The sequence below is a fragment of the Filimonas lacunae genome, from assembly GCF_002355595.1.
GTDB lineage: Bacteria > Bacteroidota > Bacteroidia > Chitinophagales > Chitinophagaceae > Filimonas > Filimonas lacunae.
The window spans coordinates 7,497,293-7,612,635 of sequence record NZ_AP017422.1 but is presented as its reverse complement, the minus strand read 5'-3'; the positions used below and the strand labels follow the sequence as shown (position 1 = coordinate 7,612,635).

The window sequence follows — 115,343 nt, the reverse complement described above, 5'->3', positions numbered from 1 at the left end:
GGCTATTATACCACATTTCCAAAGCACCCTTATAAGGAGCAATTACTTTTTCATAAAACTCATGGGGCGGCAATGAGGAAGCTGAAATGAGGGCTTCCTCATCTCTGAAAACTACAGATCCTATTCCTGTAATACCAGGTCTGGAATTGTAAACCTGGTATCTGATATTCTCCGGATAAGCATCAAAAGTTCGGGTAACCAGCGGGCGAGGCCCTACCAAACTCATATCTCCCTTAATTACATTGATGATTTGAGGCAGCTCATTAATTTTTGTCATCCTCAAAAACTTTCCCATAGGCAACAAACGGGGATCGTTACGCAAAGTGATGCTTCCCGTTCCTATGTTAGGACTATTTTTGAGCATTGTTGCAAATTTCAAAATATCGAAATTCTCATTCCTGAACCCAATCCTCCTTTGCCTGTAAAAGATATAGCCCTCCCCTGTACACCGTAACAAAATGATAATGGGTATTAACAAAGGAGATAGAATAATAATCAGCAGGATTGCCACAAACAAATCAATAACCCTTTTAATAAAAAGATACATACTTTTCCTTTACATTTTTTGGTCTAAATTCAAACCAGTTTCAATATGTTTAAACCCCGGCAATAAACTTGTCAGTAATGTCACAACATTTTGTTTATTAGCATCCCTCGCAAACAATTGCTCTATTTCTGAAACCACTGCATCAATTTCTGCCCTGCTTTGTCTTTCCCTGTTTTTAATTACACCCAGAGAAGCATACTTATCCCATAATGGCTTTTCTTTTTCTGTATAAAACTCTTCGAATAATTTTTCGCCGGAGGTTTCGCTATTAAAAAGATACACGGGATATTTATTCTCCGCAATAAGCGGCGTTGCCAGCCGGGCCTCTTCTTCGGTTTTGCATAAGATTATCTGACACCCAAACTGTTGTAAAAAAGGGTCAATGATAGAAGCAAAGCTGGTCAAGTCCTCTTCAGGCGATAATCTGGGAAAGAAAATATCGCCTGTTTCTCCCAGTATACATGACAACAGACATATTTCGCCAGATTCTTTAGGAGACACAAAGAAACGCTTTACATCTGCCGGACATGATAAAGGCTGCCGTTTAGCAACCCGCTCAATAAAACCAGCCAATAAACTGCCATTAGAAAATGCGACATTGGCAAATCGGGCGGTAGTGATTTTCAAATCTCTTGAATAGGCCATAATCATCTCCTCCATCAACTTCTTACTAGCCCCCATTATATTTACAGGGTTGGCAGCCTTATCCGTTGATACACAGAAGAAATGCCTGGGCGGATGTTGAACCAACAGATCAAGAAGGCTTTTGGCATTGATGACATTATTTTCAATCATTGCTTCAATAGAAAAAATATCTTTTTCACTTCTTACATGCTTATGTGCAGCAAAGTTAGCAACGATGTCAAAGGGTCCTTCATTAGCAAATATTTTATTAAAAACTTTGTCGGAGAAATTGATAGGATAGGATTTGAAATCAGAAGGTAGCAGAAAGCCGGACTCGCTACGACAATCTCTTACAAATTCAGTTAGTCCATTTTCATTGATGTCCACAACCACCAGCTTGGCGGGCTTAAAAGGTAAAGCTGCTTTTACAAAGTTAGAACCGATAGTGCCAGCAGCGCCAATTACCAACATGGATGCTCCTTCAATAGCTGCCTGAAGAGCCTCTCTGTTTGCCTGCATATCATTTGCAAATAGACTAACCGGTCTTTTTATTACAAACTTTGCGACAAATTCATCTAAATGAAAATTATTAAACATCTATATAATTTTATAATTATTCAACACACTTGTTGGCTTCCAGTTGATAGCCTGCTTTATTTTCTGGTTAGAAAAGGTAAGCGTTTTAATGATTTTATTCAGCTTTTCAGAATTGATGGGAGCAACCGGCCCCAGTAAATCACCAACCATGGAAGCTATCCGAATGGGCAATAAGGGCATTGTTCTAATACGCTTGTTCAATTGTCGGGCAATCACCTCTTCCAGTTCTTTAAAGGAAGGATGATCATCATCTGTAATATTGTAAATGCCACCGACTTTTACTAAATCCGGAATTACAGCTGCTATATCCTCTGCCATAACAATGCTTTTACGGGCTTCGCCTTTCCCGATACGGAAATATCGGTTACCATCTATAGCTTGTACCATTGCACCCAGATTGCCAGGCGCATTTGCACCCGCAATCAACGGAGGACGTAAAATAACCAGTGTAATATCGTTATCCTTGCACCAGGAAATTAAGTATTCCTCTGCAGCGATTTTACTTAAGGCATAGGGTGTGCTCCCATTCAGGGCTACATCTTCCGAAATAAAATTTCCTTCTGAAATACCATAAACAGCTACAGTACTTATAAAAACAAAAGCATAGGGCAATTTTCCACCTTTTTCCAATGCTCTACAAAGATGAATAGTGCCCTGTAAATTAACATCAAAAAACTGTTCTTCTTCCCACTGTTCTTTCGGAATCGAATGCGCTTTGCCTGCTGCATGCACAACTACATCAAAGCTATCTCCTTGCAGCCCGGTAAATTCGTTTACAATATCTAATCTGATACTGTTGCTATCAGCTCTTCCTAAAGAATCAACATGCATTCCCTCCCCACACCATCTGTTCAGCATGTGCTTCCCTAAAAAGCCTGAAGCGCCTGTAAGAAGTATGTTATTCATATACACTACTCCTTTTTTAAAAGCTGATTATATAAAAATACTACGTCATCTATCATTTTAGATAGCGTAAAATACGCTTCATAGCGTTTTCTTGCCTGAGCACTCAACACCTTGTAATGATCATCATTTGCCAGAATTTGTATCACGGCTTCTGCAAGTGCCCGCTCATCCCTGATAGACACAGTAATACCCGTTTCTCCATTCTGATTTACCCAATCCACACCTGAACCAGGTATCCTGGTTGATACAATAGGCTTACCATAAGCCATTGCCTCTACCTGAACAATGGCATAGGCTTCTGTTTTAAATATAGAACTTAAAGCAAATACATCACATTGCCTGAATAGATTGGTCTTTACTTTATCGGAAACTTTCCCCAAAAGCTGCACTTTGTCATCCAGTTTGTTTTCCGCAATTAGTAGTTCTATTTTTTTTCTTTCATTTCCTTCACCCGCAATGATAATTACAATATTGTCCGGCAAATACTTAGCCGCCTTCACCAGATACTCATATCCCTTATAATAAGCCAGCCTGCCTAAAGAAAAAACAATTTTCTTTCCCGTATATCTATCTCTGATATTGCAGCCTTCCTCTTCGTGCAAATGATCATCTACATCTATTCCAATAGGTAGTATTTTAATTTTATGCGCATGTCGCTGAAGAGCCACCGAACCTGCTGCATAGTTAGGAGAAGTAACAATGATTATATCAACTCTATTCAAAAGCCATCTTTGTATAGGACTGAAAAAAAACAACATTAACTTCTGCCTTAAAATATCGCTATGCCAATGTAGCACTATATGTGCTTTCGGATTCACCAGCAGCAAGGCAAGCGCAGACATGGGATCAGGAGCATGAATATGAATAATGTCATATTCCTTCCTGATTTTTTTAAGCAAATAAATGATGTTAAGAGAAAGTAAGGTAGAAAAGGCTTTTACAATCAGCTTTGCACGGTATACGATCCCGCCATTAACGCCATTTTCTTTTTTAAACTCCCGTTTGTCATTAACACCCAATGCATCACAATAAACCCCCTTTTTATTCAATCCTTCACACAGTAATTGAATAACAACTTCTACACCTCCTAAATTGGCAGGGGGATAAGCTTTACCTAACTGCAATATTTTCATCTCTTATTTCCATTAAACCGATAATGCAAAATTCTTTTCATCAAGGCAGCAGCTAATATAAAACGGTACTTCAACCTATAGACTATGGAGTTAGAACTGACTCCACCCGATGGTGAAATATTATCACTATGCCTTCTGTAAAACACCAACTGCTTCTTCAAAAAAAGTACAGAATAATAATATTCAGCCAGCATCCCTATCCAAATATCGTGTGGTACCGCCTTTGCCGGCAATGGGAAAGCCTGCTTCAGCAATTCACTTCTAAAAGCCATACAACATCCCAGGTAGGAATTCCTTTTCATGTTTTTTATAATTCCCGGGCCGGAATGATTCATTGAAAAGTAAGAATGCTGTATAACCTCACCCTGCTCGTTAACAATGCTGCAATCATTGATCACCAGGACATGTGTACTTAAATGTGGCAATGTTTTCTCTATTCTGTCCGGCGCCCAAATATCATCCTGATCAGATAAGTAAATGACATCTCCGGTTGATTCATTTATAGCATTGTAAAAATTGAGAGAAACTTTATGAAAAGGATATTTCTTATCTGCAGTCTTCTCCTTCCTATGTAGAACAACCCTTATACGATCATCATTGAATTTTGTTACCATTTCAATTGTCCTATCACTAGAACCATCATCAGAAATAATTACTTCATCCTCTGCCCGCAATTGTTGCAGAATAGATTGCAATTGTTCTTCAATATATTTATCTCCATTGTATGTAGCTATGCAAACTGAAATCTTCATTCCTCTTTTAATTAGGTTCTGCTTCTACTTTACCGTAAATGATAAACTTGTTAAAAACAAAGCCCATCCAAATGAGCATTGTATTAAAGTAGTTCACAAACATGCCCATTATTAAGCAAAACATAATAATGCCAAACTTAACAACCCCTTCGCTATACTTGCCTTTATACTGCTTGTAATATCTGACAGACAAAAAAGCATACAATGCATTTAAAATAACAGTTCCCAGCAATCCATAGTCGAGATAGGGATCTATCACATACGTTCCAACGTTCTTCTCAGAATCCAATTCCTCTTTCTTTTCAATAACCCCGGTTTTTTCTAATAGAAAAAGAGAAAGCAACGGTCTGAACGTATAAATACCGTAACCTGTATAGTTGTTGTTGTCTTTATAAATAACCATATTATCCAGAGCAGTAAAACGCTTCGATGAATATTCTGTAAATGTAGATTCTACCAATGATACATTCTCATTGTCTATACCAGCCACCAGCCTCATAAAATGGGAAAACGAATCTGTAGTATCAGAATTAAACTTGAGGTAGCCCATAAACAAAAACATAAAAACAATGGCAATTCCGGTTCTGAGCAGCTTTCGGAAATTAACTCTGTTGTAAAACATATAGGCCAACAAAAAACAAATACCTCCTAACAGATACAACTGGCGGCTGAGATAATTCAACAAAATAAAGAAGGTTACCGCATTTAAAAGATACATTCGCTTCTTAGACATATCGCCCTGTTTATATAGCAAATATCCCCATGTAGGTACAAAAGCACATAACACAATAAAATAATGCAGAAAAGGGATCAGTTTAGCATTCGTTTCTATATATACATCCTGTGAAGTGATATTTAATATAGGAATATACCCAAACAATGCACATTCAGCTAGGAAGGTACAAAAGGCAGCCACCACAACTCCTGTTAAAATATTCCTGCGAACTCTGGAAGTAAAACGCATAACTGCCACCGGCACTACTTTATAATCTACTAATGCAAAACATACATAGGTTAAAATGGATAGATTTAAGATAAGCCTGGTTTTAAAATAATATTCACTTTGTGTATTGGCAAAGCGTACAAAACTGTAGGATAGCAAAAAAATAAATATGCTGTATACAGATAGTGGGTTAATGAAGTCGCCAAACCGAAGAATAGAAATAGCAAAAACCATTACCGCAAAACAATAGTAGCCCGAAAAATAATAAATCTGGTCTACCGGCACTTCTAACTGAATTAACCTTGCAGCAATGATGGCGCCTGCCAGTAATATGATAAAAAAGCTTTTAAAGCTTCTGACCATTAACTCATTTACCATTTTTAATTCGATATCTAAAAAAATGAGTGTAATATAAATTCAGAAAGTACATCTCCCGGAACTGCAGTGTAAGCTTAAGCGCTCTTAAAGCTGTCCAGAAAGCAACCAATGTTGTTTTTCCTGTATAATAGCCATACCATCTGCCGCCTTCACAGTATTGCACAAAGCGACGGGTAATGATGGCTTTGTCAGCCGTATGACTGGAAAGTGTATGCGATACTACTGCATCTATCAATACATATGACTGATAGATCTCTTTTAACCTGGAAATAAAATAATGATCCGAAAAATCAAGTCTGATGGCTTCGTTATATCCTCCTACACGTTTCCATGCCTCCAGGCTAACGCACATCCCACTATTGAATATGGAAATGTTTTTAAAAGAGTTAACACCAGGAGTTATTTCTTTTAAAGTAGAGCCTTTTTCTAAAACATATCTGCAAGGTGATATAATGTTACCATTTTGCTTTAACACCGGTACAAAAAGAACCTGACCGGTAAACTGCTGGATGCTTTCTCTTAATTTTGAAAAAAAACAATCGGGAAGTGCAGAATCCTGATCCAACAAAAGCACCCACTTCTTTTTCAATTTTTCAGCTAATGTGGCACCTGCATTATAAGCTTTACTAATTCCAACATTAGAAACATCTGACACATAATGACAGTTCATTCCTTTCATGCTCTCTAATGCTCCATCAGTCTCAGGACTATTATCATATACAAATACATCCAACTCAACATTGCTGTCGGTTTGAAATTTTAATAACGCCTGAAAGGTTGCCGACTCTTTAAGCCGGACTTTATATAATACCAGTATAATTAATATATCCTGCACTAATCCTAAAGTTTAAACAAGTCAAGAAGCCGCCTTACGGGTGTTAATAATAATTTGCCTAGCCTATATTCCTTGGAATATGCGAGGTTTACATATTCAAACGAATACATAGGATTAAAAAAATGCTCCGCAAACAGTTCTCTATGGTTATTATAAATTTGATAGCGTAGTCGCTGTTGCTGGTCTATTGACATAGCATTGTTTCTCGACTGCCTTCTTAACCTGTAATAAAATAACACTTCATTTATCCGATGTACACGCCCTCCCTCCTTTAGCATCTTAAGCCAGAAGTCCCAGTCTTCAAGTCCTTCCCGCATATTGCTGTCAAATCCGCCTGTTCGCTCAAAATCGAGTTTCCGAAACATGGAAGTACAAACAAGCAGGTTCTGCCCCATCAAATGTTCCAGCGAATATTCCGGCAAGTGATACGGTCGATTCCTTCTTCCAAAAAAATGAACAAGGGTGGTAACTACCATCACCGTATCATCTTCTTCTAACACCCTCACAGCCTTTTCCAGATACGAAGGGGCTATTTTATCATCACCATCTAAAGGCAAAATATATTTACCTGTAGCCATTCTGATAGCAGTGTTTCTGGCATTTGCCACACCGCCGTTAGGAATATGTACTATTGTAGTTTTAGGCCAGCTTTTCCCCTTTAATATCTGTTGAGTGTACAAATCTGTAGATCCATCATCCACCACAATGATCTGGAAATTTGTAAATGTTTGTTCTAACACACTTTTAACTGTTTCATCAATATATCTCCCTTGATTATAGCAGGGAATTATAACAGAAACCAATGGCTCCCCCATTCAATACCTGTTTAGTTTGATTGTAAATATTTGCGCACCTTCACAAATAGCTTCCACTTGATATACTTCAGCTTTGAAATAACACCATAACGCCGTTTAATAGCTAACTCTTCCAGGAACCCAACTTCAGAATCAGAAATTCCTCCGCGCCGAAAATTGGCTAACAATTGCGTAACAAAAACAAACCGGGCGCCTGCTTTTCTCGCTCTTTGCATAAATTCATAATCAGCAGCCGAACGGTACATCGTGTCGAAGTGGCCTATTGAATCGTATAAACTTTTTTTTACAAAACAGGTGGGATGTTCAATCATTCCATTAGACAAAAAAGTATGATAATGTCCCACCACAGAGTCAGGCTTATCTCCTTCACCTATAAACCGTAATAAGCCATGAAAAACATCTCCTCCCTTACAAAGCAGATATTCCTTTACAACACATTCAACCGCATTTTTCTCGTACCAGTCATCACTATTAATAATGCCAATCAGTTCGCCTTTAGCCATTGCCAGCGCCTTATTAAAGGCATAATATATACCGCCATCTTTCTCACTTATCCAGTAAGCAATGTCAGAAGAATACTTTTTTATAATATCTACAGTACCATCACTAGACCCCCCGTCAATAACTATATATTCAATGTTCTTATAAGTTTGTTCACAAACCGACTGCAAAGTTTGTTCTAAGGTTTTTTCACTATTATAAACAACAGTAATAATAGAAACTAATGGTTCTGTTAACATACAACGTTTCTGTTTTCTGTAGTAATAATCTTATATATATCTGTTAGTCTGCAATCCCATGTATGCGACTCAGTTACAGCCTGGTAGTTTTTTTCAATCAAAGGAATATATTGGTCATAATTGTTTAACACCTCCACAATCTGCTCAGCATATCTTCCCTCTTCTATTTCTATTATCGGGCAATAATTAAACAACTCTTTCATTTCTTCCGGCAACACTCCCACAATCAGACATTTGGAAACCATAGACTGCAAATAACGCAATGTCATAGAAGAAATATCTTCCGCCCTTTCCGGATTAGTAATATTAGAAGGTACACAAACGGAAATTTTTGCCCTGCTTAGTGCATCAATAAAATCTGCTCTTGTTTGAAATACTACCTGCCCTTTCACTTTCTCATAAAGGTGTACCCTGCTTTCCAGTTCCAGTGCCGGAGCTATTGCATTATGATACATATCATATTTTCTACCAAACTCCAGTACATCAATATTTTTATCGTTGTAATTACGCCACTTGTATTCCTGTACATGAATCCCTTCCGGAATCCAGTAAGCGTTTATACCACTTGCCTGCTTATTAAAATACTCTGCGCTTTTATGAGATGAAAAAAAGATGGTTTTAATATTGAGCGCCTTACACGATTTTATAATGTATGGAAGAAAGCGGGGCCAGGCATCATACATATAAACATAATTGTCTCCTTTCCACCAATAAGCAGGAAATAACTTATCAAAAGAAGCACCCATCAACATAGCAAAACGAATGCGCTTACCACCAGATCGCCATCTGAAAGAGACTCCCAACTTCACCGCAATTTTCAGTAAATACAGCTTTATCCCGGTAGCTTTAGTGGTTCGAAAATTCACATGAAATCGTTGATCTGCTACAATCGTTTTTTCAAACTCATCAAAACAGTCATAGTAGCTCTCCGTAGCATCTGACTTAATGATATTAATTCTTTGCATCTGATGTGGTTTTGGCTCTCGCAATCCTGTACAAAGAAATATTGGAACGCGTGCTGTAGTAGGTCCAGAAAAAAGACAAAAAAACACCTCTCCAGCCATCTTTGTATCCTTTCTGAATAAAATAACATAATACAAACTGATAAAAGACATTATATAATACACCTGCCATTGATATACGCTGGCCCATTGTATATCTGTCCCGCCCATCATCCTTCAGATATTTAGCATGCTTTTTCAAAAATGATGGAATGTCATCCATCCAATAGTGATGCAATACATTCTTTCCTGTAGCATTTAGATGGAGTGAGGTATATCCTGGCAACAATCTACGTCCCAGATGGGTAATGGGTAATATTTCGTATCTGTTACGATTTATCAGTATCCCTTTTTCTTTGTTATGCCCCCAAACAGTACCCTTCAGCTTTTTATTGCTAAAATAAAATTGCCAGGGGACATATACATCTCCGATAGTATCGTGATTATTTATTTCCGGCAAACATTGTGTTAATTGCTGTATCAGTTCATGGCTCAATTCCTCATCCGGATCCAGCATAATCACCCAATCATTCTTAACCTGCTTTATCAGGTCTGTTTGAGTGTACTCACAGGAAGGGCCAAATGTTTTATACTCAAAAATCCGACAATTATAAGACCTGGCAATAGCTATTGAGTTGTCGGTAGAATCAAGATCAGCATATAATATCTCATCACAAAAAACCAACGACAGAAAGCACTTGTCAAGTTTTTTGCTTTCATTTCTACCTACAACCATCGCCGAAATCTTAATCTCTGACATAAGCTACTGAACGGACCTTTTAAATTTCTTAATAAACGGGTTGAGCGCAAAATGCTCCATTTTTATAATGATAACATCTTTAAAAACAAAACGTTGAATTACATAGTAAGCAATTCCACAAGCCGCAGCAGCTATTATAAATTGTAAACCGTAAGCAATGTGAAGATGCCCAACAGTATATACTATAGGTATAAACAACAGCGACGCCAGTAATGGCTTGAAAAAATTACTCATTTGAATAGTAATACCGTAAAACTTATGCGCAAAAAACATACTCATTAAAAGAACGGAAAACTCTGTTGCAGTAGTTGTAATAGCTGCACCCAGGTGATGGAAAGGCGGAATTAAAAGCAAGTTCATGGTAATGCTAATAAAAGCACTTATCACCAAAATAACCAACATGCTTTTCTCCTTATTGTCGGGAGTGAAAATCTGGAAGAAGAAGACACAATTGAGTGCTATAAAAATAACAATAGGAGCCATGGTATACACAAGGGCTATTGACGGCAGGAAAGAATTTCCGGATATAAGCCTTACTGTCCATGGTGCAGTTAAGGCAATCCCCATACATAAAGGCACACCTAATGCAAGCACGTAATGAAAGGAATTAGCAACGAAATACTTTACCTTCTCATAATCTTTCTGATGAAATGCTTCTGACATCTGTGGCACCAGTACTAAGCCTAATGCATTAATCATAGATATAGGCACTTTGGTGATTTTTATTGCAGAGGAATAAAAACCTACCGACTCTTTATTGCTGATCATTCCTAAAATAACATTATCCAGTAACACATATACACTCCCTATAACAGAACACGCCGTCAGAAATAATAAAGGACGAATATGTTGTTTCAGGTTAAGTCCCGAAACCATTAACCTGACATGAAACTTGAAAGACAAAGTAAAGTTGACAATCGCATTTAATAACTGCAAGCCAAAGAAAAGCGAGTAATAAATTACAACATCATTGCTGGATTTCACCAGTGCAAACAAGAGACAAACAAAAACCAGCCTCAGTAATAGCGTCCGCTTTGTAATAAAATCAAATTTTTCCTGGGCCTGATAAAACCACTCAATAATAAAAACGTTTCCCAGTAAAGTAAGTATGCCAATATAAAACAGTTTTACATTGACTTCTTTGTCTTTAAGTACGAAGAATAAAATAATATAAGCAACTACAAATACTGCAGTGGTAATCAAATGGAGAAAGATAAGCTCAGAGAAAAGCTTGCTCATTTTAACAACATCAGACTTCACTTTTGCAATCTCCCTGACACCATACAAAGGAATACCTACAGAAGCAAACAATATAAAATATTGGGTAAGGCTATCAATAAAGCTAACCTGGCCAATTCCACCAGGACCTAAAATTCTGGAAGCGTACGGAAAGGTAATTAAAGGGAATAAAACCTGAGATAAGGATAAAAGAGTATTGTAAACAATATTTTTTTTAATTGCAGACATATTATAACATTCAACAGGTTAAGCAATAACAGACTGCAATATTTTTCTCACTACCAGCACAACAGAAGCTAATATAGAAAATACAATTCCCAGGGACAATGCCATTTTCATTTTACTCATTCTTACTCTAGTCAAGGGTAGCCCAGGTTCGTCAATAATCTGATATAACGGCATTTCTCTTTGCAAGCTAATTTTAGCCACTTCAAGATTTTTAACGACTTCTACATAAGCTGCACTCAGCACCTGAGCCTGTATCTGGTTTTGTTGAATAGGAACACGTTGTACCTGTAATGCACTATTTAAATTAAAAGTCTGATCTGCTATGGATGCGGTGGAATAAATAGTCCCGGACAACCTGCCACGAAGACTGTCGGCCTCATGCTGTAGCATTTCCAGATTGTCTTTTGCTGTTTTTGTTTTGGTATCTATATACATTTTTGCAGCTTCCTGCACTACACTTTTTGTCAGATACACAGATATTATTTCATAAGGTGATGTAGTAGAAACTGAATAAAAACTTAGTTTCTTATCTACCTTGGAAATAAGAAGAAAATCTCTATTTAGGAAATCACACATCTCTCCAATAAGGCTATCCTGAATAGGCGTAATGTCAGTTGCTTTTTGTGAAAATGGCACAAGCGTTTTAATTCGCGGCACATTCTTCCATCTATTAAAAAATCCACCATCCTCTCCTATTACATTCAGCAACACATTCTTTCGTTCCGGCACTGTATAAAACAAGGCACCTTTAATGATTCGCTTTGATTTTAATAGTTCAAGTATATTTTCACCTTCAAATGCCCCGTTGCTTCCCCCTCCCCCTACATCAAATCCAAACTGGCCTGCAAGACTAGCTAGACCTCCTGACTGTTTTGAGCCTCCGGATAATACAAAAGTAAGAGTTCCCTTATAGGAAGGTTTTTTATTGAGTGCATATACAAATCCTATTACCGCCCCCATAAAACCAATAACACCAATTATCAGCCATTTGGAAAACAAATACTTTCTTATACTATTTATTTTCCCAAACAATTCTTTTAAAGACATCTCGCCGGGCTTCTCAGACATACCTATTGTATTAAACTTAATTCTTTACTTAGACAAATTGACAACGGCAATAACAACGCCCGCCAATGAAGCAAGTGCGCTGGCTATACCAATGGTTTCACCAGTAGAAAGTCCTTTCTTTTCACGCTTTTTAGGAACCACTACTTCTGCACCCGGCATTACTTTGGGAAAGTTCCTGAATCCTAAGAAATGTTTGGTAGTTGCTGCTTTACCATTGGGGTACAATACATAAATTTTTCCTCTTCTCGCATAATCGGATGTACCTCCGGCAGCTGACAGATAGTCTCTTACATTGTAACTTCTGTCAAAAGGAATTTGTGTTGGTACTAATACACTTCCGCTAATACGAACCTGAGCATCAAATTTGGGCACCACTAACTCATCTCCAGGCTTTAGCACTAAGTCTTCTGTAGATCCCGGGTGAGCCATAATGTACTCCATATTTAAAGGAATCTGGTCAAAGCTTCTATCTATATCTGTAAGAACAGCCTTGGTAGTGTCCTTCATATTAGTCTGAATCTTATTTACTTTTTCACGCTTAATATCTTTATCCATCTCAGAGTTAAATCTCTTTATGTACGATGCAGCAAGGTAAGCTTCTGGAGTAAAACCTCCCGCACGTTGCACGAGATCACTCACTTTTTCAGACCTGGCAGACATTACATAAGGTCCGGGATATTGCACTTGCCCACCTACATTTACGGATTGCAGCAACATGTAGCCCGGTTTTCTTCTGATTGTTACTACATCAAATGGCTTTAACTGCATATTATGAGAAGCAGCAGACAAGTCGTCTCCAGTAATGATCTCGAATATTTCGCTGGCCCGCTCATCCTGGGCTGTTAAAGTGTCTCTTTTTAACAAACGGGCAACCTCAACTCTCTTAGGTTGTGCTGCATCTGTAAGGCCACCAGCAAGAATCACTAGGTCTTTCAGTGATAAACTGTCAATAAACATGTACTCACCAGGTGCCCGTATTTCTCCCTGAATAGTAATTTTATATTCATCCCTTAAATCGAAAACAGAAGTGACAATCACTTCATCTTCACGCTTTAACTTCAGATTATGTGCCGGATCATTATTAAGTGCTAGCTTTACATCAAAAGGCAATAACTCTTTGGTCAGGTCTTCCTTAAGCCGTACCAGCTGTGCGCGGGCTACATATGCGTCTTCCTTTAAGCCATCAGCTTTCCGTATCAGATCAGCCACACTCATTCCAGCTGTTAATTCAAAATAGCCTTGACGAAAAACGGCCCCCGTAATGTTTACCCTGTTAGCAAACCGGCTTAAAAGCTTTGCTACCACAAATAGGTCCCCGGTTTGAGGAATATAGGATGCATATTCAGCGGCCTCAATATCTTTTACACTTTTTTCTCTGCTGGTTAACTGCGTTACTTTTACTGAGGCTCTGTATGCAGTGTCTGTAAAACCTGAGGCATATTGTAATAATGTGTCAAAAGTTTCCCCTGGTAGCAATTCAAATATACCTTGCCGTTTTACCTGTCCTTTCAGTTCAACTCTTTTTTTATACACCGGAATTCTGATAACGTCATTGTCTTTCAAACGCACATTGTCACTTTGATCACCATTGATCAGGAAGTGATACAAATCAACTTTGCGATCTACTTTATTATTCCTGATTAATTCAATTTCGCGATAGCTCCCAAAGTCCGCAGGTCCACCACATGCATATAAGGCATTAAAAACGGTAGACAAAGAAGATAGCGTATAATTACCCGGCCGGCTGCTACCAATAATAGTCACTCTGATACTTCTGATCCTTGATAAACTAACAGACAATTTAGAAGTGCCAGAACGTAAAGTTGGATAAACAGTACTACTCATGGCCTGTTTTATCCGTTGGGTAGCAGCTTCAATTGTCAATCCTAATAATTTTACCTGCCCAACGTTAGGGATATTGGCTACTCCTTCAGGAGAAATGGTAATATCCATGCTGGTTTCCTGCACTCCATACACTACTATCTGAATCTGATCATCCACTCCTAATTCATAATTCATAGGAGTGGCAATTTTCAAATTTGGTTCAAAACTCAGGGTTGCATTACTGAAAAGCTCAGAACCGAAAATGCGGGTATCAACAGGTTTGCCATCCTCTTTTTTAGCAGTAAACTCACTACTATTAGCCGAACGATCTGCACTTCCATTATTACTGGTGCTTTTGACAGAACCACTTGTAGTTCCTGGCGTTTGCAAACGTTGTTTTAGTTTATTAATCTCAGTAGCCGGCATCCCTTTTGCCAAAGCAATTTGCTCAGCCTGCTCAATGGTTAAACCTGACGATTGCAGTTGCTGAGAAAATTTAGCAATCTCAGCATCGGACAGCTGATCTGCCTTTACCTGGCTTAAATCATTCTTTTTTAACAGATCCTGAGCATTTACATAGCCTACGCCTGACAAAAAAGCACATAGCAATGCGATGCGTATACATTGTTTAATATTCATCATATTCCAACTAAAAGAGCAAAAATATAGGATAATGGTGTTGTCTAAGAACTATCTGAAATAGCTTCGCTACCTCAGTCACAGCAATATTATTGCCTGATAAGGTTTTTGACTCCAAATAGCTACATTCAAGAAGTGATACTATTCATTCAAAAGGGGGGACAAATGCAGCAGATATGAAATCGTCGCAAATATAGAGGGATTTTGGTATCTTGTTATCTTTTTTAGAAGGCTTTCTAAGCAGATGAAACAGAATGTTTTTGCCCATGAACAATCGTTATTATTCTCTTGATGTATTCCGCGGAGCCACTGTTGCTCTTATGATTCTTGTTAATAACCCTGGTTCATGGTCATATATTTATGCTCCTCTTGATCATGCTGCCTGGCATGGTTGTACCCCCACAGATCTGGTTTTTCCTTTTTTCCTTTTTGCAGTAGGAAATGCCATGTCATTTGTAATGCCCCGCTTTGAGCAGGTTGGCACTTCTATTTTTTTGAAAAAAGTAATCAAACGTACCTTATTGATCTTTGCTATAGGTCTTTTCTTAAACTGGAGCCCTTTTGTAAAATGGAATGAAGGACTACTCGTGGTTAAACCCTGGAATGAAATCCGGATTATGGGTGTACTGCAACGCATTGCCCTGTGTTACTTTTTAGCCAGTTTGATTGTGTATTTTGGAAAAACAAGAGGGGCATTTGTTACAGGAGCAATTTTTCTCATGACATATTGGTTTCTCTGTTTCTGGCTGAGCGCTTCAGGGAGTCCCTACAGTCTGGAAGGCTATTTTGGCACCCGCATTGATTTACAGCTTTTAGGCAGCAACCATATGTATAAAGGCGAAGGGGTTCCATTCGACCCTGAAGGATTAACCAGTACACTGCCCGCCATTGTTCAAGTTATTTTTGGCTACCTCGTTGGACAATATATTCAACAAAAAGGTAAAAGCTATGAGTTGCTTAGCAGGCTTTTTATCACAGCTGTATTACTTACATTAGCTGGTTTATGCTGGAGTACAGCCTTCCCGCTAAACAAAAAGATATGGACAAGCAGTTATGTATTATATACAACCGGGCTCGCTATATTTACGTTAACCACCCTTATTTTTCTAATAGAATTCAATAATTATAAAGGCGCTGCCACTCGTTTTTTTGATGTCTTTGGCAAAAATCCATTGTTCATTTTTGTATTAAGCGGCTTTTTACCACGCATCCTTAATCTCATCCGCATTGCCGACAGGATAAACGAAAATGGACATCCGGTATATTTATCCCCTTTCGGATGGTTTTACGAACATGTATGTAAGCCGGTTTCTCCCAACTTAAAAAATGGCTCACTGCTTTACGCTATTGTCATGATCGCCTTTTATTGGCTGATTGTATACCTGTTGGATAAAAAGAAGATTTACATTAAGGTTTAATACCTTCGCAACCGCTGAAGAATTAATCCTTATGCAAGGCACAAAGAAAATACTGTTATTATCTGTTGCCATAACAATGGCCAGTACCCTTTTTTCGCAATCTGATTATATAAGTCTGGGAACAAAACAATACCAGTTACTAGATCGATTGGATATTAAGCTGCGGAATGACTCTATATTGGGGTATACCACTACCAAACCCTATAACAGACAAAAAGTAACTGCCCGGATTGCTGAACTCGACTCTATCATACAAACAGGCACATCACTTCCGATTGATTTATCCAAAGTTGATCTGTATAACATAAAAAGGCTTTTACTCGACAACTCAGAATGGGCACCTGCCTATCTGGATTCTTTTCCCATCAAAAAACCTGTGTTTAAGACCTTTTATAAAGATCCTGGTCACATGTATGCCGTTAACAGCAAAGACTTCACTTTACGTGTTGACCCTTTATTAAATCTCCAGTATGGAAGTGCGAATGACGGCACCGGCAGTATATATGTGAACGCAAGAGGTATTAGTTTCAGAGGCACTATTGCTAATAAATTAGGCTTTTATGCTTCTGTACAGGAAACTCAGGAACTTGATCCTGGTTATGTGCGTGATTTTGAAGCAAAGTACCAGGCTGTACCTGGCCAAGGTTATTATAAACATACTGGCAGTAAGGCTTTCGATTACACTGACGCCCGGGGAGGTATTACTTTTAACAGCGGTAAACATTTTGATTTTGTGTTTGGCTTTGACAAGCTTTTTATTGGAAACGGTTTCCGCAGCCTGTTTTTAAGCGATTTCAGCAACAGCTACCTGTTTTTTAAGATTAATACACGTGTCTGGAAGTTTAATTACCAGAATATTTTTGCTGAACAAACGGCACCCTTCACCTATGCTTACGGAGACAATTTACGACCTAAAAAATATATGGCCGCCCATCATCTGAGTTTCCAGGCTGCTAAATGGATAAACATCGGCTTATTTGAAAGCATCTCATTTGGTCGCAGTAATGGATTTGCCTTAAGTTATCTTAACCCTGTTATCTTCTATCGGGAAATTGAACGTAATGAAGGTAGCCCCGACAAAGCCAGTGTAGGGTTAGATTTTAAGATTAATGCTTCTAAACGCACGCAATTTTATGGCCAACTTCTTATTAATGAATTGGTTATGAATGAGATACTTCACTATGGGCGCGGTGACTGGAGGAACAAACAAGCACTTCAGTTAGGAGTCAAATATATTGATGCGCTGGGAGTTAAAAACCTGGACCTGCAGGCTGAAGCAAACATTGTTCGTCCTTTTGTATATACCCATTATGATAGTGCTGGCTCTTTCACCCATTACAACCAACCATTAGCACATCCACTTGGAGCAAATTTCAAAGAATTTATATTACTGGCTAAATATCAGCCCCTTCCAAAGTTGTACTTACAAGGGAAAATCATTGCATACAAGCAAGGTCTGGATTCTGCTGGTTATAATTTCGGGTCCAATTTGTTCTTAAACTATGAAAGCAGGGTAAGAGACCAACAACTATTTATAGGCTCAGGCACTCCGGTTAATAGTGTAACATTAGGTTTTAACGCATCTTATGAAATTTTCGAAAACATGTTTGTGGATTTCAATAGCACATATCGTACTTATAATATTCAAAAACAAGAAAAAACCAATGTATTCTACTACACAATTGGTTTCCGCGTAAACCTCCAAAGGAGAGAATTTGATTTTTAGGTATATATGTTTGGTTGATAATACAAATGGTATTAATTTGCACACCGAATTATTCCCCCCCATTGGAATTTTAGTTCATATTTAAATGCCAACTGCATGGAGCAGCTAATCATTGGAGGGGTCATCGCTTTTATTGTTACATTTTATGCCATTCCTGTAACCATCCAGGTTGCAGAAGCAAAGAAACTGTTTGACGTTCCCGACGAAAGAAAAATACACAAAACACCTATTCCATCTTTGGGCGGTTTAGCTATGTTTGCCGGATTGATGATTGGTATGTTATTAACAGTAACAATCACTGAAAATCGTGCTTTTCAGTATTATCTGGTAGCATTTTTAATCATCTTCTTTCTGGGTCTGAAAGACGATATTGTTATTCTTTCTCCCATAAAAAAATTTATAGGTCAGGTATTTGTTGCGGCGATATTATGCTTTAAAGGCAATTTGCTGATAACAAGCATGCACGGCTTTCTGGGTTTAGGGCAATTGGATATTACAGCAAGCTATCTACTCACGTTTTTCACTATTATAGTTGTAATTAATGCCTTTAATCTCATAGACGGTATTGATGGATTGGCAGGCAGCCTGGGATTAGTAACCTGCACAGTATTTGGCGTCTACTTTTACCTGGCCCAGGACATGGCTCATGCCATCCTGGGATTTACAATGGCGGGAAGCATCATTGCCTTTTTGATCTACAACTACAATCCAGCTAAAATTTTCATGGGTGATACCGGCAGCATGTTACTGGGCGTTGTTAACGTAATACTTGTTATTCACTTTATTGAAGCAGCACCAAGCGCAAAGGCATTCCCAACAACTGCGTCACCGGCAATAGGTTTTGGTATACTGCTCCTACCTTTAATGGATACATTAAGGGTGTTTGCAATCCGCATAATAAACCGCCGCTCTCCATTTAGCCCGGACAGAAATCACCTGCATCATATATTATTAGAGCGTGGAATGGGGCATAAAGCCATTACATTTTCTATTGCCATAGCCAGTATTCTTCCTATCATCTTTTGTTTTACCCTACAACGCTATGGTTCAACATTGATCATAGCAAGTCTTATAGCATTTTTCTTTACTGGTATTGTGTTATTGAAGGTGGTGAAACCAAGACGCACCCGTATGAGAGTGGTTAAAACTTACAATTCGGGCCTGATAGAAAAAGAACAACAGTCCACTCATGCAATTAAACTGGTTCCTTTATACTTAAAAGATGAAGAACCTGCCATGGTAGAAGAAGAATAGTGGCAGATAGCGTATATCCTTAGCAAGGAAAGATAGCTTCTGCCTTTATAATACTTTCAGGTTTACCAACATCAATAAATTTACTTCCAGAGTGGTTAAAGGAGTAAATAGCATTTTTTTCAGCAAGAGACAAATACACCTCAACCATAGAAAACTTTCCCGTTTGTTGAATCATTGACAATAAACGGGGATGCATAATGTGTATTCCGCTAAATGCGAGTTGACATAAAGTAGTGTCATTCCTTGTTATCTTTCGCTCTCCCGTCTGCACATTTTCCCAACCACATAACTGTTGCTGCTCATTAAAAAGAAAGTAACGACTGGTGCTACGGCTGCTGGTAGCTAAAGTGGCAAGTCCATTTGTTTTATTATGCTGTTTTAACATGGCATCAATATCCATGTCTGTAAGAATATCCGCATTTAATACAACAAAGCTGGCCTCTTCATTACTAAAATACCAGGCAGCTTTTTTTAAACCGCCCCCGGTTTCAAGAACCGCATCTGTTTCATCAGAGATCGTAATGCTACTTCCCCAGCCATTATTAGCCTCAACTGCACTTATAATCTGATCAGCAAAATGATGAACATTTACAATTACATCCTTTATTCCATACTGTTGCAAATATTCAATATTCCTCTGTAACAAGGACTTTCCATTCACCAATGCCAGAGCTTTGGGATGTTTATCTGTCCAGGGCTTAAGGCGGGTGCCTAAGCCAGCTGCAAAAATCATTGCTTTCATAACGTTTTCACCCAGTTTTCGCAGTTGGTATGTTGCAATACCGTTTTCACTTTATACTTGTTACGTAAATGACGGGCAACCTGCTCAGCTGCATATACACTTCTATGTTGTCCGCCGGTACATCCAAAATTAATCATCAGACTCTCAAAGCCCCTGCTGATGTAGTCTTCAACACTAATATCAATGATGTCCTTTACACTATTTAAAAACTCATTCATCCGGGTACGTTGCTCCAGGAAATCCTGTACAGCTTTGTCCATACCGGATAGGGGTTTGTATTCTGTATAACGGCCAGGATTTAAGATCCCTCTGCAGTCAAACACAAATCCCCCCCCATTATCACTGACATCGACCGGAATTCCTTTTCGGTAAGAAAAGCTGTTCACTTTCACTACTAAAGGTGTACTTTCAGTAGCTGTCGCCGGCTCAAAACGGTTAATCATTTCATCCTGTACAATAATCCGCAGCACTTTGTCAAATTCCGGTAAGGAAATACCAATACGCTTATTTTCAACAAACCACTTTAAGTTGCGCAAAGCCAATGGTATACTAGCCAAAAAGTGTGCTTTGCGTTCAAAAAGGCCTCTGAATCCATATGCCCCCAATACCTGCAATAAACGAATAAGCACATAACCATTATACTGGCTTACAAACAAATCCCTGTCAATTGGCTTTTCCAGCAGGTTGTCTATTTCATCCATATAAAAGTCCAGCAAATAACTCTTCCATTCATCAGACAGCTCTGCTTTAGCCTGCCACAATAAAGAAGCAACATCATATTGTAGCGCCCCTTGCATACCTCCCTGATAGTCTATAAAGAAGACTTCGTCCTTGTTCACAATAATGTTCCTGCTTTGAAAATCACGGAACATAAAATACTTATACTCCGTTTTTGTCAGATAGGTGCTTAAGGCATCAAAATCATCCAACATTCCCTGCTTATCGTAGGGAAGCTTTAAAGTATCCAGGAAATAGTATTTACAATATAAGAGATCGCTCAATATTGCCTGTTTACCAAATTCCTTGGCAGTCAGGCAAAGAGAATAATCCAGTCCCTTGTGTCCTAAAATCTGAAATCTGGCTAATTGACTCAGACTTTTCTGAAATAGCTTGTATGCATAATCGCCATGCCCGTGCTGCTCCAACTTGTCTAATAGCGAGTTTACACCCAGATCCTGTTGTATATATATGGTTTTCTCTTCATTCCAGGCATAAATTGCCGGAACCGGCAAGCCAGCCTGTACAAAATGCTGACTAAACTGTATAAAAGTTTCGTTTTCCCTGATATTCAGGTTATAAGTAGCAATGAAAGACTCACTCTCTGTATAAATTCGAAAGTAGATACGGTCGCTACCTGACTGCGGCAATTTTTCAATGCGCCGTATCGACTGCCTATTAAATGAAGTGAACACCTCCTGAATGGTGTTTACTACTTGTTCCATACTTTAGATTTCGCGTAAAAATAATGGTTTCGAAAACAATCAGAAGATAATCTAACAGTTTAAATACCAAACAGGTTTAATGAGATTTTAAACTGATGAATTAACTCCATTTTATATATTTGGGAACAAACAAAATCACCCTGTATGTTTACACTAACATTTACCAAACAGGATTTTGTTTTTGTTGTAATGACGATTGTACTTTTCTATGCAGTTTTTAAAAGCTGAACATAGTAAATACAGGCCTGAGCAAAAAACAAATCCCCCCGCAACCATTAACTGTAAACCACCGCATTCAAAGAGGCTTATTACTATTATATATAGGAGTAAGCCTCTTTTTTTATGTCCCGCTTTTCCTGCTAACTTTACGTCATGTCCAATCCCAATTTACAGAACGAGAAAGGGGCTCAAAGTGCTGCAGAAAAGGAGTTTGAGAATAATATACGCCCCCAGGAAATTGAAGATTTTTCGGGGCAACCTCAGATTATCGAAAACCTGGTTATTTTCATAAAAGCGGCAAAACTTCGCGGAGAAGCCTTAGATCATGTATTATTTCATGGCCCTCCCGGCTTGGGTAAAACAACCCTTAGCCGCATTGTTGCCAATGAAATGGGAGTGAATATCAAAGAAACCTCCGGACCTGTTATTGAAAAACCAGCAGACCTGGCCGGACTTTTAACCAGTCTTGAGCCTAATGATGTGTTATTTATAGACGAAATTCACCGTTTGAGCACTGTGGTGGAAGAATACCTCTACGCCGCTATGGAAGATTTCAGGATTGACATTATGATTGATAGTGGCCCTAATGCCAGGAGTATTCAAATTAACCTGAATCCATTTACGTTGGTGGGCGCCACTACACGTAGCGGTTTATTAACAGCCCCCCTGCTTTCCCGCTTTGGCATAAAAAGCAGGTTGGAATATTATAATGCAGATACCCTGAAAAAAATTATAGAAAGAAGTGCCGCTATCCTGGACACGTTTATTTCCAAAGAAGCCGCTTCTGAAATTGCCCGTAGAAGCAGGGGCACCCCACGTATTGCCAACGGATTACTACGCAGGGTTCGCGACTTTGCACAGGTACTGAACGATGGAAAAATTGATTTAGAGATCACCCAACGTGCTTTGAAAGCCTTAAATGTAGATGAGCACGGCCTGGACGAGATGGACAACCGCATTTTGAATGTAATTATTGAAAAGTTCAAGGGAGGGCCAGTAGGTATTACCACTATAGCCACAGCTGTAGGAGAAGAGGCCGGAACGCTGGAGGAAGTATATGAACCGTTTTTAATCCAGGAAGGGTTTATACAACGTACGCCTCGGGGGAGGGAAGTGACTTTAAAAGCTTATAACCACCTGGACAAAAAGCCTTTTCGCAATAGTGGCCCTCAACAAGGCCTGTTTTAAAGACATTTGATCTCAAAAAAAGAGTGTACCTGTGTGAAACCAGATACACATAAGTAATGCAATACAAAGAATAAACAAATCGGCAGGCCGTATTAAAGTATAATACTTATTAACCAAAAGTATTTAAGCTTAAACGGTATTTCTTCTCGGCCTGAGCCTGCGAAATCAGCACAATAAAATCAGGGAGGGCTAACCTCGAAGGCACACCATCGCTGTTCAACATACCCGGTTCGGCTTTCCAATCAATAATAAATAAGGTTACCACATGCCTGGCATGATTGGTATCTATTATACAAACATGCCCTGCATCTATTCTGTCTCTGACATACTCAATCCCACTTAAACAGAGTCTTCCATCTGAAACAATTCCATAATGAGCTGATGACACTACCACATACCTTCTCTCCCGGTCAGTCAATTTTGCTTCCCGGCCTACACGTACCCAAAATTCCAGCGACCCACTATTTTCTATGTTAACAGGAACCAGCAGCTGCTGTTTTATCCATTGTGTTAAAGCCAATTGTGCAGGAGCATTTTTCTTATCAATTTGCACGTCTTTACGTATAGCTGGATTCCATAAGGCCCACATACCGGCATGTGTATCTAACACTTGTTTATACTCTTTCATAGCCAGCTTATTTTCAATACCCACTGTTAAGAATAACAGTCTTACTTGTAATTTGTTGTAATTACAGCTATCATGTAACCACCACCCCAACACTATATAAAAGGACAATCAAACACATCCATACCAGTTAAACCGTGATATTTTTTCTCAAAATCATTGATTAACAATTCTATATCCGTGTAATAGAAAATAGCATTCGCAAAAGAAACACCGGCGTCCATGACTTTTTGCAAAGCAGCCCTATATCCATCCGGCCTTTTTATAGGGACCTGTTATGCAAACAGTTTTCTCTTCGGTTTCGTTTTGGCTTTCACCACACCTTCCTGCTGCAGCAATTTCGCCCAGTCTTCACCCAGCCAACTTTCCAGCTGCTCTTTTACGGGTTGTAATTCTTGTTCCGTTTTTATTTTTTTTCCCACGAAAAGGGCCAGGTAAGCAGCTTGTAAAAAAGTAGACTGGCGGCGAACTTCCAACTCCAGGTAGCTGCCCGCCGTTATAGAAAGTAACAATACTTCAAATGATTTTTGATACATACGCATTTCATACCACAAGTGCCCACACAAGCGATAGCCTTCCATTATAAAAAAGGCATCTCCCTGCCCGGTGGCCACCAGAGCCAGCTCTTCATATATTTCCAGTGAAGCTTTCCTGTTACGCTTTCCCATCAGCAAGGCACCTTTCAGCATCATACAAGCTTTCCAGGTAGGATAGCCGCTGACATCTCCTTGCTCCATTAATACAGCCGACTGCTTAATAGCATCTTCCGCATACATGTTACAAAGCGCATTGCTGCCTATAGTAAAATACGCCTGCGCAGCTACCAACAAAGTGGCTGTGGCAGTAGAGGAGGTTTTCATTTGCCGACTTAATGTCAGTAATCTATCCACTTCTTTATTCAGTAACGCTTCTTCCTTTTTCAGGGTGGCATTCATTACCACTCTTATCTGGTTGCGATATTGTGCATCTATACTTACAGTATCATAGCTGCCACCACCTTTACTCATTTCGTTATCAATAGCGGCCGGCATATCTAATACAGGATTTAGCATCATTACCAATGGCAGTACCTCACTGCTGGTAATAACCACCTTGCGCTTTTGTGCAAAGTCGATAGTGGCTAAACGAATTTCGTTAGGCACACCTTGTTTCAACACTTGGGTAAACCAACCCGAAAGTGCAGCTGTATCAGGCCTGCCAGGAGGAAAGTATAAGCAGAAATGAGTATTCTTATCCATCCCATCCAAACAGCTTCTAAAACGCACCAACTCTTTCATCAGGTTCTGGAAAGTAGGAGTAAGCGTTGTATCGGGTGTATAATCACGTAACAATACGCCATCATTTTTCAATGCCTGGTACATGTCGTATCGTTCATCGGCAGGCTTTATAAACCATTCTTTATACTCTTCCCATAAAGCCTGTTCGAATGCCGGTTTATCTCCCTTGTATTCAGTATCAAAACGAAAGAAAATATCATCAAAAATGCCAATGGGCAGCCTTTCGGTTTCCATAAACTTATCCATGATATCCACATCCGAAAATTCAGCCAACCATATAGCCAGTTTCCAGCTATGTATTTTATCCGCTTTAGCCCATTCGTTTCTTACTTTATAAAACTCCTGGGCTATTGAAGTAGAAGCAGCCATGTGTAAAATTTAGGAACATCATGAATTAATTTTTACCAACCCACCGGTGATACCTACATCAGCGCTACCATTCACAGAAACCTTACTGCTGGATAGCGTTGCAGAAGTATTGCCATTTACCACAACAGACTTGTTACCATTTACGGTGCTGTCTGTTCCTGATAAATTAGCCTTGGCTCCGCTGGAAGTAAGTGTTACAGAAGCACCGCCACTTACAATTTTCCCTTCGTCCGAAGCTGTAGATGTGATGGTTTTTCCGGTGATAGTAATGGTGCCATCCTTTTTCATTACTATTTTCGATTCTCCACAGGTCATGGAAATCTCTTCTTTTGACAGCACGTCTATTTTACCTGCGCCATCTATCAACATACTATTACCATCTTTATCTTCCACAAATACACTACCTGCTGCATCATTCATCACTATCTTATTACCACTACGGGTTTGCAATGCTTTTACGTCATTGCCACCATTACTAAATGTATTGTTAGCCTGGCCATGGTAAACCGTTCCTATGATATAAGGCTTTACCGCACTATCTCCTTCAAATCCTACAATCACTTCTTCACCCACTTCCGGAATAAAGAACATGCCCTTACCACCTCCCCCATGCGGACTGGTTACTCTTATCCATGGCGTTTTTTCGCTACCATTCATCCAATGAAATTTCACACGTACCCTGCCTAACCCTTTAGGATCGTAGTTGTCTGTAATAATAGCGCTTTGCGTTTCACTTACCGGCTCTCCGTAAATACCTGCGGGGGGCAGCTTTACGCTGGCAGGTATTGCTACGAAATCGTTGGTATAGTTGCCTTGCCCATCAAAAAAATGATTTACACCAATCACCGTGTAATCGCCATAACTTTCAGAAGACAAGTCAAATACGTTTTGACCACGTACAGTTATTTTACCACCAACCGACACCCCCGGGTGATCGCTGCTGCCGTTAAACCGCACATGGTTGCTGCTTTGCATGGCGCTGCGTATAGCTACCACATCATCCAGCTGCTTTTTATTCGTAAGAAAATGATTATTCCATATTTTGGGTTGCGAAGCATATACTGCATTACTTACCTGTAAAGCATGCTTACCTAAATCGTTCAAACCTGCTTTGCTTTCTATCCCTTCCGGGGTGCTGGTGTATACTTTATGATTCATATAATCATACGCCATCATCTGCATATTAGATGGTCTTACCTGCAATGCCATGTTAAAGCGACTTAAATCACTTCCATATACCAGCTCACTGGACTTATCACCTGCAGGTGCACCTATTATCAGCTTTTGGCCATCGTAATACAGCCACTCACCATAAGTAGCACATAAACGACTCAAAAACTGCCAGGCAGTTTCTTTGTATTGAACCGTATAGGATAATGTTTCGGGATATAAAGGGGCTATCTTAGGCTGTAGCAGGTTTTGAGGAAAGAATTTCAGCACATCCTGTGCAATATTTTTAACTGCTTTTTTCTCCCAGCTTTTGCAGTGCGGGCCGCTATCCATAATAATAGTAGGACTATATCCTGTTATTACTACATCGCCCAGATAACCGCTAAACCGGGCGGTTTCTACCTGTGTTATCAGTCCTACAAATTGCAGCTGTCCGCCACCTGGCGCACCACTCATTACCTGAACGGCAATAGTGGCTCCCATTAAATTTTTAGAACTTTGAAATACGCCACCTGACGTACCATCTATAGATTCGGCAGGACATACCAGGCGAAAGGTATGGTGTCCAAATATTCCCTGGTTTAATTGAAAAGACGAAATCTGCGCTACGGCATTTCCATCAATACTAATCCGGGTTGTAACTAACTGAGCCATAAAAAATATTTATCACTTATGGTTAACAGCAGCATAATGGGTTAGCACTATTGCGGCCAATTATTTGTAAAGGTAGAGTCGTTCAGTTTCAGCTCTTTTGCACTTAATATCATTTTCACCTGCATGGGAAAATCTCCATCGTGCTGGTATACTTCCTGATAATCTATACAATGCGCATCTGTAAACTCAAGCGTTTTTAATTTACTCATGGTATCACGCCGGTAAAAAGTGATCACCCCACTACGTGTTTGATCGGGACTGATCATCCAATCAAATAAATCGGATGTACCAGCACTTTCTACCGTTAATGTAACAGCGCCCCCTTTGGGTACCGAAGAGGGCCTTCCCGTTGCATCTGTTACCTGTGTAAAGCGAAAACTGCAATAAAGTATATTGGAGCTTTCGCCATCCAGATCCATTTTAGCAATGAAAGACATATACTGTTTTTTAGAAGTTTTGCGAGATGAATTCCGGCATATAATGATAAAATAGCAGGCGGCTTGTCACCGCCCACTATTACGATACATATCCTGATATGATGTATTTAGTTTTTCACCCACTCATTTACATGAGAACCTGTACCCAGCGCTATTTCACGTGAGCTCAGTGTGAATGTTTCTGTTACCGGATTCTGATCGCTGGAATCATAATTTTCTTTGTATTCCACCAGGTAAGCCTCTTTAAATGTCAGCTCTTTCAAAGTGGCTTTATCATCACGCTTCACAAACACGATAGAGCCATCCTTTCTTTCAAAGTTGTTACACATCCACTCAAAGAATGTAGTGTCTCCTGTTGACTCAACAGTAAGCGTGATTTTGCCTCCACGGGTAATAGAGGATGGACGACCCGTTGCATCCGTTTCCTGCTTCAGCTGGTAGTGGCAGTTCAGTACATTCACTGTTTTACCACCCACTTTCAGTTGCAATGAAAATGACATAGTTGTACATTTTTGGTTTAAAAAAAATGGTATCAGACCAATTATAAATAAAAACGATGCCCTGTACATTCACCTCATGGCGAATGCATACTGTAGAAAATATGAATGCAGGAAGGGTGCTACAGGCTTTAAAAAGGTTAGTGGGAATGTGGTGTTATGGTGCGTGGCTATTTGCCATCTTGTTCATAGGACGACATCCATTCTGTTTTATCCGTTTCTTCTCCTTTTTGCCCTTCCAGTTTTATCATGAAAGTTTTAGCAGGAAAATATGGTTTCAGATGTATGTCCAGGTATATCCTGTCTTTTTGGTTAGGATCCTGCTCAAATCTTTTTATACTAAAGTTTTCAATCAGTTTACTAGGGCCGGTAATGCCATCCAGGAACTTCACAATCTGCCCGTTTAATTCTTTACGTGTATTGGCTGTAAAGTTTTCAAAGGCACGTCTGTTTAAGAAGTCCATCATCACCTTCGTTACGTAATCAAATACCCTTACCACGGAGTAGGTTTGCAATCCCAGGTTATCGCCATTAAACAGTGTTTTAGCAGAAAAAGCCATTACTTTTCCATACTCTTTCACCATGGGTATCAAGCCTAATTTTTCCAGGCTGGCAATCTCGCTTTTCTTCAAATCAAACTTCACCCCGTCCACTTCATTAATACCACCAAACTTTTTACCAGCAGTTACCTGCGACATTAATGTATAATAGATTTTACCCCCCAATGCTGCTGCAGGTGGAACATATAAATGATCTTCTTCACCTACTGCATCAAACTTACCACGACCAACCAGCCAGTTACAAGTCATCACTACATTGGAGCGGTAGGGGTCCCCTCCGGTAAGGTTAGCTGCTTCAAACAACTCCATTACATCATCAGGCGAATCCAGGTTTTCAAAATCCGTCACCAGCATTACCTTGTTTTCGTGTGCAATCTTTGCCCACTTTTCCAATACCTTATTGCCCCCGAGGTAACCAGGTAATATTAAAATGCTATAGTTGTTCCGTAAATCCAAACGGTCGTAATTGTTGGTGAGCTCATTATTCACCGCATCTATAAAACGGGTGTTATCCAGATCTTTCAACTGCTCCGGCTCCACGTTTACAATAGATACATTTTTCACTTTCAGGCTTTCGGTGTTCTTGAAAAACAAAGCCACTGAACGATAGCTGCGTTCCAGATCTTCTGTTCGCTTCAGTGCGTTTTTCAAATTCACTTTCAGTACTTTCTCTGCCTGCTCGGAACGGGCATTACAGGTATTGATAATTTCAGAAACATCATCTGCACCGCTCAACACATCTGCCCACCATTGTAATGTTTTTTTCAGCGCTTCCCGTTCTTCTTTTTTGGAATTCTCTTCCAGGAATATTTTTTTGCGTGCTTTTCTGTCCGGATTAATATTCTGGATACCATCAATGGCAGATTCCAGTAAATCAAAACCACCCAGCCTTGCCAGGCCTTGTAAATGCGCGTCGAGCGACTCGCCACTTTCTACAATGGTTTTATAGGTTGAAGCTTCCTGCTGAACTGCTTCGGCTGCTTTCACTTGTTCTGTAGCCATAAGAGTAAAGTTTTTTAATAGTAGGTGTTTTTAGTTTGTTGTTATCTGGCTGTATCCAGCTCTTGTATTAACAGGTGCAAAGAAGCAAGAAGGTTCTTTTTCGTTTCTTTATCGGCAAGAGCCTGCTTTAACAGCTTATTGGTTTTCAGCTGCTTTACAATTTTCTGATACTGCTGATTTTTCATATCCAGCTCTTTCAGGTAAGGGCTTTGCGCGGTGATACCTTTCATTCCAAAGTCTTCCAACCCGTGAAAACGCAAGGTTTCTTTTTTCAAGGCACCTTCTTCGGTTTCAAACTCCATCTGAACGTTAGGCGCATAACGGCGAAACACACCTTCCACATCTGTTATACCTTCTACTATTTCGGGTTTCACAGGCGGGTCGTCGGTGAGTTTTTCGGCTAGCAACACCCTATTTTGCGGTATATCCGCAAACGCTTCAAAGGCATCTGTTTTAACTTCAGTGCCACCTATTCCATACGGTTCTATAGGCATACATAATAATTTTACAATCTTATTAATGAAGGTTTAGCGGTTGGGTGAGCATAGTAAAGTTAGCAATGCAGGTTCCCTATTAAGAACAGAAACTATGCCACAGCAATCGAAATAACATTAAAATTTATATCCATTTACAATTCATTCTTTATCTCCCAGCGAAACCCTTCTCTTTCGCTATAATCCAGTATAGCAAGGCGTCCGGCCAATAACTCATTGCTAATGATCTTCTTAGACAATGGGCGGCGAATCTGCGATCTGATCACTCCTCCCAATGGCCGTGCGCCGTATTCAGGAGTATACCCCATGACTGCCAGCTGGTTATGTGCCGCAGGCCTTAACACTAACTTAATATGCTGTTTTTCCAAAGCCAAATGAACATCTTTTAACTGAATATCTAATATTCGATTTACCACAGCCTGCTTCATGGGTGCAAAAGGCACAATCTCCGTAAGCCTTCCTAAAAACTCAGGCCTGAAATGTTTGCTCATAATATTCATAAGGCTTGCATTGTCCGGCACCCTCCCTTCATTAAAACTATCTACTACGTATTGGCTGCCAATATTGGAAGTGAATAGCACCAATGCATTAGAAAAATCGCCTTCTTTACCCAACTTATCATGCAGTTTGCCCTCATCCATTAATTGCAGGAAAAGATCAAATACAGATGGATGGGCCTTTTCAATCTCATCAAACAACACCACCGCATAAGGTTGTTGCCTGATTTTATTCACCAGCAAGCCTCCTTCTTCATATCCTACATAACCCGGAGGAGCTCCATACAATAAGGCTGCGGCATGCTCTTCTTTAAACTCCGACATATCAAACCTGATAATGCTGGAAGCATCCTGAAATAAGAATTCTGCTAAAGCTTTAGCCAGCTCTGTTTTACCCGTTCCCGTAGGGCCGAGAAAAAAGAAAGATCCTATAGGCTGTCCTGCCTTCCCTAAACCCGACCTGGACTCCAGCACCGCTTCACTAATCACCTGCACAGCATGGTCCTGACCAACCACCCGCTCTTTTATAATGGCCTGCATGTTCAGCAACCGCTCTTTCTCCTGGGCCTGCACTTTTCCCAGGGGAATACCCGTTTTATCCGCCACAATGGAAGCCACATCATGTTTATCCAGCGATGTTCTGTTGGTAGCTACAATTGCAGCCAGCTTATCATATATGCCCGACAGCAACCTTTTCCACTCATCTAACTCTTTTACTTCTTCTGGCTGAAAATCTTCTTCCAGCAAACTCCATACTATAGCGCTGGTACTGCTTTTCAACTGTCGGTAATGCCACAGGTAAGCATCCATTTCCGCTTCTTCCTGTGATACAGTTTCGTAGGCATTTTTAAAATGTTGTAAAAATGTACTACCTGTATCAGATAACAGCTTCAGCGCAGCCATAGAACGATCTATTAAATCAATAGCAGCATCCGGTAGTTTACGATCTTTTATATATCTTTTAGCTAGTCTTACAGATTCTTTTACCGTTTCATCCGGCACCGTGATACCATGATGTTCTTCATATAAAGGCAGTACGGTTTTCACCATTCTGTATGCAGTTGCTGCGTCAGGCTCTTCCACTTCCAGCAATTCAAAACGACGGGCAAAGGCTTCATCTTTTTCTATATATTTCCGATACTCGTCCAGGGTAGTAGCGCCAATAATAGTTACAGCACCACGGGCCAGTTCAGGCTTTAGCAAATTAGCCGCTCCCGCAAAAGCACCTTGCCTGTCCATTAACACATGCATTTCGTCAATAAATAAAATTGCTTTTTCAAACTGCTTTATCTCTTTCACAATTTGCTTTAAACGCTCTTCTATCTCTCCTTTATAACTAGCTCCGGCCGCCAATGCTCCATTATCCAGCTCAAACACTTTGGCCTGTTGCAAAAACTGCGGCACTTCTCCTGATTTTATAGCCAATGTAAAACCATCTACCAAAGCAGACTTGCCCACACCAGGTTCGCCAATCAATAACACATTAGGCTTTGACCTCCGGCTTAAAATTTCAGCCATCATCCTCACCTCCTGTTCACGCCCAACGATAGGGTCCAGCTTGCCTTCTGCTGCCAATAACGTTTTGTCTATACAATACCTGGTAATAGCCTGCACCTCAGTTCCATTTTTAGCCACTGTAGCCTGGGCAGGCTGTAGCAACTGTTGCTTACTATTCAGTGCACCCGCCCGTTCCATTAAAACCGCACGTTGCAACGGAAAAGTTTTTAGCTGCTCATAAGAAAAACTTACCCCCGGAGTGCTCAATGCTATTAACACATGCAAAGGCTCCAGATGGTCTTTATTCAGCATTAAACGAATATTATCCGCCTCATCCAGCAACACTGCTATATCTTCCGCAGCAATGATGGTTCCGTTAAAATGGCCGCTTTTAGGATACTCTTCTATACGTACTTCTGCCCAATCTGCCAGATAGTATACATCTGCATCAACAGACAATAAAAACGGCTCCAGCAAAACCTCTTTATGTAAAAGCCCCTTTAACAGATGCGCGGCAGAAAAACTACCGTGCCTGTTTTCTTTAGCAATGGCTTGTGCAATATCAATGGCCTTTTCCACATTTGCATCCAGCGCTATATCATTCACCGTATTTGCTATCATGTTAGAATATTTTTTCAAAAAGATTACCACGTAATTTCATGTCCACCACTAAGGCTACTATACAGTTTGTTTTTTCATTCTTTACCATCTGCACATTCAATCGCTTAATCTTCTTTTCACTTTTTAAAGAAGCTAACTTGTTGCACAGTTCAGAAAAAGTAACCTCTGTTCCATTCAGACTTACCTGGATATTCAGATTATTGCACAGGTAGCCATTAAAGCTTTCCGCATTTTTATAATTATTAGCAACAGCGCGTAACATAGCTTCAAAACCTGCCCGGTCAATATCAGGCGCTTTCTTCACTTCCTCTTCTTTTGGCGCAGCTGGCAACTGCTCACTTATAGGTGCATAAGTGGGTTTATCCTGAATCACAATTACAGGAGCAGCGCCCCCTCCGGCAGGTTTCTTTACCGGTGGTGGTGGCGCAGGGTTAACATACACTTTACCCACGGCCAGCTGCAAAGGGTTGTTATTAATTACCAGTGAAATAGTTTTTAACCCGGGAGTCCGGTACACATAATCCGGATTACGTGCAGTGGCATCAATACCAGCCGTTTCACCAAAACGCCATTCCCAGGTGCTTGCCCCATGTGTAGTATCTTCAAAATTTACAGGCTTACCCACCTCGGCCGATTGGGGAAATACAAATTTGGGTAACAGTACCGAGTCTACCACTCGTGGAGCCCTTGTTATATAAATAGTTTTATATTCTGTACACTCCCCGTTTACAGTTAACGACACTGTATATTCTCCTGGCTGATCATAAGCATGCACAGCCGACCCTACAGCCGTTTCATTGCTTTGATTATCTCCAAAGCTCCACTGCAACTGCCTGAATTTCTTTGCATTGGTTTCAAAGCGAACCACCTCACCCGTATAATAATTTCCAGCACGGGAAGTGAGATTAAAAGGCATACAGGGAGCATAGTTCTTATATCTTATCATCATTACGATTGCTGCCAGTACAGCAGCCACCAGCATCACCAGAATTACATTCTCGTCCAGTCGAATAGCCAGTGTTTGTTTTTTTTCCATAACGAAATCCTTAAGGTTTAACATTGGTATATAATTCGCTGTTTACCGTTGTATGAAACAGACTATTCCCTTACTCCTACTTGTAATGTTGATGGCAGCATGCGGCGGATCCAGGAAAACCACCAGAAGCTATGAAACCATTATCCTGAAAGGCGACACTGTTGCTATACCCCGCAACGCCACTGACTCTGCCATGATGCGTAACGAACTGCTGAGACAGAAGTTTGCTAATTATCTGAACACTTCTACCGACAGCATACTCAACCTTCCGCTTTACCGATTTATTGATAAATGGCTCAATACACCATACCTCTGGGGAGGCACAGACGAACGTGGCATTGACTGTTCGGCCTTCATACAAAGATTGTTGAGCGACGTGTACCGTATTGACATTCCCCGCACGTCTATTCAACAGTTTTTTACCCGCAGTGTAGAGCCGTTTGCAGGCCGCCATTATCTTAGCGAAGGCGACCTGGTGTTTTTCCGTACAACAGAAGGAAAAGTAGTTTCGCACGTGGGCCTTTATCTGAGTAATCATATGTTTATCAATGCTTCTGTTTCCCGGGGCGTAAGCATTGCCAGCCTTAACGATCCCTACTGGAAAAAACGATACGTTGCAGCAGGCCGGGTAAAAGTGAATAAAAACAGTACTGCGCATAAATAATCTGTTTTGAAATTAATACCCGTTCGTGCTTCTCCTGATCACATCCAGATCGCGCCTGGCATTGTCCAGATCTCGCTGTGCCTGCTCATATTTCATTTTATACTCTTCCAGCTGCCGTGGCACATCACCCATGCTCACTACTTTATTCGTGCTTTCCTGGTAACGTAAATACACATCCAGCACCGTTTTATTCAGCCGGCTGTATATACTGCTGTCTTTATATTGCAACTCAGAAAGTTCTCTTATTTTGGCTGCCACCTGCTGATTCAGGTATACCATATTGGCACCCGGCTTATTCAATGAGTCAATTAAACCACGGGCCTCATCCATACTTTTTACAAACTTCTCCTGCGCAGTAGCCTGAATTTTATAATGTGCTACCTGTTCGCGCAACATTTCATTGTCTTTGGAAGGGATACGCATATCAAAATAAACAACGCCCACTATCAGTGCGGTGGACAGCACAAAAAAGAAAAGAAACTTCCAAAAGGCCTGGCGTCTTTCCTGTGCATTCATGACTTGTGACATAGGTATTTTCAGTTTAGTAGTGAGTGAATATTAGTCGGCAAGAAAACTTCTGCGTTTTTTCATCTGTACCTCTTCTTCCGGCACAATCACTTGTTCTTTCACAAAAATGCCCGCTTCTTTCTTTTTACCTATATAATCCAGTGCTGCTAACGTGTTAAATAATTTCAGCGCAACAGCAGAGAAGGTTAATACTTTATCTACACCCGCATAAATATCCAGATGATCGTATTGATAGTTACATAAAGCAGTAACACTGTCTTCCAGGTCGGTTTGCTTAATACCACACCATTCAGCAAAATAATTCAGTAGTTCTTCACGAATAGTGCCCGTATATAAGTCTAAAGTATTCTTTACAATCCTGGCAAACCCGGCCGCCCCACTCACCAGAGTTACCGGTGGTGCATACAAGCCTTCCAGTTTTAGCTGTGTATACACATTTGCTATATACACCAACATGTTCTCACACATACGTTGTACAGGTTCTGACAAATCGTTCTGCTGCTTCTTTTGTAAAATCTTTTGTATTATCTGTACCGCATTTAATTCCATCCTGCCATAAAACTGCTCCAGGCTGGCATGCGCTTCCAGTAGCACCACGTGGCTGTTAACGGCTACACAAGGCGGTATGTAAGATTCATCCAGCATTACCCGTTGCTCCATCGTATGCACTTTACCTACCGGCAATTGAAAGCTACCCAGGCTATGCATGTTGGTTTCTGCTACCGGCAATAGCATCACGGAATAAGCCGGTGTGGTATAAGGCAAACGTGCCGGCACCTCTTCGGGATTAGCCGCACCTGACGGCACCCGCTCGTATGGATTTATGCTTAGTACAATGTAATAAGCATTTTGCTTGCCCGCCAGATCAGAAAATGGCACACTCAACCCCGGGATACGCGCACTCAAACTACTATTATCCAAGGCTGTATCGTTGTGAAACGCAATAGGATAGCCACCTCTTGTTACCGCCCGGCATTCCATTACACGCACCTGCACATGTTGCTGATTATCGGCATTGAGCCAAACACCTGCCCGGGCCTGGTTTATATTGGTAGCAGGCAGTAACCCGTAATTATGATTGTTTAATAAACAGCTGCTACTAATAGCCTGCTGATAGGTGCTGGCATGTTGTTGACTAATAAAATGATTTTTATTAATCTTCATACCGTCTACCCAGTTTACAGGGAGAAATTCTTTGTGTGTACTCATAGTTTTTTGGTTTAGCGTCAGGAAATACGGCTGCAAATAATCACATCATTCTCCCTGATATTATTTAAAAAAATGCTCTTATCGGTATCAATGTACTGTGTAACAATAGTGTACCATTTAGGCTTTTTAAAAAAGATCCAACCGGTAGGTTCACCGGTGGTATTGGTATAATGAATAGTGCCGCCCGGGTGGCGCTCGTTGTAATCGTTGATGAAATAATAAAACAACTGTCCAAACTCCATGTCAGAAGGAGCTTTGGCTCTGAAATTAGTAGAGTAGCGATCGTTCTCTTTTTTCAAAAACTCAAAACTGATAATCAGCAGGTTTTTCAGCTTGCTTTCATCCGGATCCTGTATGTGCTTATGAACCGGATAAAACCATTGTATAAATATTTTCGGAGGAATTTGCACCGCCTTTCGATAGGTATAAAAAACAAAAAAGGGCAATATAAAAGCACAGGAAACGGTACCCATTATTAACTCAATGCCCTCGCGGTTTACAATGCGGTATACCATTACAAAACACAAATAGCCCAACATCGTTAATACTATCGTAAACAACAACTCAGCCCAGAATGCCCCTTCGCCAGACCATTTCAAAAACCGGTACTGCGTAAACAAGTGCATTACTCCTAAGCCAGCAAACAACACTTGTATAAACACATAATGTTGCAAATACGTTTTCAATGGCAAAGCAATACAAAACCCCAGTAAAGCAAAGGCTGCACCATATGCCAGCAAATAGATCAAAGAAGCTTTTCCAAACGGTTTAAAGCTTCCGCGTATTTTAGATACCACAAGCCCAAACACAGTACTGATGCTTAACACACCAATACCTACTAATAAAAACGAAGGGCTCATATCAGGCGAAAACCATTTTTCCATTTTCATTATTTATTCTTTATCATATATTATTACAATACAGAAGAATAACCAAGAACCGGCTGCTCTTCTTCTGTAAACCGCATCACTGCTGCTTCTCTTTCCACTTCTACGTCAATGATGATATCCGCTTCCACCGGTGCAAAAAAACGATTGAATGTTTCCAGAAGCAGGTATTGCAATCCGCCTTTCACATAGCCCGTTACCGGTGAATGTTGCAGCGGACCAATAGTATATTGTAACACCGGGTAATCTTCGTAAAATGAGTTCCCACATATCATGCTATCTCCCAGATTTTGCTGCCCCAGCCCCGCCTGCAGGTTAGCAGCGGCCTGGGTTTCGCGGGCATTTTTCACCACTACGGCTACCCGTTCGTTTAATAATAATTCCAGACACTGTTGCATGAAAGCAATATTGCCGTTAATATGATGTGCATAAGGCATTAACAGAATAAATGATGCCGCCAGTGCTATAGGTAACTGAACAGGCAGGTTCCAGAAATGTACCAGAAACCTGTTTAAGGCCTTATTGTTTAAAGCATCCAGCAGCGCCACTTCTTCTTTTTCCAACATCAGTTGCTGATGAAATACTTCGTTTTCAAATGGCTGAAAAAACAGGCGCAGTTCCCTTTCTTTCTGTTTATGTTGCTGGTATTGTGCCGCCATTTCAGCCGCTCCCATCCGGCGATGAAAGTCGTTGGTGCCTGGCTGAAAAAACAGGCTTTCCGGCAACATATCATAAAACCCCGGCCTGGTTAGCTGCACCTCCATATAACAACGATACCAGTCATCCTCCACTATATTGCAGCTCGCTATATCCCGTGCATATTCCCGTTCAAAAAAACGACTATTTTTCACCACCAGTTCGCCACGTTGTACACCTGCTGTTATTGCCTGCCAAAGCACTATTTCCGCTTTTATATCGACATTGCTTTGCTGCAGTTGTGCGAGTAGTTGTTGTAAACGGTCTTTTGTTTCCATAAGGTGTTTATTAAGCAGCATCCTCTATAAATATTCTAAAAGGCATAAAGGCCATAGACCTATCCGCCAACTGAAGCGCGAGGTGTTCTTTCCAGTAATTCACTTCATTTTTTTCCATGGCATCGAGGTAAGCTTTTTTCTCCAGCACCACTTTTACATCAATCGTTTTTACAAATCCTTTACTGGTATCTACTGCTACCATTACTCCCTTCTCTACTTCTATGCGTTTTACGCGATTACCAAAATATCCCAGCACAAACAGCCGGATATCTTCCTGGCTCATCACCCTGTCTTTAGATAAAACAGCCTGTTTATAAGCAACCACACTATCAGCCTGTGTTAACCTGTCACGGCCACCATGCGTATTAGTAAGCAGGCAGGTAACGGCATGGTTTACTGCTCCTGTTTTATAGGGCAGTAATGGAGTGCCGGCCTTGATATCATTACCCATTGCCCCATTGGTGCTCCAGTATTTTACAAACAAATGGCGTACATCGGCGTGCTTGCCTTTACGTATAATCAGATAAGGTACTCTCTCTGCCTGCGGTTGCTTTTGCGCCAGCAATTGCTCCAGTTTGGTAATCACCTGTTGCAATTGCCTGGTTTCCTCTGCAATTAAATCCCTCCCTAATCGCGAAAAAGCGGCGCTTTCATCCCGCAACAACTGGATAAGGTTTTGAATAACAGCAGTGGCATCCCGTTCATCAAACCGGCCAGCCCCGCCACTTCTAAACAATATATCTATATCTTCTCCCGCTTCTTTCGAGGGATTCCGCAAATGCAGTTGACTTCCATTGTCATCCGTAACACTGGCCACATCAAAAAACTGATCATCCGTGGTGAGTGGTAATACATTGGCCATTTCCTGTAATCGGTAGGTAACATCATGCAAGCGGCGGTTTACTATAGGAATGCAGTTGGTAAAACAGTTTACATCTTCCAGCATTTCGCTGGTGATATTTTCCGGAAACACAACCTGCACCCATCTTACAGAACGGGCCAATAGAGCCTGCAACTGATGCGGCGCAAAAACCTTACTAATAGCTTCGGGCATAATAGCCGCGCTATGCGCAGAGATGTTATCTGCATCGGTAAGGGTAATAAAACAATGCGCAAACAATTTTCTTACCTGTTGCAGTACTTTAGCAGCAATACCACCTTGTTGTAACAATTGTTCTACCTGGTTATACAGCGCATCCTCTTCCCGGGAATTGTACCCTTTTTTCACCTGCACAGACTGGCCATTGATGTACCATTTTCCTTGCGGTAGCTGATTGTAAAAAACAGGCTTATTTACTTCATTCCTTATTTGAAAATAAAACTGGGTATTGTGCAGGCTGATGTCGCATTGATCTATGGCCAGCCATAAAACGTTAGGCGCCAAAGCCGCTTGCCCTTGTGTATAAGCCACCAGCTCTTTGGTTAAAGTGTCTGTATACCGGAATAGCTTATTGCCCGTTGCCATATAGTGCACGGCACATTTATTCAGGAAAAAATTACCTGCCGGTGTAAAATACAGGTCTTTATTTCTGACAGGTTCACTTTCCGAAGCAGCAGCTACACGCCTGCTATAAAAAAACTGTTCATGCGCCCCCAACATGGTTTGGTTATCGGTACTTAATGCATACAAAACAGCAGATGCTGGCAAAGGACCGGTTAACACATCCGGGGCCATCAGCTGCACCATCCTCTCCATTATCCGTATGCGACTATGTTGAATTTCGTTGGATAAACGCTCCAGTTCAGCGGCATTGACCGATAACAATAATGACACCAGCGGATCAAAATCGGACGCAGCATCCGTTTCCGGATACCCCCATATTTTGGCAGCCGCCTGTAACATACGGTTTCTGATATGTTCACTATTTTCGTGCATAGGTATTTATCTATCACCAGTTCCGGGTTGGTACGGTTAAATGGCAGGTTAGTGATTAATTATAGGCAAGTGGACTTATAAAAAAACTATCACGGTAAGTAATGGGTTCGTTGGTAGCTTTTAGTATAGCGGCAATAACAATATCCAGCTTTCGTTTTACACGGGATTCAGCAGACAAATCTGACACTTCTTCCTGGCTCACAGTCAATTGCACACGCACTTTTTCCAAACGCTTTTCGTATCGCTGAATAGCCCGCATTAATGATTGAATAATTAACTCTTTTTGCCTTCCCCGGTAAGTGACATTGTCAAAATCTTCTTCCCACAATCCATTGCCAAAATCCGGATCGCTCAATAATTCTCCAAACGAAGTGGTTAATATCAAATGTAAATGGTGTGCTATAGATTGCTGCAGCGAGCATCTTGGCAACTCCTGTTTCTTTATCACTTTTCCCAGCTCCATAGGTAGGGTGTAATATTCAAACTGCATACCTGGTGTTTAATAATCAATAAAACTCAATTACTTAAGGTAAACAGCGAGCCAGGTTCAAAAGGGATTGTCTTGATTCGGCAACGCGAAGGTTAAAATAAAAACAAAAATGGTGCCTTTTTTTGCTATTGTAAATTTTAATGTATTGAAATACTCATTGGTGTAAATTTTGCATATAAATCATACCCCACGCTGCTACTTTCATTGAAAACATACCACTATGGGCACACCTGCAAACGTAAAGTATATTGTAGTAGGAATAGATGGCACAGGCTCTTCCAGCTGGCGGCATGCCGATGGTAGCAATAGCCATATTTACCAGTTTGTGCGCGATTTTCATTATGGCGCCCGCGGCATTGATAAACAGTTTTTTGATGGCCCTTCCGATTCGGTATGGGGGCGGGAATCGGAAGCTATTTTACAAAAGGCGCTTGATTTTATTATGCATCGCCTGACTACACTTTTTCCTCAGATCAAAAACGGCAATATTCATCCGCTGGATATGTTTGATGTAAACAGCTGTATGCAATCTTCCCAGCAAACCTCTTTTCAAACTATGGATGGATATAGCTATCTATCCACTTCCAATATGCGCCTGCCAGTGCAGGTGAATGCACAAATGCTGGCTCATCAGCCGTTTACCCCCAACCAGGTACAAATTGTACTGGCCGGACATTCCCGTGGTGGCCTGGTGGCCACCAACCTGGCGCGTATGTTAAGCCCTGTTATTAAAGTGTATTTTCTGGCGTTATACGATGCAGTAGACAGGCAGCCCTGCCTGGATGGAGCAGTAGTAGAGAATGTAAAATATGTATTTCATGCGCGCCGTCATCCTGATGTAGGTTCCAGGGGCATGTTCAGCAATACCTCTACACAATACAAATCTGATTATCACGAAGAACGTTTCTTTTACACCTCTCATGGTGGTATAGGTGGTTCTTATGTTACCAGTCGTGCAGAGTTAAGCACGTTTGGAGATGATTCATGTATAATACAACCAGATACACGTACCATATCAGATGGAATGGGAAATGTAGTTACAGTAGACAATATAAACCCGCTCACCAAACGCTTTCATAAACCTATTGATCAGATTTGTTCAGAGGGCAGTGATGAAGCGGATAAGTTCATACGTGAGGGAGCCAGACGCTTTGGTTTACCTATTTCATAAAATGTTTGTGCAGCAAGAAGGGCATTGATTATACAACCAATGCCCTTCTTAACTTAAGTAATTGCAACAACTACTAAGGCGCTACCAGCCTGAAGCCGTTGCCGTGAATGTTTACAATTTCAATATTATTATCTTCTTTCAGGTATTTGCGCAGTTTGGCAATGTACACATCCATACTACGACCGTTGAAGTAAGTATCACTACCCCATATTTTTTTCAATGCTCTTTCGCGTGGCAGCAAATCATTCTTATGCTCAGCCAGCATTTTCAGTAGCTCATTCTCTTTGGGAGATAATGTTTGGGTTTTACCATCGAAAATAAGCTCACGCAGTTTGGGATTAAAATGATAACGTCCCAGATCAAACTCTATATTCTCATTTTCTTTAACACTTTCTTCATTACGCTTTAAAATAGCTTTTATTTTCAGCAATAATACTTCACTATCAAAAGGCTTGGTAATATAATCATCAGCACCCAGCTTATAGCCCTGAATAATGTCCTCTTTCATAGTTTTAGCACTTAAAAAGAACAAAGGTACTTCCGGATCAATATCCCTGATTTCTTCTGCCAAGGTAAAACCATCCATATTAGGCATCATTACGTCCAGCAAACAAATATCAAATTTTTCACGTTGAAAAGCTGCCAAACCCAGTCTGCCATCTCTTTCAAGCGTTACATCATAATCATTTAATTCCAGATAATTCTTCAATACCATCCCCAGGTTCTGATCATCTTCGCACAATAATATTTTGTAATTCTTACCGTCCATATTTTATGATTTTGATTTTATGGCTAAAAATAGAAGATAAGTTACAAAACTTATCTTAAATCCCTCAATAACACCTTTTTAAAGTACACCCGGTTGCCCATATACTCCCATTTGATACCTCCGTCTGCAATCAGGCCTTCTTCTTTTTTTACCGGACCGTCTTTACCCGAAACACCCGCCACCGTGCACCTGTATACGTCTTCGTTAATATATACGGTTTGCCCTGCCGCATAACCTATTCCCCCCTTCCATCGGCTGCCAGCTGCAAATCCCGAATTGGCCGCTACCCAACCGTAAACATCATTTTGGGGTGAAATGTTGCGAATTACCGATCCTGCAGAGTAATTTCCGTACACCGGCGGCTGCTGGCCATAACTTTCTGTTATTACTTTAGGCTTATTACGTTGATTCAACCCGGGAATAATGATATCGGGCTGGTCGTCTGTGCTGCCTGAAAAATTATTTTTAAAACTTACTAAAGGAAAATAATTCTCATTGGTAACACTGTATTCGGAGATATTATCCGAAAAACCGATCTCATCCACCAGGTGTCCATTCACCTGATTGTCAGTTACCAGCAGGTTATTAAACTTGCCAAACCCTTTGGCACTGAAGTAAATACCATGCGTGGTAAATACAGTATCATTACGCGAACTGTACGATCCCCTGCTATCATTTCGCAATTGGTTACGTGAAATGTTAAAGTTGGTGATCCAGGCATTCTGGGCTTCCACATAAATATCAGCGGCAACCGCCCTGTTATAAAAATTGGTGCCATCTACAATCGTATTGCCTTCTACCTGGCTAAACAGGTTGGTTCCAATGGCGCACATCAACAACCCATGTAAACCAAACTTATCTATGTAATTATTCTTAATTTTTAACTCACGTGATTGGCCATTTACATAAATGCCATTGCATTTCATATTACTCAGCGTATTGCCCTCAATCACAATATCTGTACCCGCGCCCTTTTGTGTATTCACCACCATAATACCGTTACCATCTTCTAACACCACCGGCGCATCTTTATCGGCCGGCAACGCGCCTATATACCGGATGATATTGTTGGTAACCTTTACATGGTTAGCGTCGATAATATAAAAGCCACAGTTCTGAAAGCTGCCCGAAGTTGTTTTACTTCTGGGCGTATAGGTTCCTGTAACAAAATTATTGCTGATAATTGTGCTGCTGGATGCAGCCAACCCATAGTCATCTCCCACAAAAATGGCTGCTGCAGAACCTGCATTACCAGCATTTTTATCACCAGCATTGTTAAACGAGTTGTTATTGATAACAATTCTTTCACATCGCTGGAAATCCATACCATTGTCGCCGGTATGATTCAGGTTATTCCCGCTCACGTCTACATCGCTGCATTGCTGATTAGCCATACCTATTCCGGAAATATGATCAAGGTAATTATCTCTTATTTTTAATCCTTCTACTTTATAGGAAGAGATACAGTGTGTACCAACATATTCAAAATGATTCCGCTCAATTAATACATCAGAACACTCTAGCCGTCCAAAATTGGTGATAGCACCATCTACGGCCGCAAAGTCGATATTATAACGCCCGATGCGTTTAAAATCACAATCCCGTATCACCACCTGCGAAGCCTTATATAAAATGCCCCTGCCAAAGGCGTCGGCAAAAGAGCAACGTTCAATGAGTATATCTTTTGCAGGTTTAGCGTCAAAGGTGATATTCATCAGTGCATATCTGCCAGCCACTGCCATAGACATGTCTTTATCACCCCGTGGGCGGCCACCGTTAAAGCCCATATCCTGTATAGTAACATTATCCCCTGTTACATTTACCAGTGCCGGAAAATCGTGGCTAAATCCACGGGAAGTTTGAATAACCGTAGCCTTCTTACCTGCTCCTTTCAAATGTGCAGAAGAAGGCAGCGATATTACTGTGTTCTCAGTTAAATAGTAAATACCTGCGGGAAAAACCAATGGCACTCTTGCCGTAGCTGCCGCCTGAATACCTGCTTGTAATGCAGTGGCATCATTGGTTACCCCATCTCCTTTTGCCCCAAACCATTTTACATTCAAGCCATCCTGGTTGGGATAAATACGCTGCCATACACCTGCACCTATTCCGGCAGCGTTAAATTCAGTACCGTTGTTATACTTATCTGTAGTACTATATCTGAAAAAGCCGCCCCGGTCTTTATCGGTAATAAATATCCCTACCGTAGAATCTGCAACAGCCTGCATTTCCTCTATGCTAGCCACTGTTAGCATATGCGGCTTTACCTGCGCTTTTGCTATAGAAACGGCAAAAACACTTGATGCAAATAAATAATAAGTCGAAATACGTCCAATTACTCCCATCTATTCCTCCTTTTTTAATCAATTACTCCGGTGCCATAATTATACCAACTTTCTCGGCATAGTTGTTGCCTTTTTCGAATAAGTAAATATGGTATTATGAGTTCGAGATTTGATTATATAGTACGGGTATCATTGTTACTGTTCGATTTTCTTTTATTAAACGGTACATTGCTGATAGCTTTTGAAATATTTGATTCCTACCGTTTAATGCTACCAGGCACCAGAATCAACCTTATCTATATTGTCAACCTGATCTGGCTGGCATTAACCGCCCTGCTTAAGATGTATAATCACCGGGCATCGGGCCGGTATTCTCACCTCAAAAATACTACTATTAACAGTTTGTTGGTATTTGCTCTTTTTTTCGGATTTTACCTGGTTATTGTAAAACAAGATGACATCAGCCTTGGCTTTGCACTGTACTTCATGATACAATTTGTAACAGTTATCTGCTGCACCCGGCTACTGTTACGTACCATTATAAGGGCCTTTGTAAGAAATACCCGTACCCGTAAAAAAATTGCAATCATTGGCTTTAACGATACCGGCCGCAAGCTCGCAGAATACTTTTCCGGTCAAAAAACCACTTTCGAATTCAGTGGTTTTTTTGATGATGAAATGGTTAGGCAACAGTCGCTGCAAGCTGCACCAGGCGACATGCCTTCAAACCTACAGCCCGCCAACATCAAAGGCAGCGTAAAAGATATATTTGATTACGCTATCAACAACAACATAAAAGAAATTTATTCTACTGTTTTACCTGATGACAACAAAAACGTACAGGAATTAATGACCATTGCTGATAAGCATTTTCTACGCATCAAATTCGTTCCCGACTTTACCAATATGCTGCGTAGCAGTTACCATATTAATTACATGAACCACTTCCCGGTTATTTCGCTACGCGATGAACCATTGGAAGACACACGCAATCAATTATTCAAGCGTGCATTTGATATTGTTTTCAGCCTGCTGGCATTAGTGCTGGTTGTAAGCTGGCTGTATCCTATACTTGCCGTACTGATTAAGCTGTCTTCTCCCGGGCCTGTTGTTTTCAAACAATTACGCAGCGGGCAGGATAACAAACCCTTCTGGTGTTATAAATTTCGCACCATGCAGGTAAATAAGCAAAGCGACAGCCAACAGGCCACTAAAAACGATGCACGTGTAACCTGGATTGGCAATATCATGCGTAAAACCAGCCTGGATGAGCTGCCCCAGTTTTTCAATGTGTTAATGGGAGAAATGAGTGTAGTTGGTCCCCGCCCGCATATGTTAATGCACACCGAACAATATAGCGCCATCATTGGTAAGTTTATGGTACGCCACTTTGTAAAACCCGGCATTACAGGCTGGGCTCAAATCAAAGGCTTGCGTGGTGGCACTGAAACCAACGACTTGATGGAAAGAAGAGTAGAACACGATATCTGGTACATGGAAAACTGGTCGATATGGCTGGATGTTAAAATCATTTTCCACACCGTGTTTAATGCATTTAAGGGAGAAACTATGGCCTATTAGAGATACTCCCTTCTTACTGCATCAGGATAAGCCAGCAATATCCAGATAGATAAATAAGCAAACTCAGGCACCGATACCATCATTATCAAATAAGTAGCAATGAGTGCGGTGCGATAGTAATAACGTTCATCTTTATTGCCCTTTAAACGAACAAAGGAATGCTTGAAGAAAAACCAGGTAAACAATACTACTCCAATAATACCATTGTTTACCAGCAGAGTAGAAAAGAAATCAGTGGAACGTACATATCCAAAACCTATACCTGTAAGCTTTCCAATAAAACCCAGATCATTCCACCAAAAAGCCACTTGATTTTTAAAAAATAAAGAACGCTCCTGTCCCGAAGTATTACCCCCTGTTAATTTATGGATAAGCGTGTCATTTAAAAACTGATGAAAACCAGTGCTGGTGTAATAAGCAACCACTATAACCATTAACCCCATAGGCACCATCCATAGCAGATAACGTTGCATCCGCTTTTCATGAGCTACAAATGCAATAGCCAACACCCCCATTCCTAACCAAACAGAAGTAGAAAAACTCAACACCAACGCAATACCAAATAAAACAAAATCAATCCTGCGTTTTAAACCCACTGCTAATATCCAAAAAGGCACTACCGTTAAGGCAAACATAGAAGGCTCACCTGTTAAACTTTTTAAACGCTGTGTAACCCAGCCCCCTACCTGCATTACCTGGAACAAACTACCTGAAGTATGTGCAAACTGTCTGTTACTTAAAAAATCGCCATTAGTGCCTGTAATTTGAAATATCAATATTTCTAAAAAACCATAAGCCACCAATATGCGTAAGCTCCAGTAAAACGTATGAATATGCTTCCTCGTACCCATATGTTTTACATACAGGTATATTAAAAAACCGGCAAAGAGGTATAGCGACTGAGTAAACATACTCCTTCGCAGCAAACTCTTCTGCCCTTCACTGTCATCTGTAAAATTTAAGGAAACAGGCAATTGCAGGTGCGAATAATATACATACAACTGCGCCAACACATTTATCAACAAAAAAATAGCCGCAATAGCTATTAACTCTTTGTGTAGAAAATTGCCTTTCCGGATACTGTACAGGAAAAAAAAAGGAAGGCCCAGGAATATGAGCAGATAAGAAGGTACCGAAAAGGATACCGAAGGCATTAATACCACAGAAGTAAAACCCGCAATAAGTAACAAAACATGCAAGTAACCGTCAAGACCGCGCTTCAATGACATCATAAGGCGTATGGGTATGGGTTGTTGTTGAGAATGATTCTTTTAATGGATAAAAACCCGGCAAAACCTCTTCCACAAACTTTTCCAATTTACGAATAAACCTGTTTTCAGAAAAATGTTGTACATACTGCCTGATAAACTGCGGATCAAAGTTTAGCTGATCAAAGGCTTTGATGGCAGTGTCCAATGCCTGTGCACTTTGTTCTTTAAAAAAGAGTGCCGTACTTTTTGCACTGTTATAGGTATACGGTATCATAGTATCCAGGATACCACCTTTTCCATAAGCAATCACCGGCCTTCCTGATGCAGCCGCTTCCAAAGGGGTAATACCATAATCTTCCTGTTGCGGAAAAATTAAAGCCTGCGCTTCTGCATAAGTCCTGGCCAGGCTTTCCGCATCTAACCCATTTAAAAATACTACATTCTCTTTCGCTCTCTTTTTCAGTTCCAGCTCCATAGAGCCTTTCCCAACCACTACCAGTTTTTTATCCGGCAACGTGTTAAATACATCTATTACCAGGTCTACTTTTTTGTAAGGCTCCAGACGCGAAACCACCAGGTAATAATCTTTTACTTTATCAGAAACATAAAAATTATGGAGTTTCACCGAAGGATTAATGATAGTCACCTCATTTCTGGGCTTGTACGCATCTTCAATCGCTTCTTTCATGCCATTAGAGTTGGCCAGATAAAAATCAGTTCTGCGGGAGGCCAGTTTATCTACGTGACGTAATACAGTGGCGGCCATTAAAAACAATTTTCTGATCAGCCAGTTCTTTTTCATGATATTCTCGTAGCTCCAGGGACGCCAGGCCACCCGTAAAGGAGTATGACAATAACTGATCACCGTAGTGCCTTTATCCACCCTTATATATTTAGCACAGTGTGTAGTTGAAATCAATACCACATCATAACCGGATAAACGAATAGAACGCATGGCTAACATAGCAAACGGAAAGAACAATAATTTAACCAGCTTTTCGTTTTTACCTATTTTCTGAAATCAGGAAGTGACAATGTTGGCTTTTTTGAATTCAGGGTAAGTTCGTTCACTGTTGTAGCACAGTGTATAGATGGGAGCATTCGGAAATGCCTTATGCATACTTAACACCACTTGTTCCGCCCCTCCTTTTCTCACCAGCTCGTCGTGTACAATAGCTACCTTCATACGAATGCTTTTGACAACTTTAAGCAAAACATATGCCTAAATAGTTATCTATATTGTGCTATGGCCTGTTCCAGCGATCGGGCCGATTGTGCCCAGCTATATTTTGTTAAAATATATTCCAGTCCCTCTTCGTTGAAACGCTTATCCCGCTTGTCTAACAGCAACAACAAGCCTGTTAAGGTTTCCTTATTGTTAAAATAAAAAGCGTGCTCTCGGGCCACCTCCCTAAAAATAGGGATATCATTAGCAATGACTTCACAACCCGCGGAAAGCCCTTCTGCTACCGGTAAACCAAAGCCTTCATATACCGATGGGATAATCACCGCTTTAGCATGCTGGTATAGTCCGGCCAGCTGTTCATTACTTACGGCACCTGTAAAATGTATTGTCGGATGCGCCTTATATTTTTCCAGCTGCTGTAAAAGCGCCGTGTTAAACGATTTATAGCCCGCCCCTGCCACTACCAGGTGGGTTTGAGTAAGTTGCGCTGCATCGTACGCCTGCAATAACAGTAAGAGATTTTTACGGGGATCGGCTGAACCTACAAACAGGAAGTAAGGATGCCGTACCATAGGTGTTGCATCTGTAGCAGGCAGCAAGGGAAAGCCTGCATTGGGCACAACACTCACCTGGTTATCGGATAAGCGGTAATACTGCATCAGCTCCTGTTTGGAAAAATCACTTACCGTAATAATATGCCTGCTGCTTCGAATAATCAGTGGCATCAGCATTTTATAGTAGTAGTGAAAAGTCTTTGAAAAAAATTGCGGATAACGCACAAAAGCGATATCATGAATACAGGTTATTTTATTGTGGTAAGCCACCGGTGCTACATTACACAAATTAAGCAGTAATGGCTCACCTTGCTGTTTAGCAAAACGCGGCAGCTGCCACTGTTCCCATTTCAGGCCTGCTTTATTACCTACCTCCAGCCTTTCGCAGGGTAACTGGTATACATCATTATGCAAGCCATTATGTGGTGTTACCAGTTTAACTTCTTTGTTTAACGTATAATAATTGCGTAACAATTCGGAAGCATACCGCTGCACGCCACTTATTTTTTGCGTTAAAAACTTGCCATTCACATAAACGTTATCCATTTCCTTTCCTTTTATTCAGCTGCAGCGCTTGTGTAATAAACTCATCGGCAATATAATCGGCGTTGTATTGATATAAAAAACGATGGCAGGCAAGGGCTTTCAACTCAATTATTTCAGGATGCGCCAGTATTTCAGCTATAATGGCTGTAAGACTTCCGCTACGCATTTGAAATTGCCACATGCAATCAGGCTCGTACAAATCAACCAGCCCTCCCCTGGCAGCTACACATACAGGTTTATTATAGCCCATTGCTTCAATCACTACCCGCCCAAAGGGCTCTTCCCAGGCAGCCGGCACTACTACTATATCAACTGATTTATAGAAGGATGCCGCCTCTACAGCCCCCACAAATTGCAACTTCCCTTTTACAGGAAACCGCAACCGTAACATGTCTTTATACGGTTTATCATAAGCCCCGGCCAATATTAATGTATAATTCGCCTGCTTTAACTGACTCATTTCTTCCAGTAAAAACGGTACTCCTTTTTCTGGAGTAATACGGCCAATAAATCCAATACGGATATTCTCCCTGTTCACAGGCTCCACCTGCCGTCCATGCAAGGGCGCAGGGGCAATATTAGGCAACACCCACACCGGTTTATTCACCGCTACTCCATATTGCTGATGCCTGTTAATAATATGGCGACTAATACCAACGAACGCGTCTGGCTGCTGGCAAAGCATCTTTTTTACGGCAAATGCACTGCGGCAGCTCAAACATAGCTGCCCACACTGGCAGCCATTTTTATATAAGGTAGTACGATGACACAGAATGTAATAGTCCCGTAATGTATGAATTAAAGGCACGCCTGGCTTACGCAATGCCTTCCAGCTAAATAATGAGAAGCCCTGTAAATTGTTGGTATTAATGATATCTGGTCTTATGCGCTTCACCAGGCGCTTCAGGCGAAAATAATAGGCTACATTAAAGGTATCGATACAGTGCCATAAGACTTGCTGCCATGGCTTATGTTTTCGTTCTGTAACTGTATACAGGTTTTTAGTACCTAAATAAATGGTAATCACTCCATGTAAACGGCTTACCCTTTTTTGAGCATCAAGGGATAATACATATACACTATGGCCATGCCGGTATAAAGCTTCGCACAATAGCTGCACCGATACTTCTGCCCCGCCTAAGTGATTGGGATGGTATAGGGTATTAATAAATAAAACCGTCATAGTTTCTGGTTGGGATATACGATGGTTGGGTTAAAGAACAAGCCTGCCCAAAAACCTTTCATATAAACCCCTAATTTGTACCAGCCATTCCTGGTAAAAGCGCTGGCTATAGCTATTTTTCCATAGTGCAGCGTATCCATCATTAACTCCACCCTGCGTTTGTGTTTGCGGCCTATGTATATGTTATTCCGAATGTTATAAAAATGCATGGCAATGCGCTGTTTATCTACTTCTGTAACCAGGCTGGGGAAAGAAGGGTTGGACCTCAGATGCACTACTTTGCTTTTACCCACCATATATCCCGGTGCCTGCCTGGATAAACGGTTGGTAAAATCAATGTCATCACCCCATATAAAAAAATCACGTATAGGCAGGCCCGCCTTTTGCACATGCCGGGCATTGATTAATACCGATACAAAAGTGCTGCTGCTCACCCTTATTAAACCATGCTCGGCATACTCGCCCCATAAAGGATAATTGTATTTAGACCGGGTATTATCTATGTTAGGCACATTCATAATAATGCCATCTGTACTATTTACCTTACTGCATAAAAATGAAAAATCGGGCACCAGTTCAGCCGCAAGCATCATTTGCTCCAATGCATCTTCCGAAGCCATCACATCATCATCCATTACCCAGATGTAATCGTAGTTTTTTTCAACAGCATATTTGATACCTGAATAAAACCCACCTGCGCCGCCTGTATTCATTTGATGAATCACCTCCATGTCATCCTGACTATCCAGCCAGGCTTTGGTGCCATCTGTGCTTCCGTTGTTGATTACAAATAACTTATCCCATGCATAATGCTGCCTGCGCAAAGCCTCTATGCAACGCCGCAGCAACATTTCCCTGTTATAAGTTACCACCACTATGGCTATTTTACTAATTGCCATTGTTAGCCTGTTTAATGAATCAATAAAAACTGTTATCGCTTTAGCTTTCCTACAGCAGCCAGCAACCAGTTTACATTCCAGTATTGCTTATCCAGTAACCGAAGTCCCTGGCGATAAATGATCATTGCCATACCTGTTGTAATAAGCACTTCCGTCAACACCCATGCAAGTGCTGTACCATAATACGACCATACAGGTGTAAACAACATATTTAATCCAACACAGATCACCGAACCCGCTATAGACATAAGCAAAAAGGCTTTGTCCATTTTTAAATTCAGTAACACCTGGGTGCCTAATAAATTACTAATGCTTACTATAAAAGGTGCTATTGCCATTATTCTCAACACGGGTATAGACTGTTCAAATTCCTCTCCAAAAAACAAGGGCAATACCGGAGCGCCCATAAACAAGGCTATTGAAATACCTAATGCCAGTGTTGTTACCAGCGGAAATATCTTTTTCACTTCTGTAACGCCATTTTCTCTGGCTATCGCAAATGAGCGACCAATGTGCGGAAACAACGTTTGGCTTAAAGGCATTAACATCACCATTTGAGTAATAGACACTATTTTGGCTGATGCCGCAAAAACACCTACTTCACTTTTCGACTTCATTAACCCCAGTATTACAATATTGCTGTTGGTATACAGGTTAATCATCAAAGTAGAAATAAACACTGCCCTGTCGTTGTGCAACAACTGAAGCACTTTTTTCAGGGGCACCCATAACAACCGGATATGAAAGCGCCTGAAAGCATATATAAACAACGCTACACCAGCCAGCAACTGGCTTAAGCTGGAAAACAAGGCGTATACCCAGTAATCCCGTTTTTCTCTTATAAAAATGACCATGGCAGTAAAACAAACCAGCTTAATCACCACATTCCATATCGCTGCTTTTTGCAACTGTTCCATACCCTGGAACAACCAGTTGGGCATAAATACGTTAGCAATGCAGGTAACAAAGCATAAAATGCTTACAAAAGCCTCGTCACGCATTTGCGGCATGGTAAAAAGCAGCACTATAAATAATACCGTGGAAACCAGTAACAACCATAAGCGGGCAAAAAACACACCCGAAAACACTTCATTTACCACCGTTTCGTTGTCTTTATTGCGTGCAATGGTTCGGGTGGCCGTGTAATCAAAACCATAGTTGATAAGGATTACAAAATAGGTGATCACTGCGGTGAGAAAGTTAAATAACCCAAAATTGTCTTTTCCGATAACTCGTGTAATTACTGGTAATACCAGGAAAGGGATCAGGAAATTAGCCACCTGTATAATGGATAGGGCGCCGAAATTCTTAGTTAACTTACCAGCTGTTGACATATACTATTTTCAAATATGCAAATATAGCGCCACAGTACCCGATAATCGGTGAACGCACCCTCCGCATCGTTAAACAGTCACCCCTCCCTCTTCGTAGGGGCGTGTTTGCAATAAGATGGCCCGGTTTTAGCACTGCATTTGTTTTACTTTTGAGCCGGAAGCCCGTTGTTTCGGCTGTTTTAAATTCTAATATGCCTGATTTCGATTACCTGGTGGTAGGTGCCGGCCTGTACGGATCTGTATTTGCACATGAAGCCACCAAACATAACAAAAAGTGCCTGGTAATAGACCGTCGCCCTCATACCGGCGGAAACACCTGGTGCGATGAGCAAGCCGGTATTAATGTGCACGCATACGGCGCACATATTTTTCACACCAACGATAAAGAACTGTGGGATTATGTAAACTCATTTGTGGAGTTTAACCGTTATACCAACTCCCCGCTGGCTAATTACAAGGGCGAGCTATATAACCTTCCCTTTAACATGAATACTTTTTACCAGTTGTGGAAAGTAAAAACGCCTGCCGAAGCACAGCAGAAAATCCAGGAACAGATAGCCCACCTGAATATTGAGCATCCAGCCAACCTGGAAGAGCAGGCTTTATCACTGGTAGGCAGGGACGTGTACGAAAAACTGATTAAAGGTTACACCGAAAAGCAATGGGGACGTGATGCCAGGGAGCTTCCGGCTTTTATTATTAAACGCCTGCCTGTTCGTTTCACTTATGACAACAACTACTTTAACGATAAATACCAGGGTATACCCATTGGAGGATATAACAAACTGACCGAAGCTCTATTACAAGGCATTGAGGTAAGGCTGGCAACCGATTATTTTGCCAACAGGCAGCAACTGGATCTACTGGCCAGCCATATTGTGTTTACTGGTCAGCTGGATGAATTTTACGATTTCCGTTTTGGCCACCTGGAATACCGCAGCCTTCGCTTTGAACACGAGCTTCACAACACGCCCAATTACCAGGGTAATGCAGTGGTGAATTATACCGAACGCGAAGTACCTTATACCCGTATTATAGAGCACAAGCATTTTGAATTTGGTCAGCAGCCGAAAACGGTTATTACACGGGAATATTCAAAAGAATGGAAACCAGGCGATGAACCCTATTACCCGGTAAACGACGATAAGAATATGCAATTGCTGAAGCAATACCAGCAACTGGCCCATGCCGAAGAAAAAGTGATTTTTGGCGGCAGGCTGGCTGAATACCGGTATTATGATATGCACCAGGTAATAGCTTCTGCACTGACAAAAACTAAAAAATTATTCAGTAATTCCTGATTGGTCTTCTTTTTGATTTTCACATAACGATAAATTCTCTTCCTGGTGAAACCGCTTATAGTCACAGATAAAACCATAGTGTACGTTCCTTGTCCTGCTTCACACGCCACAGGCGGCACAGAAGTACTGCACCAGTTTGCCCATAAACTTAATCAACAGGGAGTTACAGCCCGGTTGTTTTATTACCGCATAAAAAAAGGTGTTGACCCTATACATCCCCGCTTTAAAAAATATGTGCAGGAATATGCTACACATATTGAAGATCACGAGCAGCATATACTGGTGGTACCGGAAACCAGAACAGAATACCTTTTCCGTTTTCCGCGCATACGTAAGGCTATCTGGTGGTTAAGCGTTGATTTTTTTTACGACACAGCAGATGTGGACAGGTGGTCTACCCTGATGAAAATGACTGGCATCACCAAAAGGTATAACCTTAAAAAGCCAGATAGACTAAAGATAGACCTGCACCTGGTACAAAGCCATTATGCCGCATTACACCTGGAAAAACACGGCATTACCAATCACGCCCCACTTTCAGATTACCTGAATGCTTCTTTTTTCACTAACACCACTGCACCAGTGACCGTTAAAGAAAACAGGGTATTATATAATCCTAAAAAAGGGCTGCAGTTTACGCAACAGCTTATTCAACAGGCACCCGACCTTAACTGGCTGCCTTTGATTGATATGACACCCGACGAAGTAGCTAATGCCTGCCGCACCTCTAAAGTATATATCGATTTTGGACAACATCCGGGCAAGGACCGTTTTCCACGCGAAGCAGCTATTTCCGGCTGTTGCGTTATTACCGGTAAAAAGGGGGCAGCTGCTAACGAAACAGATATTCCCATATCGGGTAATTATAAGTTTGCAGATGAAGCCAGCAGTATTCCGCACATCATTCAGCAAATTCAACACTGCTATACTTCTTATAACACCGCCGTTCACGACTTTGATGCCTACCGCAGTATTATTAAGGAACAGGAAGCGGAGTTCAATTCTCAATTACAAAAAATATTTACCAGATAATGCATCCCGCAGATAGTTATATTATACTGTTAAACTATAACGCCTGGCAAGACACTATTGAGTGTATGGAATCGTTATTAAAACAGGAATATAAAGGCGTATATCATATTGTGGTAGTGGACAACCATTCCACCAACGATTCCCGGGAACAGCTATTGCACTGGGGCAATTCAGCCGCCCCTTTACATGGTATAGATTACAGCCATCTCTCTTATGAAGAAGGACAGTTTATTCATGTAAATGTGAAACCACATGCTACCGTAAGTTTTATCTGGAGCGATCATAATGGAGGGTTTGCCTATGGCAACAACATAGGCATACGGTATAGCTATCTTAACTCTGCCAAACATTTTATATGGTTGCTGAATAACGACACCATTGCCATGCCCAATACGTTACAGGAGCTGGTGAACTTTTACATTGCCAAAAACAAAACACAAAAAACAGGTTTAGTAGGTTGCCTGCAACGGTATTATCATAACCCTGAGCTGGTACAAACCATGTATGGAAAATTCAATCCCTGGCTGGGCCTGCCACGTGAACATGGGGCCGGGCAACCTGTTAGCACGGTAGAAGAAATGACCGACATGGAAATTGATTACCTGTCTGGTGCCTGCCTGCTCACCCATACCGACGTATTAACAGAGGTGGGATTACTATGTGAAGATTACTTTTTGTTTTATGAAGAGCTGGACTTTGCCCAAAGACTGCAGAAGGCCGGGTTTGCTTTAGCCTGGTGCCCCACCACCAGTATTTTGCACAAACATGGGGTAAGCATCAATGGCCTTACCAAAGGCAGCGCCACCCCTTTTGCCGACTTCCATCACTTTAGAAGTGAATTCATTTTTGCAAAAAAGCATTACCGCTCCAAATTACCGGTTTATCTTTTTGTGACGGGTTTACAACTTACCAACCGCCTTATTAAAGGCCGGCTTAAAAACATTTCCTACTTATTAAAAGGCGTAGAAGCCGGCTTAAACCATAAAGAAGGGCAACATCGCCAGCCATCTAAAAAATAGATTATTACAATGCCGTAAGCAAGTTGTTTTTTAATTGATGGGTTATCTGCCGGGTAAACATAGTAGCACCGGTTTCAGACAAGTGAAACTGATCTACAAACAAATCATTGGTGTACAATGCCGGATCATGATAGTTCATATATACTCCTCCATTCTGCTCTACTATATTCCTGCACCTGTTAAAGTGCCTGTTCAACTCATCCTGAGAGGAAGAGTTGAGTATAAAAGATTCTTTAATAGGCGCCTGCACAAAAACCAGCTTCACCTGGTTCTTTTTCAGATAATTGCTTAATAATGCCAACTCCTGGTACTGATTGTTGGTATAGTTGTTAGGGAAAGTAAACTGTTCGTTCCAGCGCGATTCAGAAATACGGTCTTTAGGCACATCCAATAACACACCACCACCATCGTCAAAGCTCAGGCTGTTATAGATGTTCCCATTCCTGGCCTGCTCTTCCCTGCCCATTTTACGCGCAATAATCTCCCATAAGGAGTTATAGTTTTTAAAGTAGAAAATGCCACTCCAATGTTCCCGCCAATAGTCGTCGGTACTGAAATAGTTTTTATAAGTAGCTGTATTTTCTGGTTTGCTGAAATCGGGCAGCGACGAACAAATGAGTACATACCTGGGCTTATATTTAGGCACATAGTTAACAGCCATCAGGCGGGTGTCGGCCATTTGCAAGCCCCAGCAAGAGAAATTAAAGTAAGAAGTATCCAAACTATCTACCATCACCCGTGAGCTGATATTATTCAACGTCATAGAAGACCCCAGTGCCATTACATTAGCCTGGCGAATGTTTCGCTGCTGTGCATATTCTACTTTGGCATCAAAACTTACCGAATTTGTAAGCAAGGGAGGATACCCCTTATACATAATAGCTATGTATAAGGCAGCCACCGGAATAAGCATTGCCAAAACGCTGCAACCAAATGCCCAATATTTCTTACTCATATCTAAAATTGAAAATAGATAAACTGACCGTCGCTGGATACACTACCTAGTAACAACAAAAAAACAAACACATAATACGCGCTCCATCTGATGTATTTGGGACGAGTATTTAAAAAACCAATCACACTGGTTTTGCGTTGTACTAAATGCGCCATTTCCAATAATAGAATCACCAACCCTCCGGCGGCAATATCTCTTAAATACAGAAAATTATGTATAGGCACACTACGCAACAGGTTTACCACATCTGCCCCTGTTTCGGTGTAACCGCTTTCAATAATGTATACAGCATCTGCCAGGGTATGCGCCCTGAAAAACACCCAGGCAGTAGCCACCAACACAAAAGTGGTAATCACCTGGAGGATGCTATACACCACCGGCCATTTTCTGATACCGGATGCATCCACCATTTTATTACGCCATTTCCTGGTAACCAGTGCAAAAACCAGGTAAAATCCATTCAATCCCCCCCATATGATGTAGGTCCAGCTGGCACCATGCCATAAACCACTTATCAGGAATACAATAAACAGGTTCAGATACCAACGGGGCACACTTACCCGGTTACCCCCTAAAGGAATATAGAGGTAATCTTTAAACCAGGTAGATAAAGAAATATGCCATCTGCTCCAGAAGTCATTAATGCTTTTAGCGTGATAAGGGCGGTTAAAGTTTTTCATCAGGGTAAAGCCCATCACTTTGGCCGATCCCAATGCGATGTCTGTATAACCTGAAAAATCACAAAAAATCTGGAATGAGAAAAACACAGTCGCTATTACCAGACTAAGACCATGATACTCATGCGGGTGATCATATACATTATTCACTACCATAGCCAGCCGATCGGCTATCACAACCTTTTTAAATACCCCCCAGGCCATTAATTTCAATCCATCCACTATCCGCTGGTAATCAAATTCATGCTTTGTTTTAAACTGGTACAAAAGATTTTGCGGCCTTTCAATAGGCCCGGCTACCAATTGAGGATAAAACATTACATACAGGCTGTAAATACCAAAGTTGCGTTCTGCAGGCTGGTTACCTCTATACACTTCTATAGTGTAACTCATTGCCTGAAATGTGTGAAATGATAAACCGATAGGCAACAGAATGGTCAGATAGGGAATAGGGTTATTTATATGAACACCGTGTAAAAGCAATGTAAGGTTATCGTTAATAAAGTTGTAGTATTTGAATATGGCAAGTGTTCCGATATTTGCCACCAGGCTGGCTATCAAAAAAGCTTTTCTTCTTTTCCCCTGCGACTGTTCAATATAGATGCCGGCAAAATAATCCACCACAATCGTTGCCCCTAATATTAAAATGTAAACCGGCACAAAGGCCATATAGAAATAGCAACTGCTCGCCAGTAATAAAAACCAGCGGTTTTTATGAGGTAAAATGAAGTAAATGGCTGTTACTACTACGAAAAAGTAGAGAAACTGGAACGAATTAAACAGCATAGGGTTGAAATATGCGCTCAAATTAAAAAAAATACGCTTACTTCCAAATTGAAAAACAATTAAAAAGCCGCAAATCATTGCTGACTGCGGCTTTGCGAGTAAAAATACTTTATAGATTATTTGAAGTCGGCTTCTGTTACTCCTTCATTCACCTTCACTTCTGTAACAGCTAACTCCATTACTTGTTGCTGTCCACCTGCTTCCACAGTACGCACAACTTTATAAGGAATCATAATAGCCCCTACCTTTTTGTAATTGCTTACTTCTACCGTTTCATTCATAGTAACTCCCTGCATAACAGCCGAATTCTCAGCCTTTACCAGCAGCTTGGATGCAACATCATAATACTCGGTTTGCACTTTACCGGCAGGAGTAGTTATTTCAATTTTATAGGCGTCTTTACCGGCAATGCTTTCTACACCTTTGGCAGTGATTTTAAAAGCAGCATTGTCCAGGTAATCAAGCTGTTCAACCAGGTAAACGTGTGCTTTTTTATCTGCGAGGTCTTCCTTATCCATAGGCTGTTTTTGGCCCATTTGTTCATGATAGCCATTATTGCCATCAAACACCTGCTTATCCACTACATTTCCCTGCATGCTTACCAATACAGCGCTTTTGTTAGGCGCCAGGCTTTTGGTTTCCAGCACCAATGTCATCCCCTGCATAGTCAATGACATTTTCTGCGACATAGATTTCAGCTTTTTCAGCTCATCCACACCACCCACTGTGTTGAGGTAATCATTCACTACTTTTTTGGCATCAAATGTAGCTTCCGCACTATTGGCTTTTGCAGTTACCGGTTGTGCATACTTATCGTATAAACGAACCGTGTAACCCAGTTTCTTTAAACCAGCTTCTACCTGTGCTGCCTTACCCACTACAATAACCCTGCTGCTGGGGGTGCCAAAGTATTTAACCGCTACACGCTGAATATCTTCTACTGTAACTGCATTTATCTTTTGCAGATAAGTTCTGTAGAAATCTTTAGGCAGGTTATTCAGTATAATGTTGGTAGCATACGTAGCAATACGCGCTGTATTCTCCATACCTAAAGCAAAGCTGCCATTGTATAAAGCCTTGGCTCTTTTCAATTCTTCCGGGTCTACTTTGGTAGTACGTATACGCTTGATCTCGTTTAAGAACTCCAGCACGGCACTGTCTGTTTTTTCATTCCGAACAGAGGCAGAAGCTGAAAAGGAAGTTTGATAGCGGCCTGCATTTACACTGGAATAAGCGCCATAGGTAAAGGCATGCTTTTCACGCAGATTTTTAAACAAATAGCTATCGCTGCCACCACCCAGAATCTGGTTGGCCAGTAATACCGCAAAATAATCGGGGTTGCTTAATGGCAATTCAATGAGGTTGGCTACTCTTATTTCTGATTGTACTGCATTGGGCACATCTACCAGGTCTACTTCTGTAGCAGCCGGATTTTTTACAGCAACCAGCTTAGGTAAAGTAAGTGTAGCGCCTTTCCAGCTACCGAATGCTTCTTCAGCCAATTGTTTTGCCTGTTCAGGCTTAATGTCACCGGTAAAAATTAAAAAACCACGGGAAGGAGTAACATATTGCTGATAAGCAGCCTTTACATCATCCAGGGTAAGATTACTTACCGTAGCTTCTGTTTCAAATTCCCCGCTTGGGTGGTTAACGCCATACAATAAAGCAGGAGCTACGCGACCCGCAATTTCCTTTACACTTCTTTCAGAACTTTTCAGTCCGGTAATAGCCTGTGATTTCAGCTTTTCAAAAGACTCCTGTGGAAAAGCAGGCTGCTGAATGCCTTCGGCCATTAAGCTAAATGCCTTCTCAAAATAACGGGTTAAAGAAGATGCACTACCACCGCTGGCACTTAATTCTACCTCTGCGCCCATCTGGTCAACCGCTTCATCAAATTCCGCCTTGTTTCTTTGTTTGGTGCCTTCATTCAGCATACCACCCATCAGGCTAAGCACACCCGCTTTGGCTCCCTCTGTAATAGGCCCCGCATCTATGGAGTAAGTAGCTGCCACTTTGGGCAGTTTATGGTTTTCTACCACCAGCACGGTAATACCGTTAGCCAGTTGATAGGTAACAGGATCGCCAATGGTAATAACAGGGGCCGGACCTGCCTTAGGACGTTTAGTCCTGTCTATTTTTGTTTGTGCCTGAATGTTGGTTAACAGTAAGGCACCCGCTATGATAAAATATATTCTTTTCATTTAATTTTCTATTTGTTGCTTCACAAAAAACGATGATTACTTACCGGGCAGATAATACAATACCACGCGTTGGTTCTTTTGCAGGTACTTTCTGGCAGCTTCCCTTATTTCTTCGCGTGTAATAGAACGTATTTCGTCCAGCTCTTCGTTAATGCGATTGGTGTTTTTGCTGTAAGTATAACCATCTGCCAGGTTTTCAGCCACACCCAGCATTTTGCTGTTGGCACTTACATAGTTGTTCTCAAACTGGTTTTGAATTTTCTGGTAGTCCGCTTCACTGATCAGGTCTTTTTGCAAAACAGCCACTTCTTCATCAATATCAGCCAGTAAAGAATCCAGAGAAGCATTGTTATTAGGCAAAGCCAGGGTAATATAAGCACCGTAATCTTCCAGGGCATAGTTAAACGCAGCCACCTGTAAAGCATTCTTTTTGTCATCCACCATTTTCTTATACAGGCGTGAGCTTCCTCCACCAGATAAAATAGTAGAGATCATTTCCATTACTTTCGATTCGCGCGTTTTGCTTCCCGGTATGCGGTACGCAGCAATGATAGCCGGAATTTGAATGTTGGCATCATATACACTGTCGATGATTTCATGCGCTAAAGGCCTTTCAACAATAGCAGGCTGCACAACTGGAGCACCTTTAGGAATTTCTTCGAAATAGGCTTTTACCAGCGCTTTTGTTTTTTCAATATCAATGTCACCGGCAATGCTCAATACTGCATTGTTAGGCACATAATATTTTTTGAAGAACGCTTTAAACTCGCCCAGCTTAGCAGCATCCAGGTGGTCCATACTGCCAATAGGCTGCCAGTGGTAAGGATGTTGTGCAAAAAGACGTTTAAACATTTCATCTGCAAACTTGCCATAAGGCTGGTTATCCAAACGCTGCCTTTTCTCTTCCTTTACCACTTCATTCTGTGTTTTCACACCAATTTCATTGATAACAGGGTGAAACATACGCTCACTTTCCAGCCACAAACCCAGTTCCAGCTGGTTGCTGGGGAATAATTCGTAATAATAGGTACGATCCTGTGTAGTGTTGGCATTGGCCTGACCACCATTGCTGGATACAATTTTGTCAAATTCCCCTCTTTTTATATTATCAGTTCCTTCAAACAGTAAATGCTCAAAAAAGTGCGCAAAGCCTGTACGGGCAGTGTCTTCATTTTTAGAACCTACATGATACATAACAGAAACGGCCACAACCGGTGCCGACTTATCCTGGTGGAGGATGACATGAAGCCCGTTAGCCAGGTCATACTCGGTAAACTGAACCTTTTGTGCAACAGCAATAGTACTGGTAGCCACCATTACTATTACAGCGCCCAAAAACTTACTTCGCATACGCATACGATTTTATAATTATGTGGTGATTAAGAAATACGGTGCAATAATAAAATCTTTATTAGCTTAGTTGTAAAGAATTTACATGAGCGCGCAGTTTATACAGGATGTACAGCAGGGATATAGTTTTAAAGGCGAGCAGGCACCACTGGGCTGTGCCATTTTAAACGGCGAACCCATAGCCGATGCGGCCGTTCATTTACCCCTGAAAACCATGAACCGCCACGGCCTCATTGCAGGCGCCACGGGCACGGGTAAAACCAAAACCCTGCAAATGATCAGTGAAATACTGAGCGATGCCAGTGTGCCGGTTTTGTTAATGGATATAAAAGGCGATTTGAGTGGTATTGCAGCCGCCGGCACCATGAACGGAAAAATACAGGAGCGGTACGACAAAATGAAACTGACCTGGCAACCTGCTGCCTACCCGGTAGAGTTATTGTCGCTTAGCACGGAAAAAGGTACCCGTTTACGTGCTACGGTAAGTGAATTTGGCCCGATACTGTTAAGCAAAATACTGGCATTGAACGATACGCAGGGTGGACTGGTAGCCCTGATTTTTAAATATTGCGACGACAACAAATTACCGCTGCTGGACCTGAAAGACTTTATAAAAGTATTACAGTACATAGGAAATGAGGGCAAGGCTGAGGTAGAAAAACTATACGGTAAAATTTCCACTACCAGCACGGGTACCATACTGCGCAAGGTGATTGAACTACAGCAACAAGGCGCTGAAATATTTTTTGGTGAGCCCAGTTTTGATGTAAACGACCTGATGCGCATTAGTGATGATGGCCGTGGCGTTGTAAACATATTGCGCGTAACGGATATGCAAAACAGGCCAAAGCTGTTTTCTACCTTTATGCTGCAATTGCTGGCCGAGCTATACTCCAGCAGTCCCGAAGAAGGCGATTTAGACAAACCTAAGCTGGTGCTGTTTATTGATGAAGCGCATTTACTATTCCAGGAAGCCACCCCGGCCTTATTGGAACAAATGGAAACCGTTATTAAACTCATACGCTCTAAAGGAATTGGCATTTTCTTCTGTACACAAAACCCACAGGACATTCCGGCTTCTATTTTAGGGCAGCTGGGTTTAAAAATACAACACGCGCTACGTGCCTTTACCGCTGCCGACCGTAAAACCATTAAGCAGGCGGCTGAAAACTTTCCCATCACCAGCTATTATCAAACAGATGAGCTACTTACAAAAATGGGGATAGGGGAAGCGTTGGTTACCCTTTTAAATGAAAAAGGTATTCCCACTCCGCTTGTACATACCATGTTATGCAGCCCTAAAAGCCGTATGGATGTGTTAAGTGAGCAGGAAATTGACAGCCTGGTAAGTAAAAGCAAGCTGGCCAGCCATTATAACAAAGAGGTAGATAGCAACAGCGCTTACGAAATACTTACTGCCAAACTGGAACAGGCTGCGCAGCAACAGGAAGAAGAAGCCGATGAAAAGAAAACTACCCGGAAAGAGAAAAAAGAAGAAAGCTTTTTTGATAACCCGATAGTTAAGCAGGCTGGCCGTACTGCCGCTGCTATTATTACACGCTCGTTATTAGGTGTGCTGGGGCTGGGCGGTACCACTAAAAAAAGAAGATAAATTTATACACGATACAGATAGCCATCATTATGCATGGCTATCTTTTCTTCTGCCAGCAAAAAGCGAATCACTTCCTGCACCTTTCCTTCCGCAACATCCGGCAGCTGCGCCACCACCTCTTTTAACGGATACTGCTGTTGGGCAATAACACGGTACACCTCCTGCGCAATTTGCTTAAACTCAGCCGTAGTAATACCAGTGGCCGCTTTGCGGGTCATGCAGTTATCACATACTCCACAATCCCTTCCATTCTCTTCCCCAAAATAGGTAGCAATATACCTGCTACGACACTCTTTTTCTAAGTGCAGATAACGTAGCATTGTTTGCATACGTTGCACATAAAGTTCTTTTCGTTGCGCATAGTTTTTAACATCAATATGCAAAAAATTAGCGGGGGCTCTGTTTAAGATATACTGTATCTGTGGCTTCTCTTTTTGTGGGAGATATTCAATAATGTCTAACCGGTGCAGCTGCATCAACTGCTGTTTCACCTCTTCTACCGTTAAACGGCATAAACGGGCTATCTGCTTTTCATAGATGGCTACATGGTTATCATAAATACCTTCATAACTACGCAACAAACATTTGGTTACCCCGTCTAGTTGGGGGTATACCGTTTCTATCTGAAACAGTTGATCGCGGGCGGCCATAAACTGCACCTGGGCCGGAATAAACACGTTCTCTTTAAAGCTCAGATGCCCTTCCTGCTCCAGCATTTTAATAGCATTCATAGCCAGTCGTGGCTCTAAATGAAAATTGCGGGCAAACTCATTAAAATCAAAATCATAATAAACACCTTCCCCTACCCCCACAGGAATATTCAAATAGTCGGCCAGCGCCTGGTACACCTTCTTAATATCTTCAATGGCAGGGTAACGCATATCAGGCAACTCCTGTAATGCTTCTACATCCTGGTGCTGGTATAACAACACGGCATAGGCCTTTTTACCATCCCTGCCTGCACGCCCTGCTTCCTGGTAGTAATTTTCCAGGCAATCCGGCACATCGTAATGTATAACCGTGCGCACATCCGGCTTGTCTATGCCCATACCAAATGCATTGGTACAAACCATTACCCGCACCTCCCCGCTTATCCATGCTTTTTGTTTGGCACTTCTATCATCCTGCGGCAATCCGGCATGGTAAAAATCGGCTCCAATACCCTGCATCTGCAAAAGCCTGCTCACATCCTGTGTACGGCGGCGTGTGCTGCAATACACAATACTGCTGCCTTGTACTTTTTCCAGCGCCTCCAGTATCTTATTTATTTTACTATCTACCTTAAATACCCGGTAGGCCAGCTCCGGCCTGTCGAACGATTGTTGAAACACCGCTGGCTTTTTCAGCTGCAGGCGCTCTATAATATCCTCCTGCACCATAGGGGTGGCAGAAGCGGTTAAGGCAATACAAGGAACAGATGACGACAGTTGCTTACGCAACTCTCCTATGCGCAGGTAAGAGGGACGGAAATCGTAGCCCCATTGCGAAATACAGTGGGCTTCATCCACTACCAGCAGGGAAATATCCAGTGCATCTATATACTGCAAAAACAAGGGCGTATTCAAACGTTCCGGCGATACATATAAAAAACGGATATCTACATCCCGGGCTACCTCGTCTAATGTACGGCGCACTTCTATATTGTTCATACCGCTATGGATAGCCATTGCCCCTATTCCTCTTTTCTCCAAACCTTCTACCTGGTCTTTCATCAGGGCTATTAACGGCGTTACCACCAGGCATACTCCGCGATGCATCATAGCAGGCACCTGAAAGCATAGCGATTTTCCGCCACCCGTTGGCAGCAGGGCAAACACATCTTTTCCTTCCAGCAGTTTGTCTATGACCATTTCCTGTGCTCCGCGAAAAGAGGGGTATCCCCAATACTTATGTAAAACCGCTATTGATTGCTTCATTCTTATGCTACCTTCTTCCAGTTTAAGCGCACTGAATTAATGGCCAATACTACATCGCTCAGGCCCATTACCAATGCACCGAAAGTAGGACTTAAAAATCCAAAAGCCGCCACCGGAATGGCTATTATATTATAAATGAACGCCCAAAAGAGGTTTTGCTGTATGGTTTTATAGGTGTGTTTGCCAAGGCCCAGCGCCAGCGGCAGCTGCTGCAAGCCGTGGTTCATTAACACCACCTGGGCACTTTGCATGGCTATTTGCGAAGCATCGCTTAACGAGATGCCTACCGTAGCCCTGGCCAAAGCAGGTGCATCATTAATACCATCCCCGATCATAGCCACGGGTGCCTGCTGATTGTACGCTGCAATGCGTTCCAGCTTGCCTTCGGGCGTTTGTTCGGCCACTACTTCCTCTATACCTAAAGCCTGAGCTACCTGGTTACATTTTTCCAGCGAGTCGCCACTCAACAATATGGTTTTAATGCCCCGGGCATGCAAGGCATTTACCACCTGTCTGGCTTCAGGGCGAATATCATCGGCTACATCTATCCAACCCAGCAACTGGTTATTGCGGGTAATGTATATGTTATGGCCACTGTGCTGCGTTAACTCCCTCACTCCCTTAAAAGAAGTGGCCGTGTAGGTATTGCCTTCCTTATCAGTTCCCTGCATACCCAGGCCTTTTATCTCTTCCATTTTAGCCCAGCGTATTTCGTCTTTGCTTTTCCATTCTTTAGCAATGCAACGGGCAATTGGATGGTTGGAATACTTTTCCAGCGAAAAAGCAATTTTTTTAAAGGTATCTGCTGTAGTGCCGGCAGGCTGCTCCCCTTCTCTTTGCGCAGTCATTTCCCAATGCTTCAATGCAAAACTTCCGGTGGTAAGGGTGCCTGTTTTATCAAATACCACCTGTTGTATATTCCGGAAAACTTCCAGACTGCGTGCATTTTTAAACAATACACCATTGCGTGCGGCACGCCCCAGCCCCACTGCAATAGCCGCAGGAGTTGCCAGCCCCATGGCACAGGGACAGGCTATTACCAGCACGGCAATGCTTCTTAACAAGCTTTCGGTAAAAGTATGTTGCCCTATAAACCAGTTGCCTGCCAGTGTTATAAAAGCAATACCCAATACCACAGGCACAAAAATGGCGCTGATTCTATCGGCCAGTTGCTGTACCGGCGGCTTTTCGGCCTGTGCTTCTTTCACCATTTTCAGTATATGACTCATTACTGTATCCTCGCCTACAGCCGTTACATACACTTTTACACTACCATTCTCCAGCATGCTGCCGCCAATCAGTTTATCATTCATCTTCTTTTCTACCGGCGCACTTTCACCCGTAATAATGGCTTCATTTACGCTGGCATTGCCCGATAAAATTTTACTATCCATAGGCACATACTCGCCGCTTTTAATCAGCAGCAGGTCACCCACTTTTAAATGAGTGCTTTCTACCGGGAAAATATGCTCATTATGTGCTTCATCATAAGCTATCATATTGGCCATGATCTTTTGCGAAACGGTAAGCTTACGAATGCTGGCTTGCGTGGTTTCTACCGATTTGTCTTCCATCCAGTTACCCAAAAACACCAGGGTTAAAATGGTAGCGGTAGTTTCATAAAAAAGATAATTACCGGGGTTGCTGCTAAAGGTGCCTATCAGGCTATATACAAAGGCCGCTGTGGCACCCAGCGCCACCAGCACATTCATATTGGGAATGCCCTTTACCAGGCTTTTAATGGCACTACGTCCAAAAAAATCCATCCCTACCAGGTAAACCGGTAAAGTAAGCGCCAGTTGCACCCAATGGTTCATCAAAAAGTGAATATGCACCCCGGGAATCATATGTATCATCAGGGGCAATGTAAACACCAGGCAAAACCAAAAACGTTGCAGGTGACCGGCAAATAATCTCTTAGGTCTGGGCTTACCATCTTTACTGCCCTCTCCATTAGTAACATGATACCCCAATCCTTCTATTCCTTTTTCTATATTCCCTTTGGTATGAGCGTTTTCGGGGAGTTCGAAACTAACATCGCCCCCTATAAAATTTACTTTTACATTATCCAGCCCTTCTCCTTCCAGATATTTATGTATAGTGAGCGCACAATTGGTGCAGCTCATCCCTTCTACCTTCCAGTTCACTTTTTCCATAGTCTAAAGCGTTTTATGATGCCAGTACAAAGTTACCAAGCTTGCAAAGGCGTGCATTTTCGATATTTGAAATATCTTTTTTACATGGTTGCAAAACCCTGTTCCCGCAAAACCTGGCCGGTAAAAATTACCTTTGCCACATGGAAATTACTTTTCAATTACACCAGGTAGCAGAGGTAACCCGCAACATATGGGATCAATACCAGCAACATACCGTGTGGGCATTCCATGGTAACCTGGGGGCCGGTAAAACTACGTTTATACATACTTTATGTACGCATTTACAGGTAAAAGACACCGTTAGCAGCCCCACTTTTGCCATTATTAACGAATACCAGAGTGCTGTTTGCGGTACTATTTATCATATGGACTGGTACCGGATGAAGGATGAAGAAGAGGCCATTATGGCCGGAGCAGAAGACTGCCTGCTCAGCGGCAAACTGTGCCTGGTAGAGTGGCCCGAGAAAGCAGAAGGTATTTTACCAGATAACACACTGCACATTTACCTGGAAGCAGATGGCCCCGAAAGCAGGCGTTTGAGCATATAAAGGCCATTTTTAGCTAAAATTGAGTAATTTCATGCTTTATAAGTAATAGACATGTCAGCAGGAAAGCCTATTGTGAGTCCATCTTTTAAGTATGAAACCCTGGAAGAAAAGCTGGATATAAAACGCCAGGGTGCATCTCTTACCATTGGAATTCCCCGCGAAAATGCCTTTCACGAAAAAAGGATAGCCCTTATCCCCGAAGCAGTGGGTGTGCTGGTAAACAACGGCCACACGGTAGTAATGGAACACAAAGCCGGGGAAGGCAGCAAGTACAACGATAAAGATTATGCCGAAGCCGGCGCTCGTATTGTATACGAAAAGCAGGAGGTATATAAAGCCCCTATCCTCGTAAAAAGTGCTCCTATTACAGAAGAAGACATCCCCTTTCTGCAACTGAATCAAACCGTTATATCTCCCATTCACCTGTCGGTGTTAAAGAAGTCGCTGATGGAAAAGCTGATGGAAAAGCGCATTACCGCACTCAGCTTTGAGCATCTGAAAGACGACAGCGGCACCTTTCCCATCGTACGCAGCATGAGTGAAATTGCCGGAAGTGCTGCCATGCTTATTGCCGGTCAGTACCTGGGCAGCCCTAACGATGGCAAAGGCGTGTTATTAGGGGGTATCAGTGGTATTCCGCCTGCCAAGGTTATTATTATCGGAGCAGGTGTGGTGGGCGAATTTGCCACCCGCACCGCATTGGCACTGGGCGCTTCTGTAAAAGTGTTCGATAATAATGTATACCGCTTAAAAAGATTGCAAAACAACCTGGGTATACGCGTTTGGACCAGTGTGATAGAGCCCAAAATACTGGCCAAACAATTAAAAACCTGTGAGGTGGCGGTAGGTGCTTTAAGCAATGATAATGGCCGCTGTCCCATTGTAGTTACGGAAGAAATGGTAATGGCCATGCGCCCGGGTGCAGTGATCATAGATGTGAGTATAGACAGGGGCGGTTGTTTTGAAACCTCCGAAATAACCACACACGACCAACCGGTTATTATTAAGCACGACGTTATCCACTATTGTGTACCCAATATCCCCAGCGGATTTGCCCGTACTGCCAGCCAGGCTATCAGTAACGTGCTGATGCCATTGCTGTTAAGCGCCAGCGATGAAGGTGGATTTGACGAGATGGTATGGCACAACTTTAACCTGCGCCACGGCATTTACCTATATAAAGGAGCCCTTACCAACTTTTATATCAGTCAACGTTTCGATCTGAAATATACCGATCTGAATTTATTGATTGCCAGCAAAAGATAACCACTTTATCTGCCCTCCACCCTGACATCTATAAACAGGAATGCCGGTTGATGTACCGGCAAGTATCCACCTGAGCGGATGATATTGTGCAGCAACCGGAACCGGATTAATAATCCAGTTCCAGCTTCAGCCTGTCTTTTAACTCTCTTAACCACGGATAAGTATCAGATAGCTTATCAAACTTCTGACGGCTGTTTAAGCCTAAATTTACCGGTACCTCTTCCGCTTCTTCCTCCTCGTTCAATATCACATAATAGGCTATACTGCGGTTATAGAAATGCTGTTGAATAGTATCCAGTAAGATAATGCGCTCCTGCTCAATAAAGGTTTGCTGAATCAGTGAGTTTACTGTTACGCTAAAACGCACTTCCGACTCAATGTTAATTTTACTAAGCCTGAAAGTATTGGCGGCAGAAGGCTTTTGCATCCCTTCCAGCTTTTGCGCATAAGCATCCCATACCTCACGCAGCCTTTCCATGCTTAAAGGCAATGCTTCTTTTACTTCTTCAATCTGGTACTGATCGCCATACTTATCACGCAGTGTATCCAGCAACGACTTCTTGCCTTTAGCAGGTAATGCTGTTCTGTTCATGGGCACTACCGGGGCACGACCCTGCGGCTCGGCCACTGCGGCGCCCGTGTTCACCACCACATTGTTCATACCGGGATTACCTGCCGTCGAAGTCCCACCGTTGGTAAAACCACCATTACCATTGTGCATGCTTCCACCAGACGCACCGCCGTTAGGTTGCGGGGGCCTTGCAACTCCCCCCTGGTTGTCGATATATAATTTAGCCCCTACTGTAGCAGCAGCTGTTTTTTGCTGCAGGGAAGGAATCATGCGCACTTTTAGCGCAAGGGGACCATCAATTCGTTTTTTTTTTGCTACCACACCGTTTTCAACGCTGAGTTCCAATGCCTGCTGTAAAAAGTTGAGTTTGATGAGGGTAAGCTCTACGTGCAGGCGTTTGTTACGCGCCATTTTAAAATGAATCTCCGCTTCATTCAAAATATTCAGTGCACTTACCAGGTAAGCGCCGTTTGCTTTAGCAGCAGTAGACGTATACTTGTTCTGCATGCCTTCTACCACATCTAATAACACTGCCGCTCGCGGATCTTTACATACCAGCAGGTTACGTATAAATTCAGCAAAACCGTTCAATACCAGGTCGCCTTCAAAACCTTTCCGGTTAATTTCATCATACAACAGCATGGCTCCGGCCAGGTCTTGTTGCATCAGGTAATCCAGTAAGCGGAAAAAGTAATCATGGTCCAGTATGTTCAGGTGCTCCAGGGTGTTATGGTAGGTAACTTCCCCATTGGTAAAGCTGACTATTTTATCCAGGATACTCAATGCATCCCGCATACAGCCTTCGCTTTTCTGGGCAATTACCTGTAAGGCACCTTTTTCGGCCTTAATCTCTTCCTTATCTGCTATTGACTGTAAGTGATCTACCGTATCGTTACCGGTAATACGTTTAAAGTCGAATATCTGACATCGGGAAAGAATGGTTGGTAATATCTTATGCTTTTCGGTAGTGGCCAATATAAAAATGGCATAGGATGGCGGCTCTTCCAGCGTTTTCAAAAACGCGTTAAAGGCGCTGGCACTTAACATGTGCACCTCATCCACAATATATACTTTATATTTACCGGCCTGTGGCGCAAAACGCACCTGCTCTACCAGTGAGCGGATATCATCTACCGAGTTGTTACTGGCAGCATCGAGCTCGTGAATATTCAATGAAGTGCCTTCATTGAAGGTGCGACAGGAATTACACTGGTTACAGGCTTCCCCATCCGGTTTTAAACTCTCACAGTTAATAGTTTTGGCCAATATACGCGCGCAGGTGGTTTTACCTACACCACGTGGCCCGCAGAACAGGAAGGCATGCGCCAGCTGGCTGTTCTTAATGGCATTTTTGAGTGTTGTGGTAATATGCGCCTGCCCCACCACAGTATCAAACTCCTGGGGCCTGTACTTCCTCGCCGAAACAATAAACTTATCCATATCGACTGCAAGATACTTTTTAAAGCAAAAAACACCACTCTCTATATCCTTAAAGTTACCCCCACCCTTACCCGCGTCTGTGCGAAAAACCAGACACATTTTATTTCCTGCACCACAATAAAAACAACAGGCTATAAACGAAAAACGGGAACCATTCCGTTCCCGCCTTCAAAAATCATATTCAACAACTATTTGTACTCCATAATCGGATGGCGCTCAAATGGTTTGTTTCTATCGAATAAGAAACGGTAGGTAACCATTCTTCGACTTTGCTCGCCACCCAGGTGCTTGTAAATATTAATCATCTTCGGGTTCCAGTCGCCACTCCAGCCCATTTCGTACCGGTCGTACCAGCCTTTACCCTGTATCAGCAAAGCGCCTTCATAAATCATAAAGGAGTCTACACCCAGTGCCTGGAATTTAGGAACTACCCCAAAAGCCACACCAGTAAAAATGCGGCAGGCATTGTTCTTTTTCATTAGCAGCAAACGCAGCTTCTGTAACAGGCCCAGTTTACCGTTAAACCGTTTAAAATACTGGTTCAGGTCAGGAATGTTAATCCACATAGCAATAGGCTCTTCTTTGTAATAGGCAAACCATATCAGGCGCTCATCCATTACAGCCTTCATTTTATTAAACAGCTTCAATACTTCCTGGGTCGTAATTTCTTTGGCCTCTCCATGTTGTGCCCACGCAGCATTGTATACCGTTGCAAAATCCTGGGCATGCTTTTCCAGGTTTTTCACATCAATATGTTTTGCTTCATAACCCGCTTTGCTTTTAAACCGGGCATGACGCTCGGCAAAACGTGCAGGCAGCGGATCATTTACATTCATCGCATAGTAATACTGGTTGTAAAAGTTGCTAAACCCGTATCCTTCCAATAATGCTTCGTAGTAAACAGGATTATAAGGCATACCATAAATAGGCTCCTTGTCAAACCCCTCCACCATCAGCCCCCACCATTTATCCCTGTCGCCAAAGTTGATAGGCCCATCCATCGCTTCCATACCTTTGCTGCGTAGCCACTCTGCTGCGGTATCAAACAACTTATTAGCAGCTGCCTGATCGTTGATGCAGTCAAAAAAGCCCACACCACCTGTTGGGAAGTCTGTGCCAAAGTTCACGTACTTGCTGTTGGTAAAAGCGGCAATACGCCCTATTAAAGCACCTTTGTCGTCTTTTAATATCCAACGCTTTGTTTCACCGTATTTATAAGTTTTGTTTTTGCTGGTATCAAAAACATCATTCACTTCATTATCTAAAGGGCGTATATAGCAAGGATTACCCTTATTAACGATTACATTCACGTTAATAAAATCCCTGGCTGCAGAAGGGTTGTTTACTTCAATTACCTGCATGTAACTTTTCAGTTTAGTGCAACGAAAGTAAAGCATTCACCCTATAAATGCTTCCCCCTTAGTTTTTCACAAATAACTTGTCGGCCATCTTAGCATCATGACCATAGATGTCTTTGCGGAAATTAAGCTTACCTTCTCCATCTACCCAGGCCGTCAGGTAACAGATAAATACAGAAACCGGGTTGCTTACAGTTACCCATTTCTCCTTAGAGCCATGCATGGCGCTGTCTATTTTTTCAGTCGTCCACTCTTTCTGATCAGCCAGCAGGTAACCAGCCATTTTAGCGGGCTCGGCAATGCGTATGCAGCCATGACTAAAGCTGCGATTGGTTCTGTCAAACAAATCGCGGTTGGGTGTATCGTGCAAGTAGATATTATAATTATTAGGAAACAGGAATTTCACCAACCCCAATGAGTTTTTAGGTCCCGGTTTTTGTCTTACCACGGGCAGGCCACCCTCTTTACCGGTGATTTCCATATTCTGCCTTTCGAGGTAATTGCTGTTGCGGGCCATACCTGGCACCACTTCATTTTTTACTATACTGGAAGGCACATTCCAATAGGGCGCAAACACTACATACTTCAGCTTGCCGTTGAAGATAACTGTGCTATTGCCTTCTTTACCTACAATCACATTCATATCAAAAGCCTGCTTTCCTTTTTCAAATACATGTAGTTTGTATTCCGGAATATTCACCAGTATATAATCCGAATCTTTATCACTCGGCAGCCAACGCATACGTTCCATGTTTATCAACACCTGTTGCACACGTTGCTCCAGCGGCACGTTCAGTTCTTTTATAAAAGAAGGAGATATTTTGCCATCCACTGCCAGGCCTGTGCGACGCTGGAAGCTTTTCACCCCATCGGTAAGGTCTTTATCAAAAATAAAAGCAGTACTGTCAGATGCAGATGCCGCCAGGTCTTCCATTAATTGCAGACGTTGTTTTACCAAAGCAATAATGCTGTCTTTATCTCCCTGCTTAAATGTTTTTTTAGTAACAGGTATCGAATCCCAGCTTCCCTTCTTCTCCAGATTATAATACTTAGGTAAAAAGCTTTGCAGTTGCGTATACTGTGGGTTTAACGGCGTGTATTCCGATACATTTTTGCCTTTGGATTTGATCACAGAATCCAATACAGCAGTAAGGTCTATTTTTTTACGTGGTATAAACCAACCCAGTTGTGTTACATCGAGGTCGGTGCCTTCATACACTTTAGAAGCGTATTTAAAAAACTGGCCGGTAAAGTATAGTTCGGTTTTTAAAATCTCATCCTTGTTTTTCATATGCCCCGAATCGGTAGTAAAATCGGCATACAGCTGCGACAGTTTTTTGCTATACAGGGTACTGTCCTTTAATTCTTCTACCGTGCTGGACAGCAGGTTTAAAAAATTGCCGGCCTGCTCACCTAAACCGGTGCTGTCGAACCAGGCATACTCGTAGTTGCGATGTTTATAAAAATCGGAGAACTGAGCGCCATAAGGTTTAAATACTGTGTCTTTGTCAAGAAAATTTTGAATACGTGTACTATCCAGGAACAGGTTGTTGAAGGAAGTGCGGGTGTTAATGGTAGTATCTCTTACTACCTCTTTTTTACGGGTTTTGTTTTTACATGCCCATATGCAGGCACATGCCAATACAGCAGCTACGCAGGGGTAAATGTATTTCTTCATGGTTACGGTTTTCTAACGGTTACAGTGATAAAGTGATAAGTAAAATTAGTGATTTACCAGTAAGGCGGCGGCCACCACCCCTGCTGTTTCTGTACGCAGCCGGGTGCTGCCTAAAGAAACGGGCTCAAAGCCTTTTTGCAAAGCAAGCTCGATTTCAGCGGGTGTGAAGTCGCCTTCCGGACCTATTAATATAAGCACATCCTGTGCCACATTCAATTGGTTTATATTGCTTTTCTGCATCTCTTCACAGTGGGCCACCAGCTTTTGCGTGTGTGTCTGCTGCGCTATCACTTCTTCTATTTCTACAGGGTTGTGCAGTACCGGCAACCATACCTGCCTGCTTTGCAGCATAGCCGATACCAGAATCTGCCGCATCCGGTCAAAACGAAAATGCTGGCGTTCTGTTCTTTTACATAAAAGGGGGAATATTTCGCTGATACCAGTTTCTGTGGCTTTTTCCAGAAACCATTCAATACGGCTGGCGTTTTTGAGTAAAGAAATACCTATTGCTACCTGTCTTACTGTTTTGGGGTAAAAAGCAGTTTCGGTAACCTGTACCAGGCACTGCTTTTTATCGGCTACGCGAATAACGGCGGTAAGTAAATCGCCTTTACCATTGGTAAGCTGTATGGATTCTCCTTCCCGCATGCGCAAAACCTGCACCACATGCTTACGGCTTTCTTCGCTCAATTCCAGCTGGGTAGTGCCGGCAGTAACAGCTTCTTCAAAGAAGTAGGGAAAGGACATTATTTAGAATGAGTTAATGATAAGAGGGTTATACTAAAATGGTGCATCACTTTCCATTCCATCGTCGAACTCTCCACTGTTCATGCGGCTGCCCTGGATGAAAAATTTGCCACCATCGCCACCACCACCATCAGGGGCGCCACCGGAAGAAGGCCCGAGTGGTTTCCAGCCACCTCCGCCATTAGGCGCACCTCCACCCGCTCCACCACCAGGATTAAACCCGCCGCCCATATCATCCTCATCCCACTCATGAAATTTTTGAATGGCCAGGTTGGCGCGTAACTTAATGGTTTCCAGCGAACCGTTACGGTGCTTGGCTATACGTACGTGGGTTTCACCTTTGGTGCTTTCCCCCATTGCATCGTTGTTAATTTCGTAGTACTCCGGACGATAAATAAACATTACCATGTCCGCATCCTGTTCAATCGCACCCGATTCCCTCAAATCACTCAGCTGCGGCATCTTGCTTTCTTTACGTGTTTCCACCGCCCGGCTTAACTGACTTAATGCAATAATCGGCACCATCAATTCTTTCGCCAGCATCTTCAACGTACGCGAAATAGTACTGATCTCCTGTTCACGGCTACCAGAGTTACCACCACCACTCATTAACTGCAGATAGTCAATGATGATAAAACGCACTTTGTTTTTATTTACCAGTCTCCTGGCTTTGGCACGAAATTCAAAAATGTTCAACCCCGCTGAATCATCAATAAAGATGGCCGCTTTTTCAAGGCGCTTAATACCTTTAGCGTGAAGTTGTTGATATTCATAGTCTTCCAGCTTACCACGCGAAATTTTTTCCATCCCAATTTCGCTTTCCGCCGAAAGAATACGTTGAACCAGCTGCGCAGCACTCATCTCTAACGAGAAAAACGCAACCGCTGTAGGTCTGGTAGTGTTCATAGCCGCATTCCGGGCCAGGTTAAGGGCAAACGCCGTTTTACCCACCGCAGGACGCGCAGCCAGGATAATTAAGTCAGAAGGTTGCCAGCCATAGGTAACCCGGTCCATAGTAGGAAACCCGCTGGGCACACCGGAAATTTCTTCCGTTCTGTTCCGCATTTCATCAATACGGTTAATAGCTTCTGCCAACGCACTGCTCATTTCCTTGTAATCGGTTTTGAGGAAGTTGTTGGTGATTTTGAAGATTTTATCTTCCGCATCATCCATCAGATCAAACACATCCGTTCCTTCCTCGTAAGCTTCACCCAAAATTTCACCACTCACGCGAATCAGTTCGCGCTGGATAAACTTCTGTAGCACAATACGGGAGTGCGCTTCTATATTGGCGGTACTTACTACCGCGTTAGTCAATTTAGTAAGAAAATAAGGGCCGCCTACCATATCCAGCTCTTCTTTAGAGCGTAATTCTTCCATTACGGTAAGAATATCGATAGGCAGGTTTTTTTGAACCAGGCTATGGTAAGCTTTAAAAATACGCTGGTGCGCATCTACATAAAAACATTCCGCTTTTAAAATTTCCGCTACCACATCAAATGCAGCTTTATCCAGCATCACTGCTCCCAATACCGCTTCTTCCAGTTCCCTGGCTTGTGGCGGTACCTTTCCATACATCATCGTGCTTAAGTCAACGTTATTTTTCCGCCGCTGCTTCCTGTCTTTATTAAAATTAGTGAGCTCCATAAATGTGAACTGGTTTCTTTTCCGGGTAAGCGAATCATTTTACTCTCTACGTATCCAAGATTACCAAATTGTTATGTCCGGGAAGTAAAGGACGGCGAATATAAATGCAGAAACTTTCCTGCAAAAAATTTTGACCTTCTATTATTCATCTATTTCAATGCACAAAATTAGCACAAAGAAGAGGCACTTATTCACACAAATTTCGAGTTATGCATACAAAAAGATACGTTTTACACAATCTACAATAAATTTCCCCGCATTTAACAAAACAATTCACACCGGATGTGCACAAAGATTTTTATCACTTTTTAAGGTTTCATAGGCTAATTTTTCGTAAATAAGAAAGGGAGAAATTGACCAATACACCTATTTTTGCGCAGCCCTCGTAAAAACACGCGGGGATATTATTGACACATAATTCAGATTTAGTGACCGGCATGATTCATCCGCATACTTACATACATCCAAACGCGCGATTGGCCCAAAACGTTAAAATTGATCCTTTTACCGTCATTCACCAGGATGTAGAAATTGGGGAGGGTACCTGGATTGGTAGTAACGTTACCATTATGGAAGGCGCCCGCATTGGAAAGAACTGCCGCATATTCCCCGGCGCAGTAATCTCTGCCATCCCGCAGGATCTGAAATTTGCTGGTGAAAAAACTACTGCTGAAATTGGCGACAATACCACTTTACGCGAGTTTGTAACCGTAAACAGAGGTACTAAGGAGCGTGGTAAAACCACCGTTGGCTCCGATTGCCTTATTCAGGCTTACACGCACGTAGCACACGATTGCTCCATTGGTAACAATTGTATTATTAGTAACAGTACCCAAATAGCGGGTCACGTTGTAATAGGCGACTGGGTAATAGTAGGTGGCGTTTGTGCAGTACACCAGTTTGTGCAAATTGGTTCACACTCTTTCGTTGCCGGCGGAAGCCTGGTAAGCAAAGACGTACCACCTTATATTAAGGCCGTTCGTACTCCGCTTAGCTATGGCGGTGTAAACAGCGTAGGCCTGAAAAGAAGAGGGTTTGATCTGGACAAGATCAACCATATCCTTGACATCTACCGTATTATCTACAATAAAGGTTTAAACACCTCTCAGGCGCTGGAGTTTATTGAAGAAGAGCTGGCAGCAAGCGATGAACGTGACGAAATATTAACGTTTATACGCGAAAGCGGTCGTGGAATCATTAAACGTGGCACCAAAGGTGCGAGCGATGAAGACTAATGTGCTGAACATTCAACTATCAGCCGCTGGCAAACGCTATAACCGTGAATGGATTTTCCGCAATCTTACCTGTAGTTTTTTACCGGGCGAAACATACGCCATCACCGGCCCTAATGGCAGTGGAAAAAGTACATTACTACAGGTAATAAGTGCGGGCATGGGAATCAGTGCCGGCGAATGTCGCTGGCAGAACGCGTCCAACGAAGCCATTCCGTCCGAAAAAGTGCATTTACACCTCGCTATGGCAGCCCCTTATTTGGAGGTGATTGAAGAAATGACCGCCCTGGAGTTTTTACAGTTTCATGCCGGTTTTAAACCCTTTTTACCCGGCTTGTCCTCTAAAGAAATACTACACATTATTGGCCTGGAAAAAGCTGCCGGCAAACAAATACGCCACTATAGCAGCGGCATGAAACAACGGCTAAAACTGGCACAGGCCATCTTTGCCCAGGTGCCGCTTCTCTTACTGGACGAGCCCTGCACGAATTTAGACCTTGCCGGATACCAGCTTTATCATCAATTGATAAAAGAGTATACTACGCACAAAACGGTGATTGTAAGCAGCAACGATTTGCAGGAATATCACTTTTGCCGGCACACCATTCACCTCCCCGATTATAAGCAATAACCCACCCGCTTTTGCCGCTCATATATTCCAAATCGTAATCGGAATTCGTACATCGTAAATCATTTTACTGTAATTTCACGGCTCATTTTAAACGAGCAACCGATATAATATGGCCGAAGTGATTTTAATGCCCCGCCTCAGCGATACTATGACAGAAGGCGTAATTGCTGCCTGGCATAAGAAAGTGGGTGATTCTGTAAAGAAAGGAGATCTGTTAGCTGAAATTGAAACTGATAAAGCCACTATGGAGCTGGAAAGCTACCAGGAAGGAACGCTGCTGCATATTGGTGCTGCAAATGGCGGCAAATTGCAGGTGAATGATCTGTTGGCTATTATTGGTAAAGCCGGAGAAGATGTAAGCGCTTTGGTAAACGGTGGTGGCGCAGCTGCCGCTCCTGCTGCTAAAGAGCAACCCGCTGCCGAAACAAAAGCGGAAGCTGCACCAGCAGCAACTGCTGCAGGCCCAACTCTGGACCTGGCCAACATGGATGAAGTAGTATTAATGCCTCGTTTAAGTGATACTATGACGGAAGGCGTTATTGCCAGTTGGGTGAAAAAAGTAGGCGATACTGTTAAAAAAGGCGATATTCTGGCTGAAATTGAAACAGACAAAGCCACAATGGAGCTGGAAAGCTATAAAAACGGAACTTTATTATATACCGGAGCCAACGCTGGCGAAAAGATTGCTGTAAACGATCTGCTGGCTATTATTGGCGAACAAGGCAAGGTGAATGTAGACCAGATTGTAGCTGCTGCCAAAGGTGGCGCATCTGCTGCACCGGCTGCTGCACAACCTAAAGCCGAAGCTACTACCGCTGCACCTGCTGCTGCACAAAGCACACAGGCCGCTGCTCCACAGGTAGTGAACGAAGGCAGAATTCTGGCTTCTCCATTAGCTAAAAAAGTAGCAGAAGAAAAAGGCATTGATCTCAAATATGTCAAAGGCTCTGGCGATAACGGTCGTATCGTGAAAAGCGATATTGAAAACTTTACGCCATCTGCCGCTCCGCAAACTACCAGCGCTCCTGCAGCTGCTTCCAGCAATGTTGCTGCTGCACCAGCCGGACAGGTTTCTTTTGAAGAAGTACCTGTTAGCCAAATGCGCAAAGTAATTGCCCGCCGTTTAAGCGAAAGCCTGTTCACCGCTCCTCACTTCTACCTCACCATGAGCATTGACATGGATGCCTGCGTAGCTGCAAGAGCGAAACTGAACGAAAACGCTAAAGTGAAAATCAGCTTCAACGATATCGTACTGAAAGCAACTGCCCTGGCATTAAAACAACATCCCAAAGTAAACAGCAGCTGGTTAGGCGATAAAATCCGCATTAACCACCATGTAAACATTGGTGTTGCCGTTGCAGTAGAAGAAGGCTTGCTGGTACCTGTAGTTCGTTTTGCCGATACCAAATCTTTAAGCCAGATCACGGTTGAGGTGAAAGACTACGCACAAAAAGCAAAAGACAAGAAATTACAGCCTTCAGATTGGGAAGGAAGTACCTTTACCATTTCTAACCTGGGCATGTACGGGATAGACCAGTTTACCGCTATCATCAACCCACCAGATGCCTGTATACTGGCAGTAGGTGGTATTTCTCAAGAGCCCGTTGTTAAAAACGGTGCGGTAGTTCCTGGAAATATCATGAAACTCACTTTAAGCTGCGACCATAGAGTAGTAGACGGTGCCACCGGCGCTGCCTTCCTGCAAACTGTAAAAAGCCTGCTGGAAGAACCTTTACGCATGCTTATCTAAGTTTGGTACTAATAGCATTAAAAGGCCCTGTTACATTACGTACAGGGCCTTTTTTAATGCCAGTAAAGGAAAAATGCCATCTGCTCCAGAACTCTTCCATAAAAGCACTAAAAAAGCCAGGCAAATAGCCTGGCTTTTTTAGTATCATAAAGCGGTATCAGCGCTTATTTGGTTTCGTCTTCATCGTCCTCATCTTCATCGTCGTCTTCCTCGATGTCATCATCTTCGTCCACTTCGAAATCGTCGTCATCATCTGCATCCTTGTCGTCTTCATCAGACTCGATTTCAACTGCAGGAATCACCAGATCCACTTCTTCTTCGTCCTCTTCCACTTCGTCAATTTCAGGGGCGATTACTTCAGGAACAGGTATATTATTATTCAGTTCCAGTTCTTCTGGTTTTGGTTGCGGAACTGCTTTAATTTTTTTAGGCGCAATTTTTTTGATAGCCTTTTTAGCAGGAGCCAGTTTCTTAGGAGCTACTTTTTTAGCGGCTGCTTTTTTAGGAGCTGCAACCGGAGTGGCTTTTTTGGCTACTTTTTTAACCGCTGCTTTCTTTGCAGGAGCAATTTTCTTAGCTACTTTTTTAGGAGCTACCTTTTTAGCGGCTGCTTTTTTAGGGGCAACTTTTTTAACTGCTGCTTTTTTTGCAGGAGCAATTTTTTTAGCGGCCTTTTTAGCAGGGGCGATTTTTTTAGCTACCTTCTTGGGAGCTACTTTTTTAGCGGCTGCTTTTTTAGCAGGTACTACTTTCTTAGCTACTTTTTTAGGGGCGATTTTTTTAGCCGCCTTTTTAGCAGGAGCGATTTTTTTAGCCACTTTCTTAGGAGCTACAGTTTTAGCAGCTTTCTTAGGTGCGGCCTTCTTCACTACCTTCTTAGGAGCCGCCTTCTTAACGACCTTTTTAGGAGCCGCCTTTTTCGGTGCTACTTTCGTTTTATTAGCTTTTGCCATGGGATTAGTTGTTTAGTAAGAATGATTATGAAAGGTAATTACAATTTGCATATTCACATAACATGTAACAATTTTTTTTGTGATTTTTTTAATTCTTTACAACAGATTCTATACGTATTGCGTTTAATCAAACTAGTTTTACCACATGCGTTACCTATTAACCATACTATTACTGATCGCTGCAAACACAGGCACAGCACAGAACATGCAAGCTATACATGGTTCGCCCTATGCTGGCAGCATGGCAATAGACTACAACCCTGCCGGAATTTTAAACGCTCCTTTTAAATGGGATGTTACCATCATCGGAGCACAAGTAAAAACAATGTCGAATGGCTTTTATCTCGACAGATATAACCTCTTATCCAGCTCCGATACTGTGTATGTAGTAGGAAAAGATGGTTACTATAGCAGGTATGCACATGCCAGTGCCACAATTAACCTCTTTCATATCCGTTACCAGCTATCCAAGCGCTCTGCTATCAGCGTAGGCGGCAATGTGCGCTCCTATACCAATGCTGTAACAAGCCCCCTGTATTATTCAGACAGCTTAACGTTCACAGGAATAGCAGCACGCAACCTTAACACGCCCTCTCTCTCTGCTGCCGCCACCTCTAATACCTGGGCCGAATTAACCATGGCCTATGCCCGGGTGTTAAGCAGTAACACTTTCGGACGCTGGCAGGCAGGGGTGCAATTATCAGTTATGCGCGCCATATCAGGGGCTTATGCCACTGTAAGCAACGTACAGTTTGAATCCTCTGCTATACCCGGAAATTCCCTGTTAACCAATGGATATGCACAGTATGGTTATTCCAGCAACTACGATCGCCTGGATAGTAATAACAGCACTTTTACCAACATTAAAAACTTCATGCGTGGCATGGCTATGAATGTAGGGGTAAGCGCAGGTATAGAATATGTAAGATATTGGGATGACGCAGGCCCTTTTATAGAGCCCAGGCCCGATGACTATAACTGGAAGCTGTCAGTTGCCTTGCTGGACATTGGCACCAACACATTTACTTACAGCGGCCGGAGCGCCCAGGCTGTTGGCGTAAAACCAAACACCTATGCCAGCTCATTGGAAAACAAGTTTAATAACATAGACAGGGCAGAAGGTTTAAACGACAGTTTACGTTCCATAGCCCAAAGCTTCCGTAATTTGAACGGCCGGTTTAGTTTACGCAACCCCACCAGGCTGGTGATTAACTTTGACAAGCAATTCGACAACGATTACTTTTTAAATGCCGAATTACAGCTTAATACCAACAGGCTGCATAATACCCTTCATTATAACAGCCAGGAAACTACTATTGCGGCAGTTACTGCCCGTAAAGAAACCAGTAAATGGGGCGTATATGTGCCCCTGCAATATACTACCACCGGCAAGGTATGGTTAGGGTTGGCAGGTAAAGCAGGGCCTTTGCTTATAGGCTTACATAATCTTAGCTGGCTGTTTAGCAAACATGGGTTTCCTAACGGCGGTGCTTATGTAAGCTTACGCATTATACCTGGTAACCGTAAAGAAAAAGATAATTCATTGGCATGTCCAACAGCAAACTAACCCAAAACGGGGTTACCTTTTTCACAAAATCTTGAAATTTCAGAAACAGACCTTAGATTTGGGATATGAACCTTACGGAAGCTAAACAACAATTTGTACAAAGCTGGGGTGTACTGGGTAGTCAATGGGGTATAAACCGCACCATGGCCCAGGTACATGCCTTGTTGCTGATTGCCGAAAAACCCATGAGCACGGATGATGTGATGGAAGGATTAAACATCAGCCGTGGGAATGCCAATATGAATATCAGGGAACTGATGGATTGGGGCCTGGTAGATAAAGTAATTATCAGCGGCGACAGGAAAGAATACTTTTCTGCCGATAAAGATATCTGGCGGGTAGCCACACGCATTATGGCACAGCGCAAAAAGCGTGAGCTGGACCCTATGTTAAAAGTATTAAACCAGTTAACAGAGGTAGAAGGCGATAAAAAAGATCCTGATATTAAAGCGTTTACCGAAGTAATCGGCGGCATCAGAAAGTTTGCCGGCCATGCCGAGAAAACGCTGGACACGGTTATTAAAGCCGAAGAAAACTGGTTCCTGAATAGCTTTATCAAGTTATTGAAATAAAGCATGCACTATGAAAACACCCAAACACACCGTAGTATTAGGTGCATCCGATAATCCGCAACGGTACAGCTTCCTGGCTGTAAACCGGCTGGCAGCGCATGAACATCCCGTAACTGCAATAGGCAAAAAAACAGGCGTTATCGGCACCGTTCCGGTGATAACAGAGCATCCCGTGTTGCCTGATGTAGATACTATCACTTTATACCTGAGCGCTGCCAATCAAAAAGCGTATTACGATTATATCCTCTCCCTGCATCCCAAACGCATTATTTTTAATCCGGGGGCCGAAAATCCCGAGCTGGAACAGTTGGCTGTTCAAAACAATATACAGCCACTGGAAGCCTGCACGCTGGTAATGTTAAGTACCGGCCAGTATTAGCCGGTGTTCCTTTTCCCGCTGTTTTCCACCTTTGTTAATAATCAGATGATATTCCATTGCACAGAATGCTGAAGTAATTACGTAATTTCAGAAAACCTCATTTTATGCGTTGGAGAAAATTCAATGGCGAAAACATTCATCTCCCGATTAAGGATGCAGTGGAAGAGGCAATTCAGAAAGAGGTAAACAACGGCGTGCATCTTAAGGTTTGTATCGGTACCGACAGCCAGGTTAAAGGTGAAGACACGGAATTTGCTACAGTAATCGTGTTTCTGCGTGAACACAATGGTGGGTTTATGTATATCCACAACGAAAAAACACTCGTTAAGTACAACATTAAAGAGCGTATGCTGGTAGAAGTAGCCAAAAGCATTGAAATTGCTTATGAGCTATGCGACCTGTTTATTGCCTATAATGTTGACATGGAAGTGCATGCCGACATTAACACCAATCCGCAATTTAAAAGTAATGACGCCCTGCGTGAAGCCATGGGCTACATTCTGGGAATGGGCTTTGCCTTTAAAGCCAAACCAGAAGCTTTTGCCAGCAGCAGTTGTGCTGACAAGGTGGTGAACTAACAAAAAAGCCGCCTAATGGGCGGCTTCTTCGTTTGGATTATAAAAAGCGTGGTTAGAGTCACTGATCAGTTTCAGTATCTCATCCCGCCCATCTTTTTTAATAGCGCTGCTTACAAAGCTTTGCGGTAAAAACTGCCAGGTTTCGCGCATAGCATCTAAAAATGCTTTTACATTGCACTGCACTACTCCCGGCTTTTCTTTATCGGCTTTAGTAAACACCAGTGAAAAAGGCACTTGCCATTCGCCCAGCTGGTTTACAAACTCCAGGTCGTTTTCCTGGGGAGTATGCCGTGCATCAATCAACACAAACATCATCACCAGGTTTTCCCGCTTACGCAGGTATCCTTCAATCATCTGTTCCCAACGATTGCGATCACTTTGCGAACGCTTGGCATAACCATACCCGGGCAAATCTACCAGGTACCATTTGGTAACCGGGCCTTTTTCTTTTTGAGTACTGTCTATATTAAAGTGATTAATGCTTTGCGTTTTACCAGGCTGTGCCGATGTTTTGGCCAGTTTCTGATTATTGCATAACATGTTAATCAACGACGACTTACCCACGTTACTACGCCCTATAAAAGCATACTCCGGCCTGTCGGGCTTAGGACACTTAGCCACTTCAGGGCTGGAAATAAAATATTCAGCTTTCTTTATTTGCATAGCTTATTTAGAGATCAACACCTCACCTGTCATTTCTTGAGGAACAGGTAAGTCCATTATAGATAACACGGTAGGTGCAATATCACCCAGTTTACCAGGCTTCACGTCCCCTTTCCAGCTATTGCTTATTACAAACAATGGCACCAGGTTGGTAGAGTGCTGTGTATTAGGCGAACCGTCTTCATTAATCATGTAATCAGCATTGCCATGGTCTGCTGTTAATAAAATAGCATATCCGTGTTGCAATGCTGTTGTAACAACTCTTTCAACACAGTTGTTCACGGTTTCCACCGCTTTTACTACAGCGCTGAAAACACCGGTATGGCCCACCATATCAGCATTGGCATAGTTAATACATATAAAATCAGCCGATTCGTTTTCAATTTCAGGCACCAGTTTATCGGTAAGCTCTACTGCACTCATTTCAGGTTGCAGATCGTAGGTGGCAACTTTAGGAGAAGGAGCCATAATACGATTTTCACCTTCAAAAGGAGCCTCACGACCACCACTGAAGAAGAAAGTAACGTGCGGATACTTTTCAGTTTCTGCCATGCGAATCTGCTTTTTGCCATTGGCAGCCAGCACTTCACCTAAAGTATTGTTGAGGTTGTCGTTTTCAAATATAACACGAACGTTCTTATAGGTTTTGTCATACTCCGTCATGGTGGTATAATCCAGGCTCAACGTATGCATACCTAAGTCTTCATGGTTCTCCTGTGTTAACACCTGGGTAATCTCACGGCAACGGTCGGTACGGAAGTTAAAGCAGATAGCCACATCACCATCTTTGATGGTAGCCAGTGGTAACTGATCGCTTCCAATGATAACAGTAGGTTTAATAAACTCATCTGTTACATTCTCTGCATAAGCCTGCTCTACTGCTGCAATAGCATCGGTCGCTTTCAGGCCTTCCCCTTTTACCAGTGCATCGTAAGCAAGTTTCACACGCTCCCAGCGCTTATCCCTATCCATTGCATAGTAACGGCCGCTTACAGAAGCTATTTTACCTACGCTGCTATTTAAATGCTGCTGTAATTCAGTAATGAACTTCAGGCCGCTTTTAGGATCGGTATCACGTCCATCGGTAAATGCATGAATATATACCTCCGTTACCCCTTCGGCCTTACATACATCGCAAATAGCTTTTACGTGATTTAAATGACTGTGTACACCACCGTCACTTACCAGCCCCAGCAGGTGCAAAGGCTTTTTATTGGTTTTAGCAGCATGAATAGCCGCCAGTAATTGTTCGTTTTTGGCAAAAGATCCGTCACGCACTGCTACGTTAATACGTTGCAATTCCTGGTAAACAATACGGCCGGCGCCCAGGTTCAGGTGCCCCACCTCACTGTTACCCATTTGCCCATCAGGCAAACCCACCGCTTCACCGCTGGTGACTAAAGTTGTATTAGAATATTTACTATAAAGGCCATCTACAAAGGGAACCTTCGCATTTTGTATGGCATCAGATGACTTCACCTTTCCAAGCCCCCATCCGTCCATGATAATCAATATAACTTTCTTTTCCATGCGCGTAAAGCTACACCAATTTGATTATTTGAAATAACCCCCTAACTTTAATGGCGCTTTAATTATGCTAAAACTGGCACATTTTTGGCACCAATATCTATTAGAAAACCATTAAATACCAATATGAAAAAGATATTACTGCTGGCGGGCGTAGTGTTATCGCTATTGTCGTTCAGGGTGAGTGGAGATGCGGATAGTATTATTAATGCCTTAAAAGATGGTAATGCCGAACAACTGAGCCAGTATTTTGATAATATACTGGATGTGAAGCTTCCTGAAAAAGATGAAATCAAGAACGTAGGTAAAAACCAGGCAGGCATTACTTTAAAAAGCTTCTTTGCCGATAATAAAGTCAAAGGGTTTGAACTCAGCTCTCAACGGGAGATGGGGGGCACTATGTATATTACCGGTAAACTACAGGCCGCTGCCAAAAGCTACAACATTACCCTGATGATGAAATCAAAGGCCGACAAAATGGCCATCATTACCGTCCGGATCAATTAATTTTTTATAAAAACGAGACCAGCCCTGCTGGTCTTTTTCTTTTCCCTTCTATCAGGTTATACCAACATTCTTTGCTACCTTTTCTTTCCCTTTGAGTATAACAAATAATTCATTCACAAGCCGTACACGCAAAAAAGACATCCCTACATTTGCTATATGATACAACAGTTTGAAGAGAAGCTTTACCACCTGATAACAGAAGCATTGAACGAAGATATTGGCAATGGCGACCATTCAACTTTAAGTTGCATTCCTGCCGGCAAACAAGGCAAGGCAGTGCTGAAAATAAAACAGAACGGCCTGCTGGCAGGTATTGACGTAGCACAAACCATATTTTCTACCGTAGAAGCCAAAAGCATGTTCCATGCTTATAAGCAAGACGGGGAAGTAATGACCAGCGGCGAAAAAGCCTTTGAAGTAGAAGCTTCTATACATACTATTTTAAAATGCGAACGCCTGGTGCTCAACTGCATGCAACGCATGAGTGGTATAGCCACCCTTACCAGCACTTATGCCGAAAAGCTGAAAGGATATAAAACAAGGATACTGGACACCCGTAAAACCACCCCTAACTTTCGCCTGCTGGAAAAAGAAGCAGTACGTATAGGAGGTGGCACCAACCATCGTTTTGGTTTGTATGATATGATTATGTTAAAAGACAATCATATCGACTTTTGCGGTGGCATTGAACCCGCTATTGAAAAGGCTTATAAATACACACAAACCGAGCAAACCGGACTAAAAATAGAAGTGGAAACCCGCACGGTGGAAGACGTGAAAAAGGTAATTGCCATAGGCAAAGGCAAAGTGTTTCGTATTATGCTGGACAATTTTACACCAGCGCAAATAACAGAAGCTTTACAACTGATACAAGGCGATTTTGAAACAGAGGCCAGCGGCGGCATTAACCTGCAAAACCTTACCAGCTATGCAGCCACCGGAGTAGATTATATTAGTGCAGGCGCTTTAATACACCAGGCACAAAGCCTTGATTTAAGCCTGAAGGCAGTAATACTGTAATATAGAATTTGCGCTAATTTTACAGCCTTAACTAGTATAAGTTAACATGAGCAAGAAAAATAAGCCCGACAATAACGGTTTTGTATATAGCACTGATCCTTCTTTCCGCTTTGAAGAAGAACCACAGGAGATACAAGCCACTTTACCCCCTGCACAGCAAAAACTGCGTGTTCGCCTCGATACCAAACAACGGGCAGGCAAGGCCGTAACCCTGGTAACTGGTTTTGTTGGTACCCCGGAAGATTTGGAAGACCTGGGCAAAAAGCTGAAGAATTTTTGCGGTACAGGCGGCAGTGTAAAAGATGGTGAAGCTATTATCCAGGGAGATCAACGCGACAAAGTGTTGCAATGGTTGCTGAAGAATGAGTATAAGCAAACGAAAAAGGTATAATACACTTACCTGAAATGGAAAGCGGGTATGTTATAGCAACATACCCGCTTTTTTAATGATAAACTTATTTAAAACAATAAGCTAAATACAGTTCCCTCTCCTTCCACACTCTGCACCTGGATATTGCCTTTGTGCAACATCATAATTTGCTTACATAAGCTTAAACCAATACCACTTCCGTTTTTCTTGGTACTGAAAAATGGAATAAATATTTTATCTACCACTTCTTCCGGCATACCCGTGCCGTTATCGGCAATTTTAACCACTGTTCTGTTATTAGCCACCACTGCTGCCGATAAGGTAATGCAAGGCTCAGGGCTTTCCTTTACTGCTTCCATAGCATTCACTACCAGGTTAATTAACACCTGCTCTACCAGGTTTACGTCGGCTTCTACCGTTAACAGCGGATCTTTTAATATAATATCCAGCTCAATGTTCTTTTGCTGCATGGTAGGCTGCATCAGCTGGTGCAGATTCTCAAACAGTTCGCTGATAAACACCCGCGACACATTCAGGCGGGTAATTTTATTTAAGCTCCGGTAGGTTTCCGCAAACTTCAACAAGCCTTCACTTCTGCGCTTAATGGTAGAAATACCCAGCTCCAGGTCTTCATAGCTCGCTGCCTGCTCGGCCACCATGTTCGCCCTTGATTCCTGTATCCTGGTTTTTAACGTATCGGCCAGTGAAGAGATTGGCGCTACAGAGTTCATGATTTCATGCGTCATCACACTCAGTAATCGCTGCCATGCCTTCGACTCCGTTTCATCCAACGCTTCGTTTACGTTTTGGAAAGCTGCCAGCCGGTAGCCTTTTCCGTCCGTTTGAAAGGTGGCCGTGGTTACCAGGGCTTTAAAAGAAGATTGATCTTTGAGAATGGTGATGATTTTACTTTCGCCATTACGTAACTGCTGTAACTCATCATACAAAATAGCATCCCGTTTTTCCAGCGAATGAATCGTTTTCAGATAGGGGATGCCCAGCTGCTTTTTAAAAGCTTCGTTCATCCACACTACTTCACCACTTTCCGTTTCGTAAGAAACTATACCCGAATCAACCAACTCCAGTATCTTTTGCAGGTATTGGTATTGTGTTTCTTTTTCGCGGCTGATCACTTTAAACGTGTTGCTTACCTGGTTAAAGCTTTTGCGCAACGACTGCAGTTCTTTAGGTGCGTGCTGCACTTCAAACTGACGTGAAAAATCGCGGTATTGTATGCTTTCAACAAACTGCTCTATTTCGGTTAAGGTTTTCATGTGCATTTTATACAGGTTGTATAAAACACTCAGCGCTAACACTGCTATTACACTAAAATACAGCCAATAGCTATGTATAGCCATCCAGGCATCTACACATAACAATGCAAACAGCAGTAAAACGCGAAAGGCTATGCGCCATTCATACCGGTTAAATGTCATACTTATTCAGGCGGCGGTATAAAGCAGTACGTGTTAAACCCAGTTCTTTAGCGGCTTTGCTTATGTTACCGTTATGTTTTTCAATCACTTTTAAAATCGTGTTTCTTTCCATCGTACTCAGCTTCATATCATCTATCTCTTCCTTCACGGCTGCCGGGGCTTCCAGTGGTGAGAATAGCAGGTCTTTTGCCTGTAAATCATCACCTTCTGCCATAATAACCGCACGTTCAATAGTGTATTGCAACTCCCGCACGTTCCCCGGAAAATGATACTGTTTCAGCTTTTCAATAGCACTGTTGTTGAGTTCAATGTTAGGCTTCATGTATTTGCTGGTATACACTTTACAAAAGTGCCGGGCCAGTAACACAATATCCTCACCCCGTTTGCGTAATGGTGGAATAGTAATTTCCACCGTATTGATACGATAAATAAGATCTTTCCTGAACCGGTCTTCATTAGCCAGTTCGGTCATAGAAACGTTGGTGGCACAAACCAGGCGAATATCTACCGGGATTGGCTCGTTAGAACCCAGTTTGTTAATCTGTCTGTTTTGCAATACCGTTAGCAACTTGGCCTGTTGGCGCAGGGAAATATTACCTATCTCATCCAGGAACAAGGTGCCGCCATTGGCTGATTCAAAACGGCCAATACGATCTTCCCGGGCATCGGTAAAAGCTCCTTTCTTATGCCCGAACAATTCGCTTTCAAACAAGCTATCCGTTAAAGCGCCTACGTCTACTTTCACAAAAGCCTGCTTGCTTCTGATAGAGTGCTGGTGAATAGCCTTCGCTATCAGGTCTTTACCTGTACCATTCTCCCCCAATACCAGGATGTTGGCATCAGTAGGTGCAATTTTTTCAATCTTATAAAAGATATCCTGCATTACATCACTTTCGCCCAGCAGTTCGCCACGAACAGATTGCTCGTTCTTCTGACTTCCACCTTGTTTAGCCCCTTCTTTTTTCTTCAGCGCTTCTTTAATGGTGTCAATTAAGCGTTCGTTATGCCAGGGCTTCACTACAAAATCGGCCGCTCCTTCTTTCAACGAACGAACCGCCAGATCTATATCTCCATAAGCCGTGATCATAATTACTGCCGCATCAGAACCTAATTCCTTAATCTTGCGCAGCCAGAAAATACCCTCATTGCCCGTGTTGATAGAACTATTAAAGTTCATATCCAGCATTATTACATCAAACCGCTGCTTTGACAGCAGGTTGCGAATGTTCTCCGGATTTTTTTCAATAGTAACATCTTTGGCTTCCGTTTTCATCAAAAGACGCACGGCAGTGAGCACATCCAGATCGTCGTCAATTACCAGTACTGATGCATTTTTCAGAGTCATTGTTGTAAAAGCTTTCTATGATAATATTACAAAAACTAATTGAATATATGTATTGTACAATAACATACCATAACCCTAAAGTATTGGTAATGAATACAAAAGCAACCTACAGCAGGTAACGCTGTATCAAAAGCGTACACTTTGTGTTCGCTTTGACACAACCGTACACCCTTTTACAGGAAATAAGTGTCTGTTACTCAATACATAAATGTTTTGGCACAGGTTTACATCTATACCCTACAGAACTAAAAGTTTCTCATGTGCATTTATACCTGATGTATCTACATTGGGTATCTTATTTAAAACGAACCTTATTACTATATACAATGGACAGAGTTATTAAAAAGAAAAAGTGGAATGCAAAAAGGCTGTTAACCATAGCTGGTGTTACTGCTTTGCTGTTACTGATTGGAGGTAGCTTTTATTTCACCTCCGGCAAATCACGACTGAATGTAAACACCGAGCGTATTACTATTAGCGAAATAAAAAAAGGCACCTTCCAGGAATTTATTCCTGTTAACGGTGTAGTGTTACCTATCACTACTATTTACCTGGATGCAACAGAAGGCGGTCGCGTAGAAGAGAAATATGTAGAAGACGGCGCCATCATGAAAAAAGGCCAGCCCATTTTACGTTTGTCTAACACCGACCTGGAGTTAAGCCTGGTAAACCAGGAAACATCGGTATTTAACCTGCTTACACAAATGCAGATTTCACGCAACGCTGCACAGCAGAATACCATTACCAAATTAACCCAGATGACCGATGCGGATAACTCGTATAACGAAGCTGAACGTGTGTATAAACTGAACAAACATCTATACGAGCAAAAGGCCATCAGCTACCAGGAATACAAACAGGCTTTGAACGACTATAACTATAAAGTAGAAAAACAAAACCTGAGCCGCAAAGTATTAAAACAAGATTCGGTATCGGTAAAGCAAGAGCTGGATCAGGCTTCGCAAAGTTATATCCGCACACAAAACGCCCTTGACCTGATGCGTAAAAAAGTAGGTGACCTGGTGGTAAGGGCCCCTGTAGATGGGCAACTGACCTCACTGGACGCCGAAATTGGCGAGAACAAAAACAAGGGCCAACGCCTGGGACAACTGGATGTACTTAGCGGCTATAAAGTAAGAGTGGATGTGGATGAACATTATATCTCCCGCATTTTTACCGGCTTAAGCGGCGAGTTTAGCTTTGCCGATAAAAACTATCAACTGAAAATAACTAAAGTATATACACAGGTAACCAATGGCCGCTTCCAGGTAGATATGGAATTTATTTCGGAAGTTCCTAAAGGTATACGCCGCGGTCAAACCTTACAAATACGCCTGGCCCTGAGCGATGAAACCCAGGCCCTGTTGTTGCCTAAAGGAGGTTTTTATCAACAAACCGGCGGTAACTGGATTTTTAAGATCAGCGAAGATGGAAGTATTGCATATAAAACCGATATTCAGGTAGGCAGACAAAACCCGGATTTTTATGAAGTTTTACAAGGCCTGAAACCCGGCGATAAAGTTGTTACCAGCAGCTATGAAAACTATGGCGATATGCAGGAACTGGTACTGAAAAAAAATTAAACACCTCAAACCACTGATACAATGATAAAGATTACTGCACTTGAGAAAGTGTACCGCACTGAAGAAGTAGAAACAGTAGCCCTCAACAAACTCTCTTTTGAAGTAAAGCATGGTGAATTTGTTGCTGTAATGGGCCCCTCTGGCTGTGGCAAGTCTACCCTGTTAAACATTCTGGGCTTACTGGACGACCCCGATGCCGGCAGCTTTCTTTTCAATGATATAGAAGTGGCGCACTTTAACGAACGCAAACGTGCCGAACTGCGTAAGCATAATATCGGTTTTGTGTTTCAAAGCTTTAATCTTATTGACGAGTTAACGGTGTTTGAAAATGCCGAACTGCCTTTAATATACACTGGCGTAAAAGCAGCTGAAAGAAAAAAGCGCGTAGAAGAAGTGCTGGAGAAAGTGCAGATTATGCACCGCCGCAATCACTATCCACAGCAGTTATCCGGTGGTCAGCAACAACGTGTGGCAGTGGCCAGGGCCGTAGTAAATAGCCCCAAACTGATACTGGCGGATGAACCTACCGGTAACCTCGATTCCAGCAACGGTAATGAAGTAATGCAGTTGTTAACCGAACTGAACGAACAGGGCACTACTATTATCATGGTTACACACAGCGAGCATGATGCCCGTTACAGCCATCGCATTATACGTATGCTGGATGGACAAACCGTTACTGAAAATATTATGATTTAACTAAACAATCCGTTTCCCATGCAATAGCTGCTGTATCCTTTAACCATTAACTAACAAGCCATGACAGGAAATATTACTATAGCGTTTCGCCACCTCAAAAAGAACCTGTTCTTTTCGGTAATTAATATTTCCGGGCTTGCAGTGGGGCTCACCTGTTTTATACTACTGGCATTATGGATACAGCATGAAGTTAGCTTTGACCGTTTTTATAAAAAAAGCAACCGGCTGTACATGGCCTGGAGCCGCGACTCGTACCAGGGGCAGATTAACTGCTGGTCAGGCACCTCTTCCCTGGTAGGCCCGGCACTATTGGCCGAATATCCTGAAGTAGCAGCTACTACCCGTTTTGATGCGCACAACAATATGCTGCTGCGCTGGCAAAACCAGTCGTTACAAATGAGTGGCGCTTATGCCGATCCCGGATTTCTTACCATGTTTGAGTTTCCTTTGCTGGCCGGCAATACCCAATCGCTTAACGATCCGCATAGTATTATACTAACAGAGACATCCGCCAAAAAGCTGTTTGGCAATAAAGACCCGCTCAACGAAGTCATTCAACTGGAAGGAAAAGAAGTAGTGAAAGTTACCGGAATATTGAAGACACTGCCAGATAATACCATGTTTGACGGCTTCGATTTCCTGCTTCCCTTCTCTTATCTTACTGTTACCGGGCAGGAAAAAAACTTTGCCTTCTGGGGCAACTATAGCTTTAACACGTTTGTAGAACTGAAACCTGACGCTTCATTAACCGCTTTTAATAACAAAGTAAAGCCACTGGTAATTCAGAAAAGCAAGAAGGAGGAAGATGCCGAAACCTTCTTGTATCCTTTATCTGAATACCGTTTAAACAGCCGCTTTGAAAATGGCCAGCCTGCCGGCGGCAGGCAACAACTCGTAAACCTGTTTGGAATTATCTCTGTGTTTATACTACTGGTAGCCTGCATCAACTTCATGAACTTAAGTACCGCCAGAAGTGAGAAACGGGCACGTGAAGTAGGTGTTCGTAAAGCTATCGGCGCCAGCAGGTTTAGCCTTATACAACAGTTTTTGGGCGAATCGCTTTTGATTGCCTTTATCTCATTTGCGGTAGCATTGGGGTTAAGCATCCTTTTATTACCCGCGTTTAACCAGCTGACCGGCAAGGAACTGTTTATCGATTTTAGCAATGTATACTGGTGGGGTTGTGCCTTACTGGTGATAGGTGTTACAGGCTGTATTGCAGGCAGCTATCCCGCCTTTTATTTATCCGCTTTTCAATCGGTGAAAGTATTGAAAGGAACCATACGTGCAGGCTGGGCCGCCGTGTTGCCACGTAAAATACTGGTGGTATTTCAGTTTGTGTTTTCTGTTGTTCTTATTATCGCTACTGTTATTGTATATCAGCAAATAGAGCATGCCCGTAACCGGCCTGCCGGATATGATAAAAACAATGTTATTTATGCCAGTTTGAATAAAAATACCTCCACCCACTTTGATGCCATTAAACAGGAATTGCTGGCATCGGGCAGTGCATCTTTTGTGTGCAAAACCAGTGGCGCTATCACCCAGGCCAACAGCAACAGCTGGGGCTTAAGCTGGCAAGGCAAAGACCCCAATTCAAAAGTTATTTTTGATTGCCTGTGCACAACAGGCGACTTTATAGAAACATTTGATATACCCCTTGCGCAAGGCCGGTCAATCAACAGCAGCCTCTACCCTTCCGATACCACTGCCTGCCTGCTGAGTGAAAGCGCTGTAAAGGCCATGAATTTTACCCGGCCACTAGGGCAACTCATTAATAAAGATTATGTGAACTGGAAAGTGGTAGGCGTTTTTAAAGACTTCATCTGGGGATCGCCCTATGAAGCCGTTCGCCCTATGTTTGTAATGGGCGAAAACCAGGCTAATTACATCAACATTAAGCTCAACCCTAACAAAAGCGCATCAGCTAATATCGCTGCCATTACTTCTCTTATAAAAAAATACGATCCGGAATATCCTTTCTCGTACCGCTTTGTAGATAAGGCATATGATTACAAGTTTGCAGCCGAGAAACTAACAGGTACACTCGCCAGGCTTTTTGCCGGGTTAACCATTTTTATATCGTGCTTAGGATTGTTGGGATTGACCGCTTTTAGCGCTGAACAACGAACCAAAGAAATAAGTATACGAAAAGTGCTGGGAGCTAATATGCAACACATAGTATCCCTGTTGTCTAAAGAGTTTGTTTGGCTAACAGTTATTGCACTGGCCATTGCTTCGCCCATTGCCTGGTTTTGCATGAACAGTTGGCTAAGTTCGTTTAGTTATCGCATCTCTATTTCGGCCTGGGTATTTGCAGTAGCCGGCATCATTATTATTACAATCACATTGCTGACAGTGGGTTTACAAGCTATAAAGGCTGTTGTAGCTACTCCTGCCAGGCATCTCAGAAATACATAAACCTGTTTTACTGATCACGCATAAGTTTTGCGCGCTTATTATTAAACCGAAGTATGATGTTCACCAATTACCTGAAGATAGCCTGGCGTAATATGTTGCGCAATAAGGCCAACACCATTATCAATTTCACTGGCCTGGCTACAGGCCTTACCTGTGTAATATTAATTGTTATTTATATTAAACACGAGCTTTCGTTCGACCGCTTTTTACCCGGGAGTAATCGTATTTACCAGGTAAACCTGGATGCCAATTTTGGCGGACAGGCCCTCGTAGGTGGCTATTCTCCTCCCACTGTAGGGCCAGCCATACACACCGAGTTTCCGGAAATAGAAACCTATACCCGCATTTACCGCATGGGTAACGAAGTGGTGAAAAAAGAAGCAGGAGCGCAAACCCGTTACTTCAACGAACCCGGCATACTGGCCGTTGATTCCAACTTTTTACAGGTGTTCCGTTTTGCTATGAAGGAAGGCAATGCTGCCAGCTGCCTGCAAAAGCCCGGATCGGTAGTTATTTCGCAAAGCACCGCCCAAAAATACTTTGGTAATGAGCCTGCTATGGGCAAGCTGTTATCCTTTGATGAATACAATCAACCCTTTGTGGTAACCGGCATTGTAAAAAATGTGCCTACACAATCCACTATTCAATTTGATATGTTAATACCCACCTCATCATGCCCACCTGTAAAACGCTTTAGCTGGAGCTGGGTATGGTGCAATATGAGCACCTATGTGGTATTAAAAGATAAGGCACTGGCTAATGCTGATGCAACAGTAGCACACCTGGATAGCCAGTTTCCTGCCATGGTTAAAAAGCTGGCAGTAAAAGCATTTGCCCGGATAGGACAGCCCTTTGATGAATTTATACGCAAAGGAGGTAAATGGGATTTTCATTTGCAACCGCTGCAAAACATACACTTACATTCCGCAGGCATCAGCATGCCCTTTAACAACCTCGGTAGCATTACCCATGTATACACCTTTGGCATAGTGGCTTTATTTATCATTATACTGGCCTGTGTAAACTTTATGAACCTTTCTACTGCACGTGCTATCAAGCGTGCCCGTGAAGTAGGTATACGTAAAGTGTTAGGTTCGGAAAGAAAAGCACTGATCAGGCAGTTTCTGGCAGAAGCCATGTTATACAGCAGCATAGCAGGCGTGATAGCCATTTTGCTTTCTCTGGCCTGTTTACCCGCCTTTAATCACCTGGCGCAGAAAAACATATCTATACTGGTATTAGTAAGCCCCTCTATATTAGGTTTAGTGCTGGCCCTGATTGTGTTTACAGGTTTACTGGCCGGCAGCTATCCCGCGTTCTATCTTACCTCCTTCAATCCCATTGTGGTATTAAAAGGTGAAAGCAGCCTGCCCCGGGAAGGCGGCGGCCGCTTTTTACGAAACGGGTTAGTGACCTTTCAATTTGCAGTATCTGTAATACTGGTGATTTGTACACTGGTAGTGTATAAGCAGCTGGAATATACCCGTGAAAAGGATATGGGATTGCATAAAGACAATGTTGTTATCATCAATAACCTGGAAAAAATAACGGGCAGTCATGAGGCTTTTCGTAATCAGTTGGCAACAGTGAACGGCGTAAAAGCAGTGAGCATTTCCACGGGCCTGCCGTCTGGTGGTGCGTTTACCGATTTCTTTGTTCCGGAAACCAATGCTTCCGAAACCATTGCCAAAGACCTGGCCTTATCTTCTTATATGACCGACGAATACCTGGTGAACACGCTTCAGTTACAATTGATACAAGGCCGTAATTTCTCTAAAGAGTTTAACGACTCTGCTTCTGTTATCATTAACGAAACCACCGCCAAACAAATAGGCTGGAAAAACCCGGTAGGCCAATACATGCGTTATCCTGGCGGGCATGATGAGAAATATAAAGTAATAGGAGTTGTAAAAGATTTTAATACAGAATCATTACACGCCATGGTAACTCCCTTCGCACTGTTTCATCACAACTCACAGATTTACCATGAAAACACTTCTTATGCCATATTGAGTGTTTCTGATAATAACATGCAAACATTGTTACAGCAGTTACAGCAACAATGGAAAGGTTTTATTCAGGATACACCTTTTGACTACTCATTCCTTGACAAAAATTTTGAAGCATTGTATCGCGCAGATGCCCAGATGGGAGCAGTGTTTGGGCTGTTTACCATACTCGCCCTTATTATCGCCTGCCTGGGTTTATTTGGCTTATCTGTATACACCACCGAAAGTCGCACCAAAGAAATTGGTATTCGTAAAGTATTGGGCGCTTCGGAGCAAAGATTGGTGATTTTGCTATCCAAAGATTTCATTAAGCCGGTATTGCTGGCTACTATTATCGCTTTCCCGGTTGCCTGGTGGGCGATGGATAAATGGCTGTTAGACTTTGCCTACCGTATTCCGTTGAAGTGGTGGTTCTTTGTTGTTTCAGGTGCAGCGGCATTAGGTATTGCCCTGGCTACTGTAAGCAGTCAAACTTTAAAAGCCGCCCTTACTAAGCCCATTAAAAATCTGAAAGCAGAATAATTTTTCGTTATCATACAACGTTTTGTGTATAAGGAATGTCTTACATCAACTAGCTTTTATTAACAGCCCAGGCTGCTTATAGAAATTCTATAACTAATAACGTATGATGACGAAACGTTTTGCGCCACTATGTACTGCTATTGCATTAGCAATGAGCCTGTTATATGTTGGTTGCAGCAGTAAATCCAGTACCACCACACCACCACAAACCAAAATATTACTGGTACATGCAGCTGCTGGTGGCCCCGACAGTATAGATATTCTTTCTTACAATGGCTCTTCCCTGGCTACTATAGCCTATAATCAGCCTTACCTAACCAGCACTGGTTACCTGGATGCGTCAGCAGGAACTTATTTGTTATTAGTAGATACCGCCAAACAACTGGATGATGACTATCTTACTTATCAACAGATTAGTTTAAGCGGCGGCAATGGTTATTCATTCTTTGTATATGATTCCAGCGCAACTGTCACACGCACCTTCCTGGTAAATGAAGACCTCACCGCGCCCGGTGCAGACTCCAGCAATGTTCGTTTTTTCCATCTTAGTCCTGACGCTTCCAGAGTGGATGTAGCTATAGGAAATGATATTCTGTATAGCAGTCAGGGATTTTACGAAATAAGCAGCAGCAGTCTCGCTTTTAAAAAACGTTTGGCGGGCAGCACGTCTATCACCGTATATGAAGCAGGTACCACCAACGTACTGGCCACTTTGCCCGAAGTAGTACTAAAGGCAAACACCAGTTATAGTATTTTCATCAGTGGCTTTACAATTACAGATGGAGGTAAAAAGCCTTTATCGGTAAGGATTATACCGCATACCTATCTTTAATCAGAATAGTGTCATTCCAAACGAGAACGCCGCAACTGGAAACAGCTGCGGCGTTCTCGTTTTACGTATTGTTATAGGCCGATGTGCTTCCAGCTTCTTTTTCAGTTCCTGTAGCTTAAACATTTCAAGGCTGGTAATTCTTTAAATTAAAGAAAGGTTCAAACCTTCTTCAAGCATTTTTCGGGCATCAAGTAAGCGCCCTTCCAGTGTTTTAATCAAAAATACACGCTTGAGTAGCAGCAATAACTACAATAGAATAGGATAAAGTGGAGACAGTCAGGCAAGAAGGATATATTATATATTCGAGCAACCCCAGTCAAGATGGGATATATACAAAACAAAAACGCCTCAACTGTTTCCAGTGAGGCGCTTTTAATAAATATGGCAACTACCTACTCTCCCGCATTTCTTTGCAGTACCATCGGCCATGAGGGGCTTAACTTCTCTGTTCGGTAAGGGAAGAGGTGAACACCCTCGGCATAATCACCATAAGATCTTAGATTGTTAGTTCGTAGTCGTTTCTTATCAGTTACTCTATTCACTGACTTGCACTACAATCTCTCAACCGTAATAAGATACATATTGGGAAGCTCAACTAAAGAGTATTAATATCTATTTACTCTCCATTGCTTTCGAGCGATATTAAAAAAATTAAAGCTTACGGGTAATTAGTACTACTCGACTTTGTTGTTACCAACTTTACATCTATAGCCTATCAACGTCATAGTCTTTGACAACCCTTAAAAGGAAACTCATCTTGAGGTAGGTTTCACGCTTAGATGCTTTCAGCGTTTATCCTGACTGTACATAGCTACTCTGCAATACACCGAGCGGCATAACAGATTCACCAGCGGTACATGCGACCCGGTCCTCTCGTACTAAGGTCACGTCCCCGCAATTTCCTAACGCCCACCACAGATAGGGACCGAACTGTCTTGCGACGTTCTGAACCCAGTTCACGTGCCACTTTAATCGGCGAACAGCCGAACCCTTGGGACCTTCTCCAGCCCCAGGATGTGACGAACCGACATCGAGGTGCCAAACCTTACCGTCGATATGAGCTCTTGGGTAAGATCAGCCTGTTATCCCCGGAGTACCTTTTATCCTTTGAGCGACGGCCCTTCCATACAGAACCGCCGGATCACTTTAGCCAGCTTTCGCTCCTGATCGACTTGTTTGTCTCACAGTCAAGCACCCTTATACTAATGCGCTCTACGTACGATTACCAACCGTACTGAGGGTACCTTTGCAAGCCTCCGTTACTTTTTAGGAGGCGACCACCCCAGTCAAACTACCCACCATGCAATGTCTCCTTATGCAGGATTAGGTCCTAAGTAACAAAAGGTTGGTATTTCAACGTTGACTCCATAACTCCTGGCGAAGCTACTTCACAGTCTCCCAACTATCCTACACATTTGTTACTCAAGATCAATGCAAAGTTGTAGTGAAGGTTCACGGGGTCTTTCCGTCCCGTGGCGGGTAACCGGCATCTTCACCGATACTACAATTTCACCGGGCTCGTGGAGGAGACAGTATTCAACTCATTAGACCATTCGTGCAGGTCGGAACTTACCCGACAAGGAATTTCGCTACCTTAGGACCGTTATAGTTACGGCCGCCGTTTACTGGGGCTTCAGTCAGAAGCTTTGGCTTGCGCCGAACATCCTTCCTTAACCTTCCAGCACCGGGCAGGTTTCAGGCTCTATACGTCATCTTTCGATTTTGCAGGGCCCTGTGTTTTTGTTAAACAGTTGGTTGAATCATTTTACTGAGACCGTATCGCTACGGTACGCCTTGTCCCGAAGTTACAGCGTCAATTTGCCTAGTTCCTTCTCCACGGCTCACCCGAGCGCCTTAGAATACTCATCCCGTCTACCTGTGTCGGTTTGCGGTACTGGCTGCTATACTCGCTTTTCTCGGCACCAATTTTATGATTTCGACTCCTCCGAAGATTCATCTCTACGCACTATTCTGTCAGTACGTAACCACCACGTCGATGCGTCACTTTTAATGTATAGCAGGTGAAGGAATATTAACCTTCTTTCCATCAGATGCCCCTTTCGGGTTTTCCTAAGGACCAGACTAACCCTGATCCGATTAACGTTGATCAGGAACCCTTAGACTTTCGGCGAAGAAGTTTTTCACTTCTTTTATCGTTACTTATGCCTACATTTTCTTTTGAAATCGCTCCACCATTAGTCGCCTAACAGCTTCGATGCAATTTCAATGCTCCCCTACCACTCAGCTTACGCTGAATCTAGAACTTCGGTTCGTAGTTTGATGCCCGATTATTTTCCGTGCAGGATCTCTCGACCAGTGAGCTGTTACGCACTCTTTAAATGAATGGCTGCTTCCAAGCCAACATCCTGGCTGTTATTGAAATCCCACCTCGTTTGATCAACTTAACTACGTATTAGGGACCTTAGTTGCTAGTCTGGGTTATTTCCCTCTCGGCCACGGACCTTAGCGCCCGCAGCCTCACTCCTGTAGATATTTAACAGCATTCGGAGTTTGTCAGGGTTTGGTAGGCGGTGAAGCCCCCTAGCCCAATCAGTAGCTCTACCTCTGTTAAACTTCTATATACAAGGCTGTTCCTAAAAACATTTCGGGGAGAACGAGCTATCTCTCAGTTTGATTGGCCTTTCACCCCTATCCACAGGTCATCCCAAGACTTTTCAACGTCAACGGGTTCGGTCCTCCATTCTGTGTTACCAGAACTTCAACCTGCCCATGGATAGATCACAAAGTTTCGCGTCTGCCCCCACTGACTAGTCGCCCTATTCGGACTCGCTTTCGCTACGGCTCCATTCGTTTACGAATTTAACCTCGCCAGTGAGGAGCAACTCGTAGGCTCATTATGCAAAAGGCACGCCGTCACTCATTACTGAGCTCCGACCGCTTGTAGGCGCACGGTTTCAGGTACTATTTCACTCCCTTGTTCAGGGTGCTTTTCACCTTTCCCTTACGGTACTGGTTCACTATCGGTGTCTGAGGAGTATTTAGCCTTACCAGATGGTGCTGGCAGATTCACGCAGGATTCCTCCGGTCCCGCGCTACTCAGGATACTACTCGTCCATGTTAATTTCTATCTACAGGGCTATCACCTGCTATGGCCTAACTTTCCAGATAGTTCGATTTGATAACACTTTCTAAATGTAGTCCTACAACCCCGAAACAGCACGCTATTTCGGTTTGGGCTCTTCCCTTTTCGCTCGCCACTACTCTGGGAATCATTATTATTTTCTTTTCCTCCGGGTACTTAGATGTTTCAGTTCTCCGGGTTGGCTCTCTTTCGAGTAATATACCTTCAGTATATTAGGTTGTCCCATTCGGAAATGCAGGGATATTACGCTCGTGTGCAGCTCCCCCTGCCTTATCGCAGCTTACCACGTCCTTCATCGCCTCTCAGACCCTAGGCATCCACCATGCGCCCTTATTTCGCTTTAAAAAACTTACATGTTTTTATTCAGCATTTGTTCATCCTAAAATGAACTCCACTATATAAAATCTCTCTTTAGTAATTTTGCTTTCCCAATATGTCAAAGAACTGTATTCATCCCATCTTCTCTTGTGATCGAATGGAAGAACTTTAGTAGATAATAAGGTTACGAACCTTTAGGCCATTATGCCGTATCTCATTAATTTCAAAAGAACTTGTGTTATTGCTGTTTGCATCCTGCTTACAGCTTTAAAGTGGAGGATATCGGAGTCGAACCGATGACCCTCTGCGTGCAAGGCAGATGCTCTAGCCAACTGAGCTAACCCCCCAGTAAAACCTTTATTAGTAGACCCGACCAGAGTTGAACTGGTGACCTCTACATTATCAGTGTAGCGCTCTAACCAACTGAGCTACGGGTCTGTACGAGTCATACTATTCAGTATCTGAAAGATCTTTATTTTTTAGTTATGTTTTTTATTTATCTAATCAGACAAATAAAAATTGAAAGAAGAAGGAAACAACAATTAAAAAGTGAGCGTCGCTCTAAAAAGGAGGTATTCCAGCCGCACCTTCCGGTACGGCTACCTTGTTACGACTTAGCCCCAATTACCAGTTTTACCCTAGGCAGTTCCTTGCGGTTACCGACTTCAGGTCCCCCCGGCTTTCATGGCTTGACGGGCGGTGTGTGCAAGGTCCGGGAACGTATTCACCGTATCATTGCTGATATACGATTACTAGCGATTCCAGCTTCACGCAGTCGAGTTGCAGACTGCGATCCGAACTGAGATAACTTTTTTGAGATTAGCATCTTGTCGCCAAGTAGCAGCTCTTTGTAGTTACCATTGTAGCACGTGTGTAGCCCTGGGCATAAAGGCCATGATGACTTGACATCATCCCCTCCTTCCTCGCGTCTTACGACGGCAGTTTCTTTAGAGTTCCCAGCTTAACCTGATGGCAACTAAAGATAGGGGTTGCGCTCGTTGCGGGACTTAACCCAACACCTCACGGCACGAGCTGACGACAGCCATGCAGCACCTTACAATCTGTGTATTGCTACAAAATGAACTTTCATCCACGGTCAAACTGCATTCTAGCCCAGGTAAGGTTCCTCGCGTATCATCGAATTAAACCACATGCTCCACCGCTTGTGCGGACCCCCGCCAATTCCTTTGAGTTTCAACCTTGCGGTCGTACTTCCCAGGTGGGATACTTAATGCTTTCGCTCAGACACACACTGTGTATCGCGTATGTCGAGTATCCATCGTTTAGGGCGTGGACTACCAGGGTATCTAATCCTGTTTGATCCCCACGCTTTCGTGCATCAGCGTCAATTCACCTATAGTCAGCTGCCTTCGCAATCGGTGTTCTATGTCATATCTAAGCATTTCACCGCTACATGACATATTCCGCTAACCTCCAGGAAATTCAAGACACATAGTATCAATGGCAGTTTCAAAGTTAAGCTTTGAGATTTCACCACTGACTTACATGCCCGCCTACGCACCCTTTAAACCCAGTGAATCCGGATAACGCTTGCACCCTCCGTATTACCGCGGCTGCTGGCACGGAGTTAGCCGGTGCTTATTCATCTGGTACCGTCAAGACATTTAGAAAAATGTTGTTTCGTCCCAGATAAAAGAAGTTTACAATCCAGAGGACCTTCATCCTCCACGCGGCATGGCTGGTTCAGACTTGCGTCCATTGACCAATATTCCTTACTGCTGCCTCCCGTAGGAGTCGGGCCCGTGTCTCAGTGCCCGTGTGGCTGATCATGCTCTCACATCAGCTATCGATCGTAGGCTTGGTGGGCCGTTACCCCGCCAACTACCTAATCGAACGCACACCCATCTTCAAGTGATAAATCTTTAATAACAACACGATGCCGAGCCGTTATTCTATGGGGCATTAATCCAAATTTCTCTGGGCTATTCCCCGCTTGAAGGAAGGTTGTGTACGTGTTCCGCACCCGTTTGCCGGTCGTCACCCATATATTGCTATACTGTGCTACCCCTCGACTTGCATGTATTAAGCCTGCCGCTAGCGTTCATCCTGAGCCAGGATCAAACTCTCCATTGTAAATGAGTTTTGATCACTAACTTAATTTCTCTCGAAATTGCGTCTGTGAATTTTAATTTTGTTACGTTGCTTACACTTACCTACTATTTAAAGTAGTACTGTTGCTTCCATTCTTTCAAAGAACTTAAAAATTGTTGATGGTCAGGTTTCGATCCCGTAGGCCTTAGAGCCGGTCATCATTTTCAAAGTAGAAGAGCTTTTTTTGCGTTTCCGTCCGTCACTTTCGTTTCATTCGGGTTGCAAAGGTAACAGTTTTTATTTCAAATTAGCAAATTTATTTTTGAATTATTTTTGAAGTTAATTCTTTATAAACTGCTGATTTTCAATGAACTGTTCCCATTTTATTGGGAGTGCAAAGGTAACAGTTTCGAAACATTTACCAAATTTATTTTTAGTTATTTTCAACCTTTTTTACCGCTTGCTGTTTAAAGAACTTTCCGCTATTTGTGTAGTGGGCGGCAAAGATAAGAACCTTTGTTACGCTACCAAATATAATTACCCCTTTTTGCAAATATTTTCAAGGAAACAAGGCTGAACAGCAGCACTTTACCTATTATGTAGTTACAAGAGCTGAACAATAGAGCCTGTATTATATAAGTGTACTATGATATAAAGGTTTCAAAACCTCCCCTATCTCGCCTAATCATAACATCCGGAAGCACTTTTTAGCGCCTGATCCAGGCTTTTTAGCCCCTCAAATAAAAAAAACTGCGGCGCAATTTAAAAATATAGCGGCGCAATATTCTTTAACTGCGCCTGTAGAAATGATTTAGGTGTCGCAATATTTTTTACTTGCGCCGCAGTGAAAAAAAATCACAGCCCATTAGCTTTCACATGCGTCTGAGTAAGGAATATTCAGCACTCTTTTTTTCTTACTCAGCTCCGGGTAAGAAAAAAACAGCACTCCAGATTCTTTCACAGGGACTGGGTAAAGACTATTCGGCACCTATTTTCTTTTACTCAGGCACAGATAAAAAATATTACGCCACATAAATCATTTTTACAGTGCCGAGGAAACAATCTTGCGACACCTAAATCATTTCTACAGGCGCAGATAAAAAATATTGGGCCACTTAAATTCTTTCTCCAGTGCTCCTGGAAAAATCTACAGCGCTGAAGATTTTTCCAGGAGTGTTGAGTAAAAAATACAGAGTACTCCAGATTTTTCGGCCAGTGCTGAGTAAAAAAACTTGAGCCACCATTTTTTTTACCCGATATCCTGTTTACAATAATTTCAGTACCGGAATTTGTATCAACAGTGAGGGGAATTTATTCTGGCCTTTATATTTACAGAACACACGGCAGGAACACCTAAAAACCATAACCAACGGGAAATGACAACTTCTACCCCAATACAGTTGTACCAAATAGATACAAAAATTGTATCGAAAGCGAACAGGAAGGCAACAACACTTGTTGCAACAAACTAATAATCAATCAAATATCAAATTGGCACATTTCTATCAAATCACTATCATATGATAAAGCTAGCGCACATATCCAAATGGGTAAATACAGGAGCCACCAGAACCTTTTTATTAAAAGATGTAAGTCTGGATATTGCAGAAGGGGAATTTGTATCCATTATGGGGCCTTCCGGATCGGGTAAGTCTACGCTGTTAAACGTGATTGGCATGTTGGACCAGGCCAATGAAGGAGAATACATGTTCTTTGATCAGCCAGTGCATCAGCTAAAGGAAAAGCAGCGTACTGCATTATATAAGCAATACATTGGTTTTGTGTTTCAGGCTTATCATCTCATTGACGAGCTTACCGTATATGAAAACATTGAAACTCCCCTACTGTACCAGAATGTAAAAACTGCCGAACGCAAGGCTATTGTAGCAGACACCCTGGATAAATTCCAGATCGTTGGTAAAAAAGACCTGTTTCCCGCACAATTGTCGGGTGGTCAGCAACAACTGGTAGGTATTGCACGTGCCTTAGTGGCAAAACCTAAGTTACTGCTGGCAGACGAACCAACCGGCAACTTAAACTCGAAGCAGGGGGAAGAAATTATGGAATTGTTCAGCAAACTGAATAAAGAAGAAGGAGTAACTATTATACAGGTAACCCACTCCGAAAAGAATGCAGCCTATGGTTCACGCATCATTAACCTGCTGGATGGCAGAATTGAATTATAAATAAACCCTATCAAGTATATATCATGAGCATGCGCAGTATAGTTACCCTCGCTTTTGTTTTATCACTTTACTGCGGTAGTGTTACCGCACAAGGCACTGGCGATTCGCTTCGCCTGTCGTTGCAGCAATGCGTGGAAACGGCTATTAAAAACAATGCAGATGTACAACGGAAGGATTTGCTAAAGCAATCGGCCCACCTGGGCTGGACCCAGGCACGGGAGAACATGATACCCACCTTAAATGCCGATGCATATCACGGTAATAACCAGGGCCGTAGCATTAACCCTTATACCAACAGCTATATAGATCAGCAGTTGAGCTATGCCAACTACAGCATTTATTCCAGTGTAACCTTGTTCCAGGGCCTGTCACTGCAAAATGCTATTAAGCAAAACAAACTGGCTTTTAACGCTGCCAGTTATGAAGAGCAGCAACAAAAGGAGCTACTGACCCTGAATGTGATTATGTCGTATTTGCAGGTACTGACCAATGAAGACTTGCTGGCATTGGCGTACCAGCAACAGGGGGTTAGCAACAAACAGGTGGAAAGGCTGGACATCCGGGATAAAGACAGTGCTGCCGACCCCAAAGAGCTTAATGACTTACGCGGACAACTGGCCAATGACCAGCTTACGGTAGTAACCACCCAAAACAGCCTGGAAAATGCCAAACTATCACTGGCACAACTGATGAACGTGCCCTATACCAACAAGCTGGCAGTTGAGCGGGTAAGTGCTGATAAAGCCCCGCAATTATTATATGATGCCAATGCAGAAGAAGTATACAAAAGCGCATCGGGCAACCTTGCTATAGTAAAGGCGGCGGATTTGCGCAAGGAAAGCGCAGAAAAGGCTATACAGGTGGCAAAGGGTAAGGGATGGCCTGTTGTATTTTTAAGTGGTTCGCTGGCTACCAACTATTCCAGCGCGGGCACTTTGCAAAACCTGGTAAGCACCACACACCAGGCAGGTAGCAGTTATGTGGAATACAATGGCAGCCAGTTACCAGTAATTGAAGAATCCAATACGTATGCCGCTGACAAAATCCCTTATACCAAACAGTTGAACAACAACCTTAACAACAGTATCAGCATTGGCGTTACCATTCCTATTCTCAACAACTTCTCTAACAAGAACAAAATAGCCCAGGCCCGAATTACTGCACAGGATGCAGCCATTACTGCCAATTCAGTGCGCATACAATTGCAGCAGAATGTAGAGCAGGCTTATTTTAATATGACCGCCGCACAAAATAAGTATAAAGTATTGAAGCTACAGCAGGCTGCTTTTAAAGAATCATTCAGAGTAGCAGAGGTGAAGTTTAACGCAGGCGCGATTAACTCGGTAGATTATGTGGTAGCGAAAAACAACTACGATAAGAGTAATATTAACCTGATAGTAGCCGGGTACGATTTAGCCATACGCATTAAACTACTCGACTACTACCAGGGAAAACCTTTATGGTAAAGGCTTACTGACCTTGTGCCAGACTGTAAGCTTTTTTATCGCCAAAGGTGTTAAGCAATTCCAGTGAACATACTCTGAAATCACCGCTCAGGCTTACATATAAGCCAATAACATCCTGCTGATTTAAAGCATGATCGTCAATGCTTTCAAAACGGGCGTTGTATTGGTTTACCAGGTTGGTGAATTTAGAACCGGTAGGCCATACCTGTGTACCGCGGTTGCTGATATTGACCAGTTTGAATTTAACACCCGCATGACGCAAACACTTATCTGCAATTTCCTGTGGTTGCAGGTTGCTTTCGATAAATAAGTCTACCCCATTTATTTTTTCAGTGATAGTAGAATCACTTTCCATCATAGCGTTTTTGGAAAGGTTGAATACGGTACAGCTCACTGCATGATCGGTCATATCCGGCTTAGGATTATGCTCTGGCTTTTTACCAAAATTGGCAATGATAGCATTGGCAAACTCAGTGGTATTTAAAGAAGGTTTGTTGCGGTCGCCAAAATCACCGGTATGCACTCCACTTTCCAGTGTATATAATAAAGCATTTTCAATCATGTTGGCTTTGTCGTATAACCCAACGTGTTGTAACAGGGAGAAACCACTTAATAATAACGCAGTAGGGTTGGCAATGCCTTTACCTGCAATATCCGGAGCGGTACCGTGTACAGCTTCGAAAATGCTGATATGATCGCCCACATTGGCAGAAGGAGCAAAACCTAAACCACCTACCAGGCCAGCACATAAATCGCTCACAATATCACCCTGCAGGTTGGTAAGCACCACCACATCAAATGTATCGGGACGGGTAACCAGCTTCATACACAGGTCATCCACAATCACATCATCTGCTTTTAAGTCAGGATAGTTCTTAGCTACTTCATAAAAGCACTCCAGGAACAAGCCATCGGTCAGCTTCATAATGTTGGCTTTGTGACCGCAGGTAATACGGCGTGCGCCTTTTTTGCTAGCCATTTCAAATGCATACTTAATTACCTGCATGCTTCCCGGACGGGTAATGAAACGACGGCTTAAAGCCACATCGGGTGTAATCATGTGTTCTACACCACCATAGGTATCTTCGATGTTTTCGCGAACGATAGTAACATCGATAGGAATACCCGCTTTGCTAAATACAGTATCTACACCATGCAAAGTTTGAAACACCCTTTTGTTAGCATAAGTGTTCCAGGTTTTACGTGCGGTAACGTTAATGCTTTTTACCCCCTTACCTTTAGGGGTTTCCATTGGCCCTTTGAAAAGTATACCTAAGTTTTCAATAGTTTGCTGCGCTTCAGACGTCATCCCGTTACTAAATCCTTTGTCAAATACCCATTTTCCCATGTCTACGAATTCATACTCCAATGGAACCTGAGCCGCCTGAAAAACAGAAAGAACGGCATCCATTATCTCCGGTCCAATACCATCGCCTTTTGCTACCGCAATCTTTGTCATTGTGATTAAGTTTTAGTTGTAAAAATAATTGGAAAGCGCGGCAAAGGTACATCAATTAAATTTTTTCCTTATTTTTATACGGAGCAAGAATTTATCCATGATATCCAAAATCTCTGAAGGCGTTCAAATCAGTGTGGAAACTTTCTACCAGGATGAGTATAGTCACCCTGTAAACAGTGAGTATATGTTCGCCTACCGTATCACTATTGAAAACCATAATCACTTTTCTGTTAAACTGCTGCGCCGTCACTGGTTTATATATGACAGCAACGGCCAAAACCGCGAGGTAGAAGGCGAAGGCGTAGTAGGCATGCAACCCGTTCTTGAGTCTGGTAAACAATTTCAATATGTAAGTGGCTGTAATCTGAAAACCGAAATAGGTCGTATGCAAGGTACTTACCTGATGGAAAATTTGAATTCGTTAACCACCTTTATAGTTAAGATCCCGCCTTTTCAAATGGTAGCCCCATTTAAAAATAACTAAGACAGCCCCGCATTGGGGATGTTTTTTTAACGTATAACTAACAAGTGAACGTACGTTAGCGTGGTTTATACTTTGCCTCTTCAAAAATTTGTCGTGCAGGTGTAGTCATTAATTGAGACGGCGTCATTTCTTTATGCTGCTCCATCCACTTTTTCACTATCTGCCAACCGGTAAACATGCCAATACAGCCAGGCGCTTCTTCACCTAATGCAGATGTTTTAGGCCCATCATTTATATACTCCCTTGTTTGCAGGGGATCAGTAATGTATAGCAGATCATTCTTCACAAAGTAGTTCCATATAAGGGCTTCATTTTCATAGCAACCATCCAGCTGAAACTGCTTGTAGCCTGTTTTAATACTATCCGCTGTTTCAGGTAACAGCAGGTCCAGCACATACAACCGCTTGCCCAGTTCCACCATCTGGTCTACCAGTGGCTTATTGTTGTTGTTTCCGGCAGGATACATATCATCCAGCAAATTACGCATGCAGGCGGTGGCTATATAAGGCGCTTCAAAACGCCTGCTTTGATAGGCAGGATATACATCCCGTACATAATCAGCGTAATAGGCAGGAAACTCTTTTCCCAAATACAATTGTAAGCCTACCGCAAATCCCGTGGCGGTAATTACGTTGCCATATCCTTCTATAGGCCCCACAAAACAAACCAGCTTTTCGGGCAGTTTAGATTGCGGGAAGTAATGGCGTGTTAGTTGTAAAGCCAGCAACAGTTCTTTCTCCTGTGGCTTCATATCCGGAAAATGCCGTTGTACCGAATCGTAAATAGGTGCATAATCGTGCAGGTATAGTTTTAGCTTAGCCGGCACACTATCTACTTGCGGTGCCAGCCCGAGTATATTAAAAAGGTAGTCGTTTAAAAAACTGCCATACTTACGCTGCAGGCTGTCCAGCCCTTCGGGAATATGATTGGTATCGATAGAAAACAGATCCCTGTCGAACCGCTCTACCGTAAAAGGAACAGTGATGCCTGACACATCCGGCACAGGGCGTTTGTGCGAAGTACAACCTGTTATAAATGCAATAGTTATTGCTGCTGAAAGAAAAAGCCTGCCTGCAAACTTCATAGAAAACGAAGATAAAGGATAGTGAAAAAAACGGGATACTTTTTACCAAAGTTCAGATAGCCTAACTTTACCGTATGAAGATTGTACTGGCACAACAGAATTATCACATTGGCAATTTTGAGAGTAACACCAACAAGATTATAGAAGGCATTGCCCAGGCAAAAGCGCAAGGCGCTGACCTGGTGGTATTTACCGAAATGAGCATTTGCGGCTATCCCGCACGCGACTTTGTAGAATTTTCCGATTTCATTAATAAGTGTTACGAAGCTGTCAATACCATTGCCGCTTATGCCGATGGCATTGGTGTGTTGGTAGGTTCGCCTGCACGCAACAGCATTGAGGGCGGTAAAAGCCTTTTTAACGCAGCCTTTATGCTGTATGATAAAAAGATTCAGCAGGTGGTGCACAAAACATTGTTACCCACTTATGATGTGTTTGACGAGAACCGGTATTTTGAGCCCGCCTACGAATGGCATGTGATTCCTTTTAAAGGCAAGAAACTGGCCGTTACTATATGTGAAGACATCTGGAACCTGGGTAACAGCATTTTATATCGCATATGCCCTATGGACGCACTGATGGCCCAAAAACCAGACGTGATGATTAACCTTAGCGCGTCGCCTTTTGATTATACACATAATGATGACCGTAAAGCCATTGTAAAAGCCAATGTGCTTAAATATGGCCTGCCCATGTTTTACTGTAATGCAGTAGGCAGTCAAACGGAGATTGTGTTTGACGGCGGATCGCTCATATTTGACAAGGCAGGTAACCTGTGCAAGGCCTTGCCCCTGTTTGAAGAAGCAGTAGATGGGGTAATATTAAATGACGATGGCAGCCTGGATGCAGGTATAGTAGCATCTGCCGCAAGCCTGCCCGATGCAGAGCTCAACCCTGAGCAGTTGCAGCCCACCTTGCACATAGAACAGGTGTACCAGGCACTGGTGATGGGTATACGTGATTATTTCGCCAAAATGGGCTTTACCAAGGCTATCCTCGGCAGCTCGGGTGGCATAGACTCCGCAGTGACACTGGCACTGGCCTGCGAAGCATTGGGAAAAGAGAATGTGAGGGCGATATTAATGCCTTCGCCCTACTCCACCGAACATTCAGTAAATGATGCTGTACAGCTGAGCCAAAACCTGAACAATCCTTACGATGTTGTACGTATTGACAATATATATCAGTCATTTTTAGATACACTCCAGCCTGTTTTCAACAACCTGCCTTTTTCACTGGCAGAAGAGAATATGCAAAGCCGTACACGTGGCAACCTGTTAATGGCCATTGCCAACAAGTTTGGGTATATACTGCTGAACACGTCCAACAAAAGTGAGCTAAGCACCGGCTATGGCACTTTATACGGCGATATGGCAGGCGGCCTGGGTGTGCTGGGAGATTGTTATAAGTTACAGGTGTATGAACTGGCCAAATACATTAACCGCAACCAGGAAATTATACCCGGCAATATTATTACCAAACCACCCAGTGCAGAACTGCGGCCTGACCAGAAAGACAGCGACAGCCTGCCGGACTATGCCATTCTCGACAGCATTTTATATCAATATATTGAAAGGCGCCAGGGGCCTGCCGAAATAATGGCCCAGGGATTTGATAGTGCACTTGTAAACAGGGTGTTAAAAATGGTGAACGTAAACGAATACAAGCGTAACCAGTTTTGCCCCATTATAAGGGTATCACCGAAGGCTTTTGGGGTAGGCAGGCGTATGCCTATTGTTGGAAAATACCTTTCTTAACATCTTCCCACTAGCTTAATATAGTAGTAAACCGTAATTTCAGTGTTCAAAAATCTAATAGAGATGAAAAAATCATTTTTGTGGCTACTGGCAACTGCTCCTCTCGCAGTATGTGCACAAACCAAACCTTATACATTAACCGGAGAATTAAAGAATATAAAAGAAGCACCTTCTAAAGTGTTTTTATGGTATGCGGTAGACGGAAAGCCTGTTACAGACAGCGCTACTGTTACTGCCGGTAAATATGCCTTTAAAGGGGATGCGGCTCAACCTGTAAATGCAACCTTGATTTTAGGAGCAGGTAACCCCAGAACTGCAGAAGCTAAAAATACAGCAACTGTATTTTTAGAAGCAGGTGCACTTAAAGCCATCAGTATTGATTCGTTCAGTAACATTACTGTAAAAGGTGGAGCTGCAAATACAGCTTACGATCAACTGAAAAAAGAACAAAAGCCTGTTAGCGATCAGATGCAGGCTTTAATGGGTGAATATCGTGCAGCTTATGAAGCCAAGAACGAAGAGAAGCTGAAAACAATAGAAGCACGTTACGACTCTCTGGACGAACTTAGCAAAGCGGGTTACGAATCATTTCTGAAAAAGAACCCCACCACTCCTATTGCATTATATGTTATCCGTAACTGGATGCCTTATGATATTGACGTAGAGAAGTTAGATCCTATCTTCAACAAATTGCCTGAGGCTACTAAAAGCTCAGCAAGCGGTAAAGCTTTACAGGCTAAACTGGAAGTAGCTAAGAAAACCAGCATTGGTAAAGAAGCTCCGGATTTTACCATGAATGATACTTTAGGCAACCCGGTAAAACTGTCTTCTTTACGTGGTAAATATGTACTGCTCGATTTCTGGGCTAGCTGGTGCGGCCCTTGCCGTCGTGAAAACCCTAACGTGGTAAAAGCTTTTAACGAGTATAAAGACAAAGGTTTTACTGTATTAGGCGTTTCATTAGACCAACCTACCGGTAAAGAAAAATGGTTAAAAGCTATTCACGATGATGGCTTAACCTGGACACATCTTTCTGACTTACAGTTCTGGAACAACGCAGCTGCTAAAGAATATGGCGTGCAAGCTATTCCTCAGAACTTCTTAATTGATCCGCAAGGTAAAATTGCCGGTAAGAACCTGAGAGGGGAAGACCTGGAAAAGAAACTGGCCGAGCTGATTAAAGGATAACTATACAAAGCCTTGCAAAAGGCGGCACGTAAAAAAAGGTAAGCATTACAACTGCTTACCTTTTTTATTATCTAGTCATGAACAATCATCAGGGGAACGTGGCTATGGAATGCCAGCATTTTGGTATGGTTGCGCCTGAACAACCCATCAAACCAACCATGCTTTTTAGGAATAGCGATAATCACATCTATTTCGTTTTCCATAGCAAAGTAGTTGATCGCTTCTGTAAAGTCTTCTGCTTCGAGGAAGTGATACTCCGGCTTGTGTCCTTTAGCCTGAAACAACGTAT

92 protein-coding genes, 2 tRNA genes and 3 rRNA genes (2 of these 97 running past the window's edge) are annotated in these 115,343 nt (G+C 42.4%); 33 read left to right on the top strand and 64 right to left on the bottom strand.

Annotated features, from left to right (window positions below; all coding sequences use genetic code 11):
* The 14 genes in view from FLA_RS30200 to FLA_RS30135 are tightly spaced (at most 24 nt apart) and all read right to left on the bottom strand, a layout consistent with a single transcriptional unit that may run on beyond the window.
* Nucleotides 1-547, bottom strand: the 5' portion of a protein-coding gene (locus FLA_RS30200; RefSeq protein ID WP_197705841.1) for a sugar transferase. Its footprint begins 116 nt before the window's first position; the window shows 547 of its 663 coding nt (coding positions 1-547); it begins with the start codon at nucleotides 545-547; its stop codon lies off the left edge, out of view.
* 9 nt (nucleotides 548-556) lie between these two features.
* Nucleotides 557-1,768: a polysaccharide biosynthesis protein gene (locus FLA_RS30195; RefSeq protein WP_076379732.1), complete on the bottom strand. Its 1,212-nt coding sequence runs from the start codon at nucleotides 1,766-1,768 to the stop codon at nucleotides 557-559.
* Complete coding sequence (locus FLA_RS30190) at nucleotides 1,769-2,674, bottom strand: NAD-dependent epimerase/dehydratase family protein (protein ID WP_076379733.1); 906 nt, start codon at nucleotides 2,672-2,674, stop codon at nucleotides 1,769-1,771. It lies immediately after the preceding gene.
* Nucleotides 2,675-2,679: 5 nt separating this feature from the next.
* Nucleotides 2,680-3,807 (bottom strand): glycosyltransferase, encoded by a 1,128-nt coding sequence (locus tag FLA_RS30185; RefSeq protein ID WP_076379734.1) that lies wholly within the window; start codon nucleotides 3,805-3,807, stop codon nucleotides 2,680-2,682.
* Nucleotides 3,804-4,559: a glycosyltransferase gene (locus FLA_RS30180; protein ID WP_076379735.1), complete on the bottom strand. Its 756-nt coding sequence runs from the start codon at nucleotides 4,557-4,559 to the stop codon at nucleotides 3,804-3,806. Before FLA_RS30180 ends, FLA_RS30185 begins: the two co-directional genes overlap by 4 nt.
* Before the next feature lie 7 nt (nucleotides 4,560-4,566).
* Entirely contained in the window at nucleotides 4,567-5,880 is a 1,314-nt protein-coding gene (locus tag FLA_RS30175; RefSeq protein WP_076379736.1) for an O-antigen polymerase, read from the bottom strand.
* Nucleotides 5,870-6,715: a glycosyltransferase gene (locus FLA_RS30170; protein ID WP_076379737.1), complete on the bottom strand. Its 846-nt coding sequence runs from the start codon at nucleotides 6,713-6,715 to the stop codon at nucleotides 5,870-5,872. The genes FLA_RS30175 and FLA_RS30170 overlap by 11 nt, the downstream gene beginning before the upstream one ends.
* 5 nt (nucleotides 6,716-6,720) lie before the next feature.
* Complete coding sequence (locus tag FLA_RS30165; protein ID WP_076379738.1) at nucleotides 6,721-7,530, bottom strand: glycosyltransferase family 2 protein; 810 nt, start codon at nucleotides 7,528-7,530, stop codon at nucleotides 6,721-6,723.
* 11 nt (nucleotides 7,531-7,541) lie between these two features.
* Nucleotides 7,542-8,270 carry a glycosyltransferase family 2 protein gene (locus FLA_RS30160; protein WP_076379739.1) on the bottom strand — a complete coding sequence of 243 codons (729 nt, stop codon included), beginning with the start codon at nucleotides 8,268-8,270 and terminating at the stop codon, nucleotides 7,542-7,544.
* Nucleotides 8,264-9,235, bottom strand: a complete 972-nt coding sequence (locus FLA_RS30155; RefSeq protein WP_076379740.1) for a hypothetical protein — start codon at nucleotides 9,233-9,235, stop codon at nucleotides 8,264-8,266. Before FLA_RS30155 ends, FLA_RS30160 begins: the two co-directional genes overlap by 7 nt.
* Complete coding sequence (locus tag FLA_RS30150) at nucleotides 9,222-10,031, bottom strand: glycosyltransferase (RefSeq protein WP_076379741.1); 810 nt, start codon at nucleotides 10,029-10,031, stop codon at nucleotides 9,222-9,224. The genes FLA_RS30155 and FLA_RS30150 overlap by 14 nt, the downstream gene beginning before the upstream one ends.
* Before the next feature lie 3 nt (nucleotides 10,032-10,034).
* Nucleotides 10,035-11,498 carry a flippase gene (locus tag FLA_RS30145; protein ID WP_076379742.1) on the bottom strand — a complete coding sequence of 488 codons (1,464 nt, stop codon included), beginning with the start codon at nucleotides 11,496-11,498 and terminating at the stop codon, nucleotides 10,035-10,037.
* Between the two features lie 18 nt (nucleotides 11,499-11,516).
* Complete coding sequence (locus tag FLA_RS30140; protein ID WP_076379743.1) at nucleotides 11,517-12,566, bottom strand: GumC domain-containing protein; 1,050 nt, start codon at nucleotides 12,564-12,566, stop codon at nucleotides 11,517-11,519.
* Nucleotides 12,567-12,590: 24 nt separating this feature from the next.
* Nucleotides 12,591-15,032 (bottom strand): SLBB domain-containing protein, encoded by a 2,442-nt coding sequence (locus FLA_RS30135; RefSeq protein ID WP_084206274.1) that lies wholly within the window; start codon nucleotides 15,030-15,032, stop codon nucleotides 12,591-12,593.
* Nucleotides 15,033-15,295: 263 nt separating this feature from the next.
* Here FLA_RS30135 and FLA_RS30130 point away from each other — a divergent pair, with 263 nt between their 5' ends.
* The 3 genes from FLA_RS30130 to FLA_RS30120 all read left to right on the top strand — a co-directional run bounded on the left by FLA_RS30130 (nucleotide 15,296) and on the right by FLA_RS30120 (nucleotide 19,427).
* Nucleotides 15,296-16,447 (top strand): acyltransferase family protein, encoded by a 1,152-nt coding sequence (locus tag FLA_RS30130; protein ID WP_076379852.1) that lies wholly within the window; start codon nucleotides 15,296-15,298, stop codon nucleotides 16,445-16,447.
* A gap of 31 nt (nucleotides 16,448-16,478) precedes the next feature.
* Nucleotides 16,479-18,173 (top strand): hypothetical protein, encoded by a 1,695-nt coding sequence (locus FLA_RS30125; RefSeq protein ID WP_076379744.1) that lies wholly within the window; start codon nucleotides 16,479-16,481, stop codon nucleotides 18,171-18,173.
* Nucleotides 18,174-18,269: 96 nt separating this feature from the next.
* On the top strand, nucleotides 18,270-19,427 hold the full coding sequence (locus FLA_RS30120) for an MraY family glycosyltransferase (RefSeq protein WP_076379745.1): 1,158 nt from the start codon (nucleotides 18,270-18,272) through the stop codon (nucleotides 19,425-19,427).
* Nucleotides 19,428-19,446: 19 nt separating this feature from the next.
* On the opposite strand, the gene FLA_RS30115 is transcribed toward FLA_RS30120, so the two are convergent.
* Nucleotides 19,447-20,169, bottom strand: a complete 723-nt coding sequence (locus FLA_RS30115; RefSeq protein WP_076379746.1) for a nucleotidyltransferase family protein — start codon at nucleotides 20,167-20,169, stop codon at nucleotides 19,447-19,449.
* Nucleotides 20,166-21,611 carry a RapZ C-terminal domain-containing protein gene (locus tag FLA_RS30110; RefSeq protein ID WP_076379747.1) on the bottom strand — a complete coding sequence of 482 codons (1,446 nt, stop codon included), beginning with the start codon at nucleotides 21,609-21,611 and terminating at the stop codon, nucleotides 20,166-20,168. The genes FLA_RS30115 and FLA_RS30110 overlap by 4 nt, the downstream gene beginning before the upstream one ends.
* A gap of 372 nt (nucleotides 21,612-21,983) precedes the next feature.
* Here FLA_RS30110 and ruvB point away from each other — a divergent pair, with 372 nt between their 5' ends.
* Complete coding sequence (gene ruvB / locus FLA_RS30105) at nucleotides 21,984-23,018, top strand: Holliday junction branch migration DNA helicase RuvB (protein WP_076379748.1); 1,035 nt, start codon at nucleotides 21,984-21,986, stop codon at nucleotides 23,016-23,018.
* A gap of 109 nt (nucleotides 23,019-23,127) precedes the next feature.
* Here ruvB and FLA_RS30100 read toward each other — a convergent pair whose 3' ends face one another.
* From FLA_RS30100 to FLA_RS30060, 9 genes are all read right to left on the bottom strand, one after another.
* The gene (locus FLA_RS30100; RefSeq protein WP_144264054.1) at nucleotides 23,128-23,646 is read right to left on the bottom strand and encodes a hypothetical protein; all 519 of its coding nucleotides are present in this window, start codon (nucleotides 23,644-23,646) and stop codon (nucleotides 23,128-23,130) included.
* Between the two features lie 272 nt (nucleotides 23,647-23,918).
* Nucleotides 23,919-25,289: a hypothetical protein gene (locus FLA_RS30095; protein WP_076379750.1), complete on the bottom strand. Its 1,371-nt coding sequence runs from the start codon at nucleotides 25,287-25,289 to the stop codon at nucleotides 23,919-23,921.
* An 18-nt stretch (nucleotides 25,290-25,307) separates the two neighbouring features.
* Entirely contained in the window at nucleotides 25,308-27,113 is a 1,806-nt protein-coding gene (locus FLA_RS30090) for a type VI secretion system Vgr family protein (RefSeq protein WP_076379751.1), read from the bottom strand.
* Nucleotides 27,114-27,160: 47 nt separating this feature from the next.
* On the bottom strand, nucleotides 27,161-27,550 hold the full coding sequence (gene tssD / locus FLA_RS30085) for a type VI secretion system tube protein TssD (protein WP_076379752.1): 390 nt from the start codon (nucleotides 27,548-27,550) through the stop codon (nucleotides 27,161-27,163).
* A gap of 107 nt (nucleotides 27,551-27,657) precedes the next feature.
* Complete coding sequence (tssD, locus tag FLA_RS30080) at nucleotides 27,658-28,050, bottom strand: type VI secretion system tube protein TssD (protein ID WP_076379753.1); 393 nt, start codon at nucleotides 28,048-28,050, stop codon at nucleotides 27,658-27,660.
* Between the two features lie 167 nt (nucleotides 28,051-28,217).
* On the bottom strand, nucleotides 28,218-29,609 hold the full coding sequence (locus FLA_RS30075) for a DUF5458 family protein (protein WP_076379754.1): 1,392 nt from the start codon (nucleotides 29,607-29,609) through the stop codon (nucleotides 28,218-28,220).
* A 41-nt stretch (nucleotides 29,610-29,650) separates the two neighbouring features.
* Nucleotides 29,651-30,103, bottom strand: a complete 453-nt coding sequence (locus FLA_RS30070) for a hypothetical protein (protein ID WP_076379755.1) — start codon at nucleotides 30,101-30,103, stop codon at nucleotides 29,651-29,653.
* 134 nt (nucleotides 30,104-30,237) lie between these two features.
* Nucleotides 30,238-32,718 (bottom strand): ATP-dependent Clp protease ATP-binding subunit, encoded by a 2,481-nt coding sequence (locus FLA_RS30065; RefSeq protein WP_076379756.1) that lies wholly within the window; start codon nucleotides 32,716-32,718, stop codon nucleotides 30,238-30,240.
* Nucleotide 32,719: 1 nt separating this feature from the next.
* Nucleotides 32,720-33,754: a PKD domain-containing protein gene (locus FLA_RS30060; RefSeq protein ID WP_076379853.1), complete on the bottom strand. Its 1,035-nt coding sequence runs from the start codon at nucleotides 33,752-33,754 to the stop codon at nucleotides 32,720-32,722.
* Nucleotides 33,755-33,806: 52 nt separating this feature from the next.
* Between FLA_RS30060 and FLA_RS30055 the strand changes: the two genes are divergently transcribed.
* Nucleotides 33,807-34,418 carry a C40 family peptidase gene (locus FLA_RS30055; RefSeq protein ID WP_076379757.1) on the top strand — a complete coding sequence of 204 codons (612 nt, stop codon included), beginning with the start codon at nucleotides 33,807-33,809 and terminating at the stop codon, nucleotides 34,416-34,418.
* A gap of 12 nt (nucleotides 34,419-34,430) precedes the next feature.
* Here the strand turns inward: FLA_RS30055 and tssO are convergent, their stop codons facing one another.
* Genes tssO through FLA_RS30025 form a run of 6 tightly spaced genes read right to left on the bottom strand, consistent with a single transcriptional unit; the run spans nucleotide 34,431 to nucleotide 40,382 of the window.
* Nucleotides 34,431-34,946: a type VI secretion system TssO gene (tssO, locus tag FLA_RS30050; RefSeq protein WP_076379758.1), complete on the bottom strand. Its 516-nt coding sequence runs from the start codon at nucleotides 34,944-34,946 to the stop codon at nucleotides 34,431-34,433.
* 30 nt (nucleotides 34,947-34,976) lie between these two features.
* On the bottom strand, nucleotides 34,977-36,155 hold the full coding sequence (locus FLA_RS30045; RefSeq protein ID WP_076379759.1) for a hypothetical protein: 1,179 nt from the start codon (nucleotides 36,153-36,155) through the stop codon (nucleotides 34,977-34,979).
* Nucleotides 36,156-36,172: 17 nt separating this feature from the next.
* Nucleotides 36,173-37,039: a TssN family type VI secretion system protein gene (locus FLA_RS30040; protein WP_076379854.1), complete on the bottom strand. Its 867-nt coding sequence runs from the start codon at nucleotides 37,037-37,039 to the stop codon at nucleotides 36,173-36,175.
* 29 nt (nucleotides 37,040-37,068) lie between these two features.
* Nucleotides 37,069-38,016, bottom strand: coding sequence for a type VI secretion system baseplate subunit TssG (locus FLA_RS30035; RefSeq protein WP_076379855.1), 948 nt, complete (start codon nucleotides 38,014-38,016; stop codon nucleotides 37,069-37,071).
* Between the two features lie 10 nt (nucleotides 38,017-38,026).
* The gene (locus tag FLA_RS30030; RefSeq protein WP_076379760.1) at nucleotides 38,027-39,892 is read right to left on the bottom strand and encodes a type VI secretion system baseplate subunit TssF; all 1,866 of its coding nucleotides are present in this window, start codon (nucleotides 39,890-39,892) and stop codon (nucleotides 38,027-38,029) included.
* 55 nt (nucleotides 39,893-39,947) lie between these two features.
* Nucleotides 39,948-40,382, bottom strand: coding sequence for a GPW/gp25 family protein (locus tag FLA_RS30025; RefSeq protein ID WP_076379761.1), 435 nt, complete (start codon nucleotides 40,380-40,382; stop codon nucleotides 39,948-39,950).
* A gap of 220 nt (nucleotides 40,383-40,602) precedes the next feature.
* Here FLA_RS30025 and FLA_RS30020 point away from each other — a divergent pair, with 220 nt between their 5' ends.
* On the top strand, nucleotides 40,603-41,553 hold the full coding sequence (locus FLA_RS30020) for a hypothetical protein (protein ID WP_076379762.1): 951 nt from the start codon (nucleotides 40,603-40,605) through the stop codon (nucleotides 41,551-41,553).
* A 73-nt stretch (nucleotides 41,554-41,626) separates the two neighbouring features.
* Here FLA_RS30020 and FLA_RS30015 read toward each other — a convergent pair whose 3' ends face one another.
* Nucleotides 41,627-42,322: a response regulator transcription factor gene (locus FLA_RS30015; protein WP_076379763.1), complete on the bottom strand. Its 696-nt coding sequence runs from the start codon at nucleotides 42,320-42,322 to the stop codon at nucleotides 41,627-41,629.
* Between the two features lie 50 nt (nucleotides 42,323-42,372).
* Entirely contained in the window at nucleotides 42,373-44,577 is a 2,205-nt protein-coding gene (locus FLA_RS30010; protein WP_159445117.1) for a right-handed parallel beta-helix repeat-containing protein, read from the bottom strand.
* 186 nt (nucleotides 44,578-44,763) lie between these two features.
* Here FLA_RS30010 and FLA_RS30005 point away from each other — a divergent pair, with 186 nt between their 5' ends.
* Nucleotides 44,764-46,188: an undecaprenyl-phosphate glucose phosphotransferase gene (locus FLA_RS30005; RefSeq protein WP_076379765.1), complete on the top strand. Its 1,425-nt coding sequence runs from the start codon at nucleotides 44,764-44,766 to the stop codon at nucleotides 46,186-46,188.
* Here the strand turns inward: FLA_RS30005 and FLA_RS30000 are convergent.
* The 7 genes from FLA_RS30000 to FLA_RS29975 are packed head-to-tail and all read right to left on the bottom strand — an operon-like array spanning nucleotide 46,185 to nucleotide 53,101.
* The gene (locus tag FLA_RS30000; RefSeq protein ID WP_144264055.1) at nucleotides 46,185-47,420 is read right to left on the bottom strand and encodes a hypothetical protein; all 1,236 of its coding nucleotides are present in this window, start codon (nucleotides 47,418-47,420) and stop codon (nucleotides 46,185-46,187) included. The genes FLA_RS30005 and FLA_RS30000 overlap by 4 nt on opposite strands.
* Nucleotides 47,395-48,363, bottom strand: a complete 969-nt coding sequence (locus FLA_RS29995) for a glycosyltransferase (protein WP_096511396.1) — start codon at nucleotides 48,361-48,363, stop codon at nucleotides 47,395-47,397. Before FLA_RS29995 ends, FLA_RS30000 begins: the two co-directional genes overlap by 26 nt.
* A 57-nt stretch (nucleotides 48,364-48,420) precedes the next feature.
* On the bottom strand, nucleotides 48,421-48,585 hold the full coding sequence (locus tag FLA_RS31310) for a glycosyltransferase family 4 protein (RefSeq protein WP_148666377.1): 165 nt from the start codon (nucleotides 48,583-48,585) through the stop codon (nucleotides 48,421-48,423).
* Between the two features lie 44 nt (nucleotides 48,586-48,629).
* A complete protein-coding gene (locus FLA_RS29990; protein ID WP_076379768.1) occupies nucleotides 48,630-49,685 on the bottom strand; it encodes a glycosyltransferase family 4 protein in 1,056 nt (351 codons plus the stop codon).
* Nucleotides 49,678-50,868, bottom strand: coding sequence for a glycosyltransferase family 4 protein (locus tag FLA_RS29985; protein ID WP_076379769.1), 1,191 nt, complete (start codon nucleotides 50,866-50,868; stop codon nucleotides 49,678-49,680). Before FLA_RS29985 ends, FLA_RS29990 begins: the two co-directional genes overlap by 8 nt.
* Nucleotides 50,865-51,767: a glycosyltransferase family 2 protein gene (locus FLA_RS29980; RefSeq protein ID WP_076379770.1), complete on the bottom strand. Its 903-nt coding sequence runs from the start codon at nucleotides 51,765-51,767 to the stop codon at nucleotides 50,865-50,867. The genes FLA_RS29985 and FLA_RS29980 overlap by 4 nt, the downstream gene beginning before the upstream one ends.
* 32 nt (nucleotides 51,768-51,799) lie before the next feature.
* A complete protein-coding gene (locus FLA_RS29975; RefSeq protein WP_076379771.1) occupies nucleotides 51,800-53,101 on the bottom strand; it encodes a flippase in 1,302 nt (433 codons plus the stop codon).
* A 191-nt stretch (nucleotides 53,102-53,292) separates the two neighbouring features.
* On the opposite strand from FLA_RS29975, the gene glf reads away from it, so the two are divergent.
* The 3 genes from glf to FLA_RS29960 are packed head-to-tail and all read left to right on the top strand — an operon-like array spanning nucleotide 53,293 to nucleotide 56,453.
* Nucleotides 53,293-54,402, top strand: a complete 1,110-nt coding sequence (gene glf, locus FLA_RS29970) for a UDP-galactopyranose mutase (RefSeq protein ID WP_076379772.1) — start codon at nucleotides 53,293-53,295, stop codon at nucleotides 54,400-54,402.
* Between the two features lie 45 nt (nucleotides 54,403-54,447).
* Nucleotides 54,448-55,434, top strand: coding sequence for a UDP-galactopyranose mutase (locus FLA_RS29965; RefSeq protein ID WP_096511394.1), 987 nt, complete (start codon nucleotides 54,448-54,450; stop codon nucleotides 55,432-55,434).
* Nucleotides 55,434-56,453 (top strand): glycosyltransferase family 2 protein, encoded by a 1,020-nt coding sequence (locus FLA_RS29960; RefSeq protein ID WP_076379773.1) that lies wholly within the window; start codon nucleotides 55,434-55,436, stop codon nucleotides 56,451-56,453. Before FLA_RS29965 ends, FLA_RS29960 begins: the two co-directional genes overlap by 1 nt.
* A 4-nt stretch (nucleotides 56,454-56,457) precedes the next feature.
* On the opposite strand, the gene FLA_RS29955 is transcribed toward FLA_RS29960, so the two are convergent.
* The 4 genes from FLA_RS29955 to FLA_RS29940 all read right to left on the bottom strand — a co-directional run bounded on the left by FLA_RS29955 (nucleotide 56,458) and on the right by FLA_RS29940 (nucleotide 62,422).
* On the bottom strand, nucleotides 56,458-57,408 hold the full coding sequence (locus FLA_RS29955; protein ID WP_096511392.1) for a D-alanyl-lipoteichoic acid biosynthesis protein DltD: 951 nt from the start codon (nucleotides 57,406-57,408) through the stop codon (nucleotides 56,458-56,460).
* A gap of 2 nt (nucleotides 57,409-57,410) precedes the next feature.
* Nucleotides 57,411-58,892: an MBOAT family O-acyltransferase gene (locus tag FLA_RS29950; protein ID WP_231940363.1), complete on the bottom strand. Its 1,482-nt coding sequence runs from the start codon at nucleotides 58,890-58,892 to the stop codon at nucleotides 57,411-57,413.
* 95 nt (nucleotides 58,893-58,987) lie between these two features.
* A complete protein-coding gene (locus tag FLA_RS29945; protein WP_076379775.1) occupies nucleotides 58,988-61,072 on the bottom strand; it encodes an insulinase family protein in 2,085 nt (694 codons plus the stop codon).
* Nucleotides 61,073-61,108: 36 nt separating this feature from the next.
* Complete coding sequence (locus FLA_RS29940) at nucleotides 61,109-62,422, bottom strand: M16 family metallopeptidase (RefSeq protein ID WP_096511542.1); 1,314 nt, start codon at nucleotides 62,420-62,422, stop codon at nucleotides 61,109-61,111.
* A gap of 85 nt (nucleotides 62,423-62,507) precedes the next feature.
* Here FLA_RS29940 and FLA_RS29935 point away from each other — a divergent pair, with 85 nt between their 5' ends.
* The gene (locus FLA_RS29935) at nucleotides 62,508-64,034 is read left to right on the top strand and encodes a helicase HerA-like domain-containing protein (RefSeq protein ID WP_076379777.1); all 1,527 of its coding nucleotides are present in this window, start codon (nucleotides 62,508-62,510) and stop codon (nucleotides 64,032-64,034) included.
* 2 nt (nucleotides 64,035-64,036) lie between these two features.
* Here FLA_RS29935 and FLA_RS29930 read toward each other — a convergent pair whose 3' ends face one another.
* A complete protein-coding gene (locus FLA_RS29930) occupies nucleotides 64,037-65,950 on the bottom strand; it encodes a RecQ family ATP-dependent DNA helicase (protein ID WP_076379778.1) in 1,914 nt (637 codons plus the stop codon).
* 2 nt (nucleotides 65,951-65,952) lie between these two features.
* On the bottom strand, nucleotides 65,953-68,106 hold the full coding sequence (locus FLA_RS29925; RefSeq protein ID WP_076379779.1) for a heavy metal translocating P-type ATPase: 2,154 nt from the start codon (nucleotides 68,104-68,106) through the stop codon (nucleotides 65,953-65,955).
* Between the two features lie 140 nt (nucleotides 68,107-68,246).
* Between FLA_RS29925 and tsaE the strand changes: the two genes are divergently transcribed.
* Together tsaE and FLA_RS29915 are read left to right on the top strand one after the other, a co-directional pair.
* A complete protein-coding gene (gene tsaE / locus FLA_RS29920; protein WP_076379858.1) occupies nucleotides 68,247-68,654 on the top strand; it encodes a tRNA (adenosine(37)-N6)-threonylcarbamoyltransferase complex ATPase subunit type 1 TsaE in 408 nt (135 codons plus the stop codon).
* Between the two features lie 51 nt (nucleotides 68,655-68,705).
* Complete coding sequence (locus FLA_RS29915) at nucleotides 68,706-69,920, top strand: alanine dehydrogenase (protein ID WP_076379780.1); 1,215 nt, start codon at nucleotides 68,706-68,708, stop codon at nucleotides 69,918-69,920.
* Between the two features lie 106 nt (nucleotides 69,921-70,026).
* On the opposite strand, the gene FLA_RS29910 is transcribed toward FLA_RS29915, so the two are convergent.
* The 5 genes from FLA_RS29910 to dnaB all read right to left on the bottom strand — a co-directional run bounded on the left by FLA_RS29910 (nucleotide 70,027) and on the right by dnaB (nucleotide 77,361).
* The gene (locus FLA_RS29910) at nucleotides 70,027-71,931 is read right to left on the bottom strand and encodes a DNA polymerase III subunit gamma/tau (protein ID WP_076379781.1); all 1,905 of its coding nucleotides are present in this window, start codon (nucleotides 71,929-71,931) and stop codon (nucleotides 70,027-70,029) included.
* Between the two features lie 188 nt (nucleotides 71,932-72,119).
* Nucleotides 72,120-73,292 carry a hypothetical protein gene (locus FLA_RS29905; RefSeq protein ID WP_076379782.1) on the bottom strand — a complete coding sequence of 391 codons (1,173 nt, stop codon included), beginning with the start codon at nucleotides 73,290-73,292 and terminating at the stop codon, nucleotides 72,120-72,122.
* A gap of 58 nt (nucleotides 73,293-73,350) precedes the next feature.
* Nucleotides 73,351-74,967 (bottom strand): L,D-transpeptidase family protein, encoded by a 1,617-nt coding sequence (locus FLA_RS29900; protein ID WP_076379783.1) that lies wholly within the window; start codon nucleotides 74,965-74,967, stop codon nucleotides 73,351-73,353.
* Nucleotides 74,968-75,012: 45 nt separating this feature from the next.
* Nucleotides 75,013-75,714 carry an RsmE family RNA methyltransferase gene (locus FLA_RS29895; protein ID WP_076379784.1) on the bottom strand — a complete coding sequence of 234 codons (702 nt, stop codon included), beginning with the start codon at nucleotides 75,712-75,714 and terminating at the stop codon, nucleotides 75,013-75,015.
* A 33-nt stretch (nucleotides 75,715-75,747) separates the two neighbouring features.
* A complete protein-coding gene (dnaB, locus tag FLA_RS29890; protein ID WP_076379785.1) occupies nucleotides 75,748-77,361 on the bottom strand; it encodes a replicative DNA helicase in 1,614 nt (537 codons plus the stop codon).
* A 437-nt stretch (nucleotides 77,362-77,798) separates the two neighbouring features.
* Between dnaB and lpxA the strand changes: the two genes are divergently transcribed.
* The 3 genes from lpxA (at nucleotide 77,799) to FLA_RS29875 (ending at nucleotide 80,974) form a co-directional block, all read left to right on the top strand.
* Complete coding sequence (lpxA, locus tag FLA_RS29885; RefSeq protein ID WP_076379786.1) at nucleotides 77,799-78,596, top strand: acyl-ACP--UDP-N-acetylglucosamine O-acyltransferase; 798 nt, start codon at nucleotides 77,799-77,801, stop codon at nucleotides 78,594-78,596.
* Nucleotides 78,586-79,224, top strand: coding sequence for an ABC transporter ATP-binding protein (locus FLA_RS29880; RefSeq protein ID WP_096511390.1), 639 nt, complete (start codon nucleotides 78,586-78,588; stop codon nucleotides 79,222-79,224). The genes lpxA and FLA_RS29880 overlap by 11 nt, the downstream gene beginning before the upstream one ends.
* Before the next feature lie 109 nt (nucleotides 79,225-79,333).
* Nucleotides 79,334-80,974: a pyruvate dehydrogenase complex dihydrolipoamide acetyltransferase gene (locus FLA_RS29875; RefSeq protein ID WP_076379787.1), complete on the top strand. Its 1,641-nt coding sequence runs from the start codon at nucleotides 79,334-79,336 to the stop codon at nucleotides 80,972-80,974.
* 164 nt (nucleotides 80,975-81,138) lie between these two features.
* On the opposite strand, the gene FLA_RS31610 is transcribed toward FLA_RS29875, so the two are convergent.
* Nucleotides 81,139-81,927: a hypothetical protein gene (locus FLA_RS31610; RefSeq protein ID WP_197705840.1), complete on the bottom strand. Its 789-nt coding sequence runs from the start codon at nucleotides 81,925-81,927 to the stop codon at nucleotides 81,139-81,141.
* A gap of 145 nt (nucleotides 81,928-82,072) precedes the next feature.
* Between FLA_RS31610 and FLA_RS29860 the strand changes: the two genes are divergently transcribed.
* The 4 genes from FLA_RS29860 to FLA_RS29845 all read left to right on the top strand — a co-directional run bounded on the left by FLA_RS29860 (nucleotide 82,073) and on the right by FLA_RS29845 (nucleotide 85,023).
* A complete protein-coding gene (locus FLA_RS29860; protein WP_076379788.1) occupies nucleotides 82,073-83,494 on the top strand; it encodes a hypothetical protein in 1,422 nt (473 codons plus the stop codon).
* 65 nt (nucleotides 83,495-83,559) lie between these two features.
* A complete protein-coding gene (locus tag FLA_RS29855; protein ID WP_076379789.1) occupies nucleotides 83,560-84,066 on the top strand; it encodes a GbsR/MarR family transcriptional regulator in 507 nt (168 codons plus the stop codon).
* Between the two features lie 10 nt (nucleotides 84,067-84,076).
* Nucleotides 84,077-84,445 (top strand): CoA-binding protein, encoded by a 369-nt coding sequence (locus FLA_RS29850; RefSeq protein ID WP_076379790.1) that lies wholly within the window; start codon nucleotides 84,077-84,079, stop codon nucleotides 84,443-84,445.
* A 104-nt stretch (nucleotides 84,446-84,549) separates the two neighbouring features.
* Complete coding sequence (locus FLA_RS29845) at nucleotides 84,550-85,023, top strand: ribonuclease H-like YkuK family protein (RefSeq protein WP_076379791.1); 474 nt, start codon at nucleotides 84,550-84,552, stop codon at nucleotides 85,021-85,023.
* Between the two features lie 12 nt (nucleotides 85,024-85,035).
* On the opposite strand, the gene yihA is transcribed toward FLA_RS29845, so the two are convergent.
* Together yihA and gpmI are read right to left on the bottom strand one after the other, a co-directional pair.
* Entirely contained in the window at nucleotides 85,036-85,686 is a 651-nt protein-coding gene (gene yihA / locus FLA_RS29840; protein ID WP_076379792.1) for a ribosome biogenesis GTP-binding protein YihA/YsxC, read from the bottom strand.
* 3 nt (nucleotides 85,687-85,689) lie between these two features.
* On the bottom strand, nucleotides 85,690-87,216 hold the full coding sequence (gene gpmI / locus FLA_RS29835; protein ID WP_076379793.1) for a 2,3-bisphosphoglycerate-independent phosphoglycerate mutase: 1,527 nt from the start codon (nucleotides 87,214-87,216) through the stop codon (nucleotides 85,690-85,692).
* Between the two features lie 123 nt (nucleotides 87,217-87,339).
* On the opposite strand from gpmI, the gene FLA_RS29830 reads away from it, so the two are divergent.
* From FLA_RS29830 to FLA_RS29820, 3 genes are all read left to right on the top strand, one after another.
* Nucleotides 87,340-87,720 carry a DUF4783 domain-containing protein gene (locus tag FLA_RS29830; RefSeq protein ID WP_076379794.1) on the top strand — a complete coding sequence of 127 codons (381 nt, stop codon included), beginning with the start codon at nucleotides 87,340-87,342 and terminating at the stop codon, nucleotides 87,718-87,720.
* A 156-nt stretch (nucleotides 87,721-87,876) separates the two neighbouring features.
* On the top strand, nucleotides 87,877-88,740 hold the full coding sequence (nadC, locus tag FLA_RS29825; RefSeq protein WP_076379795.1) for a carboxylating nicotinate-nucleotide diphosphorylase: 864 nt from the start codon (nucleotides 87,877-87,879) through the stop codon (nucleotides 88,738-88,740).
* A gap of 46 nt (nucleotides 88,741-88,786) precedes the next feature.
* Nucleotides 88,787-89,131 (top strand): translation initiation factor, encoded by a 345-nt coding sequence (locus FLA_RS29820; protein WP_076379796.1) that lies wholly within the window; start codon nucleotides 88,787-88,789, stop codon nucleotides 89,129-89,131.
* A gap of 68 nt (nucleotides 89,132-89,199) precedes the next feature.
* On the opposite strand, the gene FLA_RS29815 is transcribed toward FLA_RS29820, so the two are convergent.
* Together FLA_RS29815 and FLA_RS29810 are read right to left on the bottom strand one after the other, a co-directional pair.
* On the bottom strand, nucleotides 89,200-90,546 hold the full coding sequence (locus tag FLA_RS29815) for a sensor histidine kinase (RefSeq protein ID WP_076379797.1): 1,347 nt from the start codon (nucleotides 90,544-90,546) through the stop codon (nucleotides 89,200-89,202).
* Nucleotides 90,536-91,891: a sigma-54-dependent transcriptional regulator gene (locus FLA_RS29810; RefSeq protein WP_076379798.1), complete on the bottom strand. Its 1,356-nt coding sequence runs from the start codon at nucleotides 91,889-91,891 to the stop codon at nucleotides 90,536-90,538. The genes FLA_RS29815 and FLA_RS29810 overlap by 11 nt, the downstream gene beginning before the upstream one ends.
* A gap of 326 nt (nucleotides 91,892-92,217) precedes the next feature.
* On the opposite strand from FLA_RS29810, the gene FLA_RS29805 reads away from it, so the two are divergent.
* The 5 genes from FLA_RS29805 to FLA_RS29785 all read left to right on the top strand — a co-directional run bounded on the left by FLA_RS29805 (nucleotide 92,218) and on the right by FLA_RS29785 (nucleotide 99,957).
* Nucleotides 92,218-93,474, top strand: coding sequence for an efflux RND transporter periplasmic adaptor subunit (locus FLA_RS29805; protein WP_076379799.1), 1,257 nt, complete (start codon nucleotides 92,218-92,220; stop codon nucleotides 93,472-93,474).
* Nucleotides 93,475-93,495: 21 nt separating this feature from the next.
* Complete coding sequence (locus tag FLA_RS29800) at nucleotides 93,496-94,173, top strand: ABC transporter ATP-binding protein (protein WP_076379800.1); 678 nt, start codon at nucleotides 93,496-93,498, stop codon at nucleotides 94,171-94,173.
* 60 nt (nucleotides 94,174-94,233) lie between these two features.
* Nucleotides 94,234-96,594, top strand: a complete 2,361-nt coding sequence (locus FLA_RS29795) for an ABC transporter permease (RefSeq protein ID WP_076379801.1) — start codon at nucleotides 94,234-94,236, stop codon at nucleotides 96,592-96,594.
* A 53-nt stretch (nucleotides 96,595-96,647) separates the two neighbouring features.
* A complete protein-coding gene (locus FLA_RS29790; protein WP_197705839.1) occupies nucleotides 96,648-99,125 on the top strand; it encodes an ABC transporter permease in 2,478 nt (825 codons plus the stop codon).
* A gap of 103 nt (nucleotides 99,126-99,228) precedes the next feature.
* A complete protein-coding gene (locus FLA_RS29785; protein WP_084206279.1) occupies nucleotides 99,229-99,957 on the top strand; it encodes a DUF4397 domain-containing protein in 729 nt (242 codons plus the stop codon).
* A gap of 379 nt (nucleotides 99,958-100,336) precedes the next feature.
* On the opposite strand, the gene rrf is transcribed toward FLA_RS29785, so the two are convergent.
* The 5 genes from rrf to FLA_RS29760 form a co-directional block, all read right to left on the bottom strand.
* A 5S ribosomal RNA gene (gene rrf, locus FLA_RS29780) occupies nucleotides 100,337-100,448 on the bottom strand.
* Nucleotides 100,449-100,605: 157 nt separating this feature from the next.
* Nucleotides 100,606-103,405: ribosomal RNA gene (locus FLA_RS29775) — 23S ribosomal RNA — on the bottom strand.
* Nucleotides 103,406-103,651: 246 nt separating this feature from the next.
* Nucleotides 103,652-103,725: transfer RNA gene (locus FLA_RS29770), tRNA-Ala, on the bottom strand.
* A 17-nt stretch (nucleotides 103,726-103,742) separates the two neighbouring features.
* Nucleotides 103,743-103,816: transfer RNA gene (locus FLA_RS29765), tRNA-Ile, on the bottom strand.
* A 127-nt stretch (nucleotides 103,817-103,943) separates the two neighbouring features.
* A 16S ribosomal RNA gene (locus FLA_RS29760) occupies nucleotides 103,944-105,472 on the bottom strand.
* The 16S, 23S and 5S rRNA genes sit together here with 2 tRNA genes alongside, the layout of an rRNA operon.
* Nucleotides 105,473-106,950: 1,478 nt before the next feature.
* Between FLA_RS29760 and FLA_RS29750 the strand changes: the two genes are divergently transcribed.
* Together FLA_RS29750 and FLA_RS29745 are read left to right on the top strand one after the other, a co-directional pair.
* Nucleotides 106,951-107,616, top strand: a complete 666-nt coding sequence (locus FLA_RS29750; RefSeq protein WP_076377212.1) for an ABC transporter ATP-binding protein — start codon at nucleotides 106,951-106,953, stop codon at nucleotides 107,614-107,616.
* Between the two features lie 23 nt (nucleotides 107,617-107,639).
* Nucleotides 107,640-109,082 (top strand): TolC family protein, encoded by a 1,443-nt coding sequence (locus tag FLA_RS29745; RefSeq protein ID WP_084206087.1) that lies wholly within the window; start codon nucleotides 107,640-107,642, stop codon nucleotides 109,080-109,082.
* 4 nt (nucleotides 109,083-109,086) lie between these two features.
* Here the strand turns inward: FLA_RS29745 and FLA_RS29740 are convergent, their stop codons facing one another.
* Entirely contained in the window at nucleotides 109,087-110,541 is a 1,455-nt protein-coding gene (locus FLA_RS29740) for an isocitrate/isopropylmalate family dehydrogenase (protein WP_076377208.1), read from the bottom strand.
* A gap of 97 nt (nucleotides 110,542-110,638) precedes the next feature.
* Between FLA_RS29740 and apaG the strand changes: the two genes are divergently transcribed.
* Entirely contained in the window at nucleotides 110,639-111,025 is a 387-nt protein-coding gene (gene apaG / locus FLA_RS29735) for a Co2+/Mg2+ efflux protein ApaG (protein ID WP_076377206.1), read from the top strand.
* A 55-nt stretch (nucleotides 111,026-111,080) separates the two neighbouring features.
* Here the strand turns inward: apaG and gldB are convergent, their stop codons facing one another.
* A complete protein-coding gene (gldB, locus tag FLA_RS29730; RefSeq protein WP_076377204.1) occupies nucleotides 111,081-112,109 on the bottom strand; it encodes a gliding motility lipoprotein GldB in 1,029 nt (342 codons plus the stop codon).
* Nucleotides 112,110-112,183: 74 nt separating this feature from the next.
* On the opposite strand from gldB, the gene FLA_RS29725 reads away from it, so the two are divergent.
* Together FLA_RS29725 and FLA_RS29720 are read left to right on the top strand one after the other, a co-directional pair.
* Nucleotides 112,184-113,866, top strand: a complete 1,683-nt coding sequence (locus FLA_RS29725; protein ID WP_076377202.1) for an NAD+ synthase — start codon at nucleotides 112,184-112,186, stop codon at nucleotides 113,864-113,866.
* 63 nt (nucleotides 113,867-113,929) lie between these two features.
* Nucleotides 113,930-115,054 carry a TlpA disulfide reductase family protein gene (locus FLA_RS29720; protein WP_076377200.1) on the top strand — a complete coding sequence of 375 codons (1,125 nt, stop codon included), beginning with the start codon at nucleotides 113,930-113,932 and terminating at the stop codon, nucleotides 115,052-115,054.
* A gap of 71 nt (nucleotides 115,055-115,125) precedes the next feature.
* Here the strand turns inward: FLA_RS29720 and FLA_RS29715 are convergent, their stop codons facing one another.
* Nucleotides 115,126-115,343, bottom strand: the 3' portion of a protein-coding gene (locus tag FLA_RS29715) for a universal stress protein (RefSeq protein ID WP_076377198.1). It continues 622 nt past the right edge of the window; the window shows 218 of its 840 coding nt (coding positions 623-840); its start codon lies beyond the right edge, outside the window — the gene reads right to left on this strand; its stop codon occupies nucleotides 115,126-115,128.

What these genes read in the sequence shown, in the direction of transcription:
- FLA_RS30195 (WP_076379732.1), bottom strand. Translation starts at nt 1,768, where the DNA reads ATGTTTAATAATTTTCATTTAGATGAATTTGTCGCAAAGTTTGTAATA.
- FLA_RS30190 (WP_076379733.1), bottom strand. Translation starts at nt 2,674, where the DNA reads ATGAATAACATACTTCTTACAGGCGCTTCAGGCTTTTTAGGGAAGCAC.
- FLA_RS30185 (WP_076379734.1), bottom strand. Translation starts at nt 3,807, where the DNA reads ATGAAAATATTGCAGTTAGGTAAAGCTTATCCCCCTGCCAATTTAGGA.
- FLA_RS30180 (WP_076379735.1), bottom strand. Translation starts at nt 4,559, where the DNA reads ATGAAGATTTCAGTTTGCATAGCTACATACAATGGAGATAAATATATT.
- FLA_RS30175 (WP_076379736.1), bottom strand. Translation starts at nt 5,880, where the DNA reads ATGGTAAATGAGTTAATGGTCAGAAGCTTTAAAAGCTTTTTTATCATA.
- FLA_RS30165 (WP_076379738.1), bottom strand. Translation starts at nt 7,530, where the DNA reads ATGGGGGAGCCATTGGTTTCTGTTATAATTCCCTGCTATAATCAAGGG.
- FLA_RS30160 (WP_076379739.1), bottom strand. Translation starts at nt 8,270, where the DNA reads ATGTTAACAGAACCATTAGTTTCTATTATTACTGTTGTTTATAATAGT.
- FLA_RS30155 (WP_076379740.1), bottom strand. Translation starts at nt 9,235, where the DNA reads ATGCAAAGAATTAATATCATTAAGTCAGATGCTACGGAGAGCTACTAT.
- FLA_RS30150 (WP_076379741.1), bottom strand. Translation starts at nt 10,031, where the DNA reads ATGTCAGAGATTAAGATTTCGGCGATGGTTGTAGGTAGAAATGAAAGC.
- FLA_RS30145 (WP_076379742.1), bottom strand. Translation starts at nt 11,498, where the DNA reads ATGTCTGCAATTAAAAAAAATATTGTTTACAATACTCTTTTATCCTTA.
- FLA_RS30140 (WP_076379743.1), bottom strand. Translation starts at nt 12,566, where the DNA reads ATGTCTGAGAAGCCCGGCGAGATGTCTTTAAAAGAATTGTTTGGGAAA.
- FLA_RS30135 (WP_084206274.1), bottom strand. Translation starts at nt 15,032, where the DNA reads ATGATGAATATTAAACAATGTATACGCATCGCATTGCTATGTGCTTTT.
- FLA_RS30130 (WP_076379852.1), top strand. Translation starts at nt 15,296, where the DNA reads ATGAACAATCGTTATTATTCTCTTGATGTATTCCGCGGAGCCACTGTT.
- FLA_RS30125 (WP_076379744.1), top strand. Translation starts at nt 16,479, where the DNA reads ATGCAAGGCACAAAGAAAATACTGTTATTATCTGTTGCCATAACAATG.
- FLA_RS30120 (WP_076379745.1), top strand. Translation starts at nt 18,270, where the DNA reads ATGGAGCAGCTAATCATTGGAGGGGTCATCGCTTTTATTGTTACATTT.
- FLA_RS30115 (WP_076379746.1), bottom strand. Translation starts at nt 20,169, where the DNA reads ATGAAAGCAATGATTTTTGCAGCTGGCTTAGGCACCCGCCTTAAGCCC.
- FLA_RS30110 (WP_076379747.1), bottom strand. Translation starts at nt 21,611, where the DNA reads ATGGAACAAGTAGTAAACACCATTCAGGAGGTGTTCACTTCATTTAAT.
- ruvB (WP_076379748.1), top strand. Translation starts at nt 21,984, where the DNA reads ATGTCCAATCCCAATTTACAGAACGAGAAAGGGGCTCAAAGTGCTGCA.
- FLA_RS30100 (WP_144264054.1), bottom strand. Translation starts at nt 23,646, where the DNA reads ATGAAAGAGTATAAACAAGTGTTAGATACACATGCCGGTATGTGGGCC.
- FLA_RS30095 (WP_076379750.1), bottom strand. Translation starts at nt 25,289, where the DNA reads ATGGCTGCTTCTACTTCAATAGCCCAGGAGTTTTATAAAGTAAGAAAC.
- FLA_RS30090 (WP_076379751.1), bottom strand. Translation starts at nt 27,113, where the DNA reads ATGGCTCAGTTAGTTACAACCCGGATTAGTATTGATGGAAATGCCGTA.
- tssD (WP_076379752.1), bottom strand. Translation starts at nt 27,550, where the DNA reads ATGTCTTTCATTGCTAAAATGGATCTGGATGGCGAAAGCTCCAATATA.
- tssD (WP_076379753.1), bottom strand. Translation starts at nt 28,050, where the DNA reads ATGTCATTTTCATTGCAACTGAAAGTGGGTGGTAAAACAGTGAATGTA.
- FLA_RS30075 (WP_076379754.1), bottom strand. Translation starts at nt 29,609, where the DNA reads ATGGCTACAGAACAAGTGAAAGCAGCCGAAGCAGTTCAGCAGGAAGCT.
- FLA_RS30070 (WP_076379755.1), bottom strand. Translation starts at nt 30,103, where the DNA reads ATGCCTATAGAACCGTATGGAATAGGTGGCACTGAAGTTAAAACAGAT.
- FLA_RS30065 (WP_076379756.1), bottom strand. Translation starts at nt 32,718, where the DNA reads ATGATAGCAAATACGGTGAATGATATAGCGCTGGATGCAAATGTGGAA.
- FLA_RS30060 (WP_076379853.1), bottom strand. Translation starts at nt 33,754, where the DNA reads ATGGAAAAAAAACAAACACTGGCTATTCGACTGGACGAGAATGTAATT.
- FLA_RS30055 (WP_076379757.1), top strand. Translation starts at nt 33,807, where the DNA reads ATGAAACAGACTATTCCCTTACTCCTACTTGTAATGTTGATGGCAGCA.
- tssO (WP_076379758.1), bottom strand. Translation starts at nt 34,946, where the DNA reads ATGTCACAAGTCATGAATGCACAGGAAAGACGCCAGGCCTTTTGGAAG.
- FLA_RS30045 (WP_076379759.1), bottom strand. Translation starts at nt 36,155, where the DNA reads ATGAGTACACACAAAGAATTTCTCCCTGTAAACTGGGTAGACGGTATG.
- FLA_RS30040 (WP_076379854.1), bottom strand. Translation starts at nt 37,039, where the DNA reads ATGGAAAAATGGTTTTCGCCTGATATGAGCCCTTCGTTTTTATTAGTA.
- FLA_RS30035 (WP_076379855.1), bottom strand. Translation starts at nt 38,016, where the DNA reads ATGGAAACAAAAGACCGTTTACAACAACTACTCGCACAACTGCAGCAA.
- FLA_RS30030 (WP_076379760.1), bottom strand. Translation starts at nt 39,892, where the DNA reads ATGCACGAAAATAGTGAACATATCAGAAACCGTATGTTACAGGCGGCT.
- FLA_RS30025 (WP_076379761.1), bottom strand. Translation starts at nt 40,382, where the DNA reads ATGCAGTTTGAATATTACACCCTACCTATGGAGCTGGGAAAAGTGATA.
- FLA_RS30020 (WP_076379762.1), top strand. Translation starts at nt 40,603, where the DNA reads ATGGGCACACCTGCAAACGTAAAGTATATTGTAGTAGGAATAGATGGC.
- FLA_RS30015 (WP_076379763.1), bottom strand. Translation starts at nt 42,322, where the DNA reads ATGGACGGTAAGAATTACAAAATATTATTGTGCGAAGATGATCAGAAC.
- FLA_RS30010 (WP_159445117.1), bottom strand. Translation starts at nt 44,577, where the DNA reads ATGCTAACAGTGGCTAGCATAGAGGAAATGCAGGCTGTTGCAGATTCT.
- FLA_RS30005 (WP_076379765.1), top strand. Translation starts at nt 44,764, where the DNA reads ATGAGTTCGAGATTTGATTATATAGTACGGGTATCATTGTTACTGTTC.
- FLA_RS30000 (WP_144264055.1), bottom strand. Translation starts at nt 47,420, where the DNA reads ATGATGTCATTGAAGCGCGGTCTTGACGGTTACTTGCATGTTTTGTTA.
- FLA_RS29995 (WP_096511396.1), bottom strand. Translation starts at nt 48,363, where the DNA reads ATGTTAGCCATGCGTTCTATTCGTTTATCCGGTTATGATGTGGTATTG.
- FLA_RS31310 (WP_148666377.1), bottom strand. Translation starts at nt 48,585, where the DNA reads ATGAAGGTAGCTATTGTACACGACGAGCTGGTGAGAAAAGGAGGGGCG.
- FLA_RS29990 (WP_076379768.1), bottom strand. Translation starts at nt 49,685, where the DNA reads ATGGATAACGTTTATGTGAATGGCAAGTTTTTAACGCAAAAAATAAGT.
- FLA_RS29985 (WP_076379769.1), bottom strand. Translation starts at nt 50,868, where the DNA reads ATGACGGTTTTATTTATTAATACCCTATACCATCCCAATCACTTAGGC.
- FLA_RS29980 (WP_076379770.1), bottom strand. Translation starts at nt 51,767, where the DNA reads ATGGCAATTAGTAAAATAGCCATAGTGGTGGTAACTTATAACAGGGAA.
- FLA_RS29975 (WP_076379771.1), bottom strand. Translation starts at nt 53,101, where the DNA reads ATGTCAACAGCTGGTAAGTTAACTAAGAATTTCGGCGCCCTATCCATT.
- glf (WP_076379772.1), top strand. Translation starts at nt 53,293, where the DNA reads ATGCCTGATTTCGATTACCTGGTGGTAGGTGCCGGCCTGTACGGATCT.
- FLA_RS29960 (WP_076379773.1), top strand. Translation starts at nt 55,434, where the DNA reads ATGCATCCCGCAGATAGTTATATTATACTGTTAAACTATAACGCCTGG.
- FLA_RS29955 (WP_096511392.1), bottom strand. Translation starts at nt 57,408, where the DNA reads ATGAGTAAGAAATATTGGGCATTTGGTTGCAGCGTTTTGGCAATGCTT.
- FLA_RS29945 (WP_076379775.1), bottom strand. Translation starts at nt 61,072, where the DNA reads ATGAAAAGAATATATTTTATCATAGCGGGTGCCTTACTGTTAACCAAC.
- FLA_RS29940 (WP_096511542.1), bottom strand. Translation starts at nt 62,422, where the DNA reads ATGCGAAGTAAGTTTTTGGGCGCTGTAATAGTAATGGTGGCTACCAGT.
- FLA_RS29935 (WP_076379777.1), top strand. Translation starts at nt 62,508, where the DNA reads ATGAGCGCGCAGTTTATACAGGATGTACAGCAGGGATATAGTTTTAAA.
- FLA_RS29930 (WP_076379778.1), bottom strand. Translation starts at nt 65,950, where the DNA reads ATGAAGCAATCAATAGCGGTTTTACATAAGTATTGGGGATACCCCTCT.
- FLA_RS29925 (WP_076379779.1), bottom strand. Translation starts at nt 68,106, where the DNA reads ATGGAAAAAGTGAACTGGAAGGTAGAAGGGATGAGCTGCACCAATTGT.
- tsaE (WP_076379858.1), top strand. Translation starts at nt 68,247, where the DNA reads ATGGAAATTACTTTTCAATTACACCAGGTAGCAGAGGTAACCCGCAAC.
- FLA_RS29915 (WP_076379780.1), top strand. Translation starts at nt 68,706, where the DNA reads ATGTCAGCAGGAAAGCCTATTGTGAGTCCATCTTTTAAGTATGAAACC.
- FLA_RS29910 (WP_076379781.1), bottom strand. Translation starts at nt 71,931, where the DNA reads ATGGATAAGTTTATTGTTTCGGCGAGGAAGTACAGGCCCCAGGAGTTT.
- FLA_RS29905 (WP_076379782.1), bottom strand. Translation starts at nt 73,292, where the DNA reads ATGCAGGTAATTGAAGTAAACAACCCTTCTGCAGCCAGGGATTTTATT.
- FLA_RS29900 (WP_076379783.1), bottom strand. Translation starts at nt 74,967, where the DNA reads ATGAAGAAATACATTTACCCCTGCGTAGCTGCTGTATTGGCATGTGCC.
- FLA_RS29895 (WP_076379784.1), bottom strand. Translation starts at nt 75,714, where the DNA reads ATGTCCTTTCCCTACTTCTTTGAAGAAGCTGTTACTGCCGGCACTACC.
- dnaB (WP_076379785.1), bottom strand. Translation starts at nt 77,361, where the DNA reads ATGGAGCTCACTAATTTTAATAAAGACAGGAAGCAGCGGCGGAAAAAT.
- lpxA (WP_076379786.1), top strand. Translation starts at nt 77,799, where the DNA reads ATGATTCATCCGCATACTTACATACATCCAAACGCGCGATTGGCCCAA.
- FLA_RS29880 (WP_096511390.1), top strand. Translation starts at nt 78,586, where the DNA reads ATGAAGACTAATGTGCTGAACATTCAACTATCAGCCGCTGGCAAACGC.
- FLA_RS29875 (WP_076379787.1), top strand. Translation starts at nt 79,334, where the DNA reads ATGGCCGAAGTGATTTTAATGCCCCGCCTCAGCGATACTATGACAGAA.
- FLA_RS31610 (WP_197705840.1), bottom strand. Translation starts at nt 81,927, where the DNA reads ATGGCAAAAGCTAATAAAACGAAAGTAGCACCGAAAAAGGCGGCTCCT.
- FLA_RS29860 (WP_076379788.1), top strand. Translation starts at nt 82,073, where the DNA reads ATGCGTTACCTATTAACCATACTATTACTGATCGCTGCAAACACAGGC.
- FLA_RS29855 (WP_076379789.1), top strand. Translation starts at nt 83,560, where the DNA reads ATGAACCTTACGGAAGCTAAACAACAATTTGTACAAAGCTGGGGTGTA.
- FLA_RS29850 (WP_076379790.1), top strand. Translation starts at nt 84,077, where the DNA reads ATGAAAACACCCAAACACACCGTAGTATTAGGTGCATCCGATAATCCG.
- FLA_RS29845 (WP_076379791.1), top strand. Translation starts at nt 84,550, where the DNA reads ATGCGTTGGAGAAAATTCAATGGCGAAAACATTCATCTCCCGATTAAG.
- yihA (WP_076379792.1), bottom strand. Translation starts at nt 85,686, where the DNA reads ATGCAAATAAAGAAAGCTGAATATTTTATTTCCAGCCCTGAAGTGGCT.
- gpmI (WP_076379793.1), bottom strand. Translation starts at nt 87,216, where the DNA reads ATGGAAAAGAAAGTTATATTGATTATCATGGACGGATGGGGGCTTGGA.
- FLA_RS29830 (WP_076379794.1), top strand. Translation starts at nt 87,340, where the DNA reads ATGAAAAAGATATTACTGCTGGCGGGCGTAGTGTTATCGCTATTGTCG.
- nadC (WP_076379795.1), top strand. Translation starts at nt 87,877, where the DNA reads ATGATACAACAGTTTGAAGAGAAGCTTTACCACCTGATAACAGAAGCA.
- FLA_RS29820 (WP_076379796.1), top strand. Translation starts at nt 88,787, where the DNA reads ATGAGCAAGAAAAATAAGCCCGACAATAACGGTTTTGTATATAGCACT.
- FLA_RS29815 (WP_076379797.1), bottom strand. Translation starts at nt 90,546, where the DNA reads ATGACATTTAACCGGTATGAATGGCGCATAGCCTTTCGCGTTTTACTG.
- FLA_RS29810 (WP_076379798.1), bottom strand. Translation starts at nt 91,891, where the DNA reads ATGACTCTGAAAAATGCATCAGTACTGGTAATTGACGACGATCTGGAT.
- FLA_RS29805 (WP_076379799.1), top strand. Translation starts at nt 92,218, where the DNA reads ATGGACAGAGTTATTAAAAAGAAAAAGTGGAATGCAAAAAGGCTGTTA.
- FLA_RS29800 (WP_076379800.1), top strand. Translation starts at nt 93,496, where the DNA reads ATGATAAAGATTACTGCACTTGAGAAAGTGTACCGCACTGAAGAAGTA.
- FLA_RS29795 (WP_076379801.1), top strand. Translation starts at nt 94,234, where the DNA reads ATGACAGGAAATATTACTATAGCGTTTCGCCACCTCAAAAAGAACCTG.
- FLA_RS29790 (WP_197705839.1), top strand. Translation starts at nt 96,648, where the DNA reads ATGATGTTCACCAATTACCTGAAGATAGCCTGGCGTAATATGTTGCGC.
- FLA_RS29785 (WP_084206279.1), top strand. Translation starts at nt 99,229, where the DNA reads ATGATGACGAAACGTTTTGCGCCACTATGTACTGCTATTGCATTAGCA.
- FLA_RS29750 (WP_076377212.1), top strand. Translation starts at nt 106,951, where the DNA reads ATGATAAAGCTAGCGCACATATCCAAATGGGTAAATACAGGAGCCACC.
- FLA_RS29745 (WP_084206087.1), top strand. Translation starts at nt 107,640, where the DNA reads ATGAGCATGCGCAGTATAGTTACCCTCGCTTTTGTTTTATCACTTTAC.
- FLA_RS29740 (WP_076377208.1), bottom strand. Translation starts at nt 110,541, where the DNA reads ATGACAAAGATTGCGGTAGCAAAAGGCGATGGTATTGGACCGGAGATA.
- apaG (WP_076377206.1), top strand. Translation starts at nt 110,639, where the DNA reads ATGATATCCAAAATCTCTGAAGGCGTTCAAATCAGTGTGGAAACTTTC.
- gldB (WP_076377204.1), bottom strand. Translation starts at nt 112,109, where the DNA reads ATGAAGTTTGCAGGCAGGCTTTTTCTTTCAGCAGCAATAACTATTGCA.
- FLA_RS29725 (WP_076377202.1), top strand. Translation starts at nt 112,184, where the DNA reads ATGAAGATTGTACTGGCACAACAGAATTATCACATTGGCAATTTTGAG.
- FLA_RS29720 (WP_076377200.1), top strand. Translation starts at nt 113,930, where the DNA reads ATGAAAAAATCATTTTTGTGGCTACTGGCAACTGCTCCTCTCGCAGTA.